The sequence below is a fragment of the Microbacterium sp. ARD32 genome (genome assembly GCF_031844385.1).
In the GTDB taxonomy this organism is placed as follows: Bacteria; Actinomycetota; Actinomycetes; order Actinomycetales; family Microbacteriaceae; genus Microbacterium.
Genome location: NZ_JAUZVD010000001.1, coordinates 1 through 112,154 on the forward strand (window position 1 = coordinate 1; position 112,154 = coordinate 112,154).

The following is a 112,154-nucleotide window of genomic DNA, read 5'->3' on the forward strand; positions in this document are numbered from 1 at the left end:
TCGGAATCAAATAGCGCGAGTCTCCATCAGACCCAGGGCGCTTCACTCTCGCACGTGTATCCGCGTTCGGATGATGCGAAGACGAAGGGGCGACCGGAGCCCCATCGCTCCTGTATCTGCCTCTGATGTTCCTCCCGCGAGAGGCGCGACTTCTGCAAGACATCGGCGTTTCGTGACACACGTTGTCACTCCATAAGAGCCTTGTGTCATCCAAAGGCCGGTTGTGTCACCGCAACGCGTATCCGACAAGGATCTGCTTGACACCGGCATCCGCTCGCTCTAACGTACAACCAAATGGTTGTACAAACAGAACTCAGCGAAGCGGAGATCGACCGTGTGTTCCACGCACTGGCGACGGCGACCCGGCGCGACATCCTGCGTCGGACGATCGAGCGCGAGCAGTCGGTGTCCGACCTGGCCCGCGACTACGAGATGTCCTTCGCCGCGGTGCAGAAGCACGTCGCCGTGCTCGAAGAGGCACGGCTCATCGTCAAGCGCGCCGAGGGGCGCGAGCGGCTCGTCCGCGCCAACCCCGAGATGATCGCCCGCGCGCGGGCGCTGCTCGCCCGATACGAAGAGCTCTGGCGGGCGCGCATCGCCCGGCTCGACGACCTGCTGGCGAGCGATGCCGCCGACGCTTCGACAGGCTCAGCGAGCCGGGCAGGCTCAGCGACCCAGACAGGCTCAGCGAGCCGGGCAGGCTCAGCGGCCCCGGAAACCGAACCACCACGAACCACCGAGACCACAGGAGAATGACATGCCCGTCATCGACATCAACGCCGACACCGAGAACCTGACGATGACCGTCACCGCCGAGTTCGCGGCCCCCATCGAACGCGTCTGGCAGGCCTACAGCGATCCGCGTCAGCTGGAGCGCTTCTGGGGCCCGCCCAGCTGGCCGGCCAGGTTCCACACCTGGGATCACACGGTCGGCGGCCGCGCCGATTACTCCATGACCGGTCCGCGCGGCGAGACCTCCCGCGCCTACTGGGAGTTCCTCGAGATCGAGGAGCCGCACCGGTTCAGCGTGCTCGACGGTTTCAGCGATGAGAACGGCCAGCCCAACGCCGACATGCCCGCCATGCGCATGGACTTCACGTTCGAGTCGACCGAGAGCGGCACGCGCATGGTGACCTCCAGCACGTTCGACTCGCTCGAGGCGCTGCAGACCGTGATCGACATGGGCGTCATCGAGGGCACTCGCATGGCGATGTCGCAGATCGACGCGGTGCTGCGCGATCTGCGCGAGTACGCCGAGGGCAAGGGCACCACCGTCGAGTTCCTCGACGACACGCATATCAGCATCACGCGGCTGGTCAACGGACCGATCGACCTGGTCTGGCGCGCCTACAACGAGCCCGACCTGATCAGGCAGTGGATGCTCGGCCCCGACGGCTGGGAGATGACCGAGTGCGAGGTCGCGCGCAAGCCCGGCGACCGCTACCGCACCTCGTGGGCGCCGGTGGGTGACACCGAGGGCGAGCCGTTCGGGTTCGAGGGCGAGATGCTGCTTGTCGATCCGCCGCGCCGCGCGGTGCAGGTGGAGCGGATGCAGGGGACCGACGGCCCCGACATCCTGAACGACGTGAACTTCTACGAGGAGGACGGCGTGACCTTGGTCACCGTGCTCATGGAGTTCCCCGACAAGGACACCCGCGACGCGGTGCTCGCCACAGGCATGGCCGACGGCATGGAGCAGTCGTACCAGCGGCTCGAGTCGACCGTGCTCGCCTGACCGGGAGGGGACGCGCGCCGGCTGCCGCGGGGCCGGGGCCGGCTCAGACCGGCCCGGCTCAGACGGGCCCGGCTCAGATCAGCCGGCGCAGCGCCTGCTCCAGCGAGATCCCCTGGGCGTCGGCGCGATCGCGCAGGCGGGCGTGCTCGTCTGCGGAGAGCGTCAGCCGCAGTTCCAGCGGGGCGGATGCCGCGGGTTCTGCCAGTCCGTCGAGCAGGTCCGACGCCTGGGCCCACAGCGGTTCGGCGGATGCTGTTCGGGCGGCCGGGCGCGCTTCGACACGCTCAGCGATCCGGTTCTGGGGCCGGGGCGAGCCAGCCTGCACGGCCATGGCACCGGCGAGCGCCGCGCCGCCGTCGGACACGGCGGCGAAGCCGGGCCCGCGTTGCGGCTCCTGCTTCTGCTGATACGCCTTCGCGGCGGCGTTCGCGCGCTCGTCGGCGGCTTCGTTCAGCGGATGCCCGGCGTGCCCCTTCACCCAGGAGAACTCCACGTCGCGCCCGCGCAGGGCTTCGTCGATACCCTCCAGCAGGTCGCGGTTCAGCACCGGCCCGCCGTCGGACTTGCGCCAGCCGCGGCGCTTCCACCCCGGCATCCACTTGGTGACCGAGTCGATCACGTAGCGGCTGTCGCACTCGATGAGCAGCTTCTCGTCGACGCCGGACGTCGCCCGCAGCAGTTCCAGCACGGCTCGCAGCTCGCCCTGATTGTTGGTGCCGTGCGGCGAACCGCCGGCCGCCCAGCGCTCGTCGTCGATGTACCAGGCCCAGCCGTTCGGCCCGGGATTGCCCAGCGCGGAGCCGTCTGCGGCGGCGATGATCGTCATCCCTCCACCGTACGGCGTCCCGCCGACCTCGCCCGGCCGGAGTCGGTATCGTCGAGGGGTGTCCGGGTTCGCCGTCAAGGCCGTGATCGTCCTCGTGGTGATCACGCTGGTCGTCGTGATCGTCGCCCGGTTCTTCCGACGCGTCGCGCCGGCGTCGGCGACCAGGCGGCAGCGGATGCCGATCTTCGTTCCCCTCGCCGGGGGCGCGCTCCTCGTGGCCGGCGCCGCGCTGGGGTTCGTCTCGTTCGCGTCCCGGTACACCGACGATCTGCTGGCGCTGCGCATCGCGTCGGTCGTGGTGTTCCTCGCCGGCGTCGCCGTGCTGCTCGCCCACCGCAACCGGTATCTGGACGTCGGGGCGGATGCCGTGCGCTTCCGCACCGTGCTCGGGCGCGAGCACCGCATCGCCTACCGCGACATCGTCTCGTTCCGGATCGTGCGCATCCTCGGGCGCGAGCGCGTCGTGGTGCGATCGGCGGACGGCGTGCAGCTGGCCGCGGATGTCGGATGCTACCGCCTGGCCCCGCTGCTCGAAGCCGGCCGCAGCGCGGCATCCTGACTCACCACCTACGTGCCCGGCTCCGCGGTGCGCGCTCGCGGGTCCCGATGTGCGGGGTCAGCGCGTAGGAGGGCGCAATGTGGGACCCGCGAAGGCGCACCCGCGAAGGCGCGCCCGCCGGGACCTGCGAAGGCCCGCGCGTGACTCAGTCCTCGGGCGCCGGCGGCGCGACCGGGATCTCGGTGCTGGAGTACTCCGCTCCCAGCCCGAGACCCATCAGATCCAGCGCGGGCGCATCGTCCAGCCGCTCGTTCTTCTCCTCGTCGAGCGGCTCACCGGGCAGAGCCGCCCACGCGCCCGGCTCCTGCTGCTTCTGCGAGAACAGTCCCATGCATCCATTCTCATCCCGTCGGGTCAGATCGGCGCGGTGATCTCCAGATCCGTGCCGAAGTCGTACCACCACTGCTCGGAGCGCACGGTCTGCCCGAACCCGGTCGCGGTGGAGCTCGCGCCGACCGGGGTCCAGTCCTGCTCGAACAGCAGCCGGCTGCCGGTGATCGTCGAGCCGAACATGTCGTACGGCGCCGCGCACTCGAACACGCGCGCCTCGACGACCACATCGTCGGGCAGGGTCGTCTTCTCGCGCGCCGGCAGCAGGTTCCACACCGGGCAGGCCTGCACGGACTCACGCAGCACGTCACCGGAGAACACGGCGACCATCACCCTCCCGGCCTGGCCGACGATCATCTTCTCGGAATCGTCGGAGTCGGGGTCGCCCTTCACCCAGCCGGTGCCGTCGTTCTGGTACGCGACATCGTCGACGAAGACCACTTCGTTCGGGTCGTCACCTCCGGTGGTGACGCCGTGGATCGCGACGTCGGGGCGCAGCCGCACCTCGCTCTGCTGCTGCTCGTCGCCCATGTCCGCCTTCGCGCGGAACGTGCCGAGCACGTGCAGTGCATCGCTGAAGCAGGTGCCCAGCTGCGCACCCGTGGCGGTGGCGGCGTCGAGGTCGATGCTCAGGCAGCTGCCCGCGGGATCGGGCCGTTCCGCCGCGGTGACGACGGCGGGGGCGGATGCCGAGGGCTGCGCGGGTGTGGCCTCTGCCGCATCCGTCGAATCCGGGGACGGAGGGGCCGGAGAGCAGGCGGCGAGCAGCAGGAGCCCGGCGAGGGCCGAGACGGCGGTGAGTCGCTTCACGCGATAAGGATAGACAATCGCGGGGACTCAGCCGACGTCAGCCGCCCGCACGGCATCGACCAGTTCGCGCCAGGCGCCCTGCAGCAGAGCATCCGGCAGCACCTGCTCGCGCTGACTGTCGTGCAGCACCGCGTGGATGCTCCACACGTAGCGGTCGGCGCCGGGCTGGTCGGCATCCGGATGCTGGTCCCAGGGGCAGCGCTCCACCAGGGCGATCCACTCCGGTGCCGTGGCCGGGTCCGGCTCCACACGCCAGCGGCGGCGCAACCCGGCGATCCCACCCGTGCGCACCACCGCGACCACGACGCCGGCCGCGTCCCGCGGGGTCCGCGTACCGGGATCCTGTTCGTCACCGGGTGGTTCGTGCTGCTGCATCCTCGATCACTCCGACCGCGATCCACGCGTCTCGGACCGCCGATTCCACGCTAGCGCCGATGCCGTGCGCTGCGGCGATGGTTCGCTCTGCGAACTCTGTGAAACCTGCGGTGGCCGGCAGGCCGCCGATGAGCGCGCGGTACCAGACCGGGCCCGCGGTCTCCCACGCGTTGCCGCCGATCGCCTTCGCCGCCAGCGCGAACGCGCGATTGGGGATGCCCGAGTTGATGTGCACGCCGCCGTTGTCCTCAGCGGTCTGCACGTAGCCCGCCATGTCGGCCGGCTGAGGGTCCCTGCCCAACTCGTCGTCGTCGTAGGCGGTGCCAGGATGCAGCATGTCGCGCAGCGCACGGCCCTGCACGGTATCCGTGAAGATTCCCGCGCCGATCAGCCAGCTGGCCTGGTCGGCCGTCTGCCCCAGTGCGTGCTGCTCGGTGAGCGCGCCCAGCACGTCGGCGCAGGACTCGTTCAGCGCGCCGGACTGCCCCTGATACTGCAGGCCGGCGGTGGTCTGGATCACCCCGTGGCCCAGCTCGTGCCCGATCACCGTGACCGACCCGGTGAACCCGGTGAACACCTCGCCGTCGCCGTCGCCGAACACCATCTGCGAGCCGTTCCAGAACGCGTTGTCGTACTTCTCGCCGTAGTGCACGGTTGCGTTCAGCGGGGCGCCCGCGCCGTCGAGCGAGTCACGCCCGAAGGCGCCGAGCAGCATGCGGAACGTGTCGCCCAGCCCGTCGAACGCCTGGTTCACGGCGGCGTCGGCCACCTCGGGATCGTCTTCGCCGCGCACCCGGTCGCCAGGCAGCTGCTCGGTGCCGTGCGCGTCGTAGATGGTGCGGGTCGGGGCGGCATGGATGTCGGCCACGAGGTCGCCGTGCTCGTCGACCGACAGCTCGAGAGTGGAGTGGTACTCGGGCCGCCCCTTGATCAGCGTCTGCCTCGCCGCCGCGGCGGCGTGCTCGTACTGGCTGGAGCGGGCCAGACGCGCCAGCAGGTACCCGGGCACGATGCCCTGATGGATCGATGTGTGCGCTGCGTCTCCGGTGGTCATACGGCCGACCATACGCCGGGGCCCCGACAAGGGGCGGTCCCACTCCGGAACGCCCAGCCGCGCCGCGTAGAATCGGCGCAATGAGCGAGTCACCTTCCCACCCTTCGACAAGCTCAGGGACCCAGGAAGGCTCAGGGACCCAGGGGAGCGAGCTCCCGGCATCCGGCATCGACCCGGACGAGCTCGCCATCGCGCTCAAGGTGCTCGCGGAACTCGATCAGGTCGATCAGCAGCATCCGGACTACATCGCCGTCCGCCGCGCCACCGGCAAGATGTTCCGCGCCGTCAAGCGCGCCCGCCGCAAGGAGATCCGGGACGCCATCGCCGAGGCCGACCGGGCCGTCGTCGCGCGCACCGCGACCGGCGCCGCCGATCGCATCGACGACGAGACCCGCGGCATCGATCTGGCCACCAGCGTCGTGGATGCCCCGATCGCCGGCGAGCTGCTCAAGCCCCGTAACTGCTACATCTGCAAGCAGCCGTATACGCTCGTCGACGCCTTCTACCACCAGCTCTGCCCCGACTGCGCGCGGTTCAGCCACGGCAAGCGCGACGCCCGCACCGACCTGACGGGCAAGCGCGCGCTGCTCACCGGCGGCCGGGCCAAGATCGGCATGCACATCGCCCTGCGCCTGCTGCGCGACGGAGCGCACCTGACGATCACCACGCGCTTCCCGCGCGATGCGGTGCGCCGGTTCGCATCACTGCCCGACTCGGCCGACTGGCTGCACCGGCTGCGCGTGGTCGGCATCGACCTGCGCGACCCGGCGCAGGTGATCGGCCTGGCCGAATCGGTGGCCGCCCAGGGCCCGCTCGACATCCTGATCAACAACGCCGCGCAGACCGTGCGGCGCTCGCCGGGTGCGTACTCGCTGCTGGCGGATGCCGAGCTGCAGCCGCTCCCGAGCGGACCGCTGCCCGAGATGGAGACCTTCGGGCACACCGCCGACCCGCACCCGCAGGCGCTGCAGGCGTCGGTGGATGCCCATCCGCTGCTCTCGCTCGCGTCGCTCGGCGGCACGGTCGCCGAACAGGGCGGCCAGGCGCTCACCGCCGAGGACCTCGCCCGCCTCGCGATGGCGCCGGGATCGTCGTCGCTGCAGAAGCACGCCGACGGATCTGCCATCGATGCAGGCGGTCTCGTGCCGGATGTCAACCGAGTCAACAGCTGGGTGCAGTCGGTCGATCAGGTCGATCCGCTGGAGATGCTCGAGGTGCAGCTGTGCAACACCACCGCGCCGTTCCTGCTGATCAGCCGGCTCCGGCCGGCGATGGCCGCGTCGACCGCACGGCGCAAGTACATCGTGAACGTGTCGGCCATGGAGGGGCAGTTCTCCCGCCGGTACAAGGGGCCGGGGCATCCGCACACCAACATGGCCAAGGCCGCGCTGAACATGCTCACGCGCACCAGCGCGGGCGAGATGCTGGCCACCGACGGCATCCTGATGACCGCGGTCGACACCGGCTGGATCACCGACGAGCGCCCGCACTACACGAAGGTGCGCCTCGCTGAGGAGGGCTTCCACGCCCCGCTCGACCTGGTCGACGGCGCCGCGCGCGTGTACGACCCGATCGTGCAGGGCGAGGCCGGCGTGGATCTGCAGGGCGTGTTTCTGAAGGACTACAAGCCGAGCCCCTGGTGAGGCGCGGGGGCGTGCGCGGACACATGCGGCGTGCGCTGGCACGGATGTCGGACGAGATCACGGATGTCGGACGAGATGACCGGCCTGGGCTGACATCTGTGATCTGAGCCGACATCTGTGCGGAACCGGGCAGAGAAGAGCGGATGCGGGACGGTCAGAGGCGATCGACCGCCGTGACCCGGACGACGGCTTCGCCGGCGTCGTCGGACGCTGCCAGGTCGACCGTCGCCGAGATGCGCCAGTCGTGGTCGCCGGCGGGGTCATCGAGGATCTGCTGCACGGTCCACTGCGAAGCTCCCTCGTCGATCATCAGCAGCGCCGAGCTGCGGGCATCCGCTCCGGTGAGGATCTCGTCGTGCTCGGCGAAGTACGCATCCAGCACCGCGTCCCAGCCGTCGGCGCCGAAGCCGGGGTCGAGGGATGCCAGGGTCTCGACGTCCTCGCGGGCGGCGAGCTGCACGCGCCGGAACAGCTCGTTGCGCACCAGGATCCGGAACGCGCGGACGTTGGCGGTGAGCCGCTTCGGAGCGGGTGGGACGACCGGCTCGTCTCCCAGCGACCCGGCTTCCGGAACGCCGTTCACGAGTTCCTGCCACTCGTCCAGCAGGCTCGAGTCCACCTGGCGCACCAGCTCGCCCAGCCACTCGATCAGATCGCGCAGCTCTTCGGTCTTCAGGTGCTCCGGGATCGTCTGCGACGCCGCACGATAGGCATCCGACAGATACCGCAGCACCACGCCCTCCGACCGCGCCGTCTTGTAGAACGCGACGTATTCCCCGAACGACATGGCTCGCTCGTACATGTCGCGCACGACGGACTTCGGATGCAGTTCGAAGTCGCGGATCCACGGCTGCGCAGCGCTGAACGTCTCGAACGCGACCGAGAGCAGCTCCTCCAGAGGCTTCGGCCACGTGATCTGCTCGAGCAGCTCCATGCGCTCGTCGTACTCGATGCCCTCGGCCTTCATCGCGGCCACGGCCTCGCCGCGGGCGATGAACTCCTGCTGAGAGAGGATCGCTCGCGGGTCGTCGAGCGTCGACTCCACGATCGAGATCATGTCCAGCGCGAAGGAGGGCGAGTCCGGATCGAGCAGCTCGAACGCGGCGAGGGCGAACGGCGAGAGCGGCTGGTTGAGCGCGAAGTTGGGCTGCAGGTCGACCGTCAGGCGTACACCCTTCGACAGCCTCAGGGACCCACCATCCTGGGCCGCTGAGCCGGGCCCACGCGCCTCGGAGTGGGGCGTGGGGATCGAAGCGTCGTCAACGACCTCCACGACGCCGGACTCCAGCAGGGTGCGGAAGATCCCGAGCGCTCGCAGCGCCAGCATCCGCTGCCGGGACCGCGGTTCGTGGTTGTCATATACCAGCGCGCGCATATTGCCGAACACGTCGCCGCCGCGCGCGATCATGTTCAGCATCATCGCGCTGGTGATCTGCATGCGCGAGGTGAGGGTCTCGGGCTCCGACTCGATCAGCTTGCGGAAGGACGGCTCGCCCCACGACACGAAGCCGTCCGGGGCCTTCTTGCGGATGATCTTGCGCTTCTTCTTGGGGTCGTCGCCCGCCTTGCGGATGGCGGCCGCGTTCTCGGTCTCGTGCTCGGGCGCCTGCGCCACCACGGTGCCTGCGGTGTCGAACCCGGCCCGGCCGGCGCGGCCGGCGATCTGGTGGAACTCGCGGGCGTTCAGCTGCCGCATCCGCTGCCCGTCGAACTTCGTCAGCGCCGTGAGCAGCACCGTGCGGATGGGCACGTTGATCCCCACACCCAGAGTGTCGGTGCCGCAGATCACCCGCAGCATCCCGCGCTGGGCGAGCTGCTCCACCAGGCGGCGGTACTTCGGCAGCATCCCGGCGTGATGCACGCCGATACCCAGCCGCAGCAGCCGCGACAGGGTCCTGCCGAACGCCGTGGTGAAGCGGAACCCGCCGATCAGCGCGGCGATCGCGTCGCGCTGCTCCCGGGTGGCGACCTTCGCGCTGGCGAGCGCCTGCGCGCGCTCCATGGCCGCGGCCTGCGAGAAGTGCACGATGTAGACCGGCGCCTGACCGGTTGTGAGCAGATCCTCGATCGTCTCGTGGATCGGCGTCAGTTCGTAGTAGAAGTGCAGCGGCACCGGCCGCTCGACGCCGGTGACGACGGCGGTCTCACGCCCGGTGCGGCGGGTGAGATCGGATGCCAGTTCCGTCACGTCTCCGAGGGTCGCCGACATCAGCACGAACTGCGTCTGCGGCAGGGTGAGCAGCGGCACCTGCCACGCCCAGCCGCGGTCCGGGTCGCCGTAGAAGTGGAACTCGTCCATCACCACCTGGCCGACTGCGCCTGCACTGAGCCCCGTCGAAGTGTCAGCTCCCTCGCGCAGCGCGAGGTTCGCGAGGATCTCCGCCGTGCAGCAGACGATCGGCGCGTCCGCGTTGACCGCGGAGTCGCCGGTGACCATCCCCACGTTCTCCGCGCCGAACACCTCGACCAGGCTGAAGAACTTCTCGCTGACCAGTGCCTTGATCGGCGCCGTGTAGTAACTGCGCCTGCCGTCCGCGAGAGCGGCGAAGTGCGCGCCGATCGCGACCAGCGACTTTCCCGTGCCGGTCGGCGTGGAGAGGATGACGTTCTGCCCCGAGACGATCTCGATCACCGCCTCGTCCTGCGCCGGATAGAGGCGGATGCCGGTGGATTCCGCCCACTCCACGAAGGCCGTGTACACGGCATCCGCATCGGCATCGCGGACGGCGGACGGGTCGAGAGGAGTCACCCGTCGATCCTTTCACGCGGGTGCCCGCGCAGTTCGGGCTCAGGCGTACCCGAACTGCTTGCGTGTGAGGGCGTCGAAGGCGCGGTCGGGCAGGAAGGTGGCGAGGGCGACGGCGACGTTCGCGCCGGGGCCGATGCGGTAGCGGGTCTTCGGGCGCTCGGTCAGCGCGGCCTTCACGATCAGCTCGGCGACGGCGTCCGGGCTGGACATCTGCCTGGCCAGCGCCGGGTTCGAGAAGTAGCGGCGCATCGCCGCGGCCATCGTGGCGTACGGCCCGCGAGCCGAGGTGAGCTCGAGCCGGTCCATCGCGGTGTCGTGCCAGTCCGTGGCGACGTAGCTGGGCTGGACGAGCGTCACGTCGATGCCGAACTGCGCGACCTCGCCGCGCAGCGAGTCCGACAGCGCCTCGAGCGCGAACTTGGAGGCGTGGTACCAGCCGCCCAGCGGTGAGGCGAACTCCCCCGCGAGCGACGAGACGTTCACGATGCGCCCGCGGCCCGCCTGGCGCATGCCCGGCAGCACCGCCTGGATCAGCCCGACCGCGCCGAGCACGTTCACCTCGAGCTGGGCCCGCGCGTCATCCAGCGAGGTCTCCTCGACGCTGCCGAACTCGCCGTAGCCGGCGCAGTTGATCAGCACGTCGATCGGGCCGTTCGCGGTCGCCTGCGCCGCAGCCGACCGGATCGATTCCGGATCGGTCAGATCGAGCGCCACCGGGGTCACGCCGTCGATGCGGCCGATCGCCTCGATGCTGCGGGCGGCTCCGTAGACGGTGTGACCACGTGCGGCGAGGATGGCTGCGGCGCGGGCGCCGATTCCCGAGGAGGCTCCGGTGATGAGAATGTTCGTCATGCTGTGGTCCCTTACTGTGAATGTCGTTCACTGATATGGATACGTTACAGTGAATGGCATGCACAGTCAAGGAGATCGCGCACTTCGTCAGCTCTGGGGCGTCGACCCGCCCACCGTGCGGGGGCCGAAGGCGCGGTGGAGCCTTCAGCAGGTGGCGGACGCGGCGGTCGCCATCGCCGACGAGACCGGGCTCGAGGCGCTCTCGCTCGCTCGCGTCGCCGCGCAGCTGAAGATGACCACCACGGCGCTGTACCGCTACGTCGACGACAAGGCCACGCTCATCCAGCTCATGGTGGATCGTGCTGTCGGCGACCCGCCGGCGATCACGGGCGACGACTGGCGAGCCCGTTGCCGCCGGTGGGTGGAGCACCTCGCGCAGCGGTACGCGCAGCATCCGTGGCTCTCCGAGGTGACTCCCACCGGCATGCCGACCCAGCCGCGCGCGTACGCCTGGATCGATGCCCTGGTCGCCGCGCTCGACGACGCCCCCGAGGTGGACGCGCTGCGCCTGGCCATGCTGCTGGACAGCCTGGTGCGCATCTACGCGACGCTCGAGCGCACGCTGCGGGCCGACCCGCCCGCGCCCTGGCTGGGCGAGGCGGTCGTCGAGCGCTTCCCCCGGCTCGGGGGCGCCGAGCAGCAGGACGTGACGGATGCCGGTGCCGAGCTGCGCTACGCCGTCGACGCTGTGCTGCGCGGGCTCTGACCCGCGGGCGCGCCGCAGCCTGCGCTTCGCGGGTCCCGAGTGGCTGCCTCGCTCGTCGCGAAGCCACCATTGCGGACCCGCGAACACCCGCGCGGCTCAGAACAGCGCGTACAGATCGAAGTCGATGAACATCTTCAGCTCCGCGCCCTCGGGGACCTCGACCAGTCCGTACTCCGTGCGCTCGAGAGGTTCGGTCGAGACGGGCTGCAGGTAGCAGCCGTCAGCGACATCGCCGCCGGCGTCGAGATCGAGGGCCCGCCAGCACAGGCCGATCGGCGCGCCGTCGACGTAGCCGACGTAGTAGAGGTCCGCACCCTCGGGAGCGGGGTCGAGCGTCGATGACACGCGCGCGATGACACGGTGACCGGCATCCGGCTCGAACGTCAGTTCGTCCGCCGTGATCGAGCCGCTGTACGGCGAGGCCTTCTTCTCGATCGAGGTCTGCTCGACGACGATGGATGCCGGGGTCGAGCCGTCCTCCACTCTCACCTGCACGCGCGCCAGCGCGGGCGTGCCCGGCAGCAGCCCCACGTGCGTGGGCGAGCGATCGAGGATCCGCCCCTGCTCGTCGTAGACCGTCACGTCGAAGCCGGCCTGGACGGCCTGGTCGGAGTCGCTGCTCATCGGCGCGTACAGCATGGCCCGGCCGTCGCTCCAGGGCTCCGCCATCCACGCGCCCACGGTCAGCGTGCTGTCGGTGCGGATCGGGATGCCGGCCACCGTCTCGGGGCGCACGGTGGGCGTCGGGGTGGGCGTCGTCGTGGCGACGGGCGTCTCCGGCGCGGCGGTCCCGGCGAGCCGTGTGACCTGCCCGAACAGCTGCACGCCCGTCCAGGCGGTCGTGGCGACCAGGACCGCGGCGAGGACGGCGAGCGCGATCGTGACGCCGTGTCGAGCCGAGCCGGTCACAGCGGCACATCCAGCGAGAAGAAGGTCGCGATCTTCGCGTCGTCGGGCAGCGTCCCGTCGAAGTCGGATTCGGTGACGGATGCCGCCTCGAGCCGGCAGTGCGCGTCGAACGTGTCGTTCGCGGGGATCTCGGCGAATGCCCAGCACGCCGCGACGATCTCCTTGTCGACGATCGCGACGAAGAAGACGTCGGCGCCGTCGGTCGGAGCGTCCAGCGTGGACGTGAAGTCGCCGACCACCAGGTTTCCGTCGCCGCCGCGCAGCTTGTCGGTGGTGACCGTGCCGACCGTGATCGGTGCGCCGAGGTCGAGGTCCACCTGCTCGATCCGGATCGAGGCGACCTGCGAGAGGTCCTGCCTCAGGGGCGAGAGGAAGATCGATTCCTGCCCAGGCAGCAGGTACTGGCTCGCCGGCCACCGGCCGCGCAGACTGCCGTCCTCGTCGTAGAGGCTCACGTCGAAGAACACGGTCGCCGCCTGCTTCTGATCCGGGTTGCGGACGTCGGCGTAGAGCGCCGAGAAGCCGCGGTCGTCTTCTTCGGAGAGGAAGAACTGGCGGAACTCGATGTCCGAGACCACGCTCACGGGCCAGCCGTGCACCGTGGGCAGGGGCTCGGCGGTCGGCGTGGGAGTGGGGGTGGCGGATGCCGAGGGTGCGGGCGCCGGCGCGGCATCCGCTGCACTCGAGAGCGCGAGCGCCCCGCCGCCGAACGCGATCGTCGCGAGCAGCAGCACCGCGCACACGACGGCCAGCGCGATGACGAGTCCGCTGCGCGGGGACTCGGCCGGCTGCCGGACCGGTGCGGCCGGGTCCGGCGGCGCGGGAAGTGCGGGTACGGTCACGTCGTTCTCCTCTCACTGCGAGAGGTTAGCGGCGGCTGCGCGCGGCCGGAACGGGGAGGACTGCCCACCGGGGGTCAGGGTTCGTGACGCAGCTCGTCATGGATGCGGCGCAGATCCTCCATGAGCGACCCGATCAGGATCCAGTGATCGGATGCCGGCGGGCGGACGATCAGCGGGGTCGTCAGCGCCGGGATCATCGACGTCGTCGCCTCGGGCTCGGGGGCGGCGTCGGCCGTCTGCACGGCCAGCCGGGCGTCGTGTCCGGCACGGCGCAGCTGCTCGGCGATCGCGCCGACGGCCGGGTCGCCGGCCAGCGAATCCTCGTAGTGGTCGATGTACGCGCGCGTCATGCCGATCACCTGCGTGACCACCGGCGAGAGCCGTTCGAACAGTGCGCGCAGCTCGATCAGGTCGTCGCGATGGCGGCCGCGCCGCGGATTCAGCGCGAGGGACTCCTCGGCGGCGGTCAGGGACGCCTCAGCGGCATCCTTCATCGGCCGCAGCAGCCGCACCTCGAGCATCAGCTCCTGCAGCTGGGGAGCGGTGCGGTTGACGGGAAGGGCGGCGGCGAGCCGGTCGAGGGATGCGGCGAGTTCGCGCCCCAGCATCCCGATGTCACGCCGCGCCGGTGAGGTGAGCACCGGCGGCACGATCACCACATTGACCACGAAGCCGATCGCCGCGCCGATCAGCGTCTCGATGATGCGGTTCAGCGCGTAGTCGGGGGTGGAGGATCCCAGCGCCAGCACCAGCACCGCCGAGATCGCGACCTGATTGCCCGTGCCCGACGAGGCGCGCAGTCCCCAGGCGATCAGCAGAGCGACCACGACAGCCGCCAGCACCACCCAGCTCTGCGGGCCCAGCAGCAGGCTCAGCAGCACCGCGACCACGACCCCGGCGATCACGCCGACGCTGCGCTCGAGCGCCTTGGAGAGCGACTGGTTGACGCTCGGCTGCACCACCAGCAGCGCCGCGATCGCCGCGAACACCGGCAGCGGTCCGGGGATCAGCCAGCCCGCCAGCAGCCAGGCGGCGATCGTCGCGGCGGCCGATTTCAGCACCTGCAGCAGCGGTGCACGGCGCGCGGAGCGGATCGTGGCGGGGAAGCGCATGCGTCAACCGTAGTCGCCGGGGTTTCGCGGGTCCCGAATCGGGGTGTCGCCGAGGTTCGCGGGTCCCGAAGCGCGGCATCCCGCGCGTCGAGGGGGCCATTCGGGCCCCGCGAAGCGCCGAGACAGCGCAACGGGCGAACGGGCGAGGGGATGCCTCAGGCGGTGGCGGCGCGCAGCGCGATCTCGATCATGTCGCCGAAGGTCTGCTCGCGCTCCTGCGCGGTGGTCTCCTCGTGCGTGACAAGGTGATCCGAGACCGTGCAGATGCTCAGGGCGCGGCGCTGCCGGTACGCGGCGAGCGTGTACAGCGCGCTGGTCTCCATCTCCACGGCGAGCACGCCGTGTGCGACGAGCGGCTCGGTCAGCTCGGGGCGGGTGGTGTAGAACTGGTCGCTCGAGTACAGCAGTCCCACGTGGGTGCGCTCCTGCAGCGCCAGGGACTCCGACGCCTCGACGGCCGCGCGCAGCAGCGAGAAGTCCGCGACCGGGGCGTAGTCCAGCCCGTGAAAGCGCGTGCGGTTAATGCCCGAGTCGGTGCACGCGCCGCTCGCGATGATGAGGTCGCGCATGCCGACACGCTCGGTCAGGCCACCGCACGAGCCGACGCGCACGATGGTCTGCACGTCGTAGAAGTCGAACAGCTCATTGGCGTAGATCGACATCGACGGCTGGCCCATGCCAGAGCCCTGCACGGAGATGCGGTGCCCGTTCCAGGTGCCGGTGAAGCCCAGCATCCCGCGCACCTCGCTGTACAGCGTCACTCCCTTGAGGAAGTTCTCGGCGATCCACTTCGCCCGCAGCGGGTCTCCGGGAAAGAGGACGACGGGGGCGATGTCTCCGGGCGCGGCGCCGATGTGAGTGCTCATGTCACCAGCGTAGGTCGGCGCGCAATGGTCGATGAAGGCGGGGAGTGGTTCGATGAAGGCATGGACGTCGAGCGGATGCTGCGCGAGCAGAGGCGGATGCTGTGGGCCACCGCGGTCTGCTTCGTGGTCGGCCTGCTCGCCGGCACCGCCGTGCTCTGGGGCGCTGCGCGACCGTTCAGCGGTGACGGCTCGGTGATCATCCCGGTCGCCCTGGTAGCGGGGCTGATCGCCGCGATCGCGTTCGTCATCAGCACGCGGATGCACCGGGCGGGAGAGACCGCGCCGATGCCGCTCTGGCAGGCCGTCGTCTCGGACGTCAGCGCCGTCGCGGTCACCGCCGCGCTCGCCGGGGTCACGGGGCTGGGGGTGCTGCTGGCCGGCGAGGTGCTGGCCACCGGCCTGCAGGGGCTCGAACTGCCGGCCGTCGGCGGTGGGCTGCTCACCGCCGTGGCATCCGCTCTCGGCGGGAGGACCGCGTTCCGCACCGGCATCCGCCTGAGCACGCGCGACGTCGCGGCGCTGCTGTTCGCGTTCCTCATCATCGGCACGCTGTTCGCGATGCTCACCGCGACCGACGCCGCCTGGTGGGAGCGCAGCTTCTCGCAGCTGGGCATCGGCTCGGGCGGCTGGGCGTTCAACGGCACCGTGATCATCGCGGGACTGCTGATCGCGACCGCCGGCGCGTACCTCGGCCGCGACCTGCACCGGATGCTGGGAGACGCCGCGCTGCGCGGCATCGCCGCCGTCGTGATCGCCTGGGCCGGTGCGGGAATCGCGCTCGCCGCCGTCGGCCTGCTCCCGCTGGACCGGATGCCGCTGCCCCACGCGATCGCCGCGTTCGCGACTCTCGCGCTGCTGCTCGCGGCCGCCGTCATGGCGACCGTGCTGATGGGCGAGCTGCGGATGCTGCGCGTGCTCACGGTCGTGCTCGTCGTGCTCATCGGGATCGCGGTCGTGCTCGCGTTCGGACTGCGCGTGCTCTCGGTCACGGTGCTGGAGGCCGTGGTCGTCGGACTCGTGCTGCTGTGGCTGACCACGCTCGTGCAGCTGCTCGGCATCCTCGCCCCCGACGTGTCGCGTCCCTCCGCCCGCCGCTCGCCCCTGCGCTGAGATCCCCCGCACTACCGGGCGTCCGCTCCGCCCGCGTGCGCTGCCGACGTCGGGATGGAAAGCGCTGGTTCCTGACCCCGCGGAGCGACGTTCTCCATCCGGGCTGCCGACGTCGGGATGGAAAGCGCTGGTTCCCGGCCCCGTGGAGCGGCGTTTTCCATCCCGCGCCCGACCCCGCGGACCCGCGTCGAGCGGCCGACGCGGCGCCGGGCGGCCGGAGTATCCTGGAAGCTGCGACTGGCGAAGCCGGATGACCGGCGGGGAGCACCACAACGGCATCGCCCGCCTGGGTGCCCATCACAGATGGGAGTGCCCGTGCGCTACGGGATGAATCCGCACCAGTCCGCCACGGTCGAAGGAGGGCCCGCCGTCATAGGCGGCGCGCCCTCGCTGATCAACTACCTCGATGCGCTGAACGCGTTCGCGCTCGTGCGCGAGGCCGACACGGCCGGTGGCCTGCCCGCCGCGGCATCCTTCAAGCACGTCTCACCGGCCGGCGCCGCACTCGCCGGCGCCGTCGATGACGTCGCCGCCGAGACCTGGCGCACGGCCGGCGCCGCCGCCGACAGCCTCATCTCCGCCTACGTGCGCGCTCGCGACGCCGACCCGAAGTCTTCCTTCGGCGACGTGGTCGCGCTGTCGCGTCCGGTGGATGCCGAGACCGCCGAGTTCCTGCGCACCGTGATCTGCGATGCGGTGATCGCCCCCGGTTACGAGGAGGGTGCCGTCGAGATCCTGCGCGCGAAGAAGTCGGGCAGTTTCCTGATCTTCGAGGCGGGCGCCGACTGGCAGCCGCCTGCGCGCGAGCGCCGCGAGGTGCTGGGTGCCGTGCTCGAGCAGGATCGGGATGCCGCCGAACTCGCCGCCGCGCTGCCGGAGGGAGCCCTCGACGCACCCCATCGCCGGGACGCGCTGCTGGGTATGGCGGCCGCCCGCTACACGCAGTCGAACTCCGTCGTGCTCGTGAAGGACGGGGCGGCGATCGGCATCGGCGCCGGCCAGCAGAACCGCGTCGACTGCGTGCGGCTCGCCGGCGCCAAGGCGCGCGTGTGGTGGCTGCGCCGGCATCCGTTCGTGCGCGACCTGCCGACGGTCGACGGGATGCGGCGGCAGGACCGGCTGAACTGGCAGATCCGCTTCGCCGGTGCCGAGATGACCGGCGCGCAGCGCGTCGAATTCGAGGAGCTCTTCGGCACCGCGGCATCCGGCCGCTACGACGAGCACGGCTGGCGCGAGGAGTGGGCCGAGCGGCTCGACGACGTGACCCTGGTGTCGGACGGCTTCCTGCCGTTCCGCGACAACGTCGACCACGCGGCCGAGTACGGCGTCGGCACGATCGTCGAGCCGGGCGGCTCGACGCGCTCCGACGAGGTCGCCGCGGCCGCCGCCGAGCACGGCATCGCGCTGGTCACGACCGGGCTGCGCCTCTTCCACCACTGAGGCGATCGGCACCGAGCCCGCTCAGCCCTGTCGGCGCACCATCTCGGCGATCCACGCCGGCGCGAACGGCGAGGTGCAGTTCGGCGGGGTCGGGTAGTCGGCGAGCACCTGCAGGCGCTCGCCGATGGCGACGGCGCGCTCGCGCAGCGCTGGGTGATGGATGCCGATGGTCGCCAGGGTCTCGTTCATCGCCCACTGCTCACGGCTCGGCGCATCGCGAAGCTCGCTCTCGATGCGGTCCAGCAGGGCGCCGAGCTCCAGGCCCGCCGGCGTCTTCTGCACCCGCACGGAGGTCAGCGACCAGGCGGCCGCGCGGGCGTCGGCATCCGCATCCTCGAACCAGCGCAACCGCAGCTCCTCGGCGAGCGGCGACTTCTTCGCGATGTAGTTGACCAGCCAGTCGTGCGCCTTCGCGCTGCGGGTGCTGCGCAGCATCTGATCGATCTCGTCCGCCGAGAGCTCCCGGGGCTTCGCGATCAGCAGCCCCAGCAGCTGCCCGGCGACGTCGCCGCTGTCCCACAGCTCGCGAGCCAGATCGCTCGACATCCCGACCTGCTTCGCCAGCGCGCGCATCTTCGACAGGTTCACGCCGTGCGCGTCGCCGTGCCGCTCGTTGACCGCGCGCGCTTTCGGGTCCTCCAGCGCGGCGAGCGCGGCCAGTGCTTCGGAGGCGGTCATGGGCATGGGACCAGGGTAGGCGAGCGTCAGGTCCACCCGGGTGTGGACGACGTCGGCCACGGGCGCCGTCGGAAGTGCCGAATCGGGGGCGAAGCCCGCCGCCGGGTAGTGTGAACGTCAACATGGCCGCACCCGACCCCGGAGCATCATGACCTCTGCATCCCTCTCCTGGCGCGACGGCCGGCTCTTCCGCGATGGTGAGCCGCACCGCATCCTCTCCGGCGCGGTGCACTACTTCCGCATCCATCCCGACCAGTGGGAGGATCGGCTGCGCCGCCTCGCCGCGATGGGCGCGAACACGGTCGACACGTACATCGCCTGGAACTTCCACGAGCGCGTCGAGGGCGAGTTCGACTTCACCGGCTGGCGGGATGTCGCGCGCTTCATCCGCATCGCGGGCGAGGTCGGCCTGGACGTGTACGTGCGCCCCAGCCCGTACATCTGCGCGGAGTGGTCCAACGGCGGCATTCCGTTCTGGCTGTCGGGTCGGGTGCGCGCGCTGCGCTCGTCGGATGCCGGATTCCTCGCCGCCGTGGACTCCTGGTTCGACGCGCTCATCCCCCGGCTCGAGCCGCTGCAGGCCGTGCACGGCGGCCCTCTCCGCCTGATCCAGGTGGAGAACGAGTACGGCTCCTACGGCAGCGACCAGGCCTACCTCGCACACCAGCGGGACGCCCTGCGCGCGCGCGGAATGGTCGAGATGCTCACCACCGCCGACGGCACGACCGCCGACATGGTGCGGTGCGGCAGCATCCCGGGCGCGATGGGCACCTTCACCTTCGGCACCGGGGTGGACGAGGCGGTCGCGCTTCAGAAGCCGGGCGAGCATCTGATGTGCAGCGAGCTGTGGGGCGGCTGGTTCGACCACTGGGGCGAGCAGCACCACGTGCGCTCGGCGGAGAGCATGATCGGCACCGTGCAGAAGCTGCTGGATGCCGGTGGATCGGTGAGCGTCTACATGGCGCACGGCGGCACGAACTTCGGGCTGTGGGCGGGCGCCAACCACGACGGGGTCATCCAGCCCACGATCACCTCGTACGACTCTGACGCGCCGATCGGCGAGGACGGCTCGCTGAACGACAAGTTCCACGCGCTGCGCGCGGCGTTCGCCCCTTTCCACGAGGGGCCGCTGCCCGCGGTTCCGGATGCCCCGGAGCACCAGCCGGCGGCATCCGCCCCTCTCGTGCCGACCGCCTCGCTGCTGCAGGTCGTGCGCGCGCAGCCGGTCGCGGCGACCGCGCCGCTGCCACTGACGTACGAGGAGCTGGGTGCGGAGGACGGGATCGTCGCCTACGAGTCGGATGCCGTGTTCGCAGCGGACACGATCCTGACCGTTCTCGGGCTGCGCGATCGCGCGACGGTGTTCCTGGACGACGCACGGCTCGGCACGATCGAGCACGACGGCGAGCAGTCGCTCGCGCTGCCGGAAGACGGTGGTGCGGGTCGGCTGACGATCGTCGTGGAGAGCCTGGGACGCATCAACTACGGTCCGCGCACCGGTGAGCGCAAGGGCATTCTGCAGGGGGTGCTGATCGGCCGCCGGTTGCAGCACGGCTGGGAGCACCGGGTGCTGCCGCGCGATGCCGTCCCTGCAGTGGGCGGCGACGCTTCGATCCCCACGACCCAGGAGGGTGGGTCGTGGGGATCGAAGGGTCGCGACGGCCTGGCCGCGGCATCCCTCACCGTCTCCCGCCCGCTCGACGCCTGGCTCGCGTTCCCCGGCTCCGCCAAGGGCATGGTCTGGCTGAACGGCTTCCTGCTCGGGCGCTGCTGGGACCGCGGCCCGCAGGTCACCCTGTACGCACCCGGCCCGCTGTGGCGCGAGGGCGAGAACGAGATCGTCGTGCTCGACACCGATCGTCTGGGCGACACGGTCGAGATCCGCGAGCACGCCGACTACGGACCGCGCGAGGAGTTCGTCGGCTCCTGACTCAGCAGGCGTGCGCGCGCTCGCCGTGGCATCCGGGGTGGCGGGCCGGATCTGAGGTGGCGTGCCGTCGGAATAGGGATTCCTTCCGATGCCGGCGGGGTGCCTCAGCGAGGAGTGTAGGGATGCACCGAAAGGGGGCATCCCATGTATCAGGACAGTTTCAGTGTGTACCGCGTGATCGTGTTCGAACTCGAGCAGGCGGCGGCCCGCGCCGAGCATCAGCGCGTGATCTCCGAGCGGACACGGGTCGTCCCGCGGCGGAGCCTGCGGCAGCGGATGCTGCGCCGCTTTGCTCTGCGCCGTCGACGCGTGATGCCGGCCGACGCGTGACGCCGGCCGACGCATGACGACCGCACTGGATGTCGGCCGCGGATGGCACGATGAGAGCATGTCCCTCATCGTGCCCTCCGCCGAGATGGTCGGTCGCGATGGCGAGCTCGATCGGCTGCGGAGCGCCCTGCAGCGTGCATCGGCAGGGGAGTCGGCTTCCGTGCTCGTCGCGGGTGAGGCGGGCATCGGCAAGTCGCGGCTGCTGCGCGAGTTCGCGGAACAGGCCCGGGATGCCGCGCTCGTCCTCACCGGCTGGTGCCTGGACTACGGCTCCACGCCCGTGCCGTACGGGCCGCTGCCGGCGATCGTCCGCGGTGCGCTCGCCGCGCTGGGCGACACCGGGACCGATGCGGCGGGTCCCGGACGACAGGCCCTGCGCGTGCTGCTGCCCGAGCTGGGCGAGGCGCCGGCCGACCGCACCGCCGGTGTGGAGGGTCTGCGCGAGGCGATGGCCGACGTGCTCGAGGCGGCGGCAGCCCGGCATCCGCTGATCATCCTCGTCGAAGACCTGCACTGGGCCGATGACGCCACCCTCTCGTCGTTGGCCTTCCTGCTGCGCGCGCTGGCTGGCCACCGCATCCTGTTCGTGCTCACCTGCCGCGTCGACGAGGTGCGCCGTGGCACACCCGTGCGCGGATTCCTCGTCGAGGCCGAGCGCGCACGGCTGCTCGAGCGCGTCACGCTCGAGCGGCTCGACGCCGTGCAGGTGCGCGCCATGGTCGACTCGCTCGATCGCCGTGTCGACGACGCGGGTTTCGCCCGGCTGCTGGAGCGCTCGGAGGGCGTGCCGTTCTTCGTCGAGGAGCTCGCCTGCACCGCGAGCGGACCGCTGCCGGACTCGCTGCGGGATGTGCTGCTGGTGCGCTTCGACGGACTGACGGACGATGCCAAGCGGGTCATCCGCGTCGTCTCCGCCTCGGATGCCGCCGTCGAGCATGAGCTGCTCAGTGAGATCGCCGGCCTTCCGGACGAGCGGCTGGACGCCGGCATCCGCGAGGCCGTCGGGGCCGCAGTGCTGGCCGTGCGCTCCGACGACTCGTACGGATTCCGTCACGCGCTGCTGCGCGAAGCCGTGCACGACGACCTGCTGCCCGGGGAGCGGGCGCGCCTGCATCGGACCTATGCCGAGGCGCTGGAGCACCGCGCGGGCGCGGGCGCCGGCGGGCGGGAGTCCGAGCTCGCCTTCCACTGGCATCAGGCGCACGACGCCCGCCGCGCGCTGACCGCCGCGATCACCGCGATGGACCGGGCCAGGAGCCGCTTCGCGTTCGCCACCGCCGCGACCTTCGGCGAACTCGCCCTCGAGTTGTGGGAGCAGGTGGCCGACGCGGCCGAGGTCACCGGGCTGTCGCACCGCGAGCTGCTGACGCGGCTCGGATCGATCCTGCGCAACGCCGGACACGACGAACGAGCCCTGGCCGTCGTGAACCTGGCGCTCGACGAGGTGGACGAGCAGACCCCGCAGATCGTGCGCGTGAAGCTGCTGCGCGACAAGGCGAAGTACGTGCAGAACGTCGGACGCCGCGGCGCCGCGGAGCTGCTGCAGCAGGCGCTGGACGAGATGGACGGCGCGCACGGCCGTGAACGCGTGGACGACGCGCGCCTGCGTTCGCTGCTGCTGACCGCACTGGCCGGCCGGCTCATGATCGAAGGGCGGCCGCAGGACGCCATCCGCGTGGCCGAGGAGGGACTGCGCATCGGCCGGGAGCACGACATCGATGAGGCGATCTCGATCGGGGCGAACATCATCGCGGCCAGCCTGCTGGATCTCGGCGACGCCGACGGGTCGCGGCGCTTCTACGAGATCGCCTGGCGGCACGCCGTGCAGACAAGCGCCAAGCTGCGGTACTGGGTGAATCACTCCGACTCGCTGAGCGCTCTCGGCCGCTACCGCGAGGCGCTCGGCGCAGCGGATGCCGGGATCGCCCAAGCCCGCGAGCTGGGGCTGCAGCGCTCGACAGGATCGATCATGACCGAGAACATGGCCTTCCCGCTCACCGAGCTCGGCGAGATCGATCGTGCCGACGAGCTGCTCTCGAAGGATTTGGCGACGCGCAGTTTCCGGATCTATCGCGTCTACACCACCGCTTCGCGCATCCGGGTGCTGGTGTGGCGCGACCGCATGCAGGAGGCGGCGGCACTGCTCGCCGAGTGGCGCCCCACGATGATCGCGGCGGCGGAGGTGGAGAACCAGGTCCGGTACGGACTGACCGACCTGGACATCGCCCTCGCGATCGGCGAGGGACGGCTCGGCGACGCCGCCGACACGCTCGAGCGCATGCTCGACGAGCACGGGTCGCGGCTCGCGCACGCCGCGCGGCGCGTTCTGGATGCCGCGTTCATCGTGCCGGGCCTCCGCGCGCAGGGCGATGCGGCGCGTGCCGATGCGCTTGCGGAGCGGGTGCGGGATGTATGGCAGGACTACACCGAGCAGTTCCCGGAATGGGGTGCGATCCTGCTGGCGCTGCTCGACGGCGACGCCGACGCGCTGCGTGCGGCCATCCCGGTCGCCGACGGCATCGATGGCCCTGTCCTGCTCGCCGTCGTGCTGCGACTGGAGCTCGCCCGCGCGCAGATCGCCGAGCGCGGCGACCGGGCAGAAGCGGCATCCGTCCTGGCTCAGGCGCGGCAGATCGCCGACCGCATCGGTCACCGCCGTCTGCAGCGCGAGGTGGCGGAGTTCACGAACGCGAGTCGCCTCGGCACGACCTCGGTACGAGGAGACGGCGGCGAGCTCACCGAGCGCGAGCAGCAGGTGCTCGACCTGATCGTCGAGGGGCTGAGCAACCGCCGGATCGCCGAGCGGCTGTTCATCAGCGTCAAGACGGTGAGCGTGCACGTCTCGGCCGTGCTGCGCAAGCTGGGCGTCGCCAGCCGCACCGAGGCGGCCGCCCGCGTCCGGTCAGGCGGCCGCGACCACGCCGGTTCGCTGCTCTAGCTCGGTCAGCATCCCCGCGACCCCGTCCGGGGGAGTCGGCCGGCCGAGGTGATATCCCTGCGCGAGATCGGCGTCCAGAGCATGCGCGGCCGTCAGCTGCGCGGCATCCTCCACACCCTCGATCAGCGTCTGCGCGCCGACCGCGCGTGCGGCGGCGAGGAGGCTGTCGATCCGCCCCGGCCCGTCGCCCTCGCCCGACCGCCAGAACAGCTCCCGGTCGATCTTGACGATGTCGGGCTGCAGCTGGCGGATGCGGTCCTCGTCGGAGTGGTCCGCTCCGGCGTCGTCGATGAGCAGGAAGCCCCCGAGCCGATCCACCTGGGCGCGCACGGCGACGCAGTCCTCCGGCGCGGAGCCCTCGAACAGCTCCAGCCCCCACGCGCGCTCCCCTCGCTGCAGCAGCTCGGCGAGGAACGGATCCGTCATGGTCTGCCCCGAGGCGTTCAGGGTGACGAACAGATGCGGGGGCAGAGCGGATGCCGCATCCACCGCCGCCGCGATGAGCTGCAGCTCGAGCTGCTCGCGCCGGCCCTCGGTCTCCGCCGCGCGCAGGTGCTCGAGCGGGGAGAGCCCGTCTGCGAACCGGGTCAGCGCCTCGAAGCCGATCACGCGCGCGGCGCGCAGGTCGACGATCGGCTGGAAGAGGGCCGTGGAAGCGGTCTGCGCTGTCATCGGACGCCACCGTTCGTCGAGGAGAGGATCACGGTTCAGTGTATGCGGCACCGGTCGGGCGCGGTGACCGGGTCCGCGGGCATCCGCCGCGACCTCGACGGCGATCGCGGGCACGGGTAATCTGGCGAGGGGAGCGCGGAGCGATCGCGCGGGGAAGGGATTCGTGGTCGATCAGGGCATCCGCGCCGCCGACGCCCAGGAGCTCCGCTGGCTGGGACTGCGCTGGATCCAGCGCGCGGTCCGGCGCACGTCAGTGCAGTCCCTGGTGACGGCGATCCTCTGTCTGTACTTCGCCGTGCTCGAGGTCTTCGAGCTCTTCCAGGGCGGCCTCTCAGAGCTCGAGGTGGTACTCGTGCTGGTGCTGCTGGTGGTGTGCACGGCGCCGGCGGTCATGGTGCTGCTGATGGGCATTCGGCTGCCGAAGTGGACCGGACTGGTGTTCGTGATCGGGCACGCGGCCGTCTCGGTGTACTACCTCGGCTTCTCCGACGAGCGGCAGAACGCGGTCGCGGCGATCCAGGAGCTGCCGGTCGTCGCCGTGTATCTGGCCTGGTTCTTCGGCGCGCGCGTCGGCCGCGCACTGGAGCTGGTCATCGTGACCGCGGTGGCCGCCGCCATGCGGTTCGGCCCGTTCGGCGGGCCCGAGATCGAAGGCGTGCTGGGTACCGGCCTGTTCGGCCCGCCGAACATCGCCGGAGCGGTGCTGCTGACCTGGCTGTGCCTGGAGATCGGGTTCTTCGTGCGGCACCGGGTGAGCATCGAGGCGCACACCGATCCGCTCACCGGCGCTCTGAACCGGCGCGGTTTCGCGCTGCAGCTGGCCGAGGCGGCGCGGCGGGCGGCGCGCTCGAAGCGTCCGCTGTCGATCGCCGTGCTCGACCTGGACAGCTTCAAGGCCGTGAACGACCAGTCCGGGCACGAGGCGGGTGACGCCGTGCTGAAGAGCCTGGTCGCGCAGTGGATGTCGCTCTCGCGGTCGGGCGATCTGGTCGGGCGGCTCGGCGGGGATGAGTTCGCCATCATCCTGCCGGACACCTCGGCGGAGAACGCCGGGATCATGCTCTCGCGCATGCGCTCGATCGCCAGTCATCCGTGGTCGTGGGGCGCGGCCGAGGTGCAACCCGGCGAGTCCCTCGACGCGTGCGTGCGCCGCGCGGACGCGGCGATGTACCGCAGGAAACGCGGGTCCTGAACGGAAGGGGAATACCCGGAGGGGGTATTTGGTAGTACTCTGAAGAAGATACCCCGCTGGGGTACGTCGAACGCAGAGGAGACACCATGACCACGTCCGAGTTCCAGGTGACCGGGATGACCTGCGGGCACTGCGAGCTGTCCGTGCGCGAAGAGGTCGAGAGGATCGCGGGCGTCGAGGACATCGAGGTGAGCGCCCGCACCGGACGGCTGGTCGTGAGCGCGGCATCTCCGGTCGATGCGGATGCCGTGATCGCGGCCGTCGACGAGGCCGGATACTCCGCCGTCGCAGCCTGACCCGTCCGCCGGACGTCCTGACCCGCCGCCGCACCCGCACCCGCACCCGCATTCGCATTCGCATTCGAGGAGCGTCATCGTGACCATCGCAGAGCCGTCCCGCATCGATCTGGAGATCGGCGGCATGACCTGTGCCTCCTGTGCCCTGCGCATCGAGAAGAGACTCAACCGGCTCGACGGCGTGACGGCCACGGTCAACTACGCCACCGAGAAGGCGCAGGTGACGGTCGACGGACCGCTCGACCCCGCTGCGCTGATCACCGCCGTCGAGAACGCCGGGTACACGGCCCGGACCCCTGAGCCGTCCCCGCGCGCCCCGGAGCGGGGCGTGAGGAGCGAGGGGGCGGGCTCTTCGGCATCCGATCCGTCCGTCTCGGAGACGGATGCCGAGGCGCCCGAACTGCGCGCGTTGCGCCAGCGCCTGGTCGGCTCGATCGTGCTGAGCGTGCCGGTGATCGTGCTGGCGATGATCCCGGCGCTGCAGTTCACGTACTGGCAGTGGCTGTCGCTGGCGCTCGCGGCGCCGGTGATCGTGTGGGGCGCGTGGCCGTTCCACCGCGCCGCGTGGGTGAACCTGCGGCACGGCGCGGCCACCATGGACACGCTGATCAGCATCGGCACCTCCGCCGCGTTCGTCTGGTCGCTGTACGCGCTCTTCTTCGGCACTGCAGGGATGCCGGGCATGACCCACGGATTCAGCTGGACCCTCGAGCGCGGCGACGGCGCGGCCAGCATCTACCTGGAGGTCGCCGCCGGCGTGACGATGTTCGTGCTCGCGGGCCGCTACTTCGAGAAGCGCGCCAAGCGGCGGGCCGGCGCCGCGTTGCGGGCGCTGCTGGAGCTCGGCGCGAAGGATGTCGCGGTCATCCGCCCTGCGGCCGGCTCAGGGACCCCCATCGAGACCCGCATCCCGATCGCCGACCTGCGCGTCGGCGACGAGTTCGTCGTCCGGCCCGGCGAGAAGATCGCCACCGACGGCGTGGTCGTCTCGGGGGCCTCCGCGATCGATCAGTCCATGATCACCGGGGAGTCCGTGCCCGTCGAGGTCGCAGCAGGGGATGCCGTGACCGGCGCCACCGTGAACGCCGGCGGCCGCCTCGTCGTGCGCGCGACGCGGGTCGGCTCCGACACCCAGCTCGCGCAGCTGGCGCGCCTGGTCGAGGACGCGCAGACGGGCAAGGCGCAGGTGCAGCGCCTGGCCGACCGCATCTCCGGCGTCTTCGTGCCGATCGTGATCGGCATCGCGCTGGTGACGCTGGTCGTGTGGCTGCTGCTGGGCTTCCCGGCATCCGCAGCGTTCACCGCGGCCGTCGCCGTGCTGATCATCGCCTGCCCGTGCGCACTCGGCCTGGCCACGCCCACGGCGCTGCTGGTCGGCACGGGGCGCGGGGCGCAGCTCGGCATCCTGATCAAGGGGCCGGAGGTGCTCGAGTCCACCCGCCGCGTCGACACGATCGTGCTCGACAAGACCGGCACCGTCACCGAGGGGCGCATGAGCGTCGCGTCGGTCGTGCCCGAGCAGGGGACCGATGCCGTCGAGCTGCTGCGCCTGGCCGGCGCGGTCGAGCATGCCAGTGAGCATCCGATCGCCCGGGCGGTGGCATCCGCCGCGCTCGCCGACGAGGCCGTCACCGAGCTCCCGCCCGTCGAGTCGTTCCAGAACCACGAGGGGCGCGGGGTCACCGGCGTGGTCGAAGGACGCGCCCTGGTCGTGGGGCGGCTGTCGCTGCTGGAGGAGTGGTCCGTGCATCCGTCGGCAGGGCTGCTGTCGGCGAAGGCGGATGCCGAGTCCGCCGGGCAGACCGTCGTGCTGGTGGCGTGGGACGGCGCGCCCCGCGGCATGATCGTCGTCGCCGACGAGGTCAAGGACACCAGCGCCGAGGCCGTCACGCAGCTGAAGGCGCTCGGGCTCGCGCCCGTGCTGCTCACCGGCGACAACCGCGCCGCCGCGCAGCACATCGCCGATGAGGTCGGCATCGACGAGGTCATCGCCGAGGTGCTCCCGGCCCAGAAGGCGGCCGTCATCACCCGGTTGCAGGCCGAGGGCCGCGTGGTGGCGATGGTCGGCGACGGCGTCAACGACGCGCCCGCGCTGGCGCAGGCCGATCTCGGCATGGCGATGGGCACGGGAACGGATGCGGCGATCCAGGCATCCGACATCACCCTCGTGCGCGGAGACCTGCGCGCGGCATCCGATGCCATCCGACTCTCGCGTCGCACGCTCGGCACCATCAAGGGCAACCTGTTCTGGGCGTTCGCTTACAACGTCGCGGCGATCCCGCTCGCGGCCCTCGGCCTGCTGAACCCGATGCTGGCCGGCGCCGCAATGGCGTTCTCGAGCGTCTTCGTCGTCGGCAACAGCCTGCGGCTGCGCTCCTTCCGTTGAGCGCGCGAGCACACCGAGCCCGTTGCTGAGGAGGCACCCATGGACCCGCACACCTACACGCACGAATCGCAGGAGAACTCACGAAGCACAGGAGACTCTGCTCAGGAGACTCCTGCAGATCGAGAGTTCTCCGGCGGATCGGGTGCTCACTCCGGCCACGCCGACCACGTCGGCCAGTTCCGGCGGCTGTTCTGGATCAACCTGCTGATCGCGATCCCCGTGGTCGCCTCCAGCGGCATGTTCGGGATGATCCTCGGCTACCAGGTGCCCGGCTGGGCGCGCTGGATCGCCCCGATCCTCGGCACGGTCATGTACGTCTGGGGCGGGCGGCCGTTCCTCACTGGCGCGGTCTCCGAGCTCAGGTCGCGCAAGCCCGGCATGATGCTGCTCATCGGCCTGGCGATCACCGTGGCATTCCTCGCCTCGTGGGGAGCGAGCCTGGGCATCCTGCACCACGAGCTCGAGTTCTGGTGGGAGCTCGCGCTGCTGATCGTGATCATGCTGCTGGGTCACTGGCTGGAGATGCGCTCGCTCGCGCAGACCACTTCGGCCCTCGACTCGCTGGCCGCTCTCCTGCCCGACGAGGCCGAGCGCGTCGACGGCGACGAGATCATCACAGTCAGCCCCGCCGACCTGCGGGTGGGTGACATCGTGCGGGTGCGCCCGGGCGGCAGCATCCCGGCCGACGGCATGATCGTCGACGGGCGCGCCGATCTGGACGAGTCCATGCTCACCGGCGAGTCCCGCACGGTCAGCCGCACCACCGGCGACCCCGTCACCGCCGGAACGGTCGCGACCGACTCCGGGCTGCGCGTCGAGGTGACCGCCATCGGCGACGACACCGCGCTCGCCGGCATCCGCAAGCTCGTCGCCGACGCGCAGGCATCCAGCTCCCGCGCCCAACGGCTGGCCGACCGCGCCGCCGCCTGGCTGTTCTGGTTCGCGCTGGGCGCCGCCGTGATCACCGCCCTGGTCTGGACCTTCGCCGGCCTGCCGAACGAGGCCGTCATCCGCACCATCACGGTGCTCGTGATCGCCTGCCCGCACGCGCTCGGCCTGGCGATTCCGCTGGTGGTGTCCATCGCGACCGAGCGCGCGGCCCGCGCCGGAGTGCTCGTGAAGGACCGCCTCGCCCTGGAGAGCATGCGCGACATCGATGCCGTGCTGTTCGACAAGACCGGCACGCTCACCAGGGGCGAGCCCACAGTGACGGGGATCGCGCCGGTCGAGGGATGGTCGGACGACGACGTGCTGGCGCTCGCCGCCGCCGCGGAGGCCGACAGCGAGCATCCGCTGGCGAAGGCGATCGTGCGCGCGGCATCCGCCCTTGCCGTCGCGAACGCGACCGCCTTCGCGTCCTCACCGGCGGTCGGCGTGACCGCCACGGTCGACGGGCACGAGATCCGCGTCGGCGGGCCCCGCCTGCTCGAGGAGGTCGGAGCGCCGGAGATTCCGGATGCCAACGGCTGGCGCACCGAGGGCGCGATCATCCTGCATGTCGTGCGCGACGGGCGGGTGATCGGCGGATTGACACTGGCCGACGAGATCCGCGCCGAGTCGCGCGAGGCCGTCGACGCGCTGCGCGAGCGCGGGGTCGAGGTGGTCATGATCACGGGGGATGCCGAGGCCGTGGCGCGCTCGGTCGCCGACGAACTGGGCATCGAGCGCGTGTTCGCGGGCGTGCGGCCGGAGGACAAGTCGGCCAAGGTCGCCGAGCTGCAGAACTCCGCCGCAGGCAGGAGCTCCAAGAAGGTCGCGATGGTCGGAGACGGAGTGAACGACGCCCCCGCTCTGGCGCAGGCCGACGTCGGTATCGCGATCGGCGCTGGCACCGACGTGGCGATCGCCTCGGCAGGGGTGATCCTGGCATCCGATGACCCGCGCTCGGTCATCTCGGTGATCGAGGTATCGCGGGCGAGCTACCGCAAGATGAAGCAGAACCTGTGGTGGGCGGCCGGATACAACCTGCTCTCGGTGCCCTTGGCCGCCGGGGTGCTCGCGCCGATCGGGTTCGTGCTGCCGATGTCGGTCGGCGCCGTGCTGATGAGCCTGTCCACGATCGTGGTGGCGCTGAACGCGCAGGCTCTGCGGCGCCTGGACCTGCGTCCAGAGCGGGTCGCGGGCCGCTGAGGCACCTGAACCGACGTTCGCGGGTCCCAGCTGGTTGCCTCTTCACGTGTGAGGGCACGAGGTGGGACCCGCGAACCAGCGGATCGAGCGTCAGCCGGACCACTCCTCGGCGAGCACGCCGTAGCTCATCCCGTCCATCCACTCGCCGGAGCGGTGCAGCGCCGTTTTGCGGCTGAACTCCTCGCGGCGCATGCCGAGACGCTCCATCAGGCGCCACGAGGGCTCGTTGGCCGCGAAGCATCCGGCGTGCACGCGCCGCAGTCCGAGCGTCTCGAAGCACAGGTCGATCACCGCTCGCACCGCCTCGGAGGCGTGTCCCCGCCCGGCGTATGCGGGCGTCAGCACCCAGCCCAGCTCTGCTTCGGCACCCTGCGCCTGCTCGGCGACCTCGGCCTGCGCCCAGGCGTCGCCGACCTTGATCATGAGGTCGCCGATGATCGCCGGTGCGCCATCGCCGGCATCCGCCAGTGCGATGACGAAGCTGATCGCGCGACGCTCCGGCGTGGAGTAGGTCTGCCCGAACTCCTCGCGTGTCGCGGGCGCCCGGCCAAGCCAGCGGTTCACCTCGGGCAGCCGGCGGAACTCCCACACGGCATCCAGATCCGCATCCTCGAGCGGGCGGATCACCAGCCGCTCGGTGCGCACCGGCCAGTCGACCTCGCTCAGTGAAACCATCCCGACAGCGTAGCGGCGCCCTTGCTGCGCCGTGGCCTGCGCCGCCGCTGGTCAACGCCGTTCGCGGGGTCCGAGATCGCGGCCTCCTCGTAGGCGAGACCACCAGGTGGGACCCGCGAACAGCATTCACGCGCCCGAGTTCTGCGTCAGCTCCACGTGTCGGCGACAGGGGGCGTCGGCGACGCGCGCGCAGGGTCAGGAGGCCTCGGCGCGGCCCTGACGCCAGTACCCCATGAACGCGATCGAGCGGCGGTCGATGCCCAGGTCGCGCACCAGGTGCCGGCGCAGCGCGGTGATGGTGCCCGCCTCGCCCGCCAGCCACGCGTACTCGCCGCCGGCGACGGCATCCGGAACCTCCCAGAGGATCTCGTCGGCGCTCGGCTCCGCGACCCAGTCTCCGGATGCAGCGGATGCCGCGGGCACGAGCGCGCGCGAGCGCTGACGCCCCCACGCGTGCACGGCGGCGGTGAGCCGCACGCCGTGGGCCGCCGCGCCCCGCCCGAGCCAGGTGACGCGCACGCCGTCCGGCCCCTGCAGTGGCAGCGCGTCGGCGTCGGTGGGGACCTCGATGCACACCTCGCCGGTGACGTGCGGCGGAAGCGACTCGACGATCGAGCAGATCGCGGGCATGGCCGTCTCATCGCCCGCGATCAGCACTGAGGTGGCATCCCCCGGGCGCCACTCGATTCCGCCTGCCGGCTGCTGCGAGCGGGAGTTGGGGCCGACGACGAACATCGGATCGCCGACACGGGCGCTCATCGCCCAGGCGGATGCCGGACCCTCACTGCCGTGCAGGGCGAAGTCCACGTCGATCTCACGCTCAGCAGGGCGCGGATCCCGGATCGTGTAGGTGCGGATCGGGTTGCGCTGCTCGTCGGGGAGCTCGCGCCAGCGCCGGTACCACTCGCCCATTCCCTGCGTCTGGTCGAATTGGCCCACATCGGTGACAGTTCCGTCTGCGAAGGGGATGATCAGCTTGATGCGCTGATCCAGACCGTCGGTGCCGAAGTGCGCCAGGTCGTCGCCGGTCAGGGTGATGCGGGTGAAGCTCGGCGAGAGCGGGGCGATGCGGGCGACGGTGGTGCGGAAGGTGCGGTACGGATGCTGACTCACCACTCCAGCATAGGTTAGGCTCCCCTAATCCGTCAGTGCCGCCTGTGCCGTCGCCCGTACCGCCAGTCTCACGGGGGCGCGGCAGTCGGTTCACAGGGCCAGCAGAGCGAGCCCCCCCGCGACGCCGAGGTAGAACAGGTTCACCGAGAGGATGAACACGCGCTCGGAGATGCCGAACACCTTCGGGCGCAGCTGCTTGACGATCAGCACCACCACGCTCACCGCCAGCGAGACCAGGGCGATCCACGAGATCACCGTGAGCGAGGCACCCAGCCATTCCGGCCCGCGGGCCGAGAAGAGGCGTGCGAAGTTGCCCATGCAGGCGTAGCTGATGGCGAACCACGCGATCGCGAGCAGGTAGTGCAGGCGCCCGATCATGCTCAGTTTCTGGCCCTCCAGGTCGGTGGGCACGAACGGCAGCACGAGGAAGATCGCCGCCAGAGCGACCAGGCAGACCACGATGCCGGTCACGTCGGACCAGTCCGGCAGCCCCGCGGCGACGGCCGCGGCGAGCAGCGCCCAGAACGGCACGGTGATCCAGGTCATCGCGCTGCTGAGGCGCCTGGTGCTGCCCACCGCGTAGTCGCTGACCGCGTGGCGGACCACCGAGTAGTCGCTCTTGACGAGGTGCAGACTGACGAACAAACCGAGGCGGACGAGCCCACAGACTGCGGCGGCGATGGCGAGGATCAGGGTCATGAGGGTTCACTCTCTGTCGGGGTGCGGATGGTGCGGACCTCGTCGTGGAGGGCGCGGATCGTGGTGGCGAGTGCCTGCGGGTCGATCCCGACGGCGCGGGCGTTGTCGTCGACCGAGTGGCCGAGCAGTGCGGAGCAGTGGGTCATCTTCTCGGAGCCTGAGGGGGTCAGGTGCAGCTCGCGGCGGTTGCCCGCGCCCGACGGCGAGTGATCGGTGACCAGCCCGGCGGCGAGCAGCGCCTTGACGACGCCGCTGGCGGCCGCCTCGGTCACACCGAGAGCCCGCGCCAGCGTGCGACCGGTCAGGCCGGGGTGCTCGTGCAGGATCACCAGCGCGACGTACTGGTTGTAGCTGAGCCCCTCGGGTCGCAGGATCTGCTCCGCCCACCGGTCGAGTGTGCGGACCAGGTCATGCAGCTCGTACGCGAGGTCCATGGCACTACTTTAAGCACTTAAGTTACTGTGCGCAACGCCGGGTCCGGGACCGAGTCGGCCCGCGCGATGGTGCTCGGCAATGAGATAGGTTAGGCTCTCCTAACGTGAACGAATTCACCCAGGGATCCTCCGCTCCCGCAGACGAGCTGCACGGCGAGTCGCTCGCCCTCAGCTATGGGCGCACCCGAGTCGTGCACGAGATCTCCCTGCATCTGCGCCCCGGAGTGGTCACCGCGCTGATCGGACCGAACGGCAGCGGCAAGTCCACGGTGCTGCGCGCGCTCGCCCGCCTGCATCGCGTGGATGAGGGCATCGTTCGCATCGTGGATGGACGCGGCGAGCGGGATGCTGCGGATCTGACCGCCAAGGAGTTCGCGCGCACCGTCGCGATGCTGTCCCAGTCCCGCCCGCATCCGTCGGGGCTGGAGGTGCGCGACGTGGTCGCCTATGGCCGGCATCCGCACCGCAGCCGGTTCGCCGGGATGACGGATGCCGACCGCGACGCCATCGCGGGGGCCCTGGAGCTGACCGGACTGAACGCGATGACGCACCGCGCCGTCGACGAGCTCTCCGGCGGCGAGCTGCAGCGCGTCTGGCTGGCCACCGCACTGGCGCAGGACACCGGCATCCTGCTGCTGGACGAGCCCACCAACCATCTGGACCTGCGCTACCAGGTCGAGACGCTCGACCTGATCTGCGACCTCGCCGACCGGGGCACGGCCGTCGGCGTCGTGCTGCACGACCTGGGGCATGCCGCCTCCGTCGCCGACGAGGTCGTGCTCATGCACCGCGGCCGCGTGCATGCCGCCGGCACGCCGGCTGCCGTGCTGACGAGCGAGAACCTCACCCAGGTCTATGGTCTGCCGATCGACGCGAGCGTCGACGGGCGCACCGGGCGCGTGCACGTCACGCCGCGCGGTCGCCACCACGACCGCGCGGGCCGTGCGCTCGCCGCCCTCTCCGCCTGACACCGATCCCGCGCCCGACTCCGGGCCCGATCTCCGCACCGCTTCTCCCCGACGACCCGACCCGACCACCACCACGGAGCCCCACCGATGAAGAAGTCCCTCGCCGCCCTCGCGACCCTCGGCGCGCTGACCCTCGCGCTCACCGCCTGCGGAACCACGCAGGCCGCGCCCGACAAGACGCCGGACGACACGACGTCCGCGGCGAGCGGCGCCGGCTGCGCCGACGACAGCACGAAGACCTCCACCGGCCCGGTCGAGCTCACCGACGCCTTCGGCCGCACCGTGAAGCTCGACAAGCCCGCCGCGAAGGTGGCCGTGCTGGAGTGGCAGCAGATCGAGGACGTGCTCTCGCTGTGCGTGACGCCGGTGGCGGTGGCGGATGCCGACGGCTACCGCACCTGGGACACCGCCGAGGAGCTGCCGGAGGACGTGAAGGACCTCGGCACGCGCCAGGAGCCGAACCTCGACGCGCTGTTCGCGACCGAGCCCGACCTGGTGATCGTCGAGGCGTACACCCGCGACGACGCGATCATCACGCAGCTGGAGAAGTACGGCGTTCCGGTGCTCGCCACGCTCGGCGCCGACGCGAAGGACCCGATCAAGCAGATGCTCGGCACCTTCGATCTGATCGCCCGGGCCACCGGCCGCACGGAGCGCGCCGACGTCGTGAAGGACGAGTTCGACGAGAAGCTCGCCGAGGGCAAGAAGGCCGTCGCGGGTGCCTCGCTGGAGGGCGCGCCGTTCGTGTTCTTCGACGGCTGGGTGGACGGCGGCAACGTCTCGCTGCGCCCGTTCGGCCAGGGCTCGCTGATCGGCGAGCTGGGCGAGGAGCTCGGGTTGAAGAACGCCTGGACCGGCGAGGTCGACCCCGCCTACGGCCTGGGTCAGACCGACATCGAGGGCATGACCACCATCGGCGACGCCATGCTGCTGCACACCGGCACCAACGATCCCGACTCGGAGAGCTTCATCGACGCCGCGGAGAAGAACCCCGCCTGGGCGTCGATCCCGGCCGTCGAGGAGGGCCGGATCCATGCCTTCCCGGCCGGCATCTGGACCTTCGGCGGACCGCGCTCGGCCGAGCAGATCGTCGACGCGTACGTGGACGTCATCACGAAGTGAGCGATCGCGCCCCCGGCTCTGACCCCGATCCCGCATACGGATCGGGGGCCGACACGCCAGATGTCGGACTGATACGCGGGAAACGGCCTGCATCTGGCGTGTCGGCCCCCGGAATGCATCGCCCGGATGCCGCCGAGCGGCGCTCCGGCGTGGGCACCGCGGCAGCCGTGTGGACGCTCTCCGGACTGCTGATCGTGCTGGTCCTGGCATCCGCGTGGCACCTGACTCAGGGCACCAGCGGCGCGGTCTTCGCGAACTCCGACATCCTGTTCGGCTCGCGCCTGCCGCGGCTGGCCGCCGGCGTCGCCGTGGGGCTCGCGCTGGGCGTCGCCGGCCTGCTCATGCAGTCGCTGGCCCGCAACCCGCTGGCCTCGCCCGACACGCTGGGCGTGACCGCCGGCGCGTACTTCGCGATCACCGCGGTGACCGCGTTCGGGCTCAGCATCCCGTTCTGGGCATCGGGGGTCGTCGCGGTGATCGGCGGGCTGCTCGCCGCCGGTCTCGTGCTGGGCCTGGCCGGCGGGGCCGCGTCCTCGACGACGCGACTCGTGCTGGCCGGCTCCGCGCTGGCGCTGGCGCTGCAGGCCGGCACCTCCACGCTGCTGATCCTCTTCGACGAGGAGACCAAGGGCCTGTTCGCCTGGGGCAGCGGCAGCCTCTCGCAGCTGGGCATCGAGTCGTTCCTGCGCGCGGCGCCGGTCATCCTGGTCGGCATCGCGCTCGCCCTCGCCCTCACTCGCCGCCTCGACGTGCTCGCCCTCGGCGATGACACCGCTTCGTCGCTGGGCGTGCCGATCCGCTCGACTCGCGTGTTCGGCATCCTGCTGTCGGTGGTGCTCACCGCCGCCGCCGTGACGCTCGCCGGCCCGATCGGCTTCGTCGGGCTGTGCGCGCCGGTGCTCGCCCGCCTGCTGTCGCGTCTGGTCCCCGCACTGGGCAGGCACGCGCTGCTGTTCCCGGCGACCGCGCTGATCGGCGCGATCGTGGTGATCGGGGCGGATGCCGTGCTGCGTGCGATCATCGGCGCGGAAGGCGCCATCGCGGTGCCCACCGGTGTCGCCACCACGCTCCTCGGAGCGGTCGTGCTCATCGTGATGGCGCGCCGGCTGCGCGACGCCGGACCGACCCGGCGCCCTCCCAGCATCCGCTTCGGCGTGCGCAGCACCCTCCGCTTCCGCATCGTCGTGATCGTCGGTGTCGCCGCGCTCGCCGCGGTGATCCTGATCGGGATGCTCGTGGGCGCCACCCCGCTGCTCACCGGCGACATCCTGCTCTGGCTGCAGCACCAGGCGCCCCCGCTGGTCTCGTTCGCCCTCGACGAGCGCGCCCCGCGCGTGGTCGCCGCCGTCGTCGCCGGTGCCTCGCTGGGACTGGCCGGCACGATCACCCAGGCGGTCAGCCGCAACCCGCTCGCCGAGCCCGGCCTGCTGGGCATCACCGGCGGTGCCGGTCTCGGGGCGGTGCTCGTGGTCACCAGCGCCGCGGCATCCACCTTCGGGATGCTCGTCGCCGCCATCGTCGGGGCGCTCCTGGCGTTCGCGCTCGTCTACGCCCTCGCCTGGCGCGGCGGGCTCAGCGCCGACCGGCTCGTGCTGATCGGCATCGGCGTCTGGTACGGCACGACCGCGCTCACCACGTTCGTGCTGCTGCGCTCGAACCCGTGGGACACTCCGAAGATCTACACCTGGCTGTCGGGAACGACCTACGGCCGCATCTGGGAGCAGGTCGTCCCGCTCGCGATCGTGCTGGCCATCGCACTGCCGTTCGTGCTCGCGCAGCGCCGCGACCTCGACATCCTCGCGATGGACGAGGACACCCCGCGCCTGGTCGGCATCCGCCTCGAGCGCACTCGCCTCGCGCTGCTCGTCGCCGCGGCCCTGCTCGCCGCCCTGAGCGTCACGGCGATCGGCGTGGTCGGATTCGTCGGGCTGGTCGCCCCGCACGCGGCGCGCGCGCTGGTCGGCGCCAGGCACACCCGGGTGATCCCGGTGGCGGTGCTGCTCGGAGCGGTGCTGGTCGGGGTGGCGGATGCCATCGGGCGCACAGTCCTCGCCCCCGCTCAGCTGCCGGCGGGCCTGGTGGTCGCGCTGATCGGCGCTCCGTACTTCGTGTGGCTGCTCTGGCGCTCGCGCGACGCGTAGTGTCCGCCGCGCCGACGGCCACGTGGGATGCCCAGCCGATTCCGAACCCGCGCGCGTAACGTCGAGAGCATGACAACGGTCCCCGTCGATGATGCCGCGATCGCCGAGGCGAGGCAGCTCCGCGACAACTTCCAGCGGTTCCTGCGGGAGTACGAGTTCGGCATGCGCGAGGTGGAGACCAAGATCTCGATCCTGCGGGACGAGTTCACGCACATGCACGCGTACAACCCGATCGAGCACGTGAAGAGCAGGCTGAAATCACCGGACAGCATCGTCGAGAAGGTCGCCCGGCGGGGTGTCGAGGCCGACTTCGACAGCATCCGCGCCGAGATCACCGACATCGCCGGTGTGCGCATCACCTGCAGCTTCGTCAGCGACGTCTACCGTCTGTTCAACCTGTTCACGACGCAGGACGACGTGACGGTGCGGATCGTGAAGGACTACATCGCCAACCCGAAGCCGAACGGCTACCGCAGCCTGCATGCGATCGTCGAGGTGCCGGTGTTCCTCTCCACCGGCCCCGTCGCCGTGCCCGTCGAGGTGCAGTTCCGCACCATCGCCATGGACTTCTGGGCCAGCCTCGAGCACAAGATCCACTACAAGTTCGACGGGCGCGTGCCCGCTCATCTCGTGCAGAGCCTGACGGATGCCGCGGATGCCGCGGAGGAGCTCGATCAGCGCATGGAGCGTCTGCACCGCGAGGCGCACGAGATCAACCACCGCGCCATCGAGGTCTGATCACTTTCGATAGGACTCCAGCGCCGGTCCCGGATGCAGCACGCCGTTGACGATCGCGGTGATCGCGAACTCGCTCGCCTCGCCCAGCTCGACCACCTCGGGATGCAGCAGCCACTGCAGCTGGAGGCCGTCCATCACGGCGAGAATCGCGGCGGCGCCGTGGGCGATCGCGCCGGAGTCGGTGACACCCTCGGCGGCGCACAGCTCCTCGAACGCTTCGGTGACCTCGCGCCGCAGGGTCGTGTAGCGGTCCTCGAAGTACTCCCGACCGGGATGCCCTTCGGTGACCGACTCCGAGGAGAGCACCGTGTACGCCTGCACGATCCCCGGGCGATGCGCGTTGACGTAGGCGGTGCGGATCAGGTGCAGGAACAGCTCGAGGCCGCCGGGGATGTGCTGCTCGGCGAGCTCGGCGACGTCGGCCTGGTCGCGGTAGGCGAGCACTTCCAGCAACAGCTTCTGCTTGGATCCGAAGTGGTGCAGCACCCCGGCGTGGGTGAGCCCCACCTGCTCGGCGACGTCGGCGAGCGTGCCGTTCGTGGACCCCTTGCTGCCGAAGATCTCGACCGCAGCCTTCAGGATCTCGATGCGCTTGTGCTGCGCCGCACGGGTGCGGGGCGTCTCCTTGGCCACGATGTCCTCCTCGGGAAGTGTAACGGTCTGATAATGCCCGCTTGCAAGCTTACTGACCAGTAGGTAATCTGCTCAGAGTTCACTTTCTCACGAGTAAGCGAACGTAACATCCGAGCGAAGCCGCTCACGTCCCCCTGACACGAAGACCAGTGCCCTAGGAGAAGCAATGAAGCTCAGATCAGTACTCGCGTTCACCGCGATCGCAGCCCTCGGTGTCGGCGCGCTGGCCGGGTGCGCCCCGGCATCCGACGACAAGCCGGACGCCGGAGCCCCCGGCGCCGCCCTCACCATCGCCAAGCCCGACGGCGCCATCACGACCGAGTCGCACAACCCGTTCCTCGGCGACTCGTCGGCATCGAAGTACGGCTACGCCAAGGTCATCTTCGAGCCCCTCGCCCTCGTCAACCCGACCGGCGATCTGGGCACCACCCCGTGGCTGGCCGAATCGGTGGAGTGGAACGACGACTACACCGAGCTCACCGTCGTGCCCCGCAGCGGCGTGAAGTGGAGCGACGGCGAGGACTTCACGGCCGACGACATCGTCTTCACCTTCGACCAGTTCAAGAACGGCAAGCTCAGCGACACCTCCGGTCTGAAGTACGAGGGCGCCACGGTCGACGGCGACAAGGTCACCCTGAAGTTCGCTGACTCGAAGTACACCGCCCAGGCGCGCGTGCTGCACACCCCGATCGTCCCGAAGCACATCTGGGAGGGCATCGAGGACCCGAACACCGACCCGCTCACCGGCGAGGGCCTCGCCGTGGGCACCGGACCCTACGTGCTCGACAACTGGTCGACCGAGTCGGTCACCCTCACGGCGAACGAGAACTACTGGGGCGGCGACCTGTCCGTGCCCGAGCTGCACTACGTCTCGTACGGCGACAACGCCGCCCTCACTACGGCCCTGGTCTCGGGCGAGGCCGACTGGGCGCAGGCGTTCATCCCGCAGATCCAGGACAGCTACCTGGCCGCCGACGAGCACAACCAGTTCCTCGTCTCGCCGACCGCGGGCGCGGGCACGCTGTTCATGAACCTGCAGACCAAGCCGTTCAACGACCTGGCCCTGCGCCAGGCGCTGGCCTGGACCATCGACCGCAGCGCCTACGTCGACATCGCCCGCGAGGGCGCGAGCGACGAGGTCTGGAACGTCACGGGCCTGGGCGAGCTGCTCTCGGACGAGATCATCCCCGAGTACAAGGACGAGAACTACAAGGTCGACGTCGACAAGGCCAAGCAGATCCTCACCGACGCCGGCTACACCTGGAAGGACGAGAAGCTCGTCGACCCCGATGGCGAGGCCGTCTCGTTCTCGATCTCGGTTCCCGCCGGCTGGAGCGACTGGAACACCGAGCAGGCGCTGATCGCCGAGGAGCTGAACGAGCAGCTCGGCATCGAGGTCAAGGTCGACCAGCCCGACTGGGGCGGCTGGGACGCCGCACGCCAGGAGGGCACGTTCCAGGCGATCATCCACTGGCTCGAGGACACCGGCAACGCGTACGGCCTGTACACCTCGACGATGGACCCGAAGTGGATCGTCGACGGCAAGGCCCAGTACAACTTCGGCCGCTTCGACGACCCCGCCGTCACCGAGGCGCTGCACACCTACGCCAACGCCTCGACGGACGACGACCGCCAGGCGGCCGTCGCCGTGATGCAGAAGGCGTTCGCCGAGAACGTGCCCGCCATCCCGCTGGGCGCCCACCCGCTGCTGGGCGAGTTCAACACCCGCAACTACGTGGGCTGGCCGTCGGAGGACGACCAGTACGCCTCGGGTGACCCGACGCAGCCGGGTATCGTGCAGATCCTGACGAAGCTGAAGCCGGCGAACTGATGACAGGGTGGTGCTCTGCGAGGCGTCCCGCGCAGAGCACCACCACCCCTGCCCTCGGCATCCGTCCCGGCCTGAAAGCGAAACCATGCCAGAACCCCTGCTGACCGAACCGCAGCTGACCGACCCGCTGCTGTCCGTGCGCGACTTCTCGGTCGTCTACGACGTCGACCCGCCGGTGGCGGCCGTCAAGAACGTCACCCTCGAGCTGCAGCGCGGCGAGATCCTCGGCCTCGCCGGCGAGAGCGGATGCGGCAAGACCACGCTCGCGTACGGCGTGCAGCGCCTGCTCAAGGCGCCGGCGGTCATCACCGGCGGCAGCGTCGAGTTCCACGACGCGTCCGGCGAGACCATCGACATCAACGCGCTGGACGCCGAGAAGATGCGGCGATTCCGCTGGGACAAGATCTCGATGGTGTTCCAGGGCGCGATGAACGCCCTGAACCCGGTGGCCACGATCGGCTCGCAGCTCGCCGACGTCTTCGAGGTGCACCGTCCCGAGATGACGCGCAGGCAGCGCCGTGCCGAGGTCGAGGAGCTGCTGGAGATCGTGAAGGTGGGGCGCGACCGCATCCGCTCCTTCCCGCACGAGCTCTCCGGCGGCATGCGCCAGCGCGTGATGATCGCGATGGCACTGGCGCTGCGCCCCCAGCTGATGGTGATGGACGAGCCGACCACCGCGCTCGACGTGCTCGTGCAGCGTGAGATCCTGCGCCAGATCTCGCAGCTGCGTCACGAGTTCGGCTTCTCGGTGATCTTCATCACCCACGACCTGCCGCTGCTGCTGGAGATCAGCGACCGCATCGCCATCATGCGCGAGGGCGAGATCGTCGAGCTGCAGACCGCGGAGGGCATCTGGAACGACCCGCAGCACGAGTACACCCGGCGACTCCTGGAGTCCTTCCCCCGCCTCACCGGCGAGAGAGGAGTGGTGGTGCGATGAGCATCCTCGAATTCGATCGCGTCAGCAAGATCTACAACGTCCGCGGCGCCGGCCGCATGAAGGCCCTGGACGACGTCTCGTTCACCCTCGAGTCCGGGCGCACGGTCGGCCTGGTCGGCCAGTCGGGCAGCGGCAAGTCGACCATCGCGAAGATCCTCACGCAGCTCGAGACGCCCACCAGCGGCGAGATCCGCCTCGACGGCGCTCCCATCCCGCGGCGCGGCCGCGGCCTGCGCGACTACCGTCAGCAGCTGCGCATGGTGTTCCAGGACCCGTTCGCCTCGCTGAACCCGTACCACTCCATCCGGTACCACCTCGAGCGCCCGCTGCGGCTGGACGACGTCGTGCCGAAGAAGGAGACCGAGCGCGAGGTGCGCCGGCTGCTGGAGCGGGTGCGGCTGATCCCGGATGCCGTGATCGACCGCCGCCCGCACGAGCTGTCCGGCGGGCAGCGCCAGCGCGTCGCGATCGCCCGCGCCCTGGCATCCCGCCCGCGCCTGCTCGTCGCCGACGAGCCGGTCTCGATGCTCGACGTCTCCATACGCCTCGGCGTGCTGAACTTGCTCGCCGACCTGCAGCGCGAAGAGGGCCTCGGCGTGCTCTACATCACCCACGACCTGGCCACCGCCCGGCACTTCAGCGACGAGATCATCGTGCTCAACCAGGGCCGCATCGTCGAGCAGGGCCCGGCCGACGACGTCATCCTGAACCCGCAGAACCCGTACACGCGCGAGCTCAGGGCGGCATCCCCCGATCCCGAGACCTGGTTCCTGAGCAAGGAGCGAAGCGACACGTCGAAGGATGCGACCACGGCAGGAGGCTCCCGATGACCGCCGTCGAACCGCAGCTCGCCGACACCGACGCCGTGCGCGCCGACGCCCTCGAGGTCGGCACCACGGCGACCACCGCGCAGGGACGCTCGCGGGTGCCGTGGCGCTTCCTGATCAACCGCGCCGTGTTCTACCTGTTCACGCTGTGGGCGGCGATCACGATCAACTTCTTCCTGCCCCGCATGATGAAGGGCGACGCGGTCGACCAGTACCTGGCGCGCAACCGCAACGTCTCTCCGGAGGCGGCCGACGCGCTGCGCGCGCTGCTCGGACTCGACACCGACAAGACGCTGATCCAGCAGTACTTCGACTACTGGGGTCTCATGCTGCGCGGCGACCTGGGCATCTCGCTGCTGCACGGCATGCGCCCGGTCACCGAGGTGATCGGCCAGGCGCTGCCGTGGACGGTCGGTCTGGTCGGCTTCGCGACGATCGTCTCGTTCGCGATCGGCACCATCGGCGGCGCGTTCGTGGGATGGCGCCGCGGCAGCCGTCTCGACGCGCTCGTGCCCGTGACCACGTTCCTCAGCACGATCCCGTACTTCTGGCTGGGGCTGCTGGCCATCGCGGCCTTCTCGGTCAACCTCAAGTGGTTCCCGATCGGCAAGGCGTACGGCGTGGGCGTGCGGCCGGAATGGACCCTCGAGTTCATCGGGCAGGTGATCCATCACGGCACGCTGCCGGCGCTGACGATCGTGATCGCCTCGCTCGGCGGGTGGACGCTGGGCATGCGCAACATGATGCTCACCGTGCTCGACGAGGACTACATCATGGTCGCGCAGGCCAAGGGGATGCCGAACCGGCGCGTGCTGTGGGGCTACGCCGCCCGCAACGCGGTGCTGCCGCAGATCCAGAGCTTCGCGCTGTCGATCGGCTTCATCGTCGGCGGCACGATCGTGATGGAGATGGTCTTCAGCTACCCGGGCGTCGGAAAGCTGCTGCTGGACGCCACCAACGCCAAGGACTACGCGCTGATGCAGGGCGTGTTCCTCGTGATCACCCTGTCGGTGCTGATCGCGAACCTGCTTGCCGACCTCGTCTACGCGTTCCTCGACCCGCGCACCCGTCAGACGGAGGCCTGAGCCATGACCACTCCCGCTGAGAACTCCACTCTCGCCGTGCGCACCGCCGCGCAGCTCGACGAGCCGCGCCAGGCGTCGTTCTGGACCCGGATCGTGTCGGCCTTCGCGATGTTCCGCAACGGCAAGTCGATCGTGGGGCTCGCGATCCTCGGCTTCTTCGTGCTCATCGCGCTCTTCGCCGACGTGATCGCCCCGTATCCGCCCACCAAGGTCGACAACACCGCGCGCTTCCAGGCGCCGTCGGCCGCCCACTGGCTGGGGACCACCCACATCGGCGAGGACGTGCTGAGCCAGGTGATCCACGGCACCCGCGGCATCATCGTGGTCGGCTTCCTGGCCGCGATCATCGCCACCGTCATCGCCATCACCGTCGGCGTGGTCGCCGGCTACGTGACGGGCTGGCGCAGCGAGTCGCTTTCGGCGCTGACGAACGTGTTCCTGGTGATCCCGGGACTGCCGCTGATCATCATCGTCGCCTCGATGTTCGAGGACCCGCCGCTGTGGCTGGTGGCCGCCGTGCTGGGGATCACCGGGTGGGCCTGGGGAGGGCGCGTGCTGCGCGCGCAGACCATGTCGCTGCGCAACCGCGACTTCATCCAGGCGGCCCGTGCCAACGGCGAGCCGCTGCGCCGCATCATCACGGTCGAGATGCTGCCGAACCTGATGGCGCTGATCGCCGCGAGCTTCGTCGGCACGGTGACGGCGGCCATCCTCACCCTCACGACCCTGTCGTACATCGGCGTCATCCCGGTGACCACCTACAACTGGGGAACCATCCTGAACTGGGCCTCGGCGCAGGGCGCCTTCCGGCAGAACCAGTGGTGGTGGTATCTGCCGCCGGGCCTCTGCATCGCCTTCATCGGCGTCGCGCTCGCGCTGATCAACTTCGGCATCGACGAGTACGTCAACCCGCGGCTGCGGTCGGCCGGAGAGCGCGCCCGCGCGATGAAGAAGAAGGGGCTCGACGTGAACGATGCCGTCACCGTGGTGCGACCCGACCTGGCATCCGTCGTGCGCGCCGCGAGCGCGCCGCAGCCGCACGAGAACGACCTGAAGGAACCAGCACGTTGAGCATTCCCGCCTCCCTGACCCGCGCGCCCTACCAGGACGCGTCCCTCCCCATCCCCGATCGCGTCGCCGACCTGCTCTCGCGCATGACCGTGCCCGAGAAGATCGGGCAGATGCTGCAGCTCGACGCCCGTGACGATCTCGCCGACCACGTGCTCCGCCGCAACGTCGGCTCCATCCTGCACACGTCGCCGGAGCGCATCCTGCAGGCGAACGAGCTCACCGCGCGGACCCGGCTGCGGATCCCGCTGCTGGTGGGCGAGGACTGCATCCACGGGCACTCGTTCTGGCCGGGTGCGACCATCTACCCGACGCAGCTCGGCATGGCGGCATCGTGGGATGCGGAGCTGGTCGAGCGGGTGGCGCGCGCCACCGCCGTCGAGGTGGCGGCCACCGGCATCCACTGGACCTTCTCGCCGGTGCTGTGCATCGCCCGCGACCTGCGCTGGGGCCGGGTGAATGAGACGTTCGGCGAGGACCCGCACCTGATCGGCGAGCTCGCCTCTGCGATGGTGCGGGGGTACCAGGGCTCCGGACTCACCGACCGCACCGCGATCCTCGCCACGGCGAAGCACTTCGCCGGCTACTCCGAGACGCAGGGCGGGCGGGATGCCAGCGAGGCCGACATCTCGCGCCGCAAGCTGCGCTCGTGGTTCCTGCCGCCGTTCGAGCGGGTCGCGCGCGAAGGCTGCCGCACGTTCATGCTCGGCTACCAGAGCACCGACGGCGTGCCGATCACCGTCAACGACTGGCTGCTCAGCGACGTGCTGCGCGACGAGTGGGGCTACACCGGCACCCTGATCACCGACTGGGACAACGTCGGCCGGATGGTGTGGGAGCAGCACGTGCAGCCCGACTTCGCGCACGCCGCGGCAGCGGCCGTGAAGGCCGGCAACGACATGGTCATGACCACGCCTCAGTTCTTCGAGGGGGCGCTGGAGGCCGTGGAGCGCGGGATGCTGGCATCCGGCGACTTCGACCCGGCCGTGAGCCGCATCCTCACTCTCAAGTTCGAGCTCGGGCTGTTCGAGGACCCGCGCCTGCCGGACGCAGGACTGTCGGGGGTCGTGGGGCAGGCCGCGCACGCCGAGCTGAACCTCGAGGTGGCGCGGCGCTCGCTCGTGCTGCTGGAGAACGACGGCACGCTTCCCCTCTCGTCTGCGCCTGGTGCTGCTCGCCGGATCGCCGTGGTCGGACCGCTGGCGGACGATGCACAGGAGCAGCTCGGCGACTGGGCCGGCGGATCCGGTCAGGCGGGCTGGCTCGACGGGCAGCCGCGCGAGATGATCACCACCGTGCTGGACGGCATGCGCGAGATCGCCCCGTTCGAGATCGTGCACGCGCGCGGCGCCGACATCCTCACACTCGAGCCCGACCCCGCCGGCGCCACCTGGCCCGACGGCCAGCCGCGCCCGCCGGTGGTGCGGCCGGTGCCCGCCGACGAGGCGCAGATCGCCGAAGCGGTCGCCGCGGCCCGGGATGCGGATGCCGTCGTCGCCGTCGTCGGCGACGCGCGCGGGCTGTACGGCGAGGGCCGCTCCACCGCGACGCTCGAGCTGATCGGCGGCCAGATCGCGCTGCTGGATGCCCTGATCGAGACCGGTACGCCGGTGATCGTCGTGCTGATGGCATCCAAGCCGCTGGTGCTGCCGGCATCCGTCCGGCGCGCCGCCGCCGTGATCTGGGCGGCCAGCCCTGGCATGCGGGGCGGGCGAGCGATCGCCGAGCTCATCACCGGCGCCATCGAGCCGTCCGGCCGGCTGCCGATCTCGTTCGCCCGCCACGCCGGCCAGCAGCCGACGTACTACAACCAGATCCGCGGTCAGCACGGCGACCGCTACGCCGACCTCACCCAGTCGCCCGCGTGGGCGTTCGGGCAGGGGCTGTCGTACACCAGTGTCGACTACTCGCAGCTGACGCTGGAGTCGACGTCGCTGGGCGCGGACGGCGTCATCTCGGCATCCGTCACCCTGACGAACACGGGCGAACGCCCGGCCGTCGAGACGGTGCAGGTGTACGTGCGCGACGAGGTCACCTCGGTCAGCTGGGCCGTGCGCGAGCTGAAGACGTACCGGCAGGTGGCCGTGCAGCCCGGCGAATCCGTTCAGGTGCGCGTGGAGCTGCCCGTGAGCGAGTGCACGATCGTGGACGCGCGCGGGAACCGGGTCGTCGAGCCGGGGGCGTTCACGCTGCTGGTCGGGCCGTCCTCGCGCGAGGAGGATCTGCTGGCCGCGGAGTTCACGGTGACGTGACGCCGACCCGCCGTCGCGCGGTGGTGCCGCGCACGATGAGCTCATAGGGCAGGTCGCCGCCGGGTGCGGCATCCGTGCCTTCCAGCTGGGCGAGGATCGCGCGGGCGGCGCGCTCGCCCTGCCCCAGCGGGAACTGGTCGACCGTGGTCAGCTGGAAGAACTCGCCGAGCTCGTGCCCGTCGATGCCGACGATCGAGAGATCCTGCGGCACCCGGAAGCCGAGGTCGCGCGCGGCGAGGATCGCGCCGATCGCCATCTCATCGGATGCGGCGAAGATCGCGGTCGGGCGCGGCCCGGGTCTGCCCAGCAGCTGCTTGGCCGCGCGGAAGCCGCCGTCGACGGTGAAGTCGGCCGGCTCCAGGAAGGCCGGGTTCGGTGCGATACCGGCATCCGCCAGCGCCTGCTCGAAGCCGAGCCGGCGCTGGGTCGGGATGTGGAAGTCCATGTCGAACTCGGGGCTCGCGCCGATGTGCGCGATGTCGTGATGGCCGAGCGCGAGCAGGTGCTCGGTGGCCAGACGCGCGACGGCCGTGTCGTCCACGGTGAGGGTGCGCAGGCGCGGGTTGGGCCCGCCGATGGCGATCACCGGCAGGCCCAGGTCCAGCAGCTGCCCGGTCTCGTCCGCGTCGAGCTCGATCGAGACCGCGACGACGGCATCCACCCGCTGACGGCGCAGGAACGTCGAGAAGACCTCGTGCCGCACCGCCGCGTCGGCGGTGATGTTGTAGAGGGTGATGTCGTAGCCGGCGCGCATGAGCGCGCTCGTCGCACCGGAGAGCACCGTGCTGAAGAACCAGCGGTCCAGGTACGGCACGATCACCCCGACGTTGCGGGTGCGACCGGATGCCAGGCTCGACGCCCGCGACGACACGACGTAGCCGAGGCTCTCTGCCGCGCTGTGCACGCGCTCGCGGGATGCCGGCGACACGTGCCCGCGCCCGCTGAGCGCCCGCGACACGGTCGCCGTCGAGACGCCCGCGAGCCTGGCGACTTCGTCGATGCTCACCATGTCGGGCGTCAGGGGCGGGTGAACCAGGCGGCGGTGTTCGGGGGAAGGGCGGTGCCGGCGAACGGCTCGGACCGGACCACGAACGTCACATCGTCGCCCAGCTCGATCGGCTTCTCGCCCAGGTTCGCCACCACGTGCAGGTCGCCGCGATGGAAGGCCACGGCGTCGGCATCCACGTCATCCCACACCAGCGAACCGGTGCCCAGCGAGCGCGTGCGACGCTCGGCCAGCAGCGTCTTGTACAGGTTCAGCGTCGAGGTCTCGTCGCCCTCCTCGGCATCGCGGGCGAACGTCGCCCAGTCGGCCGGCTGCGGCAGCCAGGACGCGCCCGTGTCGTTGAAGCCGAACGCCTTCCCCTCGGAAGTCCACGGCAGCGGCACGCGGCAGCCGTCACGGCCGTAGCGCTCGCCGTTCGTGCGGAACCAGGTCGGGTCCTGACGGAACTCGTCGGGGATCTCCATCGCCTCGGGAAGGCCCAGCTCCTCGCCCTGGTAGACATACGCCGAGCCGGGCAGCGCGAGCATCACGGTGGTCGCGGCGCGGCCGCGGGAGAGACCGATCACGGGATCGGGCTTGCCCTTCGACTTCGGCCCGATGCCCTCGCCCTGCGGGCTGTCGGCGGTCAGCGCCAGGCGCGAGGCGTGCCGGATCACGTCGTGGTTCGACAGCACCCACGTGCTCGGTGCGCCGACGGCGCCGAATGCGTCGAGGGATTCGCGGATGACGTTGCGCAGCGCCTCGGCATCCCATGGCGTCATCAGATAGGGGAAATTGAAGGTCTGATGCATCTCGTCCGGACGCACCCAGAGCGCGGTCTTCTCCAGCGTCGGCAACCAGGCCTCGCCGCACAGGGCGCGGTCGCCGTCGTACTCGGCGAGCACCTTGTGCCAGTCGCGGTAGATGTCGTGCACGCCGTCCTGACCCCAGTACGGCACATTCGACTCGCCGCCGCCCATCGAGTCGGCGTCCGCCACCGGGGCGTAATCGGGGAGCCCTGCCTCCTTGACCATGCCGTGCGCCACGTCGACGCGGAAGCCGTCGACGCCGCGGTCGAGCCAGAAGCGCAGGATGCTGCGGAACTCCTCCTTGACCTCTTCGTTGGTCCAGTCGAAGTCGGGCTGGCTCGCGTCGAAGATGTGCAGGTACCACTGGCCGGGCGTTCCATCGGCCTCGGTGACGCGCTCCCACATGCCGCCGCCGAACACGCTCTCCCAGTTGTTCGGGGGCAGTTCACCGTGCTCGCCTCGGCCGTCGCGGAACACGTAGCGCGCGCGCTCGCGGCTGCCGGGGGCGGCCTTGAGCGCCTGCTGGAACCAGATGTGCTGATCGCTGGAGTGGTTCGGCACGAGATCGACGATCACGCGGATGCCGCGGGTGTGCGCCGCGTTCAGCATCTCGTCGAAGTCGGCGAGCGTGCCGAACAGCGGGTCGACATCGCGATAGTCGGCGACGTCGTAGCCTGCGTCCTTCTGCGGGCTGGTCATGAACGGGCTCAGCCAGATCGCGTCCACGCCCAGGCTCTTCAGGTCGTCGAGCCGGCTGGTGATGCCGGGCAGGTCGCCGATGCCGTCGCCGGACGCGTCCGCGAACGAGCGCGGGTAGATCTGATAGATGACGGCGGTGCGCCACCATTCGGAGCCGGGGGATGCGATCTGCTCGAGCTGTGCCATGCCAACAGGCTAGTGCAAGCGTTTACAGTTGCGGTAGTGCGCGGATCGAATCGGTTCGATCCGTTCCGCACCGCTTTCGAATCGCGCAAGTTGCTGTATCCCGGGCGGAAATGCAGCAACTTGCGCGATTCGAACGAAGGTGGTCACCCGGGGATCACGACGTTCAGGGGCGGCTCGCCCGCCAGCATCCGCTCGATCTGGGTGCGGATCAGCTTCGCCATGCGCGGGTTCATCGCGGTGGACGCGCCGCCGCCGTGCGGGGTGATGAGCAGGTTCGGTGCCGACCAGAGCGGATGGCCGGCGGGCAGCGGCTCGGGCTCGAAGACGTCGGATGCTGCGCGGATGCGCCCCTCGGTCAATGCCCTCACGAGGGCGTCGGTGTCGACGAGCGGTCCGCGCCCGACGTTGACGAGCAGCGCGTTCGGCGCCATGTGCGCGATCAGCTCGGCGTCGAACAGGTGGCGCGTCTCGGGGGTGTCCGGCAGGCTGAGCCCCACGATCTCGGCATCCGCGAGCAGCGCCGGCAGCTCGTCGATGCCGTGCACGGCCACCTCTCCCACGCCGTCGACCCGCTCGGTGCGCGCGCTGCTCGCGATTGCGGTCAGCTGCACCTCGAACGGTGCCAGGCGCTGCGCGATCGCCTTGCCGACCCCACCGAATCCGACCAGCAGCACCCTCCGGTCGGCGAGGCTCTCGGCGAAGACCGGTGCCCACTCGCCGCGGCGCTGCGCGTCGGCGAAGCGCGGGAACTGCCGTTGCGCCGCGATCATCAGCCCCACCGCCAGCTCGGCCGTGGAGGCCTCGTGCACGCTGGCCGCGTTCGCGTACGGCATCCCGGGCGGCAGCAGCTCATCGACGCCGTCGTAGCCGATCGACTGGCTCTGCACGAGGCCCACGCTGAGCCCGCGCAGCGCGTCGAGCGAGCCGGTCGCTCCCATGTACGGCGGCACGACGATGTCGATCCTCTGGGCCGGCGCCGGCGAGTCCATGTCCCAGACGCGCAGGTCGACACCCTTCGGCACCTCTCCGATGTTCGCGGCGAGACGGTCGTTGGGCACGGTGACGAGCAGGGGCATGCTTCGACGATAGCGCCGTGCAGGCCTCGACGCGGGCGGCGGGCGAACGCGTCGGACCGCGAAGGATGCCGGCCCCCGATGCTATATCGCGAATCCGTACCCCGCCGACGGGGACGGCCGAGTAGCCTGGGCGCATCAGAGCGAGGAGGCTCCCATGGCGGTTCCGGAGATCAACTACTGGGCCGTGCTGGTCGCGACCGTATTCAGCATGATCGTCGGCGCGGTCTGGTACGCGCGCGGCGTGATGGGCGCCCGCTGGGCGGGCCTGGCGAACGTCGACCTGGACCGGCCCGCGCGCGGTCCGCTGTGGCCGCTGATCACGACGGTGATCGTCACCTTCATCACCGCCTGGGTGCTGGCCGGTGCCTCGTCGATCGCGTGGCACTTCTACGAGGGCTCCTACTTCTGGGCGGCCGTCGTCACGGCGGTCACGCTGTGGGCCGGGTTCACCGCGGCCCGCCTGATCACCCACGACGCGTTCGAGGGCCGCTCGACGAAGCTGACCACGCTCAACATCGCGCACGAGCTCATCACCGTGCTGGTGATGGCCGTCGTCATCGGCGTCTGGCCGCCCGCCGGCCTCTGACAGCGCACGTCGCTCGGGAACACTTGCACGGCCTGGGAACACCTGCACGGCCGATCGCATGGTCTGGTCGTGCAGGTGTGCCCGGATCGTGCATCCGTTCCCGCCAGCGGATGCCTGCCAGCGGATGCCCCGGACTGCGGTGCTACGCGGCGACGGCCGCCACCGCGGCGATGGCGCTCGTGAAGAATCCCAGGCCGTCGACGCCGGAGCGCATGGCATCCGCGGTGTCGGGACCGAAGCCGGGCTCGGTGGCGTGCTCGGGGTGCGGCATCAGACCGACCACGTTGCCGCGCTCGTTCGTGAGGCCGGCGATGTCGCGCAGCGACCCGTTCGGGTTCACTCCCGCGTAGCGGAACGCCACCAGGCCCTCGCTCTCGAGCCGGTCGAGAGTGTCGTCCGCGGCGATGTAGCCGCCCTCGCCGTTCTTGAGCGGGATGACGATCTCCTGTCCCGGCGTGAAGGCGCTGGTCCAGGCGGTGGAGGCGTTCTCGACGGTGAGCCGCTGGTCGCGGCGCACGAAGTGCTGGTGATCGTTGCGGATCAGCCCGCCGGGCAGCAGGTGCGCTTCGACGAGCATCTGGAAGCCGTTGCAGATCCCGAGCACCGGCATGCCGGATGCCGCGGCGTCCTTGACCTCGGCCATGATCGGCGACAGCGCGGCGATCGCGCCGGAGCGCAGGTAGTCCCCGTAGCTGAATCCGCCCGGCAGCACCAGCGCGTCGACGCCCTCGAGGTCGTGCGAGCCGTGCCAGAGCGCCACCGGCTCGGCACCGGCGATGCGGACGGCGCGCTGCGCGTCGCGATCGTCGAGCGAACCGGGGAAGGTGATGACCCCGATGCGTACGGTCACTGCGACACCTCGGCGCCGGCGACCGAGACGCCCACGACGTCCTCGATCACCGAATTGGAGAGCACGTCCTCGGCCACCCGGCGGGCCTCGGCGAGCACGGCGTCGGTGACCTCCCCGTCGACGGTGAGCTCGAAGCGCTTTCCGATGCGGACCTGGCTGAAGCCCTCGACACCCAGGCGGGTGAAGGCGCCGGAGACGGCCTTCCCCTGCGGGTCGAGCAGCTCGGCCTTGGGCATGACGTCGACGACGATGGTGGGCATAGCCACGATTCTAGGCGAAGAGCGGGCGCCGAGAGGATCCTGCGACGCTCCGCCTCAGGCGGAGCGGAAGACGGTGTGCAGGTCGCCGATCACGTCGCGGCCGCCGAGGCCGTCGATCTCGAAGAGCACGCTGATGCCCGCGAGCGAGTAGCCCAGGCTCCGGATCACCTGACGACCGGCATCGAGCGTGCCGCCGGTGGCGAGCACGTCGTCGATCAGCAGCACGCGGGTGCCGGCGGGCAGGTCGTCGTGCATCTCGATCGTGGCGGTGCCGTACTCCAGGTCGTAGTCGACGGATGCCGCGGGCCGGGGCAGCTTGCCGGCCTTGCGGATCGGCACGAAGCCGACGCCGGCCGTGATCGCGGCGGCCCCCGCCAGGATGAATCCGCGCGCCTCGACGCCGGCGACCACGTCGAAGGCGCCCGCGAACGGCGCCACGAGCGCCTCGGTGGTGACGCGCAGCGCTTCGGCATCCGCCAGCAGCGGGGTGATGTCGCGGAACAGGATGCCGGGCTCGGGATGATCCGGGATGCTGCGGATCAGCGATTCTGCGCGGACGAGAGCGGGGGACTGATCGCGGGAGGGCACCGCACAAGGCTACTCGGTGCGTGGATCACGCCGGGGACTTGACAGCGATGGGAGCGCTCCCATACGCTGACCGGAATCGTGTGGGAGCGCTCCCACACGAGACCTGAGCACACACCTGCAACACCACCGCACAAAGGAGTGAACTGTGAACACACCCACCCGCCGACGGATGCTCGCCGCAGCAGCCGCGGCATCCATCTCCGCACTCGCGCTGGCCGGCTGCTCCGCCGGCCCGACCGAAGCCGACAACGACTCCGGCTCGGACGAGGACGTCACGCTGACCATCACCACGTTCGGCACCTTCGGCTACGACGCCCTGTACAAGGAGTACATGGATCTGCACCCGAACGTGAAGATCGAGGCGACCAACATCGACACCGGCGGCAACGCCCGCACCGACGCCTTCACCAAGATCGGCGCCGGCGGCGGCCTCAGCGACATCGTCGCCATCGAGGAGGGCTGGCTGGGCGCGGTGATGGAGGTCTCCGACGTCTTCACCGATCTGCGCGACTACGGCATCGAGGACCGCAAGGGCGATTGGCTCGACTGGAAGTACAACCAGGCCACCGACCCCGACGGCCGCGTGATCGGCTACGGCACCGACGTGGGACCGAGCGGCATCTGCTACAACGGCGCCGCGTTCGAGGCCGCGGGGCTGCCCAGCGACCGCGAGTCGGTCGCCGAGCTGCTCGAGGGCGACTGGGCGCACTACTTCGAGGTCGGCGCCGACTACACCGCCAAGACCGGCAAGGCCTGGTACGACCACTCGGGCTTCGTGTGGAACTCGATGGTCAACCAGCTCGACGAGGGCTACTACACCGCTGACGGCGAGCTCAACGTCGACGGCAACGCCGAGCTGAAGGAGCGCTTCGAGCTGCTCGGCGCTGCCACCGAGGGCGGGCAGTCGGCCGCCCAGTCGGCATGGGACTGGAACGGCGGCAAGTCGTTCGTCGACGGCACGTTCGCGACCTTCGTCTGCCCCGGCTGGATGCTGGGCGTGGTGCAGGGGCAGATCGAGGCCGGGGGCGGCGACGCCTCCACCGGCTGGGACTTCGCCGACGTGTTCCCGGGAGGTGCGACCAACTGGGGTGGCGCGTGGCTCTCGATCCCGGAGAGCTCGGAGCACAAGAAGGCCGCGGCGGAGCTCGCCGACTGGCTGACGCAGCCCGAGCAGCAGGTGAAGCAGTCCGCCGAGGCGGGCAACTTCCCCTCCACCATCAAGGCGCAGGAGAAGCTGGCAGCCGACGCGACCCCGAACGAGTTCTTCAACGGCGCACCCACCGGCGCCATCCTCGCCGAGCGCGCGAAGGGCGTCGTCGCGCAGTTCAAGGGGCCGGATGACTCCGTCATCCAGGAGAACGTCTTCGGACCCGCACTCAGCTCGCTCGACCGCGGCGAGACCGACACGGCCGGGGCCTGGGAGCAGGCGCTGAAGCTGCTGGGCGAGCTGGTCGACTGACGCAGACCCGCGCCTGAGCACGCGAACGGGGTCTCCGGGCCGACCACCCGGGGGCCCCGTCCGCATGCCGACGCACGACTCGAGGAAGAGATCATGACCCTCACCGCACCGCGCGCGACGCGCCGTGACCCGGAGCGCAGTGGACGGGATGCCGCGGCATCCCGCCCCCGCCGCCACCGGCTGTCGCGGTTCGACCAGAACGCCTCGCCGTACTTCTACATCTCGCCGTTCTTCCTGCTGTTCGGCCTCGTCGGGCTCTTCCCTCTGCTGTACACGGTGTGGGTGGCCGTCCACGACTGGGATCTGCTGAAGGGCCAGGGCGACTTCATCGGAGTCGGCAACTTCGTGGAGATCCTCGGCGACGGGATGTTCTGGAACTCCATCCGCAACACGATCAGCATCTTCCTGCTCTCGGCGGTGCCGCAGCTGGCCGCCGCCCTGCTCATCGCCTATCTGCTCGACCGGGGACTGCGCGCACCGACCTTCTGGCGGATGAGCGTGCTCATCCCGTTCGTCGTGACCCCGGTGGCCGTGGCGATCATCTTCTCCAGCGCCTTCAACGAAGCCGACGGCCTGGTCAACAACCTGCTCAACCTCGTCGGCATCGCCGACCAGGAGTGGAAGCACGACACGCTGCTGTCGCACCTCGCGATCGCCGTCATGGTGAACTTCCGCTGGACCGGCTACAACGCCCTCATCCTGCTCGCCGCCATGCAGGCGGTGCCGCGCGACCTGTACGAGTCGGCGGCACTGGACGGCGCGGGCGCCGGGCGCCGGTTCTTCTCGATCACGATCCCCACGATCCGGCCGACGCTCATCTTCGTCGTCATCACCGCGACCATCGGCGGCCTGCAGATCTTCGCTGAGCCACGGCTGTTCGACGTCTCCACCGCAGGCGGCGTCGGCGGCTCCGACCGCCAGTTCCAGACGACCGTGCTGTTCCTGTGGGAGCTGGCGTTCTTCCGACGCAACCTGGGCGAGGCATCCGCCGTCGCCATCCTGCTGTTCGTGCTCATCGTCGGCATCGGCGTGATCAACTTCCTCATCTCCCGGCGCATCGCCACCGGCGACGGTCCGTCCGCCGGCCGAGCAGCCCGACGCAGAGCCCGCAAGAACCAGGAGGTCAGCCGATGAGCGCCACGCAGGCACTCAGCGTTCCCGAGCGCATCCGCCGCCGGCGCGGCGCCACCGCCGGTGCAGCGGGCATCGGCAGCCGCCCCGGATTCCTCACCTACGGACTCCTCGCGGCCTTCATCATCGGCAGCGTCTATCCGCTGTGGTGGTCGCTCGTCGTCGCCAGCGGCACCAACGCCACGCGCGGCGAGACCCTGCCCCTGATCCCGGGCGGGAACTTCCTGAGCAACGCCGCCAAGGTCTTCGAGGCGATCCCGTTCTGGCTGGCGCTGGGCAACTCCGTGCTCATCTCCTCGGTGATCACGCTGTCGGTCGTGACGTTCTCCACGCTCGCCGGCTACGCCTTCGCGAAGCTGCGCTTCAAGGGCCGCGACGGACTGATGGTGTTCGTCATCGCGACGATGGCGATCCCGACGCAGCTGGGCATCATCCCGCTGTTCATGGTCATGCGCGAGCTCGGCTGGACCGGCACCGTCGGGGCCGTCATCGTGCCCACGCTGGTGACCGCGTTCGGGGTGTTCTTCATGCGCCAGTACCTGGTGGACGTCATCCCCGACGAGCTCATCGAAGCCGCCAGGGTGGACGGCGCGAACCAGTTCCGCACCTTCCTCACGGTGGGCATTCCCGCGGCGCGCCCGGCCATGGCGATCCTCGGACTGTTCACTTTCATGACAGCATGGACTGACTACCTGTGGCCTCTCATCGTGCTGCCACCGCAGAACCCCACTCTGCAGACGGCACTGAGCCAGCTGCAGTCCGGATACTACGTCGACTACTCGATCGTGCTCACCGGTGCCCTGCTGGCGACGCTGCCCCTGCTCATCCTCTTCGTGGTGGCGGGCAGGCAGCTGGTCAGCGGCATCATGGCGGGCGCGGTGAAAGGATGAGCTCTATGACCACCAGGCAGTTCCCGGACGACTTCCTCTTCGGTGCGGCGACGGCCGCGTACCAGATCGAGGGCGCGGCCTTCGAAGACGGCCGGAGGGCATCGATCTGGGACGCCTTCGCCCGCGTGCCCGGAGCGGTCGTCAACGCCGACAACGGCGACGTGGCCTGCGATCACTACCATCGCTACCGCGACGACGTCGCACTGATGAAGCAGCTCGGGCTGCAGACGTACCGCTTCTCGACCTCGTGGTCGCGGGTGCGTCCCGACGGCGGGCCGGTCAACGCCAAGGGCATCGACTTCTACAGCCGCCTGGTCGACGAGCTGCTCGCCGCCGACATCGTGCCCTGGCTGACCCTGCACCACTGGGACATGCCGCAGGCGCTCGAGGAGCAGGGCGGGTGGACCGCCCGTGACATCGCGGATCGCTTCACCGACTACGCGCTCAGCGTGCACGACGTCCTCGGCGACCGCGTGCAGCACTGGACCACGATGAACGAGCCGTGGTGCTCGTCGTTCCTCTCCTACACCGCCGGCGTGCACGCGCCGGGACGCACCAGCATCCGCGACGGCCTCCTCGCCTCGCACCACCTGCTGCTCGCACACGGGAAGGCGGTGCAGGCGCTGCGCGAGCGTGATGCCGAGCTCGACCTCGGCATCACCCTGAACCTCACGGTCGCCGACCCCGCCGACGCCGACGACCCGCTCGATGTCGACGCCGCGCGCCGCATCGACGGCCAGTTCAACCGCTGGTTCCTCGACCCGATCTTCCTCGGCGCGTACCCCAGCGACATCGTCCGCGACATCCGCGAGGTCGATGCCGCGGCGGTCTCCGACTGGCAGGATGCCGTGCACGACGACGACCTCGCCGTCATCTCGTCGCCGCTGGATGCACTGGGCATCAACTACTACCACGGCGAGCTGCTGTCCGGGCATCCGCAGCCGGGCGCCGAGGGCGACCCGCACGAGACGCCGGGGCAGCAGCGGCGGACCGCCTCGCCGTTCCCGTCGCACGACGGCATCCACTGGGTCGAGCGCGGACTGCCGCGCACCGGGATGGACTGGGAGATCCAGCCCGAGGGCCTGACCCGGCTGCTGCGGCGGGTATCCGAGGAGTACGCGAGCGGCGTGCCGCTGTACGTCACCGAGAACGGCGTCGCGTTCGACGATGTCGTGGGCGAGGACGGGGAGGTGGCGGATGCCGATCGCGCCGCCTTCCTGCGCGATCACGTCGCGGCGACGCTGGATGCCGTGGAGCGGGGCGTCGACGTGCGCGGCTACTTCTACTGGTCGCTGCTGGACAACTACGAATGGGCGTGGGGCTACGACAAGCGCTTCGGCATCGTGCGAGTCGACTACGACACCCAGCAGCGCACCGTGAAGGAGAGCGGCCGGGAGTACGCTCGCATCATCGCCGCGCGCGCGGTCTGACCGCAACCTGGGTCCCTGAGCCTGTCGAAGGGCCCGCCAGAGAGAAGAAGATGCCCCGTTCCACGATCGAAGAGGTCGCCGCGCTCGCCGGCGTCTCGCGGTCGACCGTGTCGCGCGTGGTGAACGGGTCGACGGCGGTGAGCGCCGAAGCGCTCGCCGCCGTGCAGCGCGCGATCGCCGAGCTCAACTACGCGCCCAATCGGGCCGCCAGGTCGCTGGCGAGCAGGAACACCCAGGCGATCGGACTGGTCGTCCCCGAGGACACCACGCGCTTCTTCGGCGACCCGTTCCTGGCATCCGTCGTCGCCGGGATCGGCGCGCGCCTGGCCGACTCGGACTACATCCTGAACCTGCTGATCGCCAACGACGACGCCGGCGGGAAGATGGTGCGCTTCGTGCGCAACGGCGCGGTGGATGCCGCGATCATCGTCTCGCACCACGCCAGTGACACGTTCGTGGAGAGCATCGCCGACGCGGTTCCCGTGGTGTTCGGCGGACGGCCCGCGGTCCTGCGGGACACCGACATCGTGATCGACGTCGACAACGCGGCCGCCGCACGTGAAGCGGTCGCGCATCTGCTCGCACTCGGGCGCCGGCGCATCGCGACGATCACCGGCACCATGACGATGTCGGTGAGCATGGACCGCCGCGACGGATTCCTCGCTGAGCTGGCGGATGCCGGGCTGGAGTCGGCCGGCGAGGTCGACGGGGGCTTCAGCGAGCAGGGCGGAGCGGATGCCGCGCGGCAGCTGCTCGCGCAGCCCGAGGTGCCCGACGCGATCTTCGCCGCCAGCGATCTGATGGCACGGGGAGCGATCGCGGTGCTGCGCTCGGCAGGGCTGCGGGTGCCGGAGGACGTCGCGGTGATCGGCTTCGACGATTCGGTCGTGGCCACGGCATCCGATCTCACCAGCGTGCGTCAGCCGATGTTCCACCAGGGCGAGATCCTCGCCGAGCTGACCATCGATCTGCTCTCCGGCCACCGCCCCCCACCGCTCACGCTGCTGCCCACCGAATTGGTCGTGCGCGGCTCGGCGCCTGCGGCTGAGAACCAGGGATCAGCCCGGAACCGGACGTCAGCGCGCTGAGTTCTCCGGTTCTCAGCCGTTCTCCGGTTCTCGGCGACGGGCGACGGCGACGGCGACGGCGCCCGCATGGCAGGGTGAAGAGCACGGCGAACGGAGCGCAGCATGGCATCCATCGATCTGAACTCGGATCTGGGCGAGAACACCCCCGACCGCATCGTGGGCGATGACGCCGCCATGCTCGAGATCGTCACCAGCGCGAACGTCTCGTGCGGTTTCCATGCCGGCAGCCCCGAGGGCATCCGCAGCACCGTGCAGGCAGCGGCGCGGCGCGGGGTCGTGATCGGCGCGCATCCGGGCTACCGCGATCACGCGAACTTCGGCCGCAGGAACGTCGAGATCGACTCGGCCACGCTGCAGGCGCACGTCGAGTACCAGCTGGGCGCGCTGATCGGGCTGGCGACGGCCGCGGGCACCACGGTCGCCTACGTCAAACCGCACGGCGCGCTGTACAACACGATCGCACGCGACGAGCGGCAGGCGGCCGATGTGGTCGCCGCCGTGAAGGCGATCGACCCGAGCCTGGTGCTGCTCGGGCTCGCCGGCGGCGTGGTGCTCGAGGTCGCGTCGAAGGCGGGCCTGCAGGTGGCAGCGGAGGCCTTCGCCGACCGCGCCTACCAGCCGGACGGGCAGCTCGTCCCGCGCAGCCAGGAAGGTGCCGTGCTGCACGATCCGACCGCGGTCGCCGAGCGCATGGTGCGGTTCGCCGAGACCGGCATGATCCGCGCCATCGACGGCACCGACGTGCGAGTGGAGGCGCAGTCGATCTGCGTGCACGGCGACAGTGCGGGCGCGATCGCGATGGCGGTGGAGACGAAGCGGATGCTGCAGCAGGCGGGCGTCACGATCGCCCCGTTCGCGGTGACCGCTCCGTTCGCCAGTCCAGACTCGGGTGCCTGAGATGCGCATTCTCACCGCATCCGACCGGGCGCTGCTCGTCGAGGCCGCCGACCTGGACGAGGCCATGCGCCTCAACCTCGCCTGGGACGGCCTGCCGGGTGTCATCGAGCGCGTCCCCGGAGCGCGCACCGTGCTGGTGCGCTTCGACCCGCTGCGGGTGTCGGCGCAGCAGCTGGCGTCGCTGCTGGAGTCGACGCGGGCGGATGCCGAGCACGTGCCGCACCTGCGCGAGGTGACCGTCCCGGTTCGCTACGACGGTGAGGACCTCGCCGAAGTCGCCGGCCTGCTGGGCGTCTCGGCGGATGAGATCGTGAACAGGCATCTCGCGGCGGAGTGGCGAGTGGCGTTCTCGGGCTTCGCGCCGGGGTTCGGCTACGCCGTCGGGAGGGATCCGCTGTTCGACGTGCCGCGGCGGTCGTCGCCGCGCACGCGGGTGCCGGCCGGTTCTGTCGCGCTCGCCGGGTATTTCACAGGGGTGTACCCACGCGAGAGCCCCGGCGGCTGGCAGCTGATCGGCCGTACGGACGCGGTGATGTGGGATGTCGATCGCGACCCGCCCGCGCTGCTGTCACCGGGAACCCTCGTGCGATTCGAGCGCGCCGCGCGGGCTGTCGCGGTGGTGGCGGGCTCCGCCGCGGAGAACGGAGACGAACAGGCGAGTTCTCGGCGTGTTGCCGGGCGACACGCCGAGCAAGCATCCGATCGTCTGCGTTCTCCGCAGGCGATACCTCGGCGGGCTCAGCCTTGGGGCATCACTGGTGTGCGGAGCATCGAGGTTCTCCGCCCTTCGCCGCAGCTGCTCGTGCAGGATGCCGGTCGACCCGGGCACGCGGCTCTCGGGGTATCAGCATCCGGTGCCGCCGATCGGACGGCGCTCCGCGACGCGAACCGCGCTGTCGGCAACGGGGCCCGCGCGGCTGCGCTGGAGAGCGTCGGTGGATGCGCGCTGCGGTTCCGCGGTGACGGGGTCGCGGCTGTCGCCGGTGCGGTCGGCGAGCTGTCCGTGACGGATGCCGCGGGCGTCACGCGCGCGATCCCGCACGGCGCACCCTTCGCCGTGGCCGACGGCGACGAGCTCGAGATCGGGCATCCCGACCGCGGTTTGCGCTACGTCATCGCAGTGCGCGGCGGCATCTTCGCCGCGGCGGCGCTCGGGAGCAGGGCATCCGACACACTCGGCGGGCTGGGGCCTGCGCCGCTGACGGCCGGTGACATCGTGGTGGTCGGGGCGGATGCTGCGAACGCAGTCGACCCGTTCTCGCTGCCGCGGGAGCTGCCGGAATCCGGTGACCTCGTCGAACTCGAGATCACACTCGGCCCCCGTGACGACTGGTTCACCGAGACTGCGCTGGAGGCGCTCACGGGGCAGGAGTGGGTGGTCACTCCCCGCTCGGATCGCGTCGGAATCCGGCTTCACGGCGAGGCGTCGCTGCAGCGTTCCGTCGATGGGGAGCTGCCCAGCGAGGGTGCGGTCGACGGCGCACTTCAGGTGCCGCCGGACGGGCAGCCGGTGCTGTTCCTGCCGGATCACCCGCTCACCGGCGGGTATCCGATCATCGGCGCACTCACGGATCGCTGTCTGGACCTGGCCGGCCAGCTGCCTCCCGGTGCGCGCATCCGCTTCCGTGTCGTCGACGCCCGGCACAGCCACCGTTCGCCGGATGGCGACCCGCAGATGCGCTGAAGCGCGACGTATGTCGATCGCGGCGTACACCGCTCCGCCCGCTCCGCTCGCTCGGGCCGAGCGCCGATCAGAGCTCGGCCGCGTCGAAGCTCAGCATCCGGATGGCGGCCTCGACCGTGCGGGCGAGCACCCGTTCCTCCGTCGCGATCGTGTACGCGACGATGCCACCCGCGAACCACTCGCTCGCCTCGGCGCCGTCGCCCACTCGTCCCGCCAGCGTGCCCGAGGTCAGCGACTCGGCGACCGCGACCCGCAGGTGCCTCGCGCGTGCGAGATCACTCAGCTGTGACACATCGTCCATGGCGGCGACGCTACAACGACGGTGATCGAGCTGCACCAGGGTTGACACGAACGGCGTCGGGCGTGCTCAGGACTCCGGGTCGCCTCCCGGTGCGCCCACGCCGGCGAGCGGCCGCGGGTCGTCCGCCCCGGTGCGCCGCAGCCGGGCGATCAGGTTGCCCAGGTGGTAGATCAGGATCGCGGCGACGGTGGCGATCACGATGCCGCCCAGCTCGAACCCGTTCTCGCCCTTGATCGCGAACCCGCCCACGGCGATGATCAGCGCGACCGCAGCCGTGTACTGGTTCACCGGGCGCGAGAAGTCGACGCGGTTGTCGATCCAGATCTTGATGCCGATCACGCCGATCAGACCGTACAGCGCGGTGGTGACGCCGCCGAGAACTCCGGGCGGCACCGAGTGGATCACCTCGCCGAACTTCGGCGACATGCTCAGAAGGACCGCGGTGATGCCCGCCACCCAGTACGCCGCTGTCGAGTAGACGCGCGTGGACGCCATCACGCCGATGTTCTCACCGTAGGTGGTCGTTCCCGAGCCGCCGAAGAAGCCCGCCAGCGCGGTCGAGACGCCGTCGGCGATGAGCGCCTTGCCGGTGTTCTCGTTGATCTTCGGGTCCTCGACCATCGTCGCCACTCCGCGCACGTGGCCGACGTTCTCGGCGATCAGCACGAGCACCACGGGCAGGAACATCGCCATCGCCGTCCAGGTTCCCGGCGTCGCGAAGTCGGGCAGGTGGAAGGCCGGCAGGCCGATCCACGGCGCCTCGTCGATCAGCTGCAGCGACGTCTTGCCGTCGAAGAGCGGGTTGGGGATATCGAGCTCGCCGCGGACCGCCGCGAAGATGTACCCGGCGATCACGCCGAGGAAGATCGAGATGCGGCCCAGGAACCCGCGGAACACGACCGCGAACAGGATGGTGATCGCCAGCGTGAACGTCGCCGTGATGGGCGAGACGGCGAAGTTGTCGTGCGCGGCACCGGCCAGGTTGAACCCGATCAGGGCGACGATGGTGCCCGCCAGCACCGGCGGCAGGAAGCGGTCCACCCACTGCACGCCGACGGTGTGCACCACGACGCCGATGATCGCCAGCAGCACGCCGACCGCGACGATGCCGGCCAGGGCCGAGCCCATCCCGGCGGATGCCGTGGCGGCCGTCACCGGCGCGATGAACGCGAAGGACGAACCCAGGTAGCTGGGCAGCCTGTTGCGGGTGACGAGCAGGAACAGGATCGTGCCGACGCCGCTGAACAGCAGCGTGGTCGGCACCGGGAATCCGGTGAGGATCGGCACCAGGAATGTGGCGCCGAACATCGCGATGACGTGCTGCACGCCGATCGCGATCGTGGCGGGCCAGTTCAGGCGCTCTTCGGGGCGGACGACGGCGTCGGGCGCGACAGTGCGACCGTCGCCGTGGATCTTCCACAGCGGCATGGGGGGCTCCTCGGGAGTCGTGACAGGGCGGCCGGATGTGTCCAGCCGAGGAAACACTATCGCGACGTTCGTTCACGGCCCGGGCCGGATGTCGGATGCCGAGGGTAGAACGGATGCCTGGAGGGTAGAATCCATGCCATGAGCCTGAACATCAAGAACGAGAGAGTGCACGATCTTGTTCGTCAGCTCGCCGAGCAGACCGGTCAGTCCATGACGAGCGCGATCGAGGATGCCGTGCGCCGGCGGCTCGCCGAGCTCGGCGGCGCCCGTGAGGCAGAGATCGCACGCCGTCGGGCGGCGATCGATCGGATCGTCGCGAGTGCGCGTCTGATTCCGCGGACAGGCAGGTCCACGGAGGAGATCATGGACGAGATGTACGACGAGATGGGCTTGCCGCGATGATCGTCGACTCGTCCGTCTTCGTCGCCCTGTTGCTCGATGAGCCTGACGGGGACGTACTCGGCGCGAAGCTGAATGCGCATCCGGTTGTCCTCTCCGCGGCGACCCTGACCGAGGCCTCGATCGTGCTCTGGGGACGGGCAGCTGAGCCGATGGTCCAGAAGCTCGACGAGCTTCTGGAGGCCATCGGCGCGACCGTCGCCTCCGTCGACGAACAGCAGGCCAGGATCGCCAGGGACGCTTACCGCCGTTATGGCCGCGGCTCGGGTCATCCGGCCCGTCTGAACTACGGCGATTGCTTCAGCTACGCTCTCGCCATCGCGCGTGACGAACCGCTGCTGTTCACAGGCGACGATTTCGTGCACACCGACGTGCGCATCGCGGTCGAGGAGCTCTGAATCGGGCAACGGGCCTGAGATCGGGTCCCTGAGCTTGTCGAAGGGCCGGGCTCAGCCTGCGAGCCGCTCGATCAGCTCGCGGTAGCGGCCGGCGGTGCGCTCGACGATCTCGTCGGGCAGCATGGGCGGCTCGCCCTGCTTGTCCCAGTTGGCGGCCAGCCAGTCGCGGACGATCTGCTTGTCGAAGCTGGCCATTCGCTCCTCCGCCGTCGCGGCGGTGCGCCAGGTCTCGGCATCCCAGTAGCGCGAGGAGTCGCTGGTGAGCACCTCGTCGGCCAGGCGCAGGGTGCCGTCGGCGTCCGTTCCGAACTCGAACTTGGTGTCGGCGAGGATCAGCCCCTTCTCGTCGGCGATCGTCGCGGCGCGCGTGTACAGCGCGATGGAGGTGTCGCGCAGCTCCGCGGCGCGTTCCGCGCCGACCAGCTCGACGACCTTCTCTAAGGTGATGTTCTCGTCGTGCTCGCCCATCGGCGCCTTGTAGGCGGGGGTGAACAGCGGCTCGGGCAGGCGGTCGCCGTTGCGCAGGCCGGCGGGCAGCGGGATGCCGCAGACGGTGCCGCTGTGCACGTACTCGGCCCAGCCGGAGCCGGTGATGTACCCGCGCACGACGCACTCGATCGGCAGCATCTCGAGCGCCATCGCGAGCATGCCGCGGCCGGCCACGGCATCCGGGATCTCGCCGGAGGCGATGTGGTTGGGCACGTCGGCCAGCTGCCGGAACCACCAGGTGCTGAGAGACGTGAGCAGCTCGCCCTTCTGAGGGATGCCGGGGGAGAGGACGAAGTCGAAGGCGCTCACCCGATCGGATGCCACGACCAGGATGCGCTTGTCGGCCGGATCCTCCGAGGCGTACAGGTCGCGGACCTTGCCGGAGTAGACGTGCCGCCAGCCGGGGATGCTCAGTGCTTCGCTCACGTCACCATCCTGTCACCTCGCCGTCAGGCGGTGTTGCGCTGTGAAGTGCTATAGTCCATATGGACTAATCGAGGTGGGGTAGATGACGGATGCTGCGCGGCTGACGCCGCTGGGCGCCATGGTGCTCGCGCTGCTGACTGAGCGCGACATGCATCCGTACGAGATGATCCGCCTGCTGCGCGAGCGGCGAGACGATCGCATCGTGCGGGTGACGAATGGCACGCTCTACCACACGGTCTCCCGGCTCGAGCGAGACGGATTGATCGCCGAGGTGGGGGTGGATCGCGACGGAAATCGACCCGAACGCACCACGTACACGCTGCGTTCCGATTCGCGGATGGTGCTCGAGGAGTGGGTGCGCGCGGGCCTGCGCAACAGTGAGCGCACCGCAGAGTTCCGCGTGGCACTCGCCGAGGCCCACAACCTGCCGCGCACCGATGTGATCGACCTGCTCGCAGCGCGGCGCGACGCGCTGCAGAACGAGCACGACGCCCTGCAGCAACGGCTCGACGAGGCTCGCGTGCACGGCGTGCCGGCGCAGTTCCTCATCGAGACCGACCGGCACATCACACTGCTGAACGCAGAGCTCACCTGGACCGACGCCCTCCTGGAGCGCCTCGCCGACCCGGACTTCGCCTGGATCGGCGACCACGGCTCGTCGGCATCCTCACCCTGCATGGACTAGTCCGCACCCCGGCATCCGAACCTTCACGACTCACATCGCGGGCAGCACCGCACAGCGAAAGGCGACACGCCAATGACAGACTCCACCTCCACGACCCGCGGACCGTCCACGGGGACGTACGCGCACGGCCACAAGCCGCGCAGCCCGTGGCCGGGCCTCTGGGCGCTGGTCATCGGGTTCTTCATGATCCTCGTCGACACGACGATCGTCTCGGTCGCGAACCCGGCCATCAAGGCCGCGCTCGACCCCGACACCAACAACCTCGACAACGTCGTGTGGGTGACCAGCGCCTACCTGCTCGCTTACGCGGTGCCGCTGCTGATCACCGGGCGCCTGGGTGACCGCTTCGGCCCGAAGAACATCTACCTGATCGGCCTGGTGATCTTCACCGGCGCCTCCCTGTGGTGCGGCCTGTCCACCACACTGGTCGGTCTGGTTGTCGCACGCGCCGTGCAGGGACTGGGCGCCGCCTGCATGACGCCGCAGACCATGGCCGTGATCACCCGCACCTTCCCGCCCGAGCGCCGCGGCGCCGCGATGGGCCTGTGGGGTGCGACCGCCGGCGTCGCGACGCTGGTCGGGCCGCTGCTGGGCGGACTGCTCGTGGACGGCTTCGGCTGGGAGTGGATCTTCTTCATCAACGTGCCCGTCGGCGTGATCGGCTTCGTGCTGGCCTGGATCTTCGTGCCCAAGCTCAAGACGCATCCGCACCGCTTCGACTACGTCGGCGTGGTGCTCAGCGCAGCCGCGCTGTTCCTCATCGTCTTCGGCCTGCAGGAGGGCGAGAAGTACGACTGGGGCGTGATCACCGGGCCCATCACCGTGTGGGGCATGATCGGCGCCGGCATCGTGCTGCTGGTGGTGTTCGTGCTGCAGCAGTGGAAGACGAAGAGCGAGGCGCTCGTGCCGCTCGGCCTGTTCAAGGACCGCAACTTCTCGGCATCCAACCTCGGCATCGCCGCGGTCGGCTTCACCGTGACCAGCATGTCGCTGCCGTTCATGTTCTTCCTGCAGCTGGCCCGCGGACTGACCCCGACCGAATCGGCCCTGCTGATGATCCCGATGGCGGTCATCTCGGGCGCGCTCGCCCCGGTCGCCGGCGCCCTGCTCGACCGGGTCGACCCGCGCTTCATCCTGGTGCCCGGGCTGCTGTGCGTGGCAGGTGGCGTGCTGTGGAACTCGTCGCTGATGAACATGGACACCCCCACCTGGATGTTCCTGCTGCCCTCCGCCCTGCTCGGCATCGGCAACGCGGGCATGTGGGGTCCGCTGGCCACTGAAGCCACGCGCAACCTGCCGCCACGTCAGGCCGGCGCCGGCGCCGGCATCTACAACACCACCCGCACGATCGGCTCGGTGGTCGGCTCCTCGGCCATCGCGGCGTTCATGCAGGCCCGGCTCGAGGCGAACCTTCCCGGGCTCGACCAGGCGCCCTCGGGCCTTGGCGGAGGCGGTGCGATGCCGGACTTCGTGGCCGACGGATTCTCGGCGGGGATGGCCCAGTCGATGCTGCTGCCGGTCGGCGTGATGGTGATCGCGCTCATCGCCTCGGTGTTCATCGGCCGCTACAAGGGGAAGAGCGCCGACGAGCTGCGCTGAGAGCATCGAGGGCCGCCCGGCGTGCATGCCGGGCGGCCCTCGTCTCGTCGTCTGAGACCTGTGTCAGCGCGTCGAGAACGCCGAGTCGAACGCGGCATCCGACGGCTGGTACGACGACAGCCGCCGCACGAACTCGAGAGCCTCCGGAGCGCCCACCAGGCGGTCCATGCCGGCATCCTCCCACTCCACCGAGAGGGGTCCGTCGTAGCCGATGGCAGTCAGCATCCGGAACGCGTCCTCCCACGGCACGTCGCCGTGGCCGGTCGAGATGAAGTCCCAGCCGCGTCGTGGGTCCGCCCACGGCAGGTGCGACGACAGTCGGCCGTTGCGGCCGTTGCCGAGGCGCTTCTTGGTGTCCTTGCAGTGCACGTGGAAGATCTTGTCCTGGAAGTCCCACAGGAACCCGACGGGGTCGAGGTCCTGCCACACCATGTGCGACGGGTCCCAGTTGAACCCGAAGGACTCGCGGTGCCCGATGGCCTCGAGCGTCCGCTTCGCCGTCCAGTAGTCGTACGCGATCTCAGAAGGGTGCACCTCGAGCGCGAAGCGCACGCCGACCTCGTCGAACACGTCCAGGATCGGGTTCCAGCGGTCGGCGAAGTCCTGGTATCCGGCCTCCACCATCTCGTCGGTGGCGGGCGGGAACATCGCCACGTACTTCCAGATCGACGATCCGGTGAAGCCGGTGACCGTCTTCACACCCAGCTTCGCGGCCAGGCGTGCGGTGTTCTTCAGCTCCTCGGCGGCGCGCTGGCGCACGCCCTCGGGATCGCCGTCGCCCCACACGCGATCCGAGAGCATGTTGTGGTGACGCTCGTCGATCGGGTCGTCGCACACCGCCTGACCCTTCAGGTGGTTCGAGATGGTCCACACCTTCAGGCCGTTGCGCTCCAGGATCGCCAGGCGGTCGGCGACGTACGCGTCGTCGTCCCACCGCCACGGGTCGAGGTGATCGCCCCAGCAGGCGATCTCGAGCCCGTCGTAGCCCCACTCGCCGGCGAGGCGGGCGACCTCCTCGAACGGCAGGTCGGCCCACTGGCCGGTGAACAGCGTGATCGGTCGTGACATCGTCGTCCTCTTCTCTGTCAGGGCACCCGTGCGGATGCCGGTCGATGTCGGGGGATCAGACCTCGGTCCAGGCGGATCCGTCGGCGGCGCTGCGCTCGACGGCATCCAGCACGCGCTGCACGCGCAGCCCGTCCTCGAAGCTCGGCGCGGGGGCGGTGCGTGCGGCGATCGCCTCGACGAGGTCCTTCACCTGGTGCGAGAACCCGTGCTCGTAGCCGAGCATATGGCCGGTGGGCCACCAGCCGGACAGGTAGGGATGCTCGGGCTCGGTCACCAGGATGCGGGTGAACCCCTGCGTGCCCGCGGGGCGGGTCGCGTCGTAGTGGTGCAGGGAGTTGAGATCCTCGAGGTTCCAGTGCAGCGCACCGCGGTCACCCGAGATCTCGATCTCCAGCGCGTTCTTGCGGCCGGTGGCGAACCGGGTCGCCTCGAACGAGGCCAGCGCTCCCGACGACAGCCGGCCGGTGAACAGCGCGAGGTCGTCCACGGTCACCGTGCCGGTGCCGGCTCCGGCGCGGCCGCCCAGGCCCACCGCTTCGCCCATCAGCGGCCGCTCCGAGACGATCGTCTCGAGCACGCCCGAGACGCTGTCCAGCGTCTGCCCCGTCACGAACTGCGTCAGGTCGATCGCGTGGGCGCCGATGTCGCCGAGCGAGCCGGAGCCCGCCCTGTCCTTCTCCAGGCGCCAGGTCATCGGCGACTCGGGATCGGCGAGCCAGTCCTGTCGATAGCTCGCGCGCACCTGGCGCACGGCGCCGATGCGGCCCTGGGCGATCAGATCGCGCATCAGGGTGACGGCGGGCACGCGACGGTAGGTGAAGCCGACCATCGACAGGCCGGCGGCGGACGCTGCGGCATCCGCCATCCGCTCGGCTTCAGCCACCGTGTTGGCCAGCGGCTTCTCGCACAGCACGTGCTTGCCCGCCGCGAGCGCGGCGACGGCGATCTCGGCGTGCGAGTCGCCGGGCGTGACGATGTCGATCACGTCGATGTCGTCGCGCGCCACCACCGCCCGCCAGTCGTCGGACGTCTCGCTCCAGCCCCAGTGCGCGGCGGCCGCGGCGGTCCTGTCGGCGTCGCGGCCCACGAGCACGGCCATCGCCGGGGCGAGTGGCAGGTCGAAGGCGGCGGGAGCCTGGCGCCAGCCCACCGAGTGCGCCGCCCCCATGAATCCGTGGCCGATCATGGCCACGCGCAGTGAATTGGTCATCGTTCTCTCCGGGAATGCGCCGGGCGGGCGCCGGCGAGGGCGCCCGCCCGGCGGGGAATCAGGACTCGAAGGCGAGCTTGATGAACTCGTCGACGTTCTCCTTGGTGACCACCGGTGCGTCGAGCACGATGCGGTACGGCACGCTGGGCGTGATCAGGTCGCTCATGGTCTTGCCCTGGGCGATGAGACGCGCGAGCGCGATGCCGTCGGCGGCCTGGGTGGACGGGTAGATGACGGTCGCCTTGACGACGCTGTCGTCAGCCTTGATGCGATCCATCATGTTGACGCTGCCGGCACCGCCGACGACGAAGAACTCGCTGCGGCCGGCCGACTCGATGGCGGCCATGACGCCGACGCCCTGGTCGTCGTCGTGGTTCCAGATCGCGTCGATCTTCGGGTTCGCGGAGAGCAGCTGCGATGCCGCGCTCTCGCCGCCGGCGACGGTGAAGTCGGCGGCGACCCGCGGGCCGACCTTCAGGCCGCACGCGTCCAGGGCGTCCTTGAAGCCCTGGGAGCGATCCTGCGTGAGCGGCAGCGAGTCGATTCCGGCGATCTCGCCGACGACCGCGTCGGACTTGCCGTCGAGCTGCTCGCAGATGTAGGTGCCGGCGCTGACGCCCATGCCGTAGTTGTCGCCGAGGATGGTGGCCCGCGAGGCGAAGGTGCTGGAGAACTCGCGGTCGACGTTGATGACGGGGATGCCGGCATCCATGGCCTTCTGGGCGACCTGGGTGAGGGCGGCGCCATCGGTGGGCAGCAGCACGATGGCGTCGACGCCATCGTTGATGAACTTCTCGACGGCCGCGATCTGCTGGTTGGCGTCGTTGGTGCCCTCGGCCTGGCGCAGCTCGACGTCGTCGAAGCCCTCGGCGGCGTTGATGGCGCCGGTGTTGATCGCGCCGAGCCAGCCGTGGTCCGCCTCCGGGCCGGACCAGCCGATGGTGACGGTCTCGCCCGACGCCTTGTTCTCGTCGCTGGTCGTGCCCTGGCGATCGGCCCCGCCGTCGTCGGTGGTGTTGGTGCAGCCGGTCACCAGGGTGATGGCGAACAGCGCGGCCGCGCCGGCCATCAGCGGACGGAGCCCGCGCTTGCGCATGCTGAGCATGTCGTTTCCTCCTTGAAAGATGATGCAGGTGCGTGCTGCACGAGTGGGAAGCTCGTCGGCACTCTCAAGGAGAACGTAACAGAAGATCGGCGCAGATGTACAGCTTTTGTATTTGTCACGGCAAAAGTGCGGAAGACCGGTTTTCCGCGTGGTTCCGGCGACTGAAGCTCGCGTTCCGCGCTGGGGAGTCCGGGGATGCGGCGCATGAGGCGGGCTCGCGAGGACTGAGCCGACATGTTATGTTCCTCGTGTGATCAAAGATGACCAGACTCCGGCATTACTCGAGATGCGTGGAGTCGAGAAGACCTTCGGAGCGGTCCGCGCCCTGCGCGGAGTCGACCTCGAGATCCGGCCGGGCGAGGTGCACTGCCTGCTCGGCCAGAACGGCGCAGGCAAGTCCACCCTGATCAAGACCCTCGCCGGCGTGCACCAGCCCGATGCGGGCGAGATCCTGTGGAACGGAGAGGCCGTCTCGATCGGCAACCCGCAGGCCGCGATCGACCTCGGCATCGCCACGATGTACCAGGAGCTCGACGTCGTCGACGACCTCACCGTGGCCGAGAACATCTTCCTCGGGCACGAGCGTTCCCGCGCAGGGTTCACCCGGCGTGCCGAGACCGCAGCGCGGGCGCGCGAGCTGCTGAAGCGGCTCGGCAGCGAGCGGCTCTCGCCCCACGCCGAGGTCGGCTCCCTGAGCGCGGCCGAGAAGCAGCTCGTGAGCATGGCGCGCGCCTTGTCGCACGACATCCGGCTGATCGTCATGGACGAGCCCTCGGCCGCGCTCGGTGCGGAGGAGGTGCGCAGCCTCTTCGACGTGGTGAAGGAACTGACCGCCCAGGGCATCGCCGTGATCTACATCACGCACCGGCTGGAGGAGATCCGCACCATTGGCGACCGGATCACCGTGCTCAAGGACGGCGCGAGCACCGCGAGCAATCTCGAGGTGGCCGACACCCCCACGCCGACCCTGATCACCCACATGACCGGCCGGCTGGTCGAGAACGTGTTCCCCGAGCGCGTGCCGATCGGCGCGGACGCGCCCGTGCTGCTCGAGGTCGAAGGCCTCGGCCTGGACGGAGTGTTCTCGGACGTGTCGTTCTCGGTGCGCGCGGGCGAGATCGTCGGGCTCGCCGGACTGGTCGGATCGGGTCGTTCCGAGATCGTCGAGACCGTCTACGGCGCCCGCCCGGCCTCCTCCGGCCGCGTGCTCGTCGACGGTGCGCCGCTGCCGCGCGGCTCCGTGCCCGCCGCAGTGCGGGCCGGCCTCGGGCTCAGCCCCGAGGAGCGGAAGTCGCAGGGACTCGTGCTCGGTGAGCCCATCTTCCGCAACGTCACGCTGTCGTCGTTCGCGCGGACGGCCACCGCCGGCTGGCTCGACGAACGCGCCGAGCGGCGCATCGCCCGCGAGCAGATCGATGCGATGGAGCTGCGGCCCGCCGACCCCGATCTGCCGGCCGGCACGCTCTCGGGCGGCAACCAGCAGAAGATCCTGCTGTCGCGATGGCTGGCGCACGGCAGCCGCATCCTGCTGCTGGACGAGCCGACCCGCGGCGTCGACGTGGGCGCCAGGGCCGAGATCTACGGACTCATCCGCGACCTCGCCGCGGACGGGCACGCGATCGTCATCATCTCGAGCGAGATCGAGGAAGTGCTCGGTCTCGCGGACACCGTGCTCGTCGTCGGCGACGGGCGCGTTCTCACCTCTCTCCCCGCTTCCGAGATCGATGAGCACGGCGTGCTCGATCTCGTCATGAAAGGAACCCCCGCGTGAGCGAGCAGACCCGTACTCCCGTCGTCGACCGCCCGGCATCCGCGCCGCGCCGGTCGCTGTTCTCCGGCGCGGCCGGGCGCAACCTCGGCCTGGTGGTGGCCCTGCTGGCCATCGTCGCCGTCGGGATGCTGACGGCGTTCGACAACTTCTTCAACCTGGGCAACGCGCTCGTCATCCTGCGTCAGGCGTCGATCATCGGCGTGATCAGCGTCGGCATGACCTTCGTGATCATCGCCGGCGGCATCGACCTCTCGGTCGGCGCGGTGCTGGCGCTGGCCTCGGTCGTCGGTTCGCTGGCCGCCATCCAGGACATCGCCAAGTCGTCGCACTGGATCGTCACGATCGTCATCGCACTGCTCGTGGGCACCGGGGCCGGGCTGATCAACGGCGTCGTCATCGCGTACGGCAAGGTGGCGGCGTTCATGGCCACGCTCGCCATGCTGGTCGGCGCGCGCGGCCTGGCCGAGGTGCTGGCGAACAACCGCACGCTGGTGGTCTCGGACCGCGGCTTCCTGAAGGCGATGAACGTCGACCTGCTCGGCATCGACATCCTCATCTGGATCTTCGCCGTCGTCGCCGTCGCCGGCTGGCTGCTGCTGAACCGCACGACCTTCGGCCGGCGCACGGTCGCCATCGGCGGCAACCGCGAGGCCGCTCGCCTGGCCGGCATCAAGGTGAACCAGCACGTGATGTGGCTCTACGCCCTGGCCGGGCTCACGGCGGGCATCGCGGCGGTCATGATCCTCGGGCGTACCAACGCGGGAACCTCCACCCACGGCAACCTGTACGAGCTCGACGCGATCGCCGCCGTCGTGGTGGGCGGCACGCTGCTGATCGGCGGGCGCGGCACCATCACCGGCACCGTGTTCGGCGTGCTGATCTTCGCTGTGCTGCAGAACGTGTTCGTGCAGAACAACATGTCCTCGTCGCTGCAGGCGATCACCAAGGGCGTGATCATCGTGATCGCCGTGCTGCTGCAGCAGCGCTTCGCCGTGAAGCGGGTGCGCAAGGGCACGCGACGGACTTCTGCCGAATCGCGCGCGTAGACTGCCACGGTACGGCAGAAGTCTCTGCACGACACCGGACCAGACGGGAGACGAATGCCGACCAACGCGAGCAGTGCCGGTGTCGGGGAGCTGTTCCAGCTGCTCCGCGACGGCGTCCCGCGCACCCGCGCCGAGCTGGCGAAGGCCTCCGGCCTCGCCCGCTCGACGGTGGCCGCGCGGGTGGACGAGCTGATGCACCGCGATCTCATCCGCCCGGTCGCGGATGCGGCATCCACCGGCGGCCGCCCGCCGTCGCAGTTCGCGCTGAACCCCGGGGCGAAGGTGGTCATCGGGCTCGACATCGGCGCCTCGCACACGACCGTCGCCGTGGCAGACCTGGCCGGAACCGTGCTCGCCGAGCAGACCGGCGAGCTGGAGGTCGCGCGCGGACCGGAGGAGGTGCTGGGCTGGGCGGTCGAGACCGCCGCGAGCCTGGTGCGCTCACTGGGCTTCGACCGTGGTCGCGTCGCGGCCGTCGGCGTCGGCGTGCCGGGCCCGGTGGAGCATCCCACCGGCCGTCCGGTGAACCCGCCCATCATGCCCGGCTGGGACCGGTTCGACGTGCCGGGCTGGGTGCAGCAGCACCTCGAGGTGCCGGTGCTCGTCGACAACGACGTGAACATCTCCGCGCTGGGCGAGCGCGCCTTCGCCTGGCCGCGGATCGACCACCTGATGTTCGTCAAGGTCGCCACCGGCATCGGCGCCGGCATCATCTCCCACGGCCGGCTGCTGCGCGGCGCGCAGGGCACGGCGGGCGACATCGGGCACGTGCGGGTCGCGCGCAGTGCCGACGTGCCCTGCCCCTGCGGTAACCGCGGCTGCCTGGAGGCCGTGGCATCCGGTCCGGCGATCGCCGCGTCTCTCGCCGCTCGGGGCTTCCCCGCCGCGAACGGCGCGGATGTCGTGGAGCTGGTCAAGCAGGGCAACGTCGAGGCCATCCAGGCGGTGCGTCAGGCCGGGCGCGACCTGGGCGAAGTGCTCACCACGTCGGTGAGCCTGCTGAACCCGTCGCTCGTCGTCATCGGCGGGGCGATGGCCCGGGTGGGCGAGCACCTCATCGCCGGCGTCCGCGAGATCGTCTACACGCGCACCACGCCGCTGTCCAGTGAGCACCTCACCATCGCGCAGTCGGTGACGGCCGGGCGCGCAGCGGTGCTGGGCGCAGCCGTGCTCGCGATCGAGCACGCCCTCTCGCCCGAGATCCTGCCGCAGAGCTTCGCGCTGGGCGGCTGACTGGGATCGGCGACCGGGACCGGCTCGGTGCGCCGGCTCCGTGCGTCGGCTCAGCCGGCTCAGTCGGCGACGCGCGCCGCGATGTCGTGGCGGTAGTGCGCGCCCTCCAGGCGGATCCGCCCGATCGCCTCGTAGGCGCGGCTGCGGGCATCCGCGAAGTCCGCACCCGTCGCCACGACGTTCAGCACCCGCCCGCCGGTCGCGACCAGCGATCCGCCGGGTGCGTCCGGCGCGCCGGTCGCGGCGTGCACGATGCGCACGCCGTCGACGGATGCCGCCTCGGCCAGCCCCTCGATCATGCGACCGGTCTGCGGTGACTCGGGATAGCCCTCGCTGGCCAGCACGACCGTGATGGCGACCTCGTCCGAGAACTCCGGGCGCGGCTGGTCCTCGAGGTGCCCGGACGCCGCCGCCAGCAGCAGCTGCGACAGCGGGGTGCGCAGTCGTGGCAGCACGACCTGCGTCTCGGGGTCGCCGAAGCGGGCGTTGAACTCGATCACGCGCACGCCCGCCGGGGTGAGGATGAGGCCGGCGTAGAGCAGGCCGATGAACGGCGTGCCCTCGGCATCCAGCTGGCGGATCACCGGCAGCGCGACGGTCTCGGTGACCTCGTCGACGAACGCCTCGACGCTGCCGAACTGCTCGGCCAGCCACGGCAACGGCGTGTACGCGCCCATGCCGCCGGTGTTCGGGCCGCCGTCGCCGTCCAGCGCGCGCTTGAAGTCCTGCGCGGGCGCGAGCGGACGCACCGTGTCGCCGTCGCTGAGGAAGAACAGCGACACCTCGGGGCCGGTGAGGAACTCCTCTACCAGCACGGGGCCGGCGGGCAGGTAGTGCTCGGCGTGCGCGAGGGCCTCGGCGCGGTCGGCGGTGACGATCACGCCCTTGCCGGCGGCCAGGCCATCGGCCTTGACCACGTGCGGTGCGCCGAAGTCGTCGAACGCCGCATCGACCTCGGACAGGGATGCGGCCCGCACCGCCCGTCCGGTGGGCACGCCGGCGGCATCCATGATCCGCTTCGCGAACGCCTTCGACCCCTCCAGCTGCGCGGCCGCCCTGCCGGGGCCGAACACCGGGATGCCCCGCTCGCGCAGCGCATCCGCGACGCCCGCGACGAGCGGGGCCTCCGGACCGATCACCACCAGGTCGATCCCGCGCTCGTTGGCGAACGACGCGACCGCGGCGCCGTCGAGCGGGTCGACGTCGACGATCGCGGCGTCCTGGGCGATGCCGGCGTTGCCGGGAGCGGCGAGGATCTCGTGCTCGGCGTCCTCCGAGCGCAGGGAGAGGATGATCGCGTGCTCGCGCGCGCCGGAGCCGAGGACCAGGATCTTCATGCCCGCAAGCCTACCGGCGGGCCTCGAAGGGATCAGACGGTGGAGAGGTCAGACCGTGACCGGGCGCTCGATCGACGGGTCCCAGGGCAGCGCCCAGCCGGCCGCGTCGAAGAGCGCGTTCAGGATGCCGGCGGTGAACCCCCACACCACGGTGCCGTCCACCTCGAACGCGGGGCCGCGGTACGTCATCCCGTCGCGATGCAGCACCGACGTGTACCGGTTCGCGGGGTCGATCAGCTGCGCCACGGGCACGCGGAACACGTCGACGGTCTCGGCATGATCCACCGCCGCCACGCGCGACGGCTCGCGCCACCAGCCCAGCACCGGCGTCACCAGGTAGTTGCTCACCGCCAGCGGGATCTCGGGCAGCGCGGCGAGCACTTCGACACCGTCCGGATCGAGCCCGGTCTCCTCCTGCGCTTCGCGCAGCGCCGTGGCGACGGCGTCGGCATCCTGCGTCTCGCGGCCGCCGCCCGGGAACGACACCTGCCCCGGGTGCGACGAGAGCGTCGCCGCGCGCCGCTGCAGCAGCACGTCGAGGTCGGCGGCGACGGTGAGCTCGTCGGTGCGCGCGGGGATGCTGTCCAGCCGGCCGAACAGGATCAGCACGGATGCCGGATGCGGCGCGTCCACGGTCATCGGGAGGACCGGCGTCCACTCGCCCGCGCGCGCGGCCGTCGCGATCAGCTCGGCGCGTGCGCCGCGCAGCGCCGTGGTCTCCGCTGATTCCGTCATCGTCATCGACCCTACGCCCGTCGCGGCTCCGTGGCGGCGCGCGCGCTCGCGGAGGATCCGCGCGTCAGACGATCACGACCGTGACGCCGACGTCGCGCAGCCGCTCGAGCTCCTCGGGATCGGCGCTGTCGTCGGTCACGAGCAGGTCGACGTCGGTGGCATCCGCCATCTGGGCGAGCGCGACCCGGCCGATCTTCGATCCGTCGGCGACCACGATGGTGCGCTGCGCCTTGATGACCATCGCGCGGTTGGTGCGCGCCTCGGTCTCATCGTGCGTCGTGACACCGGCGCGCGCGCTGAACCCGTCGGCGCCGAGGATGGCCGTGCCGACGTTGATCGCGTTGAAGGTCGCCTCGGCGAGCGCGCCGACCAGCTCGAGGGACTGCGGCCGGAGCATCCCGCCGGTCATCACGACCCGCAGGCGCGGATGGGGTGCGATCAGAGAGGCGATCGACAGCGAGTTGGTGACGACGGTGAGCTCGGCGTGATTGACGAGCTCCCGGGCCACGCCGGCCGTGGTCGTGCCGCCGCTCAGCGCGATCGCCTGCCGTTCCCGGGGGATCCGCGCAGCCGTCTCACGGGCGATGCGGCGCTTGGCGTCCTGGAAGCGCGTGTCCCGCAGCGCGACGGGAACCTCGGCGAGCGAGCCGGCGGCCTTCGCGCCCCCGTGCGTGCGGATGATCAGCCCCTGGGCGGCGAGCGCGGTCAGATCCCGCCGCAGAGTGGCTGCGGAGCTGCCGAACATGTCCGTGAGCTCGCCGAGAGTCGCCTCGCCGCGTTCGGCGATCGCGTCGAGGATGCCCGCCATCCTGCGAGAGCGCTTGGGAGACCCGCCGATGTCCGCGACGGACTGGACACTGTATTCGGACGCCATGTCTTCGATCATCCACAGTGAGCGAATGACTGTCAATCGGATCATCTGCTTGCGCAAGGCGTGCATTCGGTCTCAGAATCGCCTCATGCCCACGATCACGTTCATCGGTGCCGGCAGCGTGGTGTTCACGCGCCAGCTCGTCACCGATCTGCTGAGATTCCCCGACCTGCCCGCACTCGACATCGCGCTGCACGACATCGATCCCGCGCGGCTCGAAGTGGCGCGGCTGACCGTCCTGGACATCAGCCGCCAGCTCGGGTGCCCGGTCTCCGTGCGCGCGCTGTCCGATCGCCGGGAGGCGCTCCAGGGCGCCGACTTCGTCATCAACATGATCCAGGTCGGCGGCATCCAGGCCACGCGCGTCGACCTGGAGATCCCCGCGGCCAAGGGGCTGCTGCAGACGATCGGCGACACGACGGGCGTGGGCGGCGTCTTCCGCGCCCTGCGCACCTTCCCGGTGCTCTCCGGGATCGCCCGTGACATGCAGGAGCTGTGTCCGGACGCGTGGTTCCTGAACTACACCAACCCGATGGCGATGAACGTGTGGTGGATGTCGACGGTCGCTCCCGCCATCAGGACCGTGGGGCTCTGCCACAGCGTCTACTGGACCGTGAACGACCTGTGCGAGCTGGTCGGCGTTCCGCTGGAGGGCACGCACTACCGTGCGGCCGGGGTGAACCACCAGTCCTGGTTGACGGAGTGGAGCCGGGACGGCGAGGACCTGTATCCGCGGCTGCGCGAGCGGATTCAGGAGCAGCCGGACCTGCGGCGCCGTGTGCGCGCCGAGATCTTCCGCCGCATCGGCTTCTACCCGACCGAGACGAGCGAGCACTCCTCCGAGTACCTGAGCTGGTTCCTGCGCTCGCCGCAGCAGATCGAGCGGTTCCGCCTCGAGCCGCTGCAGTACATCGGCATCTCCGAGGAGAACGTCGACGAGTTCCATGATGCGCAGCGGCGACTGTCGCGGGGCGAGCACGTGCCGCTGCACGACGAGGGGGATGCCGCCGAGTACGCTCCGCAGATCATCCACTCCATGCTCACCGGCACGCCCAGGGAGATCCACGCGAACGTCGTGAACGCGGGGCTGATCGACAACCTGCCGCAGGGAGCGGTCGTCGAGGTGCCCGCGACCGTCGACGGCGACGGCGTCCATCCGATCGCGTGGGGGGCGATCCCGGCAGCGGGCGCGGCGCTGAACCGCGCCTACCTCTCCGTGGCCGAGCTCACGATCCGCGCCGCCCGAGAGGGCGACCCCGAGCTGGTGCGCCGGGCGGTGCTGGCCGACCCCAACGCGAGCTCCACGCTGACTCCCGATCAGATCTGGCAGCTGTGCGACGAGCTCACCGCGGCGCACGGCGAGCTTCTGCCCGCGAGCCTCGGGGGTCGGCTGAACGAAGCGATCATCTGAGCGGCGCCGTGCCGCCCCGAGTGGGGCGATGAAACCGGTTAAGTGCAGATGCACGTCATTTCGACTGATCGATTCGGGCATTTCTATTGATAAGTGAGCATTCTCTCCGCCATCATGAGGGGAACTCGCTCAGAGAGGACCGCAGCATGCAAAGTCGCACCCGTCGCCGGATCTCCATCGCCACGGCAGCCACCCTGGCCGTCACCGGCGGTCTCGTCGGATGCTCTGCTCCGCAGGGCGCCACCGAGCTCGACCCCGAAGCAGACGTCACGATCACCTGGTGGACAGGCCAGAGCGACGAGGCCGAGACGCTTCTGGAGGGGATGGCCGACGAGTTCGAGAAGCTCCACCCCAACGTCACCATCAAGATCTCCTCGGGCGCCTCGTCCACCGAGGAGCTGCTGCAGAAGCTGTCGGCGGGATTCGCGGGCAACTCCTATCCCAACATCTCCTACGCCTTCGGGTCGTGGGCCAGCGAGCTGGAGTCCTCGCAGCGCACCCTCGACATCACCGACGAGGTCCAGGACCCGGAGGTGGGCTGGGACGAGTTCTCCGAAGCGGCGCGCGCCACGGTGCAGCCGACCGGCGAGTCCATCATCGGATTCCCGGCGCTGGTCGACAACATCTCGCTGATCTACAACAAGACCGTCTTCGATGCGGCCGGCGTCGACTACCCGACCGAGGACTGGACCTGGGACGACTTCCGCGCCGCGGCGAAGAAGCTCACCGACCCCGCCGAGGAGACGTACGGCTACGCGTACTCGGTCTCCGGCTCCGAGGAGACCACCTGGCAGTTCTGGCCGCACCTGTGGCAGAACCGCGGAGAGATCCTCGCCGATGACCAGTCCGTCGCCTTCGCCGGCGATGAGGGCGTGGCGGCGCTCGAGTTCCTGCGGGCCATGGCCGTGGACGACAAGAGCGTCTACCTCGACCAGACCGACACCAAATTCGCGCAGCTGTTCGCGTCGGATCGCATCGGCATGATGACCTCGGGACCGTGGCAGCTGTGGGACCTGAACGAGGCGGGCACGGACTACGGGGTGACGATCCTCCCCGGCACCGACGGCGATCACCAGACGGTGTCCGGGCCGGACATCTGGGCGCTGTTCGACACGCAGGACGTGAACGAGAACTACTGGTCGGTCAAGCTGATGACCTGGCTCACCGCCCCGGAGCAGGATCTGCGCTGGAACGTCGCCTACGGCAACCTGCCGCTACGGGACTCCGAGATCGACACCCCCGAGTTCCAGGACCAGGTGATCGCACTGCCCGGGCTGGACGTCATGGCGAAGAACAACGAGAACGCGCTGAAGGCGCGCCCGACCGTCTCCGGATACGTCGGGCTGTCCGAGGCGATCGCCGACGCCATCTCCAAGGTGCTCCAGGGGCAGGGGACTCCCGAGGACGCGTTGAAGAACGCGGCGGAGAAGGCTGATCGGGCGCTCTCGAACCGATGACGACGCCAGGTGCGACGAGGATGACCGGCGAGACGCCCCGGACGACCGAGGCGACCGAGATGAGCGGGAGGGCTCCGGCTGCTGATCGCCGTGGCGCAGACGCGGGGACCGCACGCCGGCATCCTCGGAGGCGGTGGCGCGACGACCTCACCGGGTGGGGGTTCATCGGGCCGGCGATGATCATCGTCCTCGGTCTGTCGATCTTCCCGGCGGGCTGGGCGCTGCTGCTCTCCCTGCAGAAGTGGAACGGGTTCTCGCAGGCGCGGTTCATCGGCGGGGACAACTACTCCGATCTCATGTCGGATGCCGAGTTCTGGGATGCGGTCACGCACACCGGCCTCTACGTCGCGCTCTTCGTCCCCGCATCCGTCCTGCTGGGCCTCTTCCTCGCCGTCGCGCTGAACAGGAACATCCGATTCATCGGCATCTACCGCACCGCGATCTTCGTGCCGTTCGTGGCGTCGGCCGCGGCGACGGGCATCCTCGCGACCTACCTGTTCAGTCCGCAGTACGGCCTCGCGAACAACCTGCTCCGATCCGCCGGGCTGCCGGCGCAGGGCTGGCTGGAGGATCCGAGCCAGGCGATGCTCGTGATCGCGATCATGTCGCTCTGGGGCGAGGCCGCGTTCACGACCGTCATCTACCTGGCCGCGCTGCAGGATGTTCCGCCCGATCTGCTGGAGGCCGCCCGCATCGACGGCGCGAATCGCTGGCAGACGTTCTGGCGGGTCGTGTGGCCCGAGCTCGGGCCGGTCACGGTGTTCGTCACGATCTGGCAGACGATCGGAGCGCTGCAGCTGTTCGACCTGGTCTTCACGACGACCAGAGGCGGTCCGCTGGATGCGACCAAGACGATCGTCTACTTCCTGTGGGAGAAGGCGTTCAAGACCCTGCAGTTCGGCTACGGCTCCGCCGCCGCGTACGTGCTGTTCGCCGCGACCCTGATCATCACGGTCGGCATGGTCATCTACTCCCGCAAGAGCAACGTGGAGGCGTTCTGATGACGCTGAGCACCTACACGATCACCACCGGCCGCCCCGGCAGGCCGCCGCGCCGCCGCCGGCGGATGAGCGGCTGGCACTTCGTGCTCGCCCCGCTGGCCCTGATCTTCGTGCTGCCGTTCGCGCAGATGATCCTGGCCTCGCTCTCGCCGGCCAAGGAGCTGGTGAAGTTCCCTCCGCCGTTCGTGCCGTCGCGGTTCACCCTGGACGGCTTCATCGCGCTGTTCACGACCACCGACATCCTGATCTGGCTGGTCAACAGCATGATCGTCTCGGTGATCGCCATCGTCGGGCACGTGGTGCTGTGCTCGCTGGCCGGCTACGGCTTCGCCCGGCTGCGCTTCCGCGGCCGCAACATGGGGTTCTTCATGATCGTTGCGACGATCATGATCCCGACCCAGCTGCTGATGATCCCGACGTACATCATGTTCTCGAAGCTGGGCATCATCAACACCCTCTCGGCGGCGTTCGTGCCGTGGCTCGCCTCGGCGTTCGGCATCTTCCTGATGCGGCAGTTCTTCCTCTCGATCCCCGCCGAGATCGAGGAGGCGGCGGCGCTGGACGGAGCGAACCGGCTGCAGACCTTCCTGCGCGTCGTGCTCCCGCTGGCCAAGCCCGCCATCGCCACGCTGGCGATCTTCACCCTGCTGAGCTCGTGGAACGACCTCATCTGGCCGCTGATCGCCATCAACGACGACTCGATCTTCACCGTCCAGCTCGGCATCGCGAACTTCCAGAGCACTCGCCGCACCCAGTGGGACCTGCTCATGGCCGGCAACGTGATCGCGACGGCGCCGCTCGTGCTCTTCTTCCTGTTCGCGCAGAAGCAGTTCGTGCAGACGATGACCATGTCGGGGATGAAGGGCTGATGACACGCATACTCGTCGCGGGTGACGCGAATCTCGATCTCGTGCTGCGCGGTGACGTGCGGCCGCGGTTCGGTCAGGCGGAGCAGCTGCTGGACGGCGCCGACCTCGTGCTCGGCTCCAGCGCCGGCATCTGCGCGGCCGGGCTGGCGCGCCTGGGCGTCGACACCGCGCTGGTGGCGCGCGTCGGGGATGACCTGTTCGGAGCGCGCACCCGGGAGCTGCTCACGGCATCCGGAGTGGACTGCTCCGCTGTGAGCACGGTCGACGCGCCGACGGGGATATCCGTCATCCTGTCCGCGCCGGAGGACCGCTCCATCCTCACGCTCGCCGGCGCGATCTCCGGGCTGACCGGCGAGGAGGTGCTGCGGGCGGCGACGAACGCCACGCACGTGCACTTCGCCTCGTCCTTCCTGGTCCCGGCCCTGACCGCGCAGCTTCCCGAGGTGATGGCCGAGCTGCGCAGGCGCGGCGTCACCACGAGCCTGGACACCAACTGGGATCCGGATGAGCGCTGGCACGGCATCGCCGAGTGCCTGCCGCTGACGGACGTCCTGCTGCCGAACGCCGCGGAGGCGATCGCGCTGGCTCGGGCACAGGGCGAGACCGCCTCGGATGCCGAGACCGCTGCGCGCGCGCTGGCCGCGCGCGGACCCCTCGTCGTCGTCAAGGACGGCGCGGCCGGCGGGCTCGCCGTCGCGGACGGGGAGGTGCTGCGCGCGCCGGGGCTCGACGTGCAGGTGACCGACACCACGGGCGCCGGAGACAGCTTCGACGCGGGGTTCCTCGCCGCCTGGACGGCCGGTATGGCGATGATCGAGTGCCTTCACCGCGCCGCAGCCGCCGGATCGCTGTCCACTCGCGGCGCAGGCGGCACCGGCGGTCAGGCGACGGATGCCGAGATCGACGCGGCGCTCGCCGCCGGACGGGCCGCGGTGGGCGCGCGCTGGGAGGGCGTGCGCGGGCCGGAGGAGCCGAGCGGTGCGTCGTGAGGCGGGCGTCGTTCTCGCGGCGGTGCTGCTGGTGCTCTCGGGGTGCGGCGTGAGTGCGGACGCGGATCCGCTGCCGACCGGTGCCGGCTCCGACGCCGTCCTCGACGTCGGGCCGAGGACGGCGTTCGTCGATGCGGGGCCCGACGGCGCGCACCTGCAGGACGGTGACGACTGGACTCTGCCGGACTGGGTGCGCCCGGCGGAGAACTCCGGCCTGTTCTCCGAGGAGGCGTCCCCGGACGACCTCGTGGCCGTCCGCTCGGTCGATGTCAGCTGGCGGCAGCTGCAGCCGGAGAAGGGCGGTGCGCTCGACCGCGTCGCGACCGGCGAGGCGCAGGGGATGAGCTTCGAGGGACTGGATGCGCAGCTTCGCGAGCCCGGCGACTTCTGGATGCGGATCTTCGCCAGCGGCGAGGACTGGGCGCCCGAGTGGGTGGCGGAGGACTGCGGTGTCGGCGCGTACGGTCCCGACTACGACGGCCAGCGGCACCTGCCGATCTGGGACGAGTGCGTGTGGGGCCACCTGATGGACACCTATCGCGCGCTCTTCGTCGACGCCGGGCTCGCTGCGGATCCGCGGCTGCGCTTCGTGTACGTGCCGGGCGCGTTCACCTGGGCGGAGTACGACTACGAGATGATCTCCGCCGCGGTCGAGAGCGGCGACCTCGACGAGGAGACCTACCTGCGCTGGTACGGGCACGCCTGGTCGGATCTCGTGGAGCTCTTCGGCGACAACGCCCGCAAGCTGGTCTTCACCGGCGAGGACTACCCGTGGGGCCCCTTCGGCGAGGCCGACGATCTGCTGGCGAGGCAGGCGGTGGATGCGGGGATGGGTGTGCGCACCGGCATCACCGAGCTGGCCAACTTCCACCTCAGCGAAGCACCCGCCTACGGCTCGAGCATCCAGCCCGACGGCCACCTCGTCGTGGACGAGTCGCTGCCGATCCACAGCGGTCGCTACGTGGTGGCCACCGAGAACGAGTGCTACAACGACTGCGGCTATCAGAGCAGCGATCCGTACTACTCGGTGCGGCAGTCGAACCTGAAAGCGCTGCAGCTGCGCATGAACTGGATGTACGTGGTGCCCGGCCCCTCGTACCTGGCGGAGTACGCGGAGCACTGGGACTGGGTGCGGCTGGAGCTCGGGCAGAAGGCGGAGACCTCCCCCGACGCGTGGGCGGCGTTCCGAGATGCGGAGGACCGCTACTGGGCCGACGAGGAGTTCCCCAGGCAGTGGCGCGACCGCCCCTGGGTGCGCAATCTCGAGCGCTGGCTCGTGCAGGTCGACGAGCCGGGGTCGGTGGCGCACCGGACGGACGTCGACACGCACGAGGGCGACCTCGAGGAGGACAACGGCATCGCGCACGAAGGACTCTCCACCGCGGTGGCCGATGGTGACACCGGGTTCGTGCTGTCGGTGGATCCGCGCTTCGCCACGGCATCCGACGGTCATCGCACCGTGCTGAAGGTGACGTTCCTCGACACCGGCGACGGCGCGTTCGCGATCGACACGGATGCCGGGTCGTCCGTCGCCGTCCCGAGAACGGGGTCGGGGGAATGGCGCACGGCGACCGTGGCACTCCCCGACGGCGCGGTCGGCGAGGACGCCACTCGGCTGAGGATCTCGCTGAGCGATGGGGCCGACGACCTGGTCGTGCGCTTCGTGCGGCTGGTCAGGACAGCGGCATCCGCGGCGTAGCCTGGACCCATGCCGCCCCGCAGGATCGAGATCGCCGAGGGACGCGCTGCGCTCGCCGCCGTCGCGTCCGGCGACGGCTCCCGCCCGAGCATCGCGACCGCCGTGCGGTATCTGCTGCAGCTGCTCGACGAGAAGGCTCCGGGCAACAGCGTCGAGGTGCGCGTGCCGCCGTTCGGCGCCGTGCAGGTGGTGCAGGGGCCACGGCACACCCGCGGCACCCCGCCGAACGTGGTGGAGATGGATGCCGCGACCTGGATCGCCGTGGCCACCGGCGCGCAGTCGTGGGCGGATGCCGTGGCTGCGGGGCTCGTGGCGGCATCGGGCACCCGGGCCGACCTGGCCGACCTGCTTCCGCTGCGCCCTTGACACCGGATGCAGGGCGAGCGCGGGCGTGGCGTGGGAGAATGGGGGCATGTCGCAGAGCGCAGAGCACCAGACGACCGAGGCCCGGATCCGACCGGTCCCGCGCTTCGGCGTGTTCCTTGGACTGGGCGCCGTGCTCGGCGTGATCGTCGCGGGCATCCTGACGGCGGTCGGCAGCTACGAGAAGTCCGCGGTGATCGATGTCGTCTACCCACCGGGACAGGTGTTCGGCTTCGCTCTGCTGTGGACAGTGCCGATCGGCATCGCGCTCGCCGGGACGGTCGCGCTGATCCTGGAGCGCACGGCCCGCCGCCATGAGCGCACGGTGCGCGTCGAGCACGAGCGCGTCATCGCATCCGACGACTGAGCGCGGGCGATCGGCCGCCCTGCGCACTCAGCCGCGCACGAGCTGCAGCGAGAACTCGACGAAACCGTCGTCCTCCACCGAGACGAATCCCAGACTGGGCGCCTCGACGCCGAAATCGGCGAACGTGATCGGGATGCTGCCCACCACCTGACCGCTCTCGCCGTTCAGCACGGCCTGCAGCTCCACGCTCACCGGCTGCGTGACCCCGGCGAGGGTGAGATCGCCCGTGGCGGTGACCGTCTGCGCGACGCCCTGCTGCAGGGCGGATCCGGCCTGAACGGGCTCGGTCAGCTCGAATGTCGCGGTGGGGGACTCGGACGCCCGCATCGCGTCGTTGCGGAAGTACGCGTCGCGGTTGCCGGAGTCGGTGGCGATCGAGGCGACGTCCACCTCGATGCGCGCGGCGGTCAGCGCGTCGTCGGACACGGTCAGCGCGCCGGTCACCTTCTCGGTGCGGCCGGTCACCGTGACGTCGGTGCCGTTGAGCACCTCATCGACCCGGTAGCCGGCGTACGAGTCGTCGCCGACCGTCCACTCCCCCTGCAGATCGGCGACGTCGACCGCCTCTCCTGCCGCGGTGTCCTCGGCAGTCTGCAGTGCGGGAGCGGATGCCGCGGGTTCGACGAAGTAGTCGCGGTAGATGATCGGTCCGGCCACGGCGGCGCCGACTCCGAGTCCGACCACCGCGACTCCGGCGATGGCGAGGGTGACGAGTGTGCGCTTCTTCATGGCAGTGTCCTGTCGTGGAGGAGTGTTCCTCGCGATGCAACCACGGCGATGCGCCGGGCATGGCGAGATTCAGCGGTTACATCAGCATCCGCCAGCCGAGGCAAAGGAATCAGGCGAGTTCGGCGATCACCGGTCGCATGGCCGCATCGAACGCGACCACGTCGCGCCGCAGCCCGTCGGTGACGGCCACGCTCAGCGCGCCGATCCACCAGATGCCGCGCTGACTGAACGGCAGCACCTGCACGTTCAGCTCGAAGGAGTGCGCGCGACGCCCGATCTCTCGCTCGAACTCGGCGATCGCGCTCGCGTACGCCCGGTAGGCACCACCCGACGAGCTGACGCTGTCGACGTAGCGGTTGTGCACGTCCTGCGCGTAGCGCAGAGCGGATGCCGCGTGCGGCACGATCGCGTCGCGCAGATCCTCCGCGCCGGTGGTGGGCAGGGCGACCAGGGTGTCGAAGCCGTCGACCAGGTCGAGGGGCACGTCGGAATGGTGCGCGCGCGGTTCGACGGTCATGTCCCAGTACTCGCGCCACTGCGCCTCGAGTGCCTCGTCGGCGTCGGCCGCGTCGGGGCGGCGCACCTCGAGTCCGCGCAGCGCGGGGAGGTCCTCCGGAGCACGGATGCCGAGCAGCTGACGCAGCGCGAGCGCGACCAGCACCGAGGTGCCCGCGTCCTCGCGGATCAGCCACTGCGGCTTCTCGCTCATGGCCCCATCGTATGGGGGTTGCGTGCGCTGTGCGCGGAGCGTCAGCGGCGGCGGGCCAGGATGCGGCGCTGCAGGCGCGCGCGGCGACGGGACTGCGGATGCGTGGCGTCGACCAGCGCCTGGCGGGCGGCCGCGAGGGTGGGGTAGCTGCCGATCCGGCGGCTGTGGCTGTCGTGCACCACGTGCACGTCGTGCTCGAAGGTGACGAAACCGGCGTACTCGCCGCCGCTGGTCGCGACGAACACGTCGTCGTCGGCCTGACGCCAGGAGAAGTCGGACGCGGTCGGGTCCGGAGTGGATTCGGTGATCGGTGCGGGCGCGCCGAGGCGCGCGGAAGTGTGGATACTGCTCATGATTCTTGATTCGTGGGCGGGCGGCACGCTGCCGCATCCGCTGTGGCCGGGGAGGGGTTCGCGTCGGTGCGAACCAGCCTTCAGTGCCCTGGCCGGGCGTGCGCTGCACCGGGTGAGAACCGGCGAACCTGCGCAACCACTCATGATAGCACGTCCCTGGCCCCGGCATCCGCTTCGCCCTGTCGCGGCCGTCGTCTCCGAGCCCGCCGCGACCGGCTCGGCCCGGTAGGCTGTGAGGGTGGCAGCCTCACCCACCAATCCCTACGCCCAGGCCGGTGTCGACACCGCGGCCGGCGACCTCGCCGTCGAACTCATGAAGGCCTCGGTGCGCGCGACGCACGGGCCCGAGGTGCTCGGCGGAGTCGGCGGATTCGCCGGCATGTTCGACGCCAGCGCCCTGCTCGGCTACACGCGTCCGCTGCTGGCGTCCAGCACCGACGGCGTCGGCACGAAGGTCGCTATCGCGCAGGCCATCGACAAGCACGACACGATCGGGCAGGACCTGGTCGGCATGGTCGTCGACGACATCGTCGTGGTGGGCGCGAAGCCGCTGTTCATGACCGACTACATCGCGTGCGGCAAGGTGGTGCCCGAGCGCATCGCCGACATCGTGCGCGGCATCGCCGAGGCGTGCACCGCGACCGGCACGGCCCTGGTCGGCGGCGAGACGGCCGAGCATCCGGGCCTGCTGGGCCCGCGCGACTACGACGTGGCCGGTGCGGCCACCGGAGTCGTCGAGGCGGATGCCGTGCTCGGCGCGCACCTGGTTCAGGACGGCGACGCCGTGATCGCGCTCGGTTCGAGCGGACTGCACTCCAACGGCTACTCGCTCGTGCGCCACATCGTCGCGAACGCCGGCATCGGCTACGGCGACAACGCCGCCGACCTCGGCACCACCTGGGGCGAGGCGCTGCTCGAGCCCACCCGGCTGTACACGACGCCGCTGCTGAAGCTCATCGAGGCCGTGCCCGGCGGCATCCACTCCCTCAGCCACGTGACCGGCGGCGGCATCGCCGCCAACCTGGCCCGCGTGCTGCCGCAGGGCAGCTGGGCCGAGGTCGACCGGTCCACCTGGTCGCCCAGCCCGGTGTTCCGCGTGCTGGCGGACATCGCCGGCACGCCGATCACCGACACCGAGGGCACCTGGAACCTCGGCGTCGGATTCCTCGCCGTCGTCGCCGAGGAGCACAAGGATGCCGCGATCGCCGCCATCGGCGCGCAGGGGATCGCGGCCTGGCAGGTGGGGACGGTGCGCACCGGCGCGCGTCCGGCCGGAGACTTCGAAGAGGGCGCCAAGGGCGTCGACGGTGGAGCTGTGCGCCTGGTGGGCGCGTACCGAGACGGAGCGAAGTAACACGCATGTGCGGCATCGTCGGAATGGTCGGCACCGGCCCCGTCAATCAGGACATCTACGACGCGCTTCTGCTGCTGCAGCATCGCGGACAGGATGCCACCGGCATCGCGACCGCGGAGCCGAGCGGCGTGATGCACATGGCCAAGGCCGAGGGCATGGTGCGCGAGGCGTTCCGGACCCGTGACATGCGCTCGCTGCTCGGCAACATCGGCCTGGGGCATGTGCGCTACGCCACCAAGGGCACCGCCTCGAGCGAAGAGGAGATGCAGCCCTTCTACGTGAACTCGCCGTACGGCATCGTGCTCATCCACAACGGCAACCTCACCAACACCCGTGAGCTGACCGCCGACATGGAGCGTCGCGACCGGCGGCACCTGAACTCGTCCAGCGACACCGAGCTGCTGCTGAACGTGCTCGCGAACGAGCTGCAGACCACCACGTCGACCGTGGATCTGGAGCCGGAGCGCATCTTCGAGGCGGTCGCCCGCACGCACCAGCGCATCGAGGGCGCGTACGCGGTGATCGCGATCATCGCCGGGTACGGCCTGCTCGCCTTCCGTGATCCGTTCGGCATCCGTCCCCTCATCCTCGGGCGGCGCGCTTCGACGAGCTCAGCGACCCAGGGCGGAGACGAGTGGGTCGTCGCGAGCGAGTCGCTCGTGCTCGAGAACGCCGACTACGAAGTGGTGCGCGAGGTCGAGCCCGGCGAGGCCGTGTTCATCACGAACGACGGCGAGCTGTTCACGCAGCAGTGCGCCGAGCGCACGCAGCTCACGCCGTGTGCGTTCGAGTACGTGTACCTGGCCCGCCCCGACTCGATCATGAACGGCGTCTCGGTGTACGAGTCGCGCCTGCGCATGGGCGAGAAGCTGGCTGACACGATCGCCACGCACGTGCCGCTGGACGAGATCGACGTGGTGATGCCGATTCCGGACTCGTCGCGCCCCTCGGCCATGGAGGTCGCCCGCAAGCTGGGCAAGGAGTACCGGGAGGGCTTCTACAAGAACCGCTATGTGGGCCGCACCTTCATCATGCCGGGGCAGGCGGTGCGCAAGAAGAGCGTGCGGCAGAAGCTGAACGCCATGTCGGCGGAGTTCCAGGGTAAGAACGTGCTGCTGATCGATGACTCGATCGTGCGGGGCACCACCAGCACCCAGATCATCCAGATGGCCCGCGACGCCGGTGCGAAGTCCGTGATCTTCGCGTCGGCGGCACCGCCGGTGCGCCACCCGCACGTGTACGGCATCAACATGCCGTCGCGGTCGGAGCTGGTCGCGCACGGACGGACGATCCCCGAGATCGCCGAGGAGCTGGGCTGTGACCGGATCGTGTACCAGGAGGTCGACGACCTCAAGGCCGCGATCATCGAGGGATCCGGCCTGACCGACCTCGACATGAGCTGCTTCGACGGCCGCTACATCACCGGCACCGTGACTCCCGAGTACCTGGACTGGGTCGAGAAGTCGCAGACCTCGTGACCGCATGACTGGGCGGGCATCATGACAGCCAAACCGCTCTGGCAGGGCCGCGCACTCGCGGTGCTCGGCATCCTGCTGTGCGCGTTCTCATTGCGCTCGGCCGTGGCATCCCTGTCGCCGGTGGTCGACCACATCGCATCCGACTTCCCGCTCTCGTCGGCGGTGCTGGGGCTGATCGGCACGCTGCCACCGGTGTGCTTCGCCGTGTTCGGCCTGCTCACGCCGCTGCTGGAGCGCCGCCTCGGGATCGAGCGACTCACCGTGATCGCGCTGGTCGCGATCGCGACCGGGCTGGTCCTGCGCGGACTGGTCGCGGAGTCGGTGGGTCTGGTGCTGGCGACGGCGGTGATCTTCGCGGGTGTCGGGATGGGCAACATCCTGATGCCGCCGCTGGTGAAGAAGTACTTCCCCGACCGCATCGGGCTGATGATGACGCTGTACACCACGGCGATGGCATTCTCGACGTTCGTGCCGCCGCTGGTCGCGGTGCCGGTGGCGGATGCCGCGGGCTGGCGCTTCTCGCTGGCGATGTGGGCGGTGTTCGCCCTCGCCGGCGTGCTGCCCTGGCTGGGGATGCTGGTGAAGGGACGCGACGCTTCGACGGGCCCACGCGCCGCCGAGGCTCCGGGCGGCGCGGAGCGACGGCCGGAGAGGGGCGTGGGGATCGAAGGGTCGCCCCGGAATGAATGGGTCCCTGAGCCTGTCGAAGGGCCCGATTTCGCCATCACCGGCCCGATCGCGACATCCCCGACCAACCGCCGGCTCTTCGCCCGGCTCGCGCGCATCCCGCTGGTGTGGGCGCTGTCGGCGGCGTTCGGCACGTCGTCGATCATGGCCTACGTCTCGTTCGCGTGGCTGCCGGTGATCATGATCGATGTCGTGGGTGTGGATGCGGCGACAGCCGGCCTCCTGCTGTCGCTGTTCGCGTTCGTGGGTCTGCCGTCGTCGCTGCTGATCCCCGTGCTGGTCGTGCGTTTCCACGCCACGCGGCCGCTGTTCCTGTTCGCGGCGCTGGGCGGTCTGACCGGCATCCTCGGTCTGCTTCTCGCGCCGCTGCCGGGCCTGCTCTGGCTGTGGACCGTGCTGTTCGGACTCGTCGGGATGCTGTTCCCGCTGGCGCTGGTGCTGATCAGCATCCGCTCCCGCAGCTCGGAGAGCGCCGTGCTGCTCTCGAGCTTCGTGCAGAGCGTCGGTTACACGCTGGCCGCGATCTTCCCGGTTCTGATCGGTCTGCTGCACGAGGCGACGGGCGGCTGGACGGCGCCGCTGATCGTGATCGGGGCGGTGCTGATCGCGAGCATCCCGGCCGGCATGATCGCGGGCCGTCGCCGCACCGTCGAGGACGAGTGGGAGGCCAGGCACAGCGCCTGGTGACGCGCGTCCGGGCGACTGCTGCGCTCAGGAGTGCAGGGATCAGGCCCTTTCGAGCTCGTCCTCGTCTTCGTCCTCGTACTGGTCGGCCCACTTGTCGACGTACTGGTCCTCCTCAGAAGAGGGGTGTCCGAGTTCGCTCTCCAGTGCGGAGAAGTTCACGTTCGGACTGTACGACTTGAGTTCGCGAGCGATCTTGGTGTGCTTCGCCTTCTGACGGCCACGGCCCATGCGCGAGACCCCCTTTTACGAGTTCAGCAGCGGGCTGTGCGAAGCCCGATGATTTTTCACGGCACCGGCTCGAGGCCGGTAAGAGTAGCATTCAGGATAGCACGCACGCCAGAGCCTGAGGCCGTCCTGCGGCCGGTGAGGGGAACGATCGCCATGTCAGATTCCACGCCCACAGCATCCGACGAAGCCGCTCAGAACGCCGCGCTGCAGAACGCCGTCATCGCCGGCATCCAACCCGGCCAGCCCGCCCACGTTCTGGCCGAGGCGCTGCGCTATGCCAAGCTGCTGGGGGCGCCGCTCGTGGTCGCCCATGTCGACGTCACCCGCTTCGTCACCTACGAGGACCCCGATGGCTACGTGCACTCCGCGCCCATCGACCTGAACATCGATGCCGGTGCCGCCGAGTTCGAGGACGTGCAGAAGGCGGCCACCGAGGCGCTCGAGCAGGAGGACATCGTCTGGACCGCGCGTCAGCTGGTCGGCGATCCCGCGCTGGCGATCAAGCAGCTCGCCGAGAAGCTCGACGCGCAGCTGATCGTGATCGGCACGCGCAAGCGCGGCATCGGCGAATCCATCCGCGAGTTCTTCACCGGGTCGGTCGCCGCGCGCCTGGCCCATCGTCAGCATCGGTCGGTGCTCGTGGTGCCGCAGACCGAGTCGGTCCCGGACGACCAGCAGGACGTCTGGGAGGAGTGAGCCCGCAGCCTCACATCAACGCGGAGCCGCCAGCGCCCTGGTCACCGCGTGAGCGGCGTCGTCGAGCGCGTGCTCCAGGTCGCTGACCACTGATGCCTCGAGCACCCCGCCCCGCGCGACGTGCGTGCGCAGGTCGGTGCGCACCTGGGCGCGGAACGCGTTGATCGCGGCATCCGCCCGCTGCAGCTGCTCCCGACTGGTCGCGCGCTCGTCACCCATGCCGTCCGAGCGCATCCGCGTCTTGGCCGAGACCCGCTCCTCACGAGCGGCCGTCGCGAGATCCGCGCGCAGGCTGCGCATCGCCTCCTGCACGCTCTGGCGCACCTCCGTGGCGATCAGCCGCACCGAATCGGCGAGGCCGTTCTCGATGCCCTCCAGATCCTCCGATCGTGAAGCGAGCTCGGCGCGACCCGCATCCGTGATGGCGTAGATGGCGGTGCGCCCGTCGATGGTCTTGGTGACCAGGCCCTCCTCCTCCAGCTTCGCCAGCCGCGGGTAGATCGTGCCGGCGCTGGGAGTGTAGGTGCCGCCGGTGCGGTCGGTGAGCGCCTGGATGATCCCGTACCCGTGCTGCGGCGCCTCGCTCAGCAGCGAGAGCAGATACAGGCGCAGGTCGCCGTGCGAGAAGACCGCAGGACTCATGATTCCTCCCATTCCGGGTCGTCGGCGACGGTGGCGCGTGCCTGGCGCAGCACCGTGATGCCGCCCGAGACCGTGTTGGCGCGCACATCGACGAAGCTGCCGGCCAGCTCGCCATGCTGCCCGGTGTAGTTGCTGGGACCGCCGCTGGAGCGCTGCACGCCGTCGACCGTGAGCTTGCCGCTCATGCTGCGCAGCACGTAGTTGGCGGGCAGCGTCTCGTCCAGACGCACCGTCACCGCGCCCGAGACGGTGTTGAGGTTGATGGTGTTCACGTCGCCGAGCGCGTCGATGAGCACCGATCCGGAGACCGTGTCGATCGTGGCCTTGCGCAGCGCGCCGGTCACGGCGACGTCGCCCGACACGCTGTTCGCGCTGACCGACCCGGTCAGCGCCCGCAGCTGCACGTCGCCGGAGACCGAGTTGACCGAGAGATCGCCGGTCACCTCGTCGGCGATGATGTCGCCCGAGACGGTGTTGAGCTTGATGTCGTTGCGGATGCCCGAGACCAGCGCCCCTGCGCTGACGACGCCCAGGCTCAGCGAGATGCCGCGCGGAACCGCCACGCTGATCTGCGCCTTGGGCCCGCCGGAGCCGAAGTTGCGGAACACCTCGAGAAAGTTGTCCCACCCGATCTGCGGGTGGTCGATCTCGATCTGGGTGCCGTCGGATTCGACGCGCAGGTCCTTGGTGGTGACGCCGTGCACTTCGATGCGGATGCCCGGTTCGTCGTGCGCGACGACATCGATCTGCCCGCCGACGAGCCCGACCTTGAGCCGGGTTGCGGAGGCGATGTCGATGACGCGTTCCTCGCCGGGGGCGATGAGCCACTTCTCGGTCATGGTTCGTTCTCTTCCTGTCGAGCGATATCGAGATATATCGCGTGTTGTCAGCGTAACACGATATATCGCGAGTTCGTCAACCCCGTCCGCCTTCGAAATCGGGTGGTGGTGCTTGACCTTGACGCGGCGTCAACTTCTACGGTGGTCATATCGACGGACACGAACCGACGTCAGGAGAGGAGCGGTGCCATGGACTGGTCGATTCAGGAGATCGCCCGGCTCGCGGGAACCACGAGCAGGACGCTGCGCCACTACGGCGACATCGGTCTGCTTGCACCTTCACGCATCGCGAGCAACGGCTACCGGCACTACGACGAGGCCGCTCTCGTCCGTCTGCAGCGCATCCTGCTGCTTCGTGAGCTCGGGCTCGGCTTGCCGCAGATCGCCGAGGTGCTCGACCGTGGGACGGCCGAGGCATCCGCTCTCCAGACGCACCTCGGCTGGCTCCGCCAGGAGCAGCAGCGACTCGCGCGGCAGATCGCCTCCGTCGAGACCACCATCACCGCATTGACAGAAGGAGGAACCCTCATGGCAGAGAACATGCTCGACGGCTTCGACCACACCCGATACAAGGATGAGGTCGAGCAGCGCTGGGGAAGGCAGGCGTACGCCGACGGCGACCGCTGGTGGCGCGGGATGAGCGAGGCCGATCGCGGCGACTGGAAGCAGCGCGCCGCCGACCTCGGCCGCGACTGGATCGCCGCCGCGGAGAGCGGCGCCGACCCGGCATCCGATCAGGCACAGCAGCTCGCCGGTCGCCACGTGGCGTGGCTCACCGGCATCCCCGGCACCCCGGCCGCCGACGGCGGGGACGTCAGGGCGTACGTCATCGGCCTCGGCGAGATGTACGTGGCCGACCCGCGCTTCGGTGCCAACTACGCCACGACCGAGGGCGGCACGGCCGGCGCTGAGTTCGTCCGCGACGCCCTGCGCATCTACGCCGAGGCGAACCTGTAGCCCCGCCATCTGAAAACAGGGGCCGCGGCCGCGATATCCGTCTGTGGATGGATGCCGCATCCGTCCGGGGATGATCGGATGGAAGCATGACCGAGAATCCGCCGTCTCCCGCAAGCCCGCCGCCGGTGCTGTCCCTGCGCGGGCTGCGCAAGCAGTTCGGCACCAACGTCGCCGTGGAGAATCTCTGGCTCGACGTGCCGGCCGGATCGATGCTGGGGCTGCTCGGCCCGAACGGCGCGGGCAAGACGACCACGCTCGCGATGGCCACGGGGCTGCTGCGGCCCGACGCGGGCGCGGCCATCGTGCTGGGAGCCGACGTCTGGCAGGACCCGGCCGCGGCCAAGGGACGGATGGGTGTGCTGCCGGACGGCGTGCGGATGCTCGACCGGCTCACCGGCGCCGAGCTGCTGCGCTACTGCGGCCTGCTGCGGGGAATGCCGGAACCCGACGTGGCGAGCCGCTCCGCCGAGCTGCTGGAGGCGCTGGGCCTCGCCGATGCCGGGAGCACGCTGGTCGTGGACTACTCGGCGGGCATGCGCAAGAAGATCGCTCTGGCCTGCGCGCTGATCCATGCGCCCCGGCTGCTGATCCTCGATGAGCCGTTGGAGGCCGTCGATCCGGTCTCGGGCGAGACGATCCGGCAGATCCTGCGCGCCTACGTCGCCGGCGGCGGGACGGTGGTGATGTCCAGTCACGTGATGGAGCTCGTCGAGTCGATGTGCGATCGTGTCGCGATCGTCGCCGAGGGGCGTCTGCTGGCAGATGGCACGCTCGACGAGGTGCGCGCGGGGATGACGCTGCAGCAGCGCTTCCTGCAGCTGGTGGGCGCTCACGAACTGGGATCGGAGACGCTGGCGTGGTTGCGCTCCTCGTAAGCCTGCGGTGGAGGCAGCTCGGCCACCAGCTGGGCCGGAACCCGTGGATGATCGTGTCGCTCGTCATCGGCGGGCTCATCGCCGTGGGCCTGCTCGGCTCGATGCTGGCGGGGCTGGTGGCGGTGCGGATCGCCGCGCCGGATGCCGCAGCCAGGGCGATCGTCCTCGCGGGGACCGTCATCGTGCTGGCCTGGTGGATCGGCTCGATCGTCGTGAGTGCGGATGACGCGCTCGCGCCCGAGCGCTTCGCGCTGCTGCCGGTGACAGCGGGGTCGCTGCTCCCGGGTCTGGTGGTCGCCGGCGCCACGACGGTCGGCGGCATCGGCACCGCGTGCGCACTGCTGCTGACGCTGGTGGGCTGGTCCGTGCAGCCCCTCGCCCTCGTCTCCGCGATCGTGCTCGCACCGCTCGCGCTGGCGACCTGCGTGCTGGGCGCCCGCGTCGTCAGCGGTCTGCTGGCCGGCTGGCTCGCGGGCCGGCGGATGCGGGACCTCGTCGTCATCGGGGGCACGCTGCTGCTGGCGTCGTCGGGGCTGCTGCTCAACCTGCTGATGCGCGCGATCGCCGGCACGGACGGCCCCCTCGCACTCTTTCCCGGGCTGGCAGAGCTGGCCGGGTGGACGCCGCCCGGCGCCGTCTTCGGCGTCTCCGCGTCGCTCGCGGCAGGCGACCCGGCGGCAGCCGGACTGAGGCTGCTGATCGCCGTGGCCACCGCGCTCGGTCTGTGGTTCGCGGCCCGCAGGCTGCTGGCCGCCCGGCTGGTGGCACCGATCCAGGGGCGCGGCGGCAGCCGCATCCGCTCCGGAGGGATGCTGGACCGCGCGCTCCCCGCGACACCCGCGGGAGCGATCGCCGCCCGCACACTGCGCTACTCGCGCCGTGATCCCCGACACGTGGTCAACATCGTGATGATGCTGGTGCTGCCCGCGCTGCTGATCGGCATGACCCTGATGAACGGACGCGACGGCGGCTTCAGCGCCGGGATCGTCCTCATCCCCGCGATCAGCGCCGTGATGGTCGGCACGACCGTGCAGCTGGCGCTCGCCTACGACAACGACGCCCTCGCCCTGCACATCCACGCCGGTGTCTCGGGGCGCGCCGACCGCGCGGGCCGGCTGCTGGGGCTCGGCGTCATCGTGGTGCCCCTCATCGTGGTGCTGTGCGTCGCGGCGAGCCTGCTGGCCGGGCGTCCCGATCTGCTGCCGGCGAGCCTGGGAGCGGCGGTCGGCCTGGGCGCCGCCGGTGCCGGTGCAGGTGCGTGGGTGGGCGCCTTCCTGCCCGGCCGCGCGCCGGCGCCGGAGGCCAGTCCCTTCGGCCGCGGATCCTCCGGCAGCGCGCAGTCGCTGCTCGGGCTGCTCATCATCGGACCGGTCGGCCTCATCATCGGCGGCCCCGCGCTCGGATTCGCGATCGCGGCCATCTGGATGCCGTGGCTGGGAGGGGTGAGCCTCGCTCTCGGGCTGGTGCTGGGCGGGGCCGCGGTGTGGGCGGGCGTGTCCCTCGGCGGCCGCATCCTCGACCGTCGCTGGCCCGAGGTGCTGGCCGAGGTCTCCAGCGAATCGTGACGGGGACGATGCCGTCCGATGGCTCGCGGCCGCGGTGCGCGGGTAGTCTGGCTGAACGATGAGCATCACTCGCCGCACCCTGCTGCTCGGCGCCGGTACCGGTGTCGCCGCGGTGCTCCTGGCCGCATGCACACCCGAGACCCCGACGCCGAAGCCGACGCGCACCCGCACGCCCGGCCCCAGGCCGACCGCGCCCTCGAAGGTTCCCGCGCCGTCGGCGTGGGCGCGCAGCGCCTGGACGAAGGACCCGTACTCGTTCGGCGCGGTCAGCTACCTGCCGGCGGGCGCCGAGCCGCAGCAGCGCGAGACGCTCGCCGAGCCCGTCGACGACAGGCTGTTCTTCGCCGGCGAGGCGCTGGATGCCGATCACCCCGGTACCGTGCTGGGCGCCGTGGACTCCGGTCGATCGGCCGCGCTCTCGCTGATCAATGCGGCCGGCGAGAAGGAGCGCGTCGCCGTGATCGGGGCGGGCGCTGCTGGCGTCGTCGCGGCCCGGATGCTGGCGGATGCCAACCACGACGTGACCATCTTCGAGGCGCGCGAGCGCACCGGCGGCCGCATCGTCGCGCAGACCGCAGACGACTGGCCCATCCCCGCTCAGCTGGGCGCCTGGCTGATCACCGACGAGCAGCTGACCGCGCTGCACGACCGGCTGACCGTGCTCGGCGAGGAGCAGGTGCTGCTCGAGACCGCCACCGGCTGGTCGGAGGAGGGCGCGACCGGCACCGTCTCCGGAGAGGCTCTCGCGCAGGCCGTCGACAAGGCGAAGGGCCTCCCCGCCGACGTCGTGCTCGCCGAGGCGCTCACGCAGAACGGCGCCGATCCCGACGACCCGGCGCTCGCGGCATCCCTGGCGTGGCTGGCGGCGATCAGCGGCGCCGACCCGGCCAAGGCATCCAGCTGGTATCCGCCCGCGTTCCCCGACGACGCCCTCGCCGGCATGGCCGAGGACCTCGGCTCGTTCTTCGACGACCACCTCAAGGACCTTCAGGTCACGCTCGCCTCGCCGGTCGTCCGCGTCGCCTACGACGACAGCGGCGTCAGCCTGCGGCTCGGCACCGGCGAGGCGCTGTCGTTCGACCGGGCCGTCGTCACCGTCCCGCTCGGGGTGCTGCAGCAGCAGGGCATCGAGTTCGCCCCCGCCCTGCCGTTCTCGCATCGCGGCGCGATCGCCGGCCTGGCATCCGGCTTCATCGAGTCGGTGTGGCTGCGCTTCGACGAGCCGTTCTGGGATGCCGAGCAGGAGATCTGGCATGTGGTCGGCGGCGACGGACTCATCCGCACCTGGCTGAACCTGCTGCCGGCCACCGGCGAGCCGGTGCTGGTCGGCCTGGTCGGCGGAGCGGATGCCGAGCAGTTCGCCGAGCTCAGCGAGCGCGATGCGAAGGTCGCCGCCAGAGCGGCACTGGCCTTCTTCGCCGCCACCCCTTCGGACGAGAGCTGATCACACCCCACGGGGCCACGCGCACGCGCACGCGGCTGAGCAGCACGAGCGCACTCGCGACCACGGCGAAGATCGACAGCGCGGCCAGGCACGAGATCGACATCTCGGGCAGTCCCGACACCTGCCGCGGGTCGAGGAAGTAGTACGGATACCAGCCGATGATCCGCCCCCGCCAGATCGTGAACACACCCCAGATCACCGGGTACAGCAGCACCAGCGGGAGCACCCGCCAGGATGCCGCACGACGTCCGGGACCCAGCACCCAGCCCGCGACCGCGCAGGCCGGCAGCACGTAGTGCAGCACCACGTCCGACCAGGGGACGGTGATCGGGATGCCGCGCACGCCCGCCTGCCAGACGATGATCGAGAACGCCAGCCCGGCCGTGACCGTCCAGCTCAGCACCAGCGCGCGCGCGGAGGTCAGCCAGATGGGATCTCGCGCCCGGCGCAGGGCGGTGATGCCCGCGATGAGGGTGATGATCGTGAACGCGACGTTGGACTGGATGGTGAGGTACGCGAAGAAGTTCTCGCTGGCCAGGGTCTGCGAGCCCATGCCCCACAGCATCCGGTGCGTGAGCGACACGACGCACGCGGCCGCGGCGAGCAGACGCAGCCATCCGAAGATCCTTCTCGTCAGCACGCGGGTGTCGTCCTCCTGGCGGCGACCGCTCCCTCGGGCGGGGCGGTTCGGCCGTCTCCCGAGTCTACGTAACGTCCGCGGGAGCGCACAGCGGCGCCCGGGATGCGGCGGGGTACCTTAGGTGGGTGTCGAACCTCTCCGTGCTGAGCCTGCGCAACCGCGCGCTGATCGCCCTGATCACGATCGTCTCCGCCGTCTTCGGCGGGCTGGCGCTCACCAACCTCAAGCAGGAGCTCATCCCCTCGCTCGAGCTGCCGGCGCTGATGGTGATGACCACCTATCCCGGCGCCTCTCCCGAGGTCGTCGAGCACGATGTCTCCACGCCCGTCGAGGATGCGATCCAGGGCGTGCCGGGGCTCGAGTCCACGCAGGCGACCAGCACCACCAACGCCTCGATCGTGCAGGCGATGTTCACCTACGGCACCGACCTCGCCACTGCCGAGCAGAAGATGCAGCAGGCCATCAACCGCATCTCGCAGCAGCTGCCCGACGACGTCACGCCGCAGGTGCTGAGCGTGTCGATCGACGACTTCCCGGTGATCCAGATCGCGGTCACCGGCTTCGACGACGCCGAGGGCACGCAGAACGACCTGCAGACCACCGTGATCCCCGATCTCGAAGACGTCACGGGCGTGAACGCGGCGGAGATCGTCGGCGGGGTCGGGCAGCGGATCACGATCACGCCCGACGCTTCAACGGGCTCAGCGACCCAGCAGCTTCTCGCCAGGGGCCAGACGCCCGGTCAGGCGATCAGCCAGGCGCTGCAGCAGAACGGCGTGCTGCTGCCCGGCGGCGACATCACCGAGGGCGACGAGACGCTCACCGTGCAGACCGGCGCGAAGCTGACGAGCGCGAGCGAACTGGCATCCCTGCCGCTGGTCGGCACCGACCTGACCGTCGGCGACGTCGCGACCGTGGAGCAGACCACCGACCCGGTCACCTCGATCTCGCGGGTCGACGGCGAGGACGCCCTCTCGATCGCGGTCACCAAGCTCCCCGCGGCCAACACCGTCGACGTGTCCCAGGGCGTGCTCAGCGCACTGGACGAGCTGAAGGAGACCTTCCCCGATCTGGACTTCACGGTCGTCTTCGATCAGGCGCCGTTCATCGAGCAGTCCATCGAGACGCTCGCCACCGAGGGGCTGCTGGGTCTGGCGTTCGCGGTGGTCGTCATCCTGGTGTTCCTGCTCTCGATCCGGTCGACCCTGGTCACCGCGATCTCCATCCCGACCAGCGTGCTGATCACCTTCATCGGCCTGCAGGCGTTCGGCTATTCGCTGAACGTGCTCACGCTCGGGGCGCTCACGATCGCGATCGGACGCGTGGTCGACGACTCGATCGTCGTGATCGAGAACATCAAGCGGCACTACGTCGAGGGCGCCGACAAGGGCGATGCCATCCGGCTGGCGGTGCGCGAGGTGGCCGCCGCGATCACGGCATCCACCATCACCACCGTCGCGGTGTTCCTGCCGATCGTGTTCGTCGGCGACATGGTCGGCGAGCTGTTCCGTCCGTTCGCGATGACGGTGACGATCGCGATGGTCGCCTCGCTGCTGGTCGCGCTCACCATCGTCCCGGTGCTGGCTTACTGGTTCCTGCGGCCCGGCAAGCCGCTGAGGGATGCCGACGGGAACCGCATCGATCCCGAGCATCCGGACGCCCCGCCCACCCTGCTGCAGCGCGCCTACCGGCCCATCCTCGGGTGGACGCTCAAGCACTCCGCGACCACCGTCGTGATCGCGATCCTCGTGCTGGCGGGCACGCTCGCCGCGGCGCCGCTGATGAAGATCAACTTCCTCAGCGACTCCGGGCAGAACACCATGACGGTCACGCAGGACATCGGCGGCACGGCCAGCCTGCAGGCGAAGTCCGACGCGGCGAAGCAGGTGGAGGAGGTGCTGGAGGATGTCGACGGCATCACGCACGTGCAGGCCTCGATCGGCTCCAGCGGCTCGGCGCTGCGCGACGCGTTCTCCGGCGGTGCCGGTATCACGTACTCGATCATGACCAGCGACGCGGCCGACCAGGAGAAGCTGCGCGCCGAGGTGCAGAAGAAGATCGACGACCTGAAGGATGCCGGTGACGTGAACGTCGGCGCTTCCTCGGGCGGCTTCGGCTCGACCGACATCACGATCAGCGTGACCGCACCGACCGCCGACGTGCTGCAGCAGGCGACCGACGCCCTGACGGAGGATCTCGAGGGCCGCGACGGCATCGGCGAGGTAACCGACAACCTGGCCGCGTCGCTGCCCTACATCGCGGTGATCGTCGACCGCGCCAAGGCGGCCGAGCACGGACTCTCCGAGGTGGCGGTCGGGTCGATCGTCTCGAACACCATGCGCCCGCAGCAGCTCGGCACGATCGAGGTCGACGGTGCCGGCCTGACGGTGTACCTGGTCGCCCCCGAGCCGCCGACCTCGGTCGCCGCCCTCAAGGATCTGGCGGTCACCACTCCGACCGGAATCGTGAAGCTGTCCGAGATCGCGCAGGTCGAGCAGCGCAACGGTCCCACCGGCATCACCACCGAGAAGGGCCAGCGCACGGCGACGATCACCGTGCCGCCGGCATCCGACGACCTGGCCGTGGCCACGGCATCCGTCAACGCAGCGCTCACCGACGTCGACCTGCCCGAGGGTGCGCGCGCCGAGATCGGCGGCGTCGCCCAGCAGCAGGCCGACTCGTTCTCGCAGCTGGGGCTGGCGATGCTCGCCGCGATCCTGATCGTGTACGTGGTGATGGTCGCGACCTTCAAGTCGCTGCGTCAGCCGCTGCTGCTGCTGGTGTCGGTGCCGTTCGCGGCGACCGGCGCGATCCTGCTGCAGATCGCCACCGGGGTGCCGCTGGGAGTCGCCTCGCTGATCGGCGTGCTGATGCTGATCGGCATCGTGGTCACGAACGCGATCGTGCTCGTCGACCTGGTGAACCAGTATCGCGAGAAGGGGCTGTCGACAGCGGATGCCGTGATGGCCGGCGGCGAGAAGCGACTGCGGCCGATCCTGATGACGGCGCTGGCGACGATCTTCGCGCTGACGCCGATGGCGCTCGGCATCACCGGCCACGGCGGGTTCATCTCGCAGCCGCTCGCGATCGTCGTGATCGGCGGCCTGGTGTCCTCGACCGTGCTGACGCTGATCGTGCTGCCCACGCTGTACAACCTGGTCGAGGGCGCCAAGGAGCGTCGCGCCGCACGGCGGGCCGCGCGCGGAGGCGGGGCATCGGGGCCCGACGGTTCCGGTCCCGGCGGTGGTGGCGGTGCTGGGCCGCAGGGACCGCGCACGCCCATCGCACCGGAGATCATGCACCGCAGCGACGTCGAGGCGCATCTCGCCGGCGAGTCGGCAGGTGCACGCCGGGAGGCGCGGGACGCGGTGCGTGCAAGTGCGGACCGGAAGACGGCATTCGATTCGAGGTCGGCGGCGGCTGCCGATGGCGGGGCGGATGCCGATGACGCGGCTGCCGATGATGCGGCTGCCGATGGCGCGCCGGCCGGGGAAGCTGTGGACTCGAGCGCGGTCGCACTTCTGCACCACTCGGAGCCGGTCGTGCCGCAGGCATACTCGCATGCCGGTGCCGCGCCGGATCGGATGCTCACTGCGGCGGCTGCCGCATCCGCCGCCGCAGCTGCAGCGGCTTCGGCGGCCGCGGCCGCGGCATCCGTCGTCGCGCAGGCCTCGACGCACCCGAGCGAGCACTACCCGACCCGTCGCGAGCTGCGCTCCCAGGGCCTGCCGTCGGCGAATCCCGTCGACTGATCCCGCTCAGGCGCTTCGCTTCCGTGCGGCGTCGGCCCTGCGCGCCGTCCGCGACGGTCCGGATGGAAAGTGCTGGTCCCGGGGCTCGCGCACCGGCGTTCTCCATCTCGGCGACCTCGGTCGGGATGGAAAGTGCTGGTCCCGGGGCTCGCGCGCCGACGTTTTCCATCTCGGCGGTGTCGGTCGGGATGGAAAGTGCTGGTCCCGGGGCTCGCGCACCGGCGTTCTCCATCTCGGCGGTGTCGGTCGGGATGGAAAGTGCTGGTCCCAGGGCTCGCGCACCGGCGTTCTCCATCTCGGCGGTGTCGGTCCGGATGGAAAGTGCTGGTCCCGGGGCTCGCGCGCCGACGTTCTCCATCTCGGCGGTGTCGGTCGGGATGGAAAGTGCTGGTCCCGGGGCGCTCAGCTCGAGAAGCGGATGCCCCACTCCAGCGTCCACGACTCGTCCAGGGCCAGGCGGCGCACGCCGCGCCCGGAGTTGAACGCGTCAGCGGGAGCAGTCATCGGCTCGACGGCGACGACCAGATCGCGCCCCGGGTAGCCCGTTGACGTGTACGCCTGCACATACCCGAAGCCGGGCCCCTGCTGCAGCGTGACCGCGCGGCCGTCGGGAGCGGTCAGCGTGGCGCGCACGAAGCCGTCGACATCCCGGCGCAGGTTCGCGTACCCCGTGTCCAGCTGCACGTCGCCGAGCCGCCGCCCCTCGCGCAGGTCGGTGCCTGCCGACACCGGGGACTCGCCGACGGGCAGCATCCGCTCATCGGTCTCGAAGTACGTCTCCGCGGGAATCCGCAGCACAAGGGTGCGCGGGTCGGCGTCGCCGATCGTCAGGTAGGGGTGCGTGCCGAGCGCGACCGGCGCCGCGGCGGCCGAGCGGTTGGTGAGGGTGTGCGTGACTTCGACGCCGGCATCCGTCAGCGCGTAGCGCACCGTCGTCTCCACCAGATACGGGTAGCCGGTCTGCGGGACGATGCTCGCCGCCAGCGTGACCGCGTCGTCGGTCTGCGCGACGATCTCGTACGCCGTGAAGCGCAGCAGCCCGTGGCTGGCGTTGCGGAACTTCGGCTCGGTGACCGCCAGGGCGCGGGTGGTCCCGCCGTCCTGCCAGACGCCGTCGCGGATCCGGTTGGGCCACGGCGCGAGCACGACCCCGGACGCGCCCGGCGTCGGGGCATCCTCGGGATACGGCGGCACGATGTCGACACCTCCGACGGTCAGGTGGCGCAGCGACGCACCGACCTGCGCGATCTGCGCCGTCACGTCGCCGCGCTGAAGACGGATCTGGATGCCGGTGGGTGAGTGCGCTGCGCGGTCGGAAGCCATAGCGCCCATGGTATGACCGTGTGCGGGACAGTGACGTGTCGTCGGAGTTTCAGCGGCGGTGCTGCTCGGTCCACCGGGTCAGCTCGGCGGTGAGCGCTTCGGGGGCATCCAGCTGGATGAGATGGCCGGCGTCGGGGATGATCGCCAGGCTCGACCCCGGCATGGCTGCATGCAGTCGGTGCGCGCGGTCGACGGGGATCCAGGCGTCGTCCGCACCCCACACGATGTGCACGGGCTCGTCGATCGTGGAATAGCTCGGCTCGATCTCGTCGGTGTACCGCTCGTCGGCCTGCGCGATCTGGCGGTAGAAGGCAGACTGACCCGTGCTGTCGACCCAGGGCGACACGAGCATCGGCAGCTGCTCCTCGATCGACCCATGCGCTGCACCGCGGATGTAGGCCTCGATGGCTCCTCGATGCACCGCGGGCGGCAACTGGGAGAAGACGTCGGCGTGCTGGGCGACCAGGGTGAAGAAGGGAGAGCCCCAAGGCGACAGCGCGACCACATCCACCAGGCACAGCGACGCAAAGCGTGCGCCGTGCAGCAGCCGGGCGCGCAGCGCGACCGCTCCGCCGAAGTCGTGAGCGATGACGTGCGGGCGTTCCAGGCCCCAGGCATCCAGCAGGTGCGCGAACAGCTCGCCCTGCGTGCCGAGGTCGACGGCGTGCTCGGCATCCTTGGAAGACGCACCGTAGCCCGGCATGTCCCACAGGTAGACGGTGAAGCGCGATGACAGCGCCTTCGCGATGGGATGCCACAGAGCCGACGACCAGGGTGTGCCGTGGAGCAGCACGAGCGCGGGGCCGGTTCCGAAGCTGTGCCAGGCGACCCGACGCCCTCGCCAGGACAGGGAACGGGGTGGGGAGGGGGTGCCCATCGATCCATCCTGACAGATGAGCGGTGTCAGGGTTCTCGGCGGATTCCCCGGCAGCACGGGTAGACTTGTGCTGTCGGCTTCGGGCACCCGCGCATCTGCGGGACGTTTCAAAGTGTGAGCCCAGGGGCCGATGGTTCATCAACCATCACATGAATGGCCCCGGCCGACGAATGCCCGGGTATGTCCGCCGTGCGCTGAGCTCTGTGCGCACGGGAGCGGATGCTGTTCTCGTGTCAGAGACAGTCAGGAAACACCATGCCCAAGAATGGCAAGCCCAAGGGCGGACGTCCGTCCCGCAACTTCGATCCGCGGTATGGAGCGAAGCGGACGGCGTTCCACGATCGTCACGCCGGCGGTCGCCCGTCGCGTGACGATGATCGTCGGATGGATGCCGGTGAGCGGCGCTCGTCGTCGTCCGACGCGCGCGCGAACGACCGTCGCCCGGGCAGCATCAGCCCCAAGCACCGCGGCTACCGCGCGCCCGAGGCAGGCGCGGCGGCGCCCAAGCGCCGCTGGTCGGATGCTGATCGTGCCGGCCGCGACGAGGCCCGCGCCATCCGCAACCGCGCCGAGTCCGGTCGCCGTGAGGCCCCGCACCATCGTGACGACCGTGACGACCGCTCCCGTGATGGGTCCCGTTACGGTCGCCCTCAGGGTGGGTCCCGTTACGGCCGACCCCAGGATGGGGCTCGCGACGGCCGCCCTCAGGATGGGTCCCGCTACGGCCGCCCTCAGGATGGGTCCCGCTACGGCCGTCCTCAGGATGGGTCCCTGAGCCTGTCGAAGGGGCGGGGCCGCAGCGACGACCGTCCGCGCTACGACCGTGACGACCGCTCCCGCTACGACCGTGACGACCGCTCCCGCTACGACCGCAACGATCGCCCGCGTTTCGACCGCGACGAGCGGGGATCGCGAGGCTTCGACCGTCGTGACGAACGTGGCGGCCGTGGTTTCGATCGTCGCGACGACCGTGGTGGTGCACGTGGCGGTTTCGACCGCAACGAGCGCACGCGTTACGACAGGGATGACCGCGGCTCGCGCGGATTCGACCGCACCGAGCGCCGGTCCCTGAGCGTGTCGAAGGGCGACCGCGATGACCGTCCGCGCCAGGAGCGCGACGCGCGTCCGATCCGTCAGAACCGCGACGACCGTCCCAGCCGCAGCGACTGGAACCGTGCGGCGACCGTCAAGGCGCACGAGGAGCACGTCGATGTCGTGCACGAGCGGCTCGAGGCCGAGGCCGTGCAGGCCACCGAGGTCGCCGATGTGACCTTCGCCGACCTGGGCCTGGGCTCGAACATCGTCGAGATCCTGAAGAACATGGGCGCCGAGACGCCGTTCCCGATCCAGGCGGCGACGATCCCCAGCATCCTCGAGGGGCGCGACGTGCTCGGCCGCGGCCGCACCGGCTCGGGCAAGACGATCGCCTTCGGGGCGCCGCTGGTCGAGAGCATCCTGCTGTCGCAGAAGGGCAAGCGCCGGGAGATCGGCCGCAAGCCGCGCGCTCTCATCCTCGCCCCGACCCGTGAGCTGGCGCTGCAGATCGACCGCACTGTGCAGCCGATCGCACGCAGCGTCGGCCTGTTCACCACCCAGATCTACGGCGGCGTGCCGCAGGCGCGCCAGGTCGGCGCGCTGAAGAAGGGCGTCGACATCGTGATCGGCACGCCCGGCCGCATCGAGGACCTGATCGAGCAGCGCAAGCTCGACCTGTCGGAGGTGCGCATCGCCGTGCTCGACGAGGCCGACCACATGGCCGAACTCGGGTTCGCCGAGCCCGTGCAGCGCATCCTGCGCAAGACCGGGACGGACCTGCCCGACGGGGCCACCAGCCAGAAGCTGCTGTTCTCGGCGACGCTCGACCGTGAGGTCGCCGCGATCGTGGATGAGTTCCTGGTCGAGCCTGCCGTGTACGAGGTCGCGGGTGAGGACCAGAGCTCGAGCACGATTGACCACCGCGTGCTGGTGATCGAGCACCGCGACAAGGCCGAGGTCCTCACCTCGCTGGTCGACCGCGAGGGGCAGACGCTGGTCTTCGCGCGCACCCGCGCCTACGCCGAGATGCTGGCCGAGCAGTTCGAGGATGCCGGCATCCCGGCCGTCTCGCTGCACGGCGACCTGAATCAGGGCAAGCGCACCCGCAATCTGCAGAAGCTCACCTCGGGTAAGGTGCAGGTGCTGGTCGCCACGGATGTCGCCGCTCGCGGCATCCACGTCGATGACATCGATCTGGTCGTGCAGGCGGATGCGCCCGACGAGTACAAGACGTATCTGCACCGCTCCGGCCGCACCGGTCGTGCCGGTCGCTCGGGCCGCGTGGTCACGCTGATCACCCGTCACCGCCGCCGCCGGATGGAGGATCTGCTGTCGCGCGCCGAGATCGAGGCGCCGTTCGAGGGCGCGCAGCCCGGCGACGACGTGATCGAGGAGATCGCGGGCCGGATGCCGTCGGCGGCCGAGCTGACCGCCTGACGTTCACAACGCCGGAGAAGCGCCACGCCTGTTCCGGGCTCGGCGGGGGCGCTTCGCCGTCGGAGCTTCGGCGCTGTTGCCATCGGCGCTCGTAGAGTTGATGCATGGATTGGCAGCAGACAGCGTCGGTAGGCAGTGCAGTGTGGCTCTCGGTCGCGCTGCTGACGTCGGCAGTGGCCGGCATGCAGGGGCGGGGGAAGCTGTGGTGGTTCTTCGTCACGCTGATCTTCGGCCCGTTCGCGCTTTTCTTCCTGGCCGTCTGGACCAAGCCGCTGCAACGCCGCGACTGAGTGCGGCTCGGCGCCCCGGGCGGCGGATGCGGAGAACCCCGCTAGAACAGCATCGCGGGCGCCGACGCCGCGGCAGTGGATGCCGGGGCAGTGGATGCCGGGGCCTCTCGCATCCGCGCGCGCATGATGCCTCGCATCCGGTCGTGCTCCTCCTCGGACTGCGTGTGCAGCCCGTGCGCGCGGATGAGCGGACGCATCCGCTTGCCGAGCCACTGGCGGTAGCCCTTCGGCGCCTCGGACGCCGCGCCCGGGTACAGCCCGCGGTAGGAGGCGACCAGGTCGGGCCGCTCGCGCTGCAGCCATTCGAAGAACCAGGGCTTCACGCCCGCGCGCAGGTGCAGGGCGCCGTACACGGCGTGGTCGGCACCGGCATCCGCAATGCGCGACAGCGCCTCGTCGATCGCACCGATCGAGTCGGTGATGTGCGGCAGCACGGGCATCAGGAACACCCCGACCCGGAAGCCGGCGTCCGTCAGCGCGCGCACCGTGTCGAGCCGGGCCTGCGTCGTCGGCGTGCCGGGCTCGATCGAATGCTGCAGGGCGTCGTCGTACATCGCGATCGACATCTGGATGTCGATCGGCACCTGCTTCGCGCATTCGATGAGCAGGGGGATGTCGCGGCGGATCAGCGTGCCCTTGGTGAGGATCGACATCGGCGTGCCCGAGTCGGCGAGGGCCTGGATGATCCCCGGCATCAGCCGGTAGCGCCCCTCGGCACGCTGATACGGGTCGGTGTTGGTGCCGAGCGCCACGGTCTCGTGCTTCCAGGATCCGCGACGCAGTTCGCGCTGCAGCACCTCGACGACGTTGGTCTTCACGACGATCTGCGAGTCGAAGTCCTGCCCGGCGTCGAGATCCAGGTACTGGTGCGTGCCGCGAGCGAAGCAGTTGTGACTGACCACCCCGTTCGCGATGAAGTCGCCGGTGCCCGTTGTGATGTCGATGAGCGCACGAGTGCCCGGCAACGCCTCGATGCTCATGACGCGGAGGTCTGCGACCGACTTCACGGCAGTGCCCTCGATGCTCTCGATGTCCAATGCCGGTGCTGACGACGCTGCACCGAACCCCATCAGTCGGTTGTTCACGGTGAGATGAGGCCGCTGGCCCGCGTGCGCGTTGGCGACATGCTTCCAGCCGCGGTCCGTGAGGAAGCGATGGTCACCGCTCGCGACCAGGCCGGTGCCGTCGGCGAGCGTGATGCGGTATGCAGTCTTCCGTGTCGACCACTTCGCCTCGACGCGAGTCTGCACGTAACGCCGGTGCGTCCCACGACGCTCGGTGCCGATGATCTCGTCACCGAGCGCAAGATCTCCGATCGGTCGTCGGCGGCCGTCTGCGCACAGCACGAGCGTGTCCGGATCCAGGCAATAGACGCAGGCATGGGAGCATCCCCGATAAGGATTGATCGTCCAGTTGAACGGCATCCGCGATGCGCCGGGCACGGCGTTCAGCGCGGACTTCGCCAGCACCTCGTGAAAGGTCACCCCGGCGAACTCCGGGGTGGTGACCGACTGCACGATGCCGGTGCGCTTCTCGAGCCCGGGCAGGGCCGAGGCATCCGCATCGTCGATCGTCTGTCCCTGCCATCGCATGATCAAGATTAGAACATGTGAACGAAAGAGAGTCAATGTGCACCGACTGAGTTTCGTAGATGTTCCTTGATGATCGAGAGATGGCGGTGGTACACTCGAGTCATGGCAACGGTACACCCCCGCATCCAGGTCACGCCCAACGATGATCTGATGGCGGCGCTGGAGCGCGCCGCGGAGCGGTGGCCGGACGCTTCCCGAAGCGAGCTCATGCTCCGACTGGCTCTGGAGGGCGACCGCTCGGGCATCGAACGGCATGCGCGCGTCGCTGTCGAGCGCGCGAGAGAGATAGACGCGCTCCGCGCGCTCGTCGGAGACCTCTACGACCCGAACGAGCTGGAGCAGCTTCGCGGGGAGTGGCGCGCGTGATTCTCGATGCGAGCGTCGTGATTGCGCTTCGGTCGCCGCGGGACCCGCATGCGGAGTCGGCGGCGTCTCTCGTGGTCGGGGCTGACGAGCTGGTGATCCATCCCGTCACGCTGGCGGAAGTGCTGGTCGTCCCGGCCAGGGCGGGTCTCGCGGATCAGGTGCGGGCCCGCCTCGTGGACGGGCTGGGCATCCGCGTGTCGGCTCCTGATGCGGATGAGCCCCTGCGCATCGCGTCGCTTCGTGCGGCGACGCGTGTCGCACTGCCGGACTGCTACGTGCTCGGGCTCGCTGCGGAGACCGGATCGCCGCTGGCGACATTCGATGCCGCACTCGCGGCAGCTGCGCGCGGGCGTGACGTCACCGTGGTCGGAGCCTGAATCGGCATCGCGCGCGCGCATCCGTGCCGGCACCCGCCAGGCGATCCGGCCAGGCACATGGTTCACAATGGAATGATGAGCGCCACGCAGTCCCGGCATGCGTCGCGTGAACCCCTCGCCGTCAGGATCGCTGTGCCCATCGGTGTGCTGTTCACCGCGATCGCGTCGCTGCTGGCGCTCGTCTCAGGGCCGCTGGCAGCAGGCCCGGCCGCGGTCGAGCTGCCCGCTCCCGCCGCGGCGATGGCGCTCCCCGATGTGCAGCAGACGGCGGCGCCGGCGGCCGATCCGTGTGCGGATGACGCGGTGAAGAACGCCCTGTCCGCCGGGGACGATGCGGCGACCGTGCTGGCGTTCGGCGGCGGTGCGGCATTCCGCGCGGCCGTGGTGGCCGGCAACGCGCCGTGCATCTCCCTCCTCGACCCGGAGCGCGAGTGGGTGGTCGTCAACAAGCTGAACGCACTGAGCCCGCTGGATTACGCCCCTTCGGTCACCGCATCCAGTCTGCGCGGCCTGTCCCGCTCGGTCAGCCTGCGCCCGGCCGCCGCCGACGCGCTGAGCCGCATGGGCGACGCGGCCCGCGCCGCGGGTGCGGGTTCGATGGGCGTGAACAACGCGTACCGCTCGTACGGACTGCAGCAGATCACGTACTCGCGCTTCGTGCGCTCGGAGGGCGAGTCGAAGGCGGACGCCGGGTCGGCGCGCCCCGGCCACAGTGAGCACCAGACCGGACTGGCCGTCGACGTCGTCGCCTGCGGTGGTGGATGCAGTGGCCTGGGCGCCTTCGGGACGACCTCGCAGAGCCGGTGGGTGGTGCAGCACGGCTGGGAGTACGGCTTCATCGTCCGCTACGAGGACGGCGCGACGCAGAAGACGGGGTACATGCCGGAGCCGTGGCACCTGCGCTACATCGGCGTGGAGCTGGCGAAGGCGTATCACGAGGGCGGATTCCACACGCTGGAGGATTTCTTCGGCCTGCCGCCGGCGCCCGATTACGCCCGCTGACGGCATCCGGAATCGCTCACTGACGGCATCCCACAAACCCGGAACGCAGTCCCAGGCGTTGTGGAACGCATTCCCACAACACGCTGTCTCCCGCAGTGCCTGAGCCGTAGACTCCCGGTGCGAGAACGCACACGGCTTTGAGGAGGACGTCATGGAACGCGACATCTACGAAGAGGATCACGAGGCCTTCCGCGACCTGGTCAAGGACTTCGTCAAGCGGCACGCCACCAACGAGAACATCGAGAAGTGGGAGGCCGCGGGCGAGATCGACCGCGACACCATGCTCGCCGCCGGTGAGGCGGGCCTGATCGGTCTGTCGGTTCCGGAGGAGTTCGGCGGCGCCGGGATG

105 protein-coding genes (1 of these 105 running past the window's edge) are annotated in these 112,154 nt (G+C 70.2%); 62 read left to right on the forward strand and 43 right to left on the reverse strand.

The genetic code is table 11. The annotated features are described in order from the left end of the window. Positions 1-294: 294 nt before the first annotated feature. Positions 295-756, forward strand: coding sequence for a metalloregulator ArsR/SmtB family transcription factor (locus Q9R19_RS00005; protein ID WP_311254305.1), 462 nt, complete (start codon positions 295-297; stop codon positions 754-756). Position 757: 1 nt separating this feature from the next. After that, complete coding sequence (locus Q9R19_RS00010; RefSeq protein ID WP_311254306.1) at positions 758-1,735, forward strand: SRPBCC family protein; 978 nt, start codon at positions 758-760, stop codon at positions 1,733-1,735. Positions 1,736-1,808: 73 nt separating this feature from the next. Here the strand turns inward: Q9R19_RS00010 and Q9R19_RS00015 are convergent, their stop codons facing one another. Continuing rightward, complete coding sequence (locus Q9R19_RS00015; protein ID WP_311254307.1) at positions 1,809-2,561, reverse strand: ribonuclease H; 753 nt, start codon at positions 2,559-2,561, stop codon at positions 1,809-1,811. Positions 2,562-2,619: 58 nt separating this feature from the next. On the opposite strand from Q9R19_RS00015, the gene Q9R19_RS00020 reads away from it, so the two are divergent. Beyond that, positions 2,620-3,120 carry a hypothetical protein gene (locus Q9R19_RS00020; protein ID WP_311254308.1) on the forward strand — a complete coding sequence of 167 codons (501 nt, stop codon included), beginning with the start codon at positions 2,620-2,622 and terminating at the stop codon, positions 3,118-3,120. 145 nt (positions 3,121-3,265) lie between these two features. On the opposite strand, the gene Q9R19_RS00025 is transcribed toward Q9R19_RS00020, so the two are convergent. The 4 genes from Q9R19_RS00025 to Q9R19_RS00040 are packed head-to-tail and all read right to left on the reverse strand — an operon-like array spanning position 3,266 to position 5,689. Then, positions 3,266-3,451, reverse strand: a complete 186-nt coding sequence (locus tag Q9R19_RS00025; protein ID WP_311254309.1) for a hypothetical protein — start codon at positions 3,449-3,451, stop codon at positions 3,266-3,268. Positions 3,452-3,474: 23 nt separating this feature from the next. After that, positions 3,475-4,260, reverse strand: coding sequence for a hypothetical protein (locus Q9R19_RS00030; protein WP_311254310.1), 786 nt, complete (start codon positions 4,258-4,260; stop codon positions 3,475-3,477). 27 nt (positions 4,261-4,287) lie between these two features. Next, positions 4,288-4,635, reverse strand: a complete 348-nt coding sequence (locus tag Q9R19_RS00035; protein ID WP_311254311.1) for a protealysin inhibitor emfourin — start codon at positions 4,633-4,635, stop codon at positions 4,288-4,290. After that, positions 4,610-5,689: a M4 family metallopeptidase gene (locus Q9R19_RS00040; protein ID WP_311254312.1), complete on the reverse strand. Its 1,080-nt coding sequence runs from the start codon at positions 5,687-5,689 to the stop codon at positions 4,610-4,612. Before Q9R19_RS00040 ends, Q9R19_RS00035 begins: the two co-directional genes overlap by 26 nt. 80 nt (positions 5,690-5,769) lie before the next feature. Here Q9R19_RS00040 and Q9R19_RS00045 point away from each other — a divergent pair, with 80 nt between their 5' ends. Further along, positions 5,770-7,332 carry an SDR family NAD(P)-dependent oxidoreductase gene (locus Q9R19_RS00045; protein ID WP_311254313.1) on the forward strand — a complete coding sequence of 521 codons (1,563 nt, stop codon included), beginning with the start codon at positions 5,770-5,772 and terminating at the stop codon, positions 7,330-7,332. Between the two features lie 154 nt (positions 7,333-7,486). Here the strand turns inward: Q9R19_RS00045 and Q9R19_RS00050 are convergent, their stop codons facing one another. Together Q9R19_RS00050 and Q9R19_RS00055 are read right to left on the reverse strand one after the other, a co-directional pair. Beyond that, positions 7,487-10,081, reverse strand: coding sequence for a DUF3516 domain-containing protein (locus Q9R19_RS00050; RefSeq protein WP_311254314.1), 2,595 nt, complete (start codon positions 10,079-10,081; stop codon positions 7,487-7,489). Between the two features lie 39 nt (positions 10,082-10,120). After that, complete coding sequence (locus Q9R19_RS00055; RefSeq protein WP_311254315.1) at positions 10,121-10,933, reverse strand: oxidoreductase; 813 nt, start codon at positions 10,931-10,933, stop codon at positions 10,121-10,123. A 58-nt stretch (positions 10,934-10,991) separates the two neighbouring features. Between Q9R19_RS00055 and Q9R19_RS00060 the strand changes: the two genes are divergently transcribed. After that, positions 10,992-11,639, forward strand: coding sequence for a TetR family transcriptional regulator (locus tag Q9R19_RS00060; RefSeq protein WP_311254316.1), 648 nt, complete (start codon positions 10,992-10,994; stop codon positions 11,637-11,639). Positions 11,640-11,735: 96 nt separating this feature from the next. Here the strand turns inward: Q9R19_RS00060 and Q9R19_RS00065 are convergent, their stop codons facing one another. The 4 genes from Q9R19_RS00065 to deoD form a co-directional block, all read right to left on the reverse strand. Then, positions 11,736-12,548 (reverse strand): hypothetical protein, encoded by an 813-nt coding sequence (locus tag Q9R19_RS00065; RefSeq protein WP_311254317.1) that lies wholly within the window; start codon positions 12,546-12,548, stop codon positions 11,736-11,738. Further along, complete coding sequence (locus Q9R19_RS00070; RefSeq protein ID WP_311254318.1) at positions 12,545-13,390, reverse strand: hypothetical protein; 846 nt, start codon at positions 13,388-13,390, stop codon at positions 12,545-12,547. The genes Q9R19_RS00065 and Q9R19_RS00070 overlap by 4 nt, the downstream gene beginning before the upstream one ends. A gap of 74 nt (positions 13,391-13,464) precedes the next feature. Then, positions 13,465-14,502 carry an FUSC family protein gene (locus tag Q9R19_RS00075; protein WP_311254319.1) on the reverse strand — a complete coding sequence of 346 codons (1,038 nt, stop codon included), beginning with the start codon at positions 14,500-14,502 and terminating at the stop codon, positions 13,465-13,467. A gap of 155 nt (positions 14,503-14,657) precedes the next feature. Then, positions 14,658-15,368, reverse strand: a complete 711-nt coding sequence (deoD, locus tag Q9R19_RS00080; RefSeq protein WP_311254320.1) for a purine-nucleoside phosphorylase — start codon at positions 15,366-15,368, stop codon at positions 14,658-14,660. Positions 15,369-15,392: 24 nt separating this feature from the next. Between deoD and Q9R19_RS00085 the strand changes: the two genes are divergently transcribed. Together Q9R19_RS00085 and Q9R19_RS00090 are read left to right on the forward strand one after the other, a co-directional pair. Beyond that, positions 15,393-16,478 carry a DUF998 domain-containing protein gene (locus Q9R19_RS00085; RefSeq protein WP_311254321.1) on the forward strand — a complete coding sequence of 362 codons (1,086 nt, stop codon included), beginning with the start codon at positions 15,393-15,395 and terminating at the stop codon, positions 16,476-16,478. 303 nt (positions 16,479-16,781) lie between these two features. After that, positions 16,782-17,918 carry a hypothetical protein gene (locus Q9R19_RS00090; protein WP_311254322.1) on the forward strand — a complete coding sequence of 379 codons (1,137 nt, stop codon included), beginning with the start codon at positions 16,782-16,784 and terminating at the stop codon, positions 17,916-17,918. A 21-nt stretch (positions 17,919-17,939) separates the two neighbouring features. On the opposite strand, the gene Q9R19_RS00095 is transcribed toward Q9R19_RS00090, so the two are convergent. Continuing rightward, positions 17,940-18,602: a DNA alkylation repair protein gene (locus tag Q9R19_RS00095; RefSeq protein WP_311254323.1), complete on the reverse strand. Its 663-nt coding sequence runs from the start codon at positions 18,600-18,602 to the stop codon at positions 17,940-17,942. Between the two features lie 142 nt (positions 18,603-18,744). Between Q9R19_RS00095 and Q9R19_RS00100 the strand changes: the two genes are divergently transcribed. From Q9R19_RS00100 to Q9R19_RS00110, 3 genes are all read left to right on the forward strand, one after another. After that, positions 18,745-20,526: a beta-galactosidase gene (locus tag Q9R19_RS00100; protein ID WP_311254324.1), complete on the forward strand. Its 1,782-nt coding sequence runs from the start codon at positions 18,745-18,747 to the stop codon at positions 20,524-20,526. A 144-nt stretch (positions 20,527-20,670) separates the two neighbouring features. After that, positions 20,671-20,856: a hypothetical protein gene (locus Q9R19_RS00105; protein WP_311254325.1), complete on the forward strand. Its 186-nt coding sequence runs from the start codon at positions 20,671-20,673 to the stop codon at positions 20,854-20,856. A gap of 58 nt (positions 20,857-20,914) precedes the next feature. After that, positions 20,915-23,794, forward strand: a complete 2,880-nt coding sequence (locus Q9R19_RS00110; RefSeq protein WP_311254326.1) for an AAA family ATPase — start codon at positions 20,915-20,917, stop codon at positions 23,792-23,794. Here the strand turns inward: Q9R19_RS00110 and Q9R19_RS00115 are convergent. Beyond that, on the reverse strand, positions 23,759-24,466 hold the full coding sequence (locus Q9R19_RS00115) for an EAL domain-containing protein (RefSeq protein WP_311254327.1): 708 nt from the start codon (positions 24,464-24,466) through the stop codon (positions 23,759-23,761). The two genes, Q9R19_RS00110 and Q9R19_RS00115, sit on opposite strands and share 36 nt — an antisense overlap. A 163-nt stretch (positions 24,467-24,629) precedes the next feature. Between Q9R19_RS00115 and Q9R19_RS00120 the strand changes: the two genes are divergently transcribed. From Q9R19_RS00120 to Q9R19_RS00135, 4 genes are all read left to right on the forward strand, one after another. Then, positions 24,630-25,658, forward strand: a complete 1,029-nt coding sequence (locus tag Q9R19_RS00120) for a GGDEF domain-containing protein (RefSeq protein ID WP_311254328.1) — start codon at positions 24,630-24,632, stop codon at positions 25,656-25,658. A gap of 86 nt (positions 25,659-25,744) precedes the next feature. Further along, positions 25,745-25,954, forward strand: a complete 210-nt coding sequence (locus Q9R19_RS00125; RefSeq protein WP_311254329.1) for a heavy metal-associated domain-containing protein — start codon at positions 25,745-25,747, stop codon at positions 25,952-25,954. Positions 25,955-26,078: 124 nt separating this feature from the next. Continuing rightward, a complete protein-coding gene (locus Q9R19_RS00130; RefSeq protein ID WP_311255826.1) occupies positions 26,079-28,340 on the forward strand; it encodes a heavy metal translocating P-type ATPase in 2,262 nt (753 codons plus the stop codon). A gap of 39 nt (positions 28,341-28,379) precedes the next feature. After that, positions 28,380-30,470, forward strand: coding sequence for a copper-translocating P-type ATPase (locus tag Q9R19_RS00135; RefSeq protein WP_311254330.1), 2,091 nt, complete (start codon positions 28,380-28,382; stop codon positions 30,468-30,470). Between the two features lie 90 nt (positions 30,471-30,560). Here the strand turns inward: Q9R19_RS00135 and Q9R19_RS00140 are convergent, their stop codons facing one another. The 4 genes from Q9R19_RS00140 to Q9R19_RS00155 all read right to left on the reverse strand — a co-directional run bounded on the left by Q9R19_RS00140 (position 30,561) and on the right by Q9R19_RS00155 (position 33,391). Next, entirely contained in the window at positions 30,561-31,145 is a 585-nt protein-coding gene (locus Q9R19_RS00140) for a GNAT family protein (RefSeq protein WP_311254331.1), read from the reverse strand. A gap of 195 nt (positions 31,146-31,340) precedes the next feature. Next, entirely contained in the window at positions 31,341-32,258 is a 918-nt protein-coding gene (locus Q9R19_RS00145; protein WP_311254332.1) for a siderophore-interacting protein, read from the reverse strand. 90 nt (positions 32,259-32,348) lie between these two features. Further along, a complete protein-coding gene (locus Q9R19_RS00150) occupies positions 32,349-32,957 on the reverse strand; it encodes a DUF998 domain-containing protein (RefSeq protein ID WP_311254333.1) in 609 nt (202 codons plus the stop codon). Further along, positions 32,954-33,391 (reverse strand): MarR family transcriptional regulator, encoded by a 438-nt coding sequence (locus Q9R19_RS00155; RefSeq protein ID WP_311254334.1) that lies wholly within the window; start codon positions 33,389-33,391, stop codon positions 32,954-32,956. Before Q9R19_RS00155 ends, Q9R19_RS00150 begins: the two co-directional genes overlap by 4 nt. A 104-nt stretch (positions 33,392-33,495) precedes the next feature. Here Q9R19_RS00155 and Q9R19_RS00160 point away from each other — a divergent pair, with 104 nt between their 5' ends. From Q9R19_RS00160 to Q9R19_RS00175, 4 genes are all read left to right on the forward strand, one after another. Then, positions 33,496-34,359 (forward strand): ABC transporter ATP-binding protein, encoded by an 864-nt coding sequence (locus tag Q9R19_RS00160; protein ID WP_311254335.1) that lies wholly within the window; start codon positions 33,496-33,498, stop codon positions 34,357-34,359. 87 nt (positions 34,360-34,446) lie between these two features. Beyond that, positions 34,447-35,481: an iron-siderophore ABC transporter substrate-binding protein gene (locus tag Q9R19_RS00165; RefSeq protein ID WP_311254336.1), complete on the forward strand. Its 1,035-nt coding sequence runs from the start codon at positions 34,447-34,449 to the stop codon at positions 35,479-35,481. Between the two features lie 113 nt (positions 35,482-35,594). Further along, a complete protein-coding gene (locus tag Q9R19_RS00170) occupies positions 35,595-37,622 on the forward strand; it encodes an iron ABC transporter permease (protein ID WP_311255827.1) in 2,028 nt (675 codons plus the stop codon). A gap of 69 nt (positions 37,623-37,691) precedes the next feature. Next, positions 37,692-38,360 carry a GTP pyrophosphokinase family protein gene (locus Q9R19_RS00175; protein WP_311254338.1) on the forward strand — a complete coding sequence of 223 codons (669 nt, stop codon included), beginning with the start codon at positions 37,692-37,694 and terminating at the stop codon, positions 38,358-38,360. Here Q9R19_RS00175 and Q9R19_RS00180 read toward each other — a convergent pair whose 3' ends face one another. Further along, complete coding sequence (locus Q9R19_RS00180; RefSeq protein WP_311254339.1) at positions 38,361-38,993, reverse strand: TetR/AcrR family transcriptional regulator; 633 nt, start codon at positions 38,991-38,993, stop codon at positions 38,361-38,363. 166 nt (positions 38,994-39,159) lie between these two features. Here Q9R19_RS00180 and Q9R19_RS00185 point away from each other — a divergent pair, with 166 nt between their 5' ends. From Q9R19_RS00185 to Q9R19_RS00210, 6 genes are all read left to right on the forward strand, one after another. Further along, positions 39,160-40,824, forward strand: a complete 1,665-nt coding sequence (locus Q9R19_RS00185) for an ABC transporter substrate-binding protein (protein ID WP_311254340.1) — start codon at positions 39,160-39,162, stop codon at positions 40,822-40,824. A gap of 115 nt (positions 40,825-40,939) precedes the next feature. Next, positions 40,940-41,764, forward strand: a complete 825-nt coding sequence (locus Q9R19_RS00190; protein ID WP_311255828.1) for an ABC transporter ATP-binding protein — start codon at positions 40,940-40,942, stop codon at positions 41,762-41,764. Beyond that, positions 41,761-42,594: an ATP-binding cassette domain-containing protein gene (locus Q9R19_RS00195; protein ID WP_311254341.1), complete on the forward strand. Its 834-nt coding sequence runs from the start codon at positions 41,761-41,763 to the stop codon at positions 42,592-42,594. Before Q9R19_RS00190 ends, Q9R19_RS00195 begins: the two co-directional genes overlap by 4 nt. Next, positions 42,591-43,676, forward strand: a complete 1,086-nt coding sequence (locus tag Q9R19_RS00200; RefSeq protein ID WP_311254342.1) for an ABC transporter permease — start codon at positions 42,591-42,593, stop codon at positions 43,674-43,676. Before Q9R19_RS00195 ends, Q9R19_RS00200 begins: the two co-directional genes overlap by 4 nt. A 3-nt stretch (positions 43,677-43,679) precedes the next feature. Next, a complete protein-coding gene (locus Q9R19_RS00205; protein WP_311254343.1) occupies positions 43,680-44,747 on the forward strand; it encodes an ABC transporter permease in 1,068 nt (355 codons plus the stop codon). Beyond that, complete coding sequence (locus Q9R19_RS00210) at positions 44,744-46,996, forward strand: glycoside hydrolase family 3 N-terminal domain-containing protein (protein ID WP_396653433.1); 2,253 nt, start codon at positions 44,744-44,746, stop codon at positions 46,994-46,996. Before Q9R19_RS00205 ends, Q9R19_RS00210 begins: the two co-directional genes overlap by 4 nt. Here the strand turns inward: Q9R19_RS00210 and Q9R19_RS00215 are convergent. The 3 genes from Q9R19_RS00215 to Q9R19_RS00225 all read right to left on the reverse strand — a co-directional run bounded on the left by Q9R19_RS00215 (position 46,983) and on the right by Q9R19_RS00225 (position 50,751). Further along, the gene (locus Q9R19_RS00215; RefSeq protein WP_311254344.1) at positions 46,983-48,005 is read right to left on the reverse strand and encodes a LacI family DNA-binding transcriptional regulator; all 1,023 of its coding nucleotides are present in this window, start codon (positions 48,003-48,005) and stop codon (positions 46,983-46,985) included. The two genes, Q9R19_RS00210 and Q9R19_RS00215, sit on opposite strands and share 14 nt — an antisense overlap. Positions 48,006-48,013: 8 nt before the next feature. After that, positions 48,014-49,675 (reverse strand): alpha-amylase family glycosyl hydrolase, encoded by a 1,662-nt coding sequence (locus tag Q9R19_RS00220; RefSeq protein ID WP_311254345.1) that lies wholly within the window; start codon positions 49,673-49,675, stop codon positions 48,014-48,016. 143 nt (positions 49,676-49,818) lie between these two features. Next, positions 49,819-50,751, reverse strand: a complete 933-nt coding sequence (locus Q9R19_RS00225; RefSeq protein WP_311254346.1) for a 2-hydroxyacid dehydrogenase — start codon at positions 50,749-50,751, stop codon at positions 49,819-49,821. A gap of 154 nt (positions 50,752-50,905) precedes the next feature. Here Q9R19_RS00225 and Q9R19_RS00230 point away from each other — a divergent pair, with 154 nt between their 5' ends. Then, complete coding sequence (locus tag Q9R19_RS00230; protein WP_311254347.1) at positions 50,906-51,337, forward strand: DUF1761 domain-containing protein; 432 nt, start codon at positions 50,906-50,908, stop codon at positions 51,335-51,337. A 142-nt stretch (positions 51,338-51,479) separates the two neighbouring features. On the opposite strand, the gene purQ is transcribed toward Q9R19_RS00230, so the two are convergent. Genes purQ through Q9R19_RS00245 form a run of 3 tightly spaced genes read right to left on the reverse strand, consistent with a single transcriptional unit; the run spans position 51,480 to position 53,035 of the window. Beyond that, positions 51,480-52,187 carry a phosphoribosylformylglycinamidine synthase subunit PurQ gene (purQ, locus tag Q9R19_RS00235; protein WP_311254348.1) on the reverse strand — a complete coding sequence of 236 codons (708 nt, stop codon included), beginning with the start codon at positions 52,185-52,187 and terminating at the stop codon, positions 51,480-51,482. Next, positions 52,184-52,447: a phosphoribosylformylglycinamidine synthase subunit PurS gene (gene purS, locus Q9R19_RS00240; RefSeq protein WP_311254349.1), complete on the reverse strand. Its 264-nt coding sequence runs from the start codon at positions 52,445-52,447 to the stop codon at positions 52,184-52,186. Before purS ends, purQ begins: the two co-directional genes overlap by 4 nt. Positions 52,448-52,501: 54 nt before the next feature. Then, a complete protein-coding gene (locus Q9R19_RS00245; RefSeq protein ID WP_311254350.1) occupies positions 52,502-53,035 on the reverse strand; it encodes an adenine phosphoribosyltransferase in 534 nt (177 codons plus the stop codon). Between the two features lie 145 nt (positions 53,036-53,180). Between Q9R19_RS00245 and Q9R19_RS00250 the strand changes: the two genes are divergently transcribed. The 7 genes from Q9R19_RS00250 to Q9R19_RS00280 all read left to right on the forward strand — a co-directional run bounded on the left by Q9R19_RS00250 (position 53,181) and on the right by Q9R19_RS00280 (position 61,614). Next, positions 53,181-54,494, forward strand: a complete 1,314-nt coding sequence (locus tag Q9R19_RS00250) for an ABC transporter substrate-binding protein (RefSeq protein ID WP_311254351.1) — start codon at positions 53,181-53,183, stop codon at positions 54,492-54,494. 93 nt (positions 54,495-54,587) lie between these two features. After that, complete coding sequence (locus Q9R19_RS00255) at positions 54,588-55,628, forward strand: sugar ABC transporter permease (RefSeq protein ID WP_311254352.1); 1,041 nt, start codon at positions 54,588-54,590, stop codon at positions 55,626-55,628. Beyond that, entirely contained in the window at positions 55,625-56,515 is an 891-nt protein-coding gene (locus tag Q9R19_RS00260) for a carbohydrate ABC transporter permease (RefSeq protein ID WP_311254353.1), read from the forward strand. Before Q9R19_RS00255 ends, Q9R19_RS00260 begins: the two co-directional genes overlap by 4 nt. A gap of 5 nt (positions 56,516-56,520) precedes the next feature. Beyond that, positions 56,521-57,945: a GH1 family beta-glucosidase gene (locus tag Q9R19_RS00265; RefSeq protein ID WP_311254354.1), complete on the forward strand. Its 1,425-nt coding sequence runs from the start codon at positions 56,521-56,523 to the stop codon at positions 57,943-57,945. Positions 57,946-57,995: 50 nt separating this feature from the next. After that, positions 57,996-59,033: a LacI family DNA-binding transcriptional regulator gene (locus Q9R19_RS00270; protein WP_311254355.1), complete on the forward strand. Its 1,038-nt coding sequence runs from the start codon at positions 57,996-57,998 to the stop codon at positions 59,031-59,033. Positions 59,034-59,135: 102 nt separating this feature from the next. Next, positions 59,136-59,930, forward strand: coding sequence for a 5-oxoprolinase subunit PxpA (locus Q9R19_RS00275; protein ID WP_311254356.1), 795 nt, complete (start codon positions 59,136-59,138; stop codon positions 59,928-59,930). Position 59,931: 1 nt separating this feature from the next. Continuing rightward, positions 59,932-61,614 carry an urea amidolyase family protein gene (locus Q9R19_RS00280; RefSeq protein ID WP_311254357.1) on the forward strand — a complete coding sequence of 561 codons (1,683 nt, stop codon included), beginning with the start codon at positions 59,932-59,934 and terminating at the stop codon, positions 61,612-61,614. A 67-nt stretch (positions 61,615-61,681) separates the two neighbouring features. Here the strand turns inward: Q9R19_RS00280 and Q9R19_RS00285 are convergent, their stop codons facing one another. Together Q9R19_RS00285 and Q9R19_RS00290 are read right to left on the reverse strand one after the other, a co-directional pair. After that, positions 61,682-61,915 (reverse strand): CinA family protein, encoded by a 234-nt coding sequence (locus tag Q9R19_RS00285; RefSeq protein ID WP_311254358.1) that lies wholly within the window; start codon positions 61,913-61,915, stop codon positions 61,682-61,684. A 66-nt stretch (positions 61,916-61,981) separates the two neighbouring features. Beyond that, positions 61,982-63,343 (reverse strand): solute carrier family 23 protein, encoded by a 1,362-nt coding sequence (locus Q9R19_RS00290; protein ID WP_311254359.1) that lies wholly within the window; start codon positions 63,341-63,343, stop codon positions 61,982-61,984. 138 nt (positions 63,344-63,481) lie between these two features. On the opposite strand from Q9R19_RS00290, the gene Q9R19_RS00295 reads away from it, so the two are divergent. Together Q9R19_RS00295 and Q9R19_RS00300 are read left to right on the forward strand one after the other, a co-directional pair. Then, complete coding sequence (locus tag Q9R19_RS00295) at positions 63,482-63,745, forward strand: type II toxin-antitoxin system VapB family antitoxin (RefSeq protein WP_311254360.1); 264 nt, start codon at positions 63,482-63,484, stop codon at positions 63,743-63,745. Then, positions 63,742-64,140 carry a type II toxin-antitoxin system VapC family toxin gene (locus tag Q9R19_RS00300; protein ID WP_311254361.1) on the forward strand — a complete coding sequence of 133 codons (399 nt, stop codon included), beginning with the start codon at positions 63,742-63,744 and terminating at the stop codon, positions 64,138-64,140. Before Q9R19_RS00295 ends, Q9R19_RS00300 begins: the two co-directional genes overlap by 4 nt. Positions 64,141-64,191: 51 nt before the next feature. On the opposite strand, the gene Q9R19_RS00305 is transcribed toward Q9R19_RS00300, so the two are convergent. Further along, positions 64,192-65,055, reverse strand: coding sequence for a phosphoribosylaminoimidazolesuccinocarboxamide synthase (locus Q9R19_RS00305; RefSeq protein WP_311254362.1), 864 nt, complete (start codon positions 65,053-65,055; stop codon positions 64,192-64,194). Positions 65,056-65,137: 82 nt separating this feature from the next. Between Q9R19_RS00305 and Q9R19_RS00310 the strand changes: the two genes are divergently transcribed. Then, the gene (locus tag Q9R19_RS00310) at positions 65,138-65,740 is read left to right on the forward strand and encodes a PadR family transcriptional regulator (protein ID WP_311254363.1); all 603 of its coding nucleotides are present in this window, start codon (positions 65,138-65,140) and stop codon (positions 65,738-65,740) included. A gap of 72 nt (positions 65,741-65,812) precedes the next feature. Beyond that, positions 65,813-67,339 (forward strand): MFS transporter, encoded by a 1,527-nt coding sequence (locus Q9R19_RS00315; RefSeq protein ID WP_311254364.1) that lies wholly within the window; start codon positions 65,813-65,815, stop codon positions 67,337-67,339. 63 nt (positions 67,340-67,402) lie between these two features. Here Q9R19_RS00315 and Q9R19_RS00320 read toward each other — a convergent pair whose 3' ends face one another. The 3 genes from Q9R19_RS00320 to Q9R19_RS00330 are packed head-to-tail and all read right to left on the reverse strand — an operon-like array spanning position 67,403 to position 70,713. Beyond that, the gene (locus Q9R19_RS00320) at positions 67,403-68,407 is read right to left on the reverse strand and encodes a sugar phosphate isomerase/epimerase family protein (RefSeq protein WP_311254365.1); all 1,005 of its coding nucleotides are present in this window, start codon (positions 68,405-68,407) and stop codon (positions 67,403-67,405) included. A gap of 55 nt (positions 68,408-68,462) precedes the next feature. Beyond that, positions 68,463-69,617, reverse strand: a complete 1,155-nt coding sequence (locus tag Q9R19_RS00325) for a Gfo/Idh/MocA family oxidoreductase (RefSeq protein ID WP_311254366.1) — start codon at positions 69,615-69,617, stop codon at positions 68,463-68,465. Between the two features lie 58 nt (positions 69,618-69,675). Beyond that, entirely contained in the window at positions 69,676-70,713 is a 1,038-nt protein-coding gene (locus Q9R19_RS00330) for a substrate-binding domain-containing protein (protein WP_396653454.1), read from the reverse strand. 295 nt (positions 70,714-71,008) lie between these two features. Between Q9R19_RS00330 and Q9R19_RS00335 the strand changes: the two genes are divergently transcribed. Genes Q9R19_RS00335 through Q9R19_RS00345 form a run of 3 tightly spaced genes read left to right on the forward strand, consistent with a single transcriptional unit; the run spans position 71,009 to position 74,772 of the window. Next, positions 71,009-72,493, forward strand: coding sequence for a sugar ABC transporter ATP-binding protein (locus Q9R19_RS00335; RefSeq protein ID WP_311254368.1), 1,485 nt, complete (start codon positions 71,009-71,011; stop codon positions 72,491-72,493). Then, a complete protein-coding gene (locus Q9R19_RS00340; protein WP_311254369.1) occupies positions 72,490-73,539 on the forward strand; it encodes an ABC transporter permease in 1,050 nt (349 codons plus the stop codon). The genes Q9R19_RS00335 and Q9R19_RS00340 overlap by 4 nt, the downstream gene beginning before the upstream one ends. A gap of 54 nt (positions 73,540-73,593) precedes the next feature. After that, entirely contained in the window at positions 73,594-74,772 is a 1,179-nt protein-coding gene (locus tag Q9R19_RS00345; protein WP_311254370.1) for an ROK family transcriptional regulator, read from the forward strand. A 59-nt stretch (positions 74,773-74,831) separates the two neighbouring features. On the opposite strand, the gene purD is transcribed toward Q9R19_RS00345, so the two are convergent. From purD to Q9R19_RS00360, 3 genes are all read right to left on the reverse strand, one after another. Further along, positions 74,832-76,109 (reverse strand): phosphoribosylamine--glycine ligase, encoded by a 1,278-nt coding sequence (purD, locus tag Q9R19_RS00350; protein ID WP_311254371.1) that lies wholly within the window; start codon positions 76,107-76,109, stop codon positions 74,832-74,834. A gap of 48 nt (positions 76,110-76,157) precedes the next feature. Continuing rightward, entirely contained in the window at positions 76,158-76,844 is a 687-nt protein-coding gene (locus tag Q9R19_RS00355; protein ID WP_311254372.1) for a CoA pyrophosphatase, read from the reverse strand. A gap of 64 nt (positions 76,845-76,908) precedes the next feature. Continuing rightward, a complete protein-coding gene (locus Q9R19_RS00360) occupies positions 76,909-77,718 on the reverse strand; it encodes a DeoR/GlpR family DNA-binding transcription regulator (protein WP_311254373.1) in 810 nt (269 codons plus the stop codon). 85 nt (positions 77,719-77,803) lie between these two features. Between Q9R19_RS00360 and Q9R19_RS00365 the strand changes: the two genes are divergently transcribed. From Q9R19_RS00365 to Q9R19_RS00400, 8 genes are all read left to right on the forward strand, one after another. Continuing rightward, on the forward strand, positions 77,804-79,126 hold the full coding sequence (locus Q9R19_RS00365) for an alpha-glucosidase/alpha-galactosidase (RefSeq protein ID WP_311254374.1): 1,323 nt from the start codon (positions 77,804-77,806) through the stop codon (positions 79,124-79,126). 146 nt (positions 79,127-79,272) lie between these two features. Next, a complete protein-coding gene (locus Q9R19_RS00370) occupies positions 79,273-80,583 on the forward strand; it encodes an extracellular solute-binding protein (protein WP_311254375.1) in 1,311 nt (436 codons plus the stop codon). A 59-nt stretch (positions 80,584-80,642) separates the two neighbouring features. Next, positions 80,643-81,584 carry a sugar ABC transporter permease gene (locus Q9R19_RS00375; protein ID WP_311254376.1) on the forward strand — a complete coding sequence of 314 codons (942 nt, stop codon included), beginning with the start codon at positions 80,643-80,645 and terminating at the stop codon, positions 81,582-81,584. Further along, on the forward strand, positions 81,584-82,453 hold the full coding sequence (locus Q9R19_RS00380) for a carbohydrate ABC transporter permease (RefSeq protein WP_311254377.1): 870 nt from the start codon (positions 81,584-81,586) through the stop codon (positions 82,451-82,453). Before Q9R19_RS00375 ends, Q9R19_RS00380 begins: the two co-directional genes overlap by 1 nt. Next, entirely contained in the window at positions 82,453-83,442 is a 990-nt protein-coding gene (locus tag Q9R19_RS00385; RefSeq protein ID WP_311254378.1) for a PfkB family carbohydrate kinase, read from the forward strand. The genes Q9R19_RS00380 and Q9R19_RS00385 overlap by 1 nt, the downstream gene beginning before the upstream one ends. Beyond that, entirely contained in the window at positions 83,432-85,141 is a 1,710-nt protein-coding gene (locus Q9R19_RS00390; protein WP_311254379.1) for a hypothetical protein, read from the forward strand. The genes Q9R19_RS00385 and Q9R19_RS00390 overlap by 11 nt, the downstream gene beginning before the upstream one ends. Before the next feature lie 9 nt (positions 85,142-85,150). Further along, positions 85,151-85,507 carry a sterol carrier family protein gene (locus Q9R19_RS00395; protein ID WP_311254380.1) on the forward strand — a complete coding sequence of 119 codons (357 nt, stop codon included), beginning with the start codon at positions 85,151-85,153 and terminating at the stop codon, positions 85,505-85,507. A 46-nt stretch (positions 85,508-85,553) separates the two neighbouring features. Beyond that, positions 85,554-85,871, forward strand: a complete 318-nt coding sequence (locus tag Q9R19_RS00400; protein WP_311254381.1) for a potassium transporter Trk — start codon at positions 85,554-85,556, stop codon at positions 85,869-85,871. 27 nt (positions 85,872-85,898) lie between these two features. Here the strand turns inward: Q9R19_RS00400 and Q9R19_RS00405 are convergent, their stop codons facing one another. From Q9R19_RS00405 to Q9R19_RS00415, 3 genes are all read right to left on the reverse strand, one after another. Next, positions 85,899-86,600, reverse strand: a complete 702-nt coding sequence (locus Q9R19_RS00405) for a YceI family protein (RefSeq protein ID WP_311254382.1) — start codon at positions 86,598-86,600, stop codon at positions 85,899-85,901. A gap of 109 nt (positions 86,601-86,709) precedes the next feature. Beyond that, positions 86,710-87,309 carry a zinc-binding alcohol dehydrogenase gene (locus Q9R19_RS00410; protein ID WP_311254383.1) on the reverse strand — a complete coding sequence of 200 codons (600 nt, stop codon included), beginning with the start codon at positions 87,307-87,309 and terminating at the stop codon, positions 86,710-86,712. Positions 87,310-87,350: 41 nt separating this feature from the next. After that, positions 87,351-87,662 (reverse strand): hypothetical protein, encoded by a 312-nt coding sequence (locus Q9R19_RS00415; protein ID WP_311254384.1) that lies wholly within the window; start codon positions 87,660-87,662, stop codon positions 87,351-87,353. A gap of 238 nt (positions 87,663-87,900) precedes the next feature. On the opposite strand from Q9R19_RS00415, the gene purM reads away from it, so the two are divergent. From purM to Q9R19_RS00430, 3 genes are read left to right on the forward strand one after another with little or no spacing between them, the layout of a single operon-like run. Beyond that, positions 87,901-89,016 carry a phosphoribosylformylglycinamidine cyclo-ligase gene (gene purM, locus Q9R19_RS00420; protein WP_311254385.1) on the forward strand — a complete coding sequence of 372 codons (1,116 nt, stop codon included), beginning with the start codon at positions 87,901-87,903 and terminating at the stop codon, positions 89,014-89,016. Between the two features lie 5 nt (positions 89,017-89,021). Then, positions 89,022-90,494, forward strand: coding sequence for an amidophosphoribosyltransferase (gene purF / locus Q9R19_RS00425; RefSeq protein ID WP_311254386.1), 1,473 nt, complete (start codon positions 89,022-89,024; stop codon positions 90,492-90,494). Between the two features lie 21 nt (positions 90,495-90,515). Next, positions 90,516-91,868, forward strand: a complete 1,353-nt coding sequence (locus Q9R19_RS00430; protein ID WP_311254387.1) for an MFS transporter — start codon at positions 90,516-90,518, stop codon at positions 91,866-91,868. Between the two features lie 39 nt (positions 91,869-91,907). Here the strand turns inward: Q9R19_RS00430 and Q9R19_RS00435 are convergent, their stop codons facing one another. Beyond that, on the reverse strand, positions 91,908-92,096 hold the full coding sequence (locus tag Q9R19_RS00435; RefSeq protein WP_311254388.1) for a DUF3073 domain-containing protein: 189 nt from the start codon (positions 92,094-92,096) through the stop codon (positions 91,908-91,910). Between the two features lie 153 nt (positions 92,097-92,249). On the opposite strand from Q9R19_RS00435, the gene Q9R19_RS00440 reads away from it, so the two are divergent. Further along, positions 92,250-92,792, forward strand: a complete 543-nt coding sequence (locus Q9R19_RS00440; protein WP_311254389.1) for a universal stress protein — start codon at positions 92,250-92,252, stop codon at positions 92,790-92,792. A gap of 15 nt (positions 92,793-92,807) precedes the next feature. On the opposite strand, the gene Q9R19_RS00445 is transcribed toward Q9R19_RS00440, so the two are convergent. Both Q9R19_RS00445 and Q9R19_RS00450 read right to left on the reverse strand, forming a co-directional pair. Beyond that, positions 92,808-93,434 (reverse strand): PadR family transcriptional regulator, encoded by a 627-nt coding sequence (locus Q9R19_RS00445; RefSeq protein ID WP_311254390.1) that lies wholly within the window; start codon positions 93,432-93,434, stop codon positions 92,808-92,810. Then, on the reverse strand, positions 93,431-94,273 hold the full coding sequence (locus tag Q9R19_RS00450; protein WP_311254391.1) for a DUF4097 family beta strand repeat-containing protein: 843 nt from the start codon (positions 94,271-94,273) through the stop codon (positions 93,431-93,433). The genes Q9R19_RS00445 and Q9R19_RS00450 overlap by 4 nt, the downstream gene beginning before the upstream one ends. Positions 94,274-94,462: 189 nt before the next feature. Here Q9R19_RS00450 and Q9R19_RS00455 point away from each other — a divergent pair, with 189 nt between their 5' ends. From Q9R19_RS00455 to Q9R19_RS00470, 4 genes are all read left to right on the forward strand, one after another. Further along, entirely contained in the window at positions 94,463-95,230 is a 768-nt protein-coding gene (locus Q9R19_RS00455) for a MerR family transcriptional regulator (protein WP_311254392.1), read from the forward strand. A gap of 86 nt (positions 95,231-95,316) precedes the next feature. Further along, positions 95,317-96,105 (forward strand): ABC transporter ATP-binding protein, encoded by a 789-nt coding sequence (locus Q9R19_RS00460; RefSeq protein ID WP_311254393.1) that lies wholly within the window; start codon positions 95,317-95,319, stop codon positions 96,103-96,105. 47 nt (positions 96,106-96,152) lie between these two features. Then, complete coding sequence (locus Q9R19_RS00465; protein WP_311255830.1) at positions 96,153-97,670, forward strand: hypothetical protein; 1,518 nt, start codon at positions 96,153-96,155, stop codon at positions 97,668-97,670. 58 nt (positions 97,671-97,728) lie between these two features. After that, positions 97,729-99,114, forward strand: coding sequence for an FAD-dependent oxidoreductase (locus Q9R19_RS00470; protein WP_311254394.1), 1,386 nt, complete (start codon positions 97,729-97,731; stop codon positions 99,112-99,114). On the opposite strand, the gene Q9R19_RS00475 is transcribed toward Q9R19_RS00470, so the two are convergent. Beyond that, the gene (locus Q9R19_RS00475) at positions 99,038-99,754 is read right to left on the reverse strand and encodes a Pr6Pr family membrane protein (RefSeq protein WP_311254395.1); all 717 of its coding nucleotides are present in this window, start codon (positions 99,752-99,754) and stop codon (positions 99,038-99,040) included. The genes Q9R19_RS00470 and Q9R19_RS00475 overlap by 77 nt on opposite strands. 125 nt (positions 99,755-99,879) lie before the next feature. Between Q9R19_RS00475 and Q9R19_RS00480 the strand changes: the two genes are divergently transcribed. Further along, positions 99,880-103,506: an efflux RND transporter permease subunit gene (locus Q9R19_RS00480; protein WP_311254396.1), complete on the forward strand. Its 3,627-nt coding sequence runs from the start codon at positions 99,880-99,882 to the stop codon at positions 103,504-103,506. Positions 103,507-103,908: 402 nt separating this feature from the next. Here Q9R19_RS00480 and Q9R19_RS00485 read toward each other — a convergent pair whose 3' ends face one another. Next, positions 103,909-104,829 carry an aldose 1-epimerase family protein gene (locus Q9R19_RS00485; RefSeq protein ID WP_311254397.1) on the reverse strand — a complete coding sequence of 307 codons (921 nt, stop codon included), beginning with the start codon at positions 104,827-104,829 and terminating at the stop codon, positions 103,909-103,911. Between the two features lie 49 nt (positions 104,830-104,878). After that, entirely contained in the window at positions 104,879-105,706 is an 828-nt protein-coding gene (locus tag Q9R19_RS00490) for an alpha/beta fold hydrolase (protein WP_311254398.1), read from the reverse strand. Positions 105,707-105,961: 255 nt separating this feature from the next. Here Q9R19_RS00490 and Q9R19_RS00495 point away from each other — a divergent pair, with 255 nt between their 5' ends. Together Q9R19_RS00495 and Q9R19_RS00500 are read left to right on the forward strand one after the other, a co-directional pair. Continuing rightward, the gene (locus tag Q9R19_RS00495; protein ID WP_311254399.1) at positions 105,962-108,178 is read left to right on the forward strand and encodes a DEAD/DEAH box helicase; all 2,217 of its coding nucleotides are present in this window, start codon (positions 105,962-105,964) and stop codon (positions 108,176-108,178) included. A 104-nt stretch (positions 108,179-108,282) separates the two neighbouring features. Then, positions 108,283-108,468, forward strand: coding sequence for a hypothetical protein (locus Q9R19_RS00500; protein WP_311254400.1), 186 nt, complete (start codon positions 108,283-108,285; stop codon positions 108,466-108,468). Positions 108,469-108,509: 41 nt separating this feature from the next. On the opposite strand, the gene Q9R19_RS00505 is transcribed toward Q9R19_RS00500, so the two are convergent. Further along, positions 108,510-110,060 carry an Rv2578c family radical SAM protein gene (locus Q9R19_RS00505; protein ID WP_311254401.1) on the reverse strand — a complete coding sequence of 517 codons (1,551 nt, stop codon included), beginning with the start codon at positions 110,058-110,060 and terminating at the stop codon, positions 108,510-108,512. 102 nt (positions 110,061-110,162) lie between these two features. Between Q9R19_RS00505 and Q9R19_RS00510 the strand changes: the two genes are divergently transcribed. The 4 genes from Q9R19_RS00510 to Q9R19_RS00525 form a co-directional block, all read left to right on the forward strand. Then, entirely contained in the window at positions 110,163-110,426 is a 264-nt protein-coding gene (locus Q9R19_RS00510; protein ID WP_311254402.1) for a hypothetical protein, read from the forward strand. Between the two features lie 17 nt (positions 110,427-110,443). After that, the gene (locus Q9R19_RS00515; protein WP_311254403.1) at positions 110,444-110,803 is read left to right on the forward strand and encodes a PIN domain-containing protein; all 360 of its coding nucleotides are present in this window, start codon (positions 110,444-110,446) and stop codon (positions 110,801-110,803) included. Between the two features lie 75 nt (positions 110,804-110,878). After that, positions 110,879-111,805: a M15 family metallopeptidase gene (locus Q9R19_RS00520; RefSeq protein ID WP_311254404.1), complete on the forward strand. Its 927-nt coding sequence runs from the start codon at positions 110,879-110,881 to the stop codon at positions 111,803-111,805. Positions 111,806-111,956: 151 nt separating this feature from the next. Further along, positions 111,957-112,154 carry the 5' end (the start) of an acyl-CoA dehydrogenase family protein gene (locus Q9R19_RS00525; RefSeq protein ID WP_311254405.1) on the forward strand. Its footprint extends 966 nt past the window's final position, so the window shows 198 of its 1,164 coding nt (coding positions 1-198); its start codon is at positions 111,957-111,959; its stop codon lies off the right edge, out of view.

Bases quoted from the DNA above. Each gene is read 5' to 3' on its own strand.
- Q9R19_RS00140 (WP_311254331.1), bottom strand. From the start codon at position 31,145: ATGGTTTCACTGAGCGAGGTCGACTGGCCGGTGCGCACCGAGCGGCTG.
- Q9R19_RS00280 (WP_311254357.1), top strand. From the start codon at position 59,932: ATGCGCATTCTCACCGCATCCGACCGGGCGCTGCTCGTCGAGGCCGCC.
- deoD (WP_311254320.1), bottom strand. From the start codon at position 15,368: ATGAGCACTCACATCGGCGCCGCGCCCGGAGACATCGCCCCCGTCGTC.
- Q9R19_RS00315 (WP_311254364.1), top strand. From the start codon at position 65,813: ATGACAGACTCCACCTCCACGACCCGCGGACCGTCCACGGGGACGTAC.
- Q9R19_RS00045 (WP_311254313.1), top strand. From the start codon at position 5,770: ATGAGCGAGTCACCTTCCCACCCTTCGACAAGCTCAGGGACCCAGGAA.
- Q9R19_RS00115 (WP_311254327.1), bottom strand. From the start codon at position 24,466: ATGACAGCGCAGACCGCTTCCACGGCCCTCTTCCAGCCGATCGTCGAC.
- Q9R19_RS00175 (WP_311254338.1), top strand. From the start codon at position 37,692: ATGACAACGGTCCCCGTCGATGATGCCGCGATCGCCGAGGCGAGGCAG.
- Q9R19_RS00100 (WP_311254324.1), top strand. From the start codon at position 18,745: ATGACCTCTGCATCCCTCTCCTGGCGCGACGGCCGGCTCTTCCGCGAT.
- Q9R19_RS00125 (WP_311254329.1), top strand. From the start codon at position 25,745: ATGACCACGTCCGAGTTCCAGGTGACCGGGATGACCTGCGGGCACTGC.
- Q9R19_RS00300 (WP_311254361.1), top strand. From the start codon at position 63,742: ATGATCGTCGACTCGTCCGTCTTCGTCGCCCTGTTGCTCGATGAGCCT.
- Q9R19_RS00375 (WP_311254376.1), top strand. From the start codon at position 80,643: ATGAGCGGGAGGGCTCCGGCTGCTGATCGCCGTGGCGCAGACGCGGGG.
- Q9R19_RS00400 (WP_311254381.1), top strand. From the start codon at position 85,554: ATGTCGCAGAGCGCAGAGCACCAGACGACCGAGGCCCGGATCCGACCG.
- Q9R19_RS00370 (WP_311254375.1), top strand. From the start codon at position 79,273: ATGCAAAGTCGCACCCGTCGCCGGATCTCCATCGCCACGGCAGCCACC.
- Q9R19_RS00015 (WP_311254307.1), bottom strand. From the start codon at position 2,561: ATGACGATCATCGCCGCCGCAGACGGCTCCGCGCTGGGCAATCCCGGG.
- Q9R19_RS00095 (WP_311254323.1), bottom strand. From the start codon at position 18,602: ATGCCCATGACCGCCTCCGAAGCACTGGCCGCGCTCGCCGCGCTGGAG.
- Q9R19_RS00075 (WP_311254319.1), bottom strand. From the start codon at position 14,502: ATGCGCTTCCCCGCCACGATCCGCTCCGCGCGCCGTGCACCGCTGCTG.
- Q9R19_RS00060 (WP_311254316.1), top strand. From the start codon at position 10,992: ATGCACAGTCAAGGAGATCGCGCACTTCGTCAGCTCTGGGGCGTCGAC.
- Q9R19_RS00330 (WP_396653454.1), bottom strand. From the start codon at position 70,713: ATGCGCAAGCGCGGGCTCCGTCCGCTGATGGCCGGCGCGGCCGCGCTG.
- Q9R19_RS00275 (WP_311254356.1), top strand. From the start codon at position 59,136: ATGGCATCCATCGATCTGAACTCGGATCTGGGCGAGAACACCCCCGAC.
- Q9R19_RS00410 (WP_311254383.1), bottom strand. From the start codon at position 87,309: ATGAGCGAGAAGCCGCAGTGGCTGATCCGCGAGGACGCGGGCACCTCG.
- Q9R19_RS00465 (WP_311255830.1), top strand. From the start codon at position 96,153: ATGATCGTGTCGCTCGTCATCGGCGGGCTCATCGCCGTGGGCCTGCTC.
- purF (WP_311254386.1), top strand. From the start codon at position 89,022: ATGTGCGGCATCGTCGGAATGGTCGGCACCGGCCCCGTCAATCAGGAC.
- Q9R19_RS00205 (WP_311254343.1), top strand. From the start codon at position 43,680: ATGACCACTCCCGCTGAGAACTCCACTCTCGCCGTGCGCACCGCCGCG.
- purS (WP_311254349.1), bottom strand. From the start codon at position 52,447: ATGCCCACCATCGTCGTCGACGTCATGCCCAAGGCCGAGCTGCTCGAC.
- Q9R19_RS00385 (WP_311254378.1), top strand. From the start codon at position 82,453: ATGACACGCATACTCGTCGCGGGTGACGCGAATCTCGATCTCGTGCTG.
- Q9R19_RS00185 (WP_311254340.1), top strand. From the start codon at position 39,160: ATGAAGCTCAGATCAGTACTCGCGTTCACCGCGATCGCAGCCCTCGGT.
- Q9R19_RS00345 (WP_311254370.1), top strand. From the start codon at position 73,594: ATGCCGACCAACGCGAGCAGTGCCGGTGTCGGGGAGCTGTTCCAGCTG.
- Q9R19_RS00215 (WP_311254344.1), bottom strand. From the start codon at position 48,005: ATGGTGAGCATCGACGAAGTCGCCAGGCTCGCGGGCGTCTCGACGGCG.
- Q9R19_RS00040 (WP_311254312.1), bottom strand. From the start codon at position 5,689: ATGACCACCGGAGACGCAGCGCACACATCGATCCATCAGGGCATCGTG.
- Q9R19_RS00010 (WP_311254306.1), top strand. From the start codon at position 758: ATGCCCGTCATCGACATCAACGCCGACACCGAGAACCTGACGATGACC.
- Q9R19_RS00135 (WP_311254330.1), top strand. From the start codon at position 28,380: ATGGACCCGCACACCTACACGCACGAATCGCAGGAGAACTCACGAAGC.
- Q9R19_RS00220 (WP_311254345.1), bottom strand. From the start codon at position 49,675: ATGGCACAGCTCGAGCAGATCGCATCCCCCGGCTCCGAATGGTGGCGC.
- Q9R19_RS00500 (WP_311254400.1), top strand. From the start codon at position 108,283: ATGGATTGGCAGCAGACAGCGTCGGTAGGCAGTGCAGTGTGGCTCTCG.
- purD (WP_311254371.1), bottom strand. From the start codon at position 76,109: ATGAAGATCCTGGTCCTCGGCTCCGGCGCGCGCGAGCACGCGATCATC.
- Q9R19_RS00150 (WP_311254333.1), bottom strand. From the start codon at position 32,957: ATGACCCTGATCCTCGCCATCGCCGCCGCAGTCTGTGGGCTCGTCCGC.
- Q9R19_RS00155 (WP_311254334.1), bottom strand. From the start codon at position 33,391: ATGGACCTCGCGTACGAGCTGCATGACCTGGTCCGCACACTCGACCGG.
- Q9R19_RS00485 (WP_311254397.1), bottom strand. From the start codon at position 104,829: ATGGCTTCCGACCGCGCAGCGCACTCACCCACCGGCATCCAGATCCGT.
- Q9R19_RS00490 (WP_311254398.1), bottom strand. From the start codon at position 105,706: ATGGGCACCCCCTCCCCACCCCGTTCCCTGTCCTGGCGAGGGCGTCGG.
- Q9R19_RS00200 (WP_311254342.1), top strand. From the start codon at position 42,591: ATGACCGCCGTCGAACCGCAGCTCGCCGACACCGACGCCGTGCGCGCC.
- Q9R19_RS00360 (WP_311254373.1), bottom strand. From the start codon at position 77,718: ATGGCGTCCGAATACAGTGTCCAGTCCGTCGCGGACATCGGCGGGTCT.
- Q9R19_RS00430 (WP_311254387.1), top strand. From the start codon at position 90,516: ATGACAGCCAAACCGCTCTGGCAGGGCCGCGCACTCGCGGTGCTCGGC.
- Q9R19_RS00325 (WP_311254366.1), bottom strand. From the start codon at position 69,617: ATGACCAATTCACTGCGCGTGGCCATGATCGGCCACGGATTCATGGGG.
- Q9R19_RS00435 (WP_311254388.1), bottom strand. From the start codon at position 92,096: ATGGGCCGTGGCCGTCAGAAGGCGAAGCACACCAAGATCGCTCGCGAA.
- Q9R19_RS00025 (WP_311254309.1), bottom strand. From the start codon at position 3,451: ATGGGACTGTTCTCGCAGAAGCAGCAGGAGCCGGGCGCGTGGGCGGCT.
- Q9R19_RS00005 (WP_311254305.1), top strand. From the start codon at position 295: ATGGTTGTACAAACAGAACTCAGCGAAGCGGAGATCGACCGTGTGTTC.
- Q9R19_RS00320 (WP_311254365.1), bottom strand. From the start codon at position 68,407: ATGTCACGACCGATCACGCTGTTCACCGGCCAGTGGGCCGACCTGCCG.
- Q9R19_RS00415 (WP_311254384.1), bottom strand. From the start codon at position 87,662: ATGAGCAGTATCCACACTTCCGCGCGCCTCGGCGCGCCCGCACCGATC.
- Q9R19_RS00265 (WP_311254354.1), top strand. From the start codon at position 56,521: ATGACCACCAGGCAGTTCCCGGACGACTTCCTCTTCGGTGCGGCGACG.
- Q9R19_RS00165 (WP_311254336.1), top strand. From the start codon at position 34,447: ATGAAGAAGTCCCTCGCCGCCCTCGCGACCCTCGGCGCGCTGACCCTC.
- Q9R19_RS00335 (WP_311254368.1), top strand. From the start codon at position 71,009: ATGCGTGGAGTCGAGAAGACCTTCGGAGCGGTCCGCGCCCTGCGCGGA.
- Q9R19_RS00110 (WP_311254326.1), top strand. From the start codon at position 20,915: ATGTCCCTCATCGTGCCCTCCGCCGAGATGGTCGGTCGCGATGGCGAG.
- Q9R19_RS00365 (WP_311254374.1), top strand. From the start codon at position 77,804: ATGCCCACGATCACGTTCATCGGTGCCGGCAGCGTGGTGTTCACGCGC.
- Q9R19_RS00260 (WP_311254353.1), top strand. From the start codon at position 55,625: ATGAGCGCCACGCAGGCACTCAGCGTTCCCGAGCGCATCCGCCGCCGG.
- Q9R19_RS00090 (WP_311254322.1), top strand. From the start codon at position 16,782: ATGGGAGTGCCCGTGCGCTACGGGATGAATCCGCACCAGTCCGCCACG.
- Q9R19_RS00405 (WP_311254382.1), bottom strand. From the start codon at position 86,600: ATGAAGAAGCGCACACTCGTCACCCTCGCCATCGCCGGAGTCGCGGTG.
- Q9R19_RS00085 (WP_311254321.1), top strand. From the start codon at position 15,393: ATGGTCGATGAAGGCGGGGAGTGGTTCGATGAAGGCATGGACGTCGAG.
- Q9R19_RS00285 (WP_311254358.1), bottom strand. From the start codon at position 61,915: ATGGACGATGTGTCACAGCTGAGTGATCTCGCACGCGCGAGGCACCTG.
- Q9R19_RS00105 (WP_311254325.1), top strand. From the start codon at position 20,671: ATGTATCAGGACAGTTTCAGTGTGTACCGCGTGATCGTGTTCGAACTC.
- Q9R19_RS00195 (WP_311254341.1), top strand. From the start codon at position 41,761: ATGAGCATCCTCGAATTCGATCGCGTCAGCAAGATCTACAACGTCCGC.
- Q9R19_RS00505 (WP_311254401.1), bottom strand. From the start codon at position 110,060: ATGCGATGGCAGGGACAGACGATCGACGATGCGGATGCCTCGGCCCTG.
- Q9R19_RS00495 (WP_311254399.1), top strand. From the start codon at position 105,962: ATGCCCAAGAATGGCAAGCCCAAGGGCGGACGTCCGTCCCGCAACTTC.
- Q9R19_RS00520 (WP_311254404.1), top strand. From the start codon at position 110,879: ATGAGCGCCACGCAGTCCCGGCATGCGTCGCGTGAACCCCTCGCCGTC.
- Q9R19_RS00270 (WP_311254355.1), top strand. From the start codon at position 57,996: ATGCCCCGTTCCACGATCGAAGAGGTCGCCGCGCTCGCCGGCGTCTCG.
- Q9R19_RS00440 (WP_311254389.1), top strand. From the start codon at position 92,250: ATGTCAGATTCCACGCCCACAGCATCCGACGAAGCCGCTCAGAACGCC.
- Q9R19_RS00055 (WP_311254315.1), bottom strand. From the start codon at position 10,933: ATGACGAACATTCTCATCACCGGAGCCTCCTCGGGAATCGGCGCCCGC.
- Q9R19_RS00230 (WP_311254347.1), top strand. From the start codon at position 50,906: ATGGCGGTTCCGGAGATCAACTACTGGGCCGTGCTGGTCGCGACCGTA.
- Q9R19_RS00445 (WP_311254390.1), bottom strand. From the start codon at position 93,434: ATGAGTCCTGCGGTCTTCTCGCACGGCGACCTGCGCCTGTATCTGCTC.
- Q9R19_RS00395 (WP_311254380.1), top strand. From the start codon at position 85,151: ATGCCGCCCCGCAGGATCGAGATCGCCGAGGGACGCGCTGCGCTCGCC.
- Q9R19_RS00310 (WP_311254363.1), top strand. From the start codon at position 65,138: ATGACGGATGCTGCGCGGCTGACGCCGCTGGGCGCCATGGTGCTCGCG.
- Q9R19_RS00450 (WP_311254391.1), bottom strand. From the start codon at position 94,273: ATGACCGAGAAGTGGCTCATCGCCCCCGGCGAGGAACGCGTCATCGAC.
- Q9R19_RS00510 (WP_311254402.1), top strand. From the start codon at position 110,163: ATGGCAACGGTACACCCCCGCATCCAGGTCACGCCCAACGATGATCTG.
- Q9R19_RS00035 (WP_311254311.1), bottom strand. From the start codon at position 4,635: ATGCAGCAGCACGAACCACCCGGTGACGAACAGGATCCCGGTACGCGG.
- Q9R19_RS00290 (WP_311254359.1), bottom strand. From the start codon at position 63,343: ATGCCGCTGTGGAAGATCCACGGCGACGGTCGCACTGTCGCGCCCGAC.
- Q9R19_RS00460 (WP_311254393.1), top strand. From the start codon at position 95,317: ATGACCGAGAATCCGCCGTCTCCCGCAAGCCCGCCGCCGGTGCTGTCC.
- Q9R19_RS00355 (WP_311254372.1), bottom strand. From the start codon at position 76,844: ATGACGGAATCAGCGGAGACCACGGCGCTGCGCGGCGCACGCGCCGAG.
- Q9R19_RS00170 (WP_311255827.1), top strand. From the start codon at position 35,595: ATGCATCGCCCGGATGCCGCCGAGCGGCGCTCCGGCGTGGGCACCGCG.
- Q9R19_RS00470 (WP_311254394.1), top strand. From the start codon at position 97,729: ATGAGCATCACTCGCCGCACCCTGCTGCTCGGCGCCGGTACCGGTGTC.
- Q9R19_RS00380 (WP_311254377.1), top strand. From the start codon at position 81,584: ATGACGCTGAGCACCTACACGATCACCACCGGCCGCCCCGGCAGGCCG.
- Q9R19_RS00225 (WP_311254346.1), bottom strand. From the start codon at position 50,751: ATGCCCCTGCTCGTCACCGTGCCCAACGACCGTCTCGCCGCGAACATC.
- Q9R19_RS00130 (WP_311255826.1), top strand. From the start codon at position 26,079: ATGACCTGTGCCTCCTGTGCCCTGCGCATCGAGAAGAGACTCAACCGG.
- Q9R19_RS00255 (WP_311254352.1), top strand. From the start codon at position 54,588: ATGACCCTCACCGCACCGCGCGCGACGCGCCGTGACCCGGAGCGCAGT.
- Q9R19_RS00455 (WP_311254392.1), top strand. From the start codon at position 94,463: ATGGACTGGTCGATTCAGGAGATCGCCCGGCTCGCGGGAACCACGAGC.
- Q9R19_RS00295 (WP_311254360.1), top strand. From the start codon at position 63,482: ATGAGCCTGAACATCAAGAACGAGAGAGTGCACGATCTTGTTCGTCAG.